Source organism: Streptomyces sp. NPDC056161, from assembly GCF_042268025.1.
Classification (GTDB): Bacteria; Actinomycetota; Actinomycetes; order Streptomycetales; family Streptomycetaceae; genus Streptomyces.
Map to the genome: position 1 here is coordinate 1 of NZ_JBHJUV010000006.1, position 115,343 is coordinate 115,343.

At 70.5% G+C, this 115,343-nt stretch carries 88 protein-coding genes, 2 tRNA genes and 2 pseudogenes; 35 read left to right on the top strand and 57 right to left on the bottom strand.

Annotation, left to right across the window (positions count from 1 at the left end):
* Positions 1-126 precede the first annotated feature (126 nt).
* The 5 genes from ACFC09_RS07500 to ACFC09_RS07520 all read right to left on the bottom strand — a co-directional run bounded on the left by ACFC09_RS07500 (position 127) and on the right by ACFC09_RS07520 (position 3,541).
* Entirely contained in the window at positions 127-483 is a 357-nt protein-coding gene (locus ACFC09_RS07500) for a hypothetical protein (protein ID WP_376524738.1), read from the bottom strand.
* 204 nt (positions 484-687) lie between these two features.
* Positions 688-948: a hypothetical protein gene (locus ACFC09_RS07505; RefSeq protein ID WP_376524739.1), complete on the bottom strand. Its 261-nt coding sequence runs from the start codon at positions 946-948 to the stop codon at positions 688-690.
* A gap of 241 nt (positions 949-1,189) precedes the next feature.
* The gene (locus ACFC09_RS07510; RefSeq protein WP_376524740.1) at positions 1,190-1,477 is read right to left on the bottom strand and encodes a hypothetical protein; all 288 of its coding nucleotides are present in this window, start codon (positions 1,475-1,477) and stop codon (positions 1,190-1,192) included.
* Between the two features lie 151 nt (positions 1,478-1,628).
* Entirely contained in the window at positions 1,629-1,871 is a 243-nt protein-coding gene (locus ACFC09_RS07515; RefSeq protein ID WP_376524742.1) for a hypothetical protein, read from the bottom strand.
* A 257-nt stretch (positions 1,872-2,128) separates the two neighbouring features.
* Positions 2,129-3,541: a condensation domain-containing protein gene (locus tag ACFC09_RS07520; protein ID WP_376524744.1), complete on the bottom strand. Its 1,413-nt coding sequence runs from the start codon at positions 3,539-3,541 to the stop codon at positions 2,129-2,131.
* 132 nt (positions 3,542-3,673) lie between these two features.
* Between ACFC09_RS07520 and ACFC09_RS07525 the strand changes: the two genes are divergently transcribed.
* Positions 3,674-4,093, top strand: coding sequence for a hypothetical protein (locus ACFC09_RS07525; protein ID WP_376524745.1), 420 nt, complete (start codon positions 3,674-3,676; stop codon positions 4,091-4,093).
* Here the strand turns inward: ACFC09_RS07525 and ACFC09_RS07530 are convergent.
* From ACFC09_RS07530 to ACFC09_RS07565, 8 genes are all read right to left on the bottom strand, one after another.
* Positions 4,080-5,351: a nucleotide disphospho-sugar-binding domain-containing protein gene (locus ACFC09_RS07530; protein WP_376524747.1), complete on the bottom strand. Its 1,272-nt coding sequence runs from the start codon at positions 5,349-5,351 to the stop codon at positions 4,080-4,082. The two genes, ACFC09_RS07525 and ACFC09_RS07530, sit on opposite strands and share 14 nt — an antisense overlap.
* Before the next feature lie 298 nt (positions 5,352-5,649).
* Complete coding sequence (locus ACFC09_RS07535) at positions 5,650-7,716, bottom strand: DNA methyltransferase (protein WP_376524748.1); 2,067 nt, start codon at positions 7,714-7,716, stop codon at positions 5,650-5,652.
* A gap of 5 nt (positions 7,717-7,721) precedes the next feature.
* Entirely contained in the window at positions 7,722-8,486 is a 765-nt protein-coding gene (locus ACFC09_RS07540) for a hypothetical protein (RefSeq protein WP_376524750.1), read from the bottom strand.
* A 364-nt stretch (positions 8,487-8,850) separates the two neighbouring features.
* Complete coding sequence (locus ACFC09_RS07545) at positions 8,851-10,575, bottom strand: DUF2399 domain-containing protein (protein WP_376524752.1); 1,725 nt, start codon at positions 10,573-10,575, stop codon at positions 8,851-8,853.
* A complete protein-coding gene (locus tag ACFC09_RS07550; protein WP_376525027.1) occupies positions 10,572-11,621 on the bottom strand; it encodes a DUF2397 family protein in 1,050 nt (349 codons plus the stop codon). The genes ACFC09_RS07545 and ACFC09_RS07550 overlap by 4 nt, the downstream gene beginning before the upstream one ends.
* 475 nt (positions 11,622-12,096) lie before the next feature.
* Complete coding sequence (locus ACFC09_RS07555; RefSeq protein WP_376524753.1) at positions 12,097-12,903, bottom strand: DUF6801 domain-containing protein; 807 nt, start codon at positions 12,901-12,903, stop codon at positions 12,097-12,099.
* A gap of 111 nt (positions 12,904-13,014) precedes the next feature.
* On the bottom strand, positions 13,015-15,918 hold the full coding sequence (locus ACFC09_RS07560) for an NACHT domain-containing protein (protein ID WP_376524755.1): 2,904 nt from the start codon (positions 15,916-15,918) through the stop codon (positions 13,015-13,017).
* Entirely contained in the window at positions 15,915-16,331 is a 417-nt protein-coding gene (locus ACFC09_RS07565; RefSeq protein WP_376524757.1) for a trypco2 family protein, read from the bottom strand. The genes ACFC09_RS07560 and ACFC09_RS07565 overlap by 4 nt, the downstream gene beginning before the upstream one ends.
* Before the next feature lie 316 nt (positions 16,332-16,647).
* Between ACFC09_RS07565 and ACFC09_RS07570 the strand changes: the two genes are divergently transcribed.
* Both ACFC09_RS07570 and ACFC09_RS07575 read left to right on the top strand, forming a co-directional pair.
* Complete coding sequence (locus ACFC09_RS07570) at positions 16,648-17,559, top strand: DUF6801 domain-containing protein (RefSeq protein ID WP_376524759.1); 912 nt, start codon at positions 16,648-16,650, stop codon at positions 17,557-17,559.
* A 114-nt stretch (positions 17,560-17,673) separates the two neighbouring features.
* The gene (locus tag ACFC09_RS07575; protein ID WP_376524761.1) at positions 17,674-18,489 is read left to right on the top strand and encodes a cutinase family protein; all 816 of its coding nucleotides are present in this window, start codon (positions 17,674-17,676) and stop codon (positions 18,487-18,489) included.
* 540 nt (positions 18,490-19,029) lie between these two features.
* Here the strand turns inward: ACFC09_RS07575 and ACFC09_RS07580 are convergent.
* From ACFC09_RS07580 to bldG, 12 genes are all read right to left on the bottom strand, one after another.
* Positions 19,030-19,422, bottom strand: a complete 393-nt coding sequence (locus tag ACFC09_RS07580) for a hypothetical protein (protein ID WP_376524762.1) — start codon at positions 19,420-19,422, stop codon at positions 19,030-19,032.
* Between the two features lie 946 nt (positions 19,423-20,368).
* Positions 20,369-20,445 (bottom strand) — tRNA-Thr (locus ACFC09_RS07585).
* A 107-nt stretch (positions 20,446-20,552) separates the two neighbouring features.
* Positions 20,553-22,163: an alpha/beta hydrolase gene (locus ACFC09_RS07590; protein WP_376524764.1), complete on the bottom strand. Its 1,611-nt coding sequence runs from the start codon at positions 22,161-22,163 to the stop codon at positions 20,553-20,555.
* Between the two features lie 114 nt (positions 22,164-22,277).
* A complete protein-coding gene (locus ACFC09_RS07595; RefSeq protein WP_376524765.1) occupies positions 22,278-23,483 on the bottom strand; it encodes a DNA polymerase III subunit delta' in 1,206 nt (401 codons plus the stop codon).
* A gap of 317 nt (positions 23,484-23,800) precedes the next feature.
* Positions 23,801-26,929, bottom strand: coding sequence for a dTMP kinase (tmk, locus tag ACFC09_RS07600; RefSeq protein ID WP_376524767.1), 3,129 nt, complete (start codon positions 26,927-26,929; stop codon positions 23,801-23,803).
* A gap of 481 nt (positions 26,930-27,410) precedes the next feature.
* Positions 27,411-30,257 (bottom strand): type I DNA topoisomerase, encoded by a 2,847-nt coding sequence (gene topA / locus ACFC09_RS07605; RefSeq protein WP_376524769.1) that lies wholly within the window; start codon positions 30,255-30,257, stop codon positions 27,411-27,413.
* Positions 30,258-30,502: 245 nt separating this feature from the next.
* Positions 30,503-30,700: a hypothetical protein gene (locus ACFC09_RS07610; RefSeq protein WP_376524771.1), complete on the bottom strand. Its 198-nt coding sequence runs from the start codon at positions 30,698-30,700 to the stop codon at positions 30,503-30,505.
* A 579-nt stretch (positions 30,701-31,279) separates the two neighbouring features.
* Positions 31,280-32,878 (bottom strand): methyltransferase, encoded by a 1,599-nt coding sequence (locus tag ACFC09_RS07615; RefSeq protein WP_376525029.1) that lies wholly within the window; start codon positions 32,876-32,878, stop codon positions 31,280-31,282.
* A 117-nt stretch (positions 32,879-32,995) separates the two neighbouring features.
* On the bottom strand, positions 32,996-33,667 hold the full coding sequence (locus ACFC09_RS07620) for a small secreted protein (RefSeq protein ID WP_376524773.1): 672 nt from the start codon (positions 33,665-33,667) through the stop codon (positions 32,996-32,998).
* Between the two features lie 194 nt (positions 33,668-33,861).
* A complete protein-coding gene (locus tag ACFC09_RS07625; RefSeq protein ID WP_376524774.1) occupies positions 33,862-36,270 on the bottom strand; it encodes a sodium-translocating pyrophosphatase in 2,409 nt (802 codons plus the stop codon).
* Between the two features lie 935 nt (positions 36,271-37,205).
* Positions 37,206-37,643: an ATP-binding protein gene (locus tag ACFC09_RS07630; RefSeq protein ID WP_376524776.1), complete on the bottom strand. Its 438-nt coding sequence runs from the start codon at positions 37,641-37,643 to the stop codon at positions 37,206-37,208.
* A 153-nt stretch (positions 37,644-37,796) separates the two neighbouring features.
* On the bottom strand, positions 37,797-38,138 hold the full coding sequence (gene bldG, locus ACFC09_RS07635; RefSeq protein WP_009189842.1) for an anti-sigma factor antagonist BldG: 342 nt from the start codon (positions 38,136-38,138) through the stop codon (positions 37,797-37,799).
* An 81-nt stretch (positions 38,139-38,219) separates the two neighbouring features.
* On the opposite strand from bldG, the gene ACFC09_RS07640 reads away from it, so the two are divergent.
* Positions 38,220-40,928, top strand: coding sequence for a DEAD/DEAH box helicase (locus tag ACFC09_RS07640; RefSeq protein ID WP_376524778.1), 2,709 nt, complete (start codon positions 38,220-38,222; stop codon positions 40,926-40,928).
* Here ACFC09_RS07640 and ACFC09_RS07645 read toward each other — a convergent pair.
* The 7 genes and pseudogenes from ACFC09_RS07645 to ssd all read right to left on the bottom strand — a co-directional run.
* Positions 40,846-41,250, bottom strand: a pseudogene (locus tag ACFC09_RS07645) (Rv3654c family TadE-like protein); the annotation flags it as partial. The gene ACFC09_RS07640 and the pseudogene ACFC09_RS07645 sit on opposite strands and share 83 nt — an antisense overlap.
* 293 nt (positions 41,251-41,543) lie before the next feature.
* The gene (locus ACFC09_RS07650) at positions 41,544-41,882 is read right to left on the bottom strand and encodes a TadE family type IV pilus minor pilin (RefSeq protein WP_376524779.1); all 339 of its coding nucleotides are present in this window, start codon (positions 41,880-41,882) and stop codon (positions 41,544-41,546) included.
* A gap of 28 nt (positions 41,883-41,910) precedes the next feature.
* Positions 41,911-42,138: a DUF4244 domain-containing protein gene (locus tag ACFC09_RS07655; RefSeq protein WP_376524780.1), complete on the bottom strand. Its 228-nt coding sequence runs from the start codon at positions 42,136-42,138 to the stop codon at positions 41,911-41,913.
* Positions 42,139-42,238: 100 nt separating this feature from the next.
* Entirely contained in the window at positions 42,239-43,039 is an 801-nt protein-coding gene (locus ACFC09_RS07660; protein WP_376524782.1) for a type II secretion system F family protein, read from the bottom strand.
* Positions 43,036-43,896, bottom strand: a complete 861-nt coding sequence (locus ACFC09_RS07665) for a type II secretion system F family protein (protein ID WP_376524783.1) — start codon at positions 43,894-43,896, stop codon at positions 43,036-43,038. Before ACFC09_RS07665 ends, ACFC09_RS07660 begins: the two co-directional genes overlap by 4 nt.
* Positions 43,889-45,103, bottom strand: a complete 1,215-nt coding sequence (locus tag ACFC09_RS07670) for a TadA family conjugal transfer-associated ATPase (protein WP_376524785.1) — start codon at positions 45,101-45,103, stop codon at positions 43,889-43,891. Before ACFC09_RS07670 ends, ACFC09_RS07665 begins: the two co-directional genes overlap by 8 nt.
* Positions 45,100-46,203: a septum site-determining protein Ssd gene (gene ssd, locus ACFC09_RS07675; protein WP_376524787.1), complete on the bottom strand. Its 1,104-nt coding sequence runs from the start codon at positions 46,201-46,203 to the stop codon at positions 45,100-45,102. The genes ACFC09_RS07670 and ssd overlap by 4 nt, the downstream gene beginning before the upstream one ends.
* A gap of 583 nt (positions 46,204-46,786) precedes the next feature.
* Here ssd and ACFC09_RS07680 point away from each other — a divergent pair.
* Entirely contained in the window at positions 46,787-47,617 is an 831-nt protein-coding gene (locus tag ACFC09_RS07680; RefSeq protein WP_376524789.1) for an HAD family hydrolase, read from the top strand.
* 377 nt (positions 47,618-47,994) lie between these two features.
* Here the strand turns inward: ACFC09_RS07680 and ACFC09_RS07685 are convergent, their stop codons facing one another.
* On the bottom strand, positions 47,995-48,819 hold the full coding sequence (locus ACFC09_RS07685) for an oxidoreductase (protein ID WP_376524790.1): 825 nt from the start codon (positions 48,817-48,819) through the stop codon (positions 47,995-47,997).
* 142 nt (positions 48,820-48,961) lie between these two features.
* On the opposite strand from ACFC09_RS07685, the gene ACFC09_RS07690 reads away from it, so the two are divergent.
* Positions 48,962-49,942 (top strand): ATP-binding protein, encoded by a 981-nt coding sequence (locus tag ACFC09_RS07690; RefSeq protein ID WP_376524792.1) that lies wholly within the window; start codon positions 48,962-48,964, stop codon positions 49,940-49,942.
* A 3-nt stretch (positions 49,943-49,945) separates the two neighbouring features.
* On the opposite strand, the gene ACFC09_RS07695 is transcribed toward ACFC09_RS07690, so the two are convergent.
* Positions 49,946-51,208, bottom strand: a complete 1,263-nt coding sequence (locus tag ACFC09_RS07695; RefSeq protein ID WP_376524793.1) for a hypothetical protein — start codon at positions 51,206-51,208, stop codon at positions 49,946-49,948.
* A 330-nt stretch (positions 51,209-51,538) separates the two neighbouring features.
* Between ACFC09_RS07695 and ACFC09_RS07700 the strand changes: the two genes are divergently transcribed.
* The 8 genes from ACFC09_RS07700 to ACFC09_RS07735 all read left to right on the top strand — a co-directional run bounded on the left by ACFC09_RS07700 (position 51,539) and on the right by ACFC09_RS07735 (position 63,328).
* On the top strand, positions 51,539-54,883 hold the full coding sequence (locus ACFC09_RS07700) for a bifunctional SulP family inorganic anion transporter/carbonic anhydrase (protein WP_376524795.1): 3,345 nt from the start codon (positions 51,539-51,541) through the stop codon (positions 54,881-54,883).
* 1,120 nt (positions 54,884-56,003) lie between these two features.
* Positions 56,004-56,507 (top strand): hypothetical protein, encoded by a 504-nt coding sequence (locus ACFC09_RS07705; protein WP_376524797.1) that lies wholly within the window; start codon positions 56,004-56,006, stop codon positions 56,505-56,507.
* Positions 56,508-56,586: 79 nt separating this feature from the next.
* The gene (locus tag ACFC09_RS07710) at positions 56,587-57,240 is read left to right on the top strand and encodes a class I SAM-dependent methyltransferase (protein WP_376524798.1); all 654 of its coding nucleotides are present in this window, start codon (positions 56,587-56,589) and stop codon (positions 57,238-57,240) included.
* Between the two features lie 368 nt (positions 57,241-57,608).
* Positions 57,609-59,573, top strand: a complete 1,965-nt coding sequence (gene acs, locus ACFC09_RS07715) for an acetate--CoA ligase (protein ID WP_376524800.1) — start codon at positions 57,609-57,611, stop codon at positions 59,571-59,573.
* Between the two features lie 501 nt (positions 59,574-60,074).
* Positions 60,075-61,511 carry a Na+/H+ antiporter NhaA gene (nhaA, locus tag ACFC09_RS07720; protein WP_376524802.1) on the top strand — a complete coding sequence of 479 codons (1,437 nt, stop codon included), beginning with the start codon at positions 60,075-60,077 and terminating at the stop codon, positions 61,509-61,511.
* A gap of 90 nt (positions 61,512-61,601) precedes the next feature.
* The gene (locus tag ACFC09_RS07725) at positions 61,602-62,090 is read left to right on the top strand and encodes a phage holin family protein (protein ID WP_376524804.1); all 489 of its coding nucleotides are present in this window, start codon (positions 61,602-61,604) and stop codon (positions 62,088-62,090) included.
* A complete protein-coding gene (locus ACFC09_RS07730) occupies positions 62,087-63,010 on the top strand; it encodes an alpha/beta fold hydrolase (protein ID WP_376524806.1) in 924 nt (307 codons plus the stop codon). Before ACFC09_RS07725 ends, ACFC09_RS07730 begins: the two co-directional genes overlap by 4 nt.
* Positions 63,011-63,148: 138 nt before the next feature.
* Complete coding sequence (locus tag ACFC09_RS07735) at positions 63,149-63,328, top strand: hypothetical protein (protein WP_376524808.1); 180 nt, start codon at positions 63,149-63,151, stop codon at positions 63,326-63,328.
* 141 nt (positions 63,329-63,469) lie between these two features.
* On the opposite strand, the gene ACFC09_RS07740 is transcribed toward ACFC09_RS07735, so the two are convergent.
* The 3 genes from ACFC09_RS07740 to nth form a co-directional block, all read right to left on the bottom strand.
* Positions 63,470-64,669: a MarP family serine protease gene (locus tag ACFC09_RS07740; RefSeq protein WP_376524810.1), complete on the bottom strand. Its 1,200-nt coding sequence runs from the start codon at positions 64,667-64,669 to the stop codon at positions 63,470-63,472.
* A 97-nt stretch (positions 64,670-64,766) separates the two neighbouring features.
* Positions 64,767-65,453: an NUDIX hydrolase gene (locus ACFC09_RS07745; protein WP_376524811.1), complete on the bottom strand. Its 687-nt coding sequence runs from the start codon at positions 65,451-65,453 to the stop codon at positions 64,767-64,769.
* 412 nt (positions 65,454-65,865) lie between these two features.
* On the bottom strand, positions 65,866-67,020 hold the full coding sequence (nth, locus tag ACFC09_RS07750; protein WP_376524812.1) for an endonuclease III: 1,155 nt from the start codon (positions 67,018-67,020) through the stop codon (positions 65,866-65,868).
* 344 nt (positions 67,021-67,364) lie between these two features.
* On the opposite strand from nth, the gene ACFC09_RS07755 reads away from it, so the two are divergent.
* Positions 67,365-68,039 (top strand): Crp/Fnr family transcriptional regulator, encoded by a 675-nt coding sequence (locus tag ACFC09_RS07755; RefSeq protein WP_030734182.1) that lies wholly within the window; start codon positions 67,365-67,367, stop codon positions 68,037-68,039.
* Positions 68,040-68,369: 330 nt separating this feature from the next.
* Positions 68,370-69,119 (top strand): nucleotidyltransferase domain-containing protein, encoded by a 750-nt coding sequence (locus ACFC09_RS07760; RefSeq protein WP_376525031.1) that lies wholly within the window; start codon positions 68,370-68,372, stop codon positions 69,117-69,119.
* Between the two features lie 170 nt (positions 69,120-69,289).
* On the opposite strand, the gene ACFC09_RS07765 is transcribed toward ACFC09_RS07760, so the two are convergent.
* Genes ACFC09_RS07765 through ACFC09_RS07780 form a run of 4 tightly spaced genes read right to left on the bottom strand, consistent with a single transcriptional unit; the run spans position 69,290 to position 71,670 of the window.
* Positions 69,290-70,120, bottom strand: coding sequence for an MBL fold metallo-hydrolase (locus tag ACFC09_RS07765; RefSeq protein WP_376524814.1), 831 nt, complete (start codon positions 70,118-70,120; stop codon positions 69,290-69,292).
* A complete protein-coding gene (locus tag ACFC09_RS07770; protein ID WP_376524815.1) occupies positions 70,117-70,995 on the bottom strand; it encodes an NUDIX hydrolase in 879 nt (292 codons plus the stop codon). Before ACFC09_RS07770 ends, ACFC09_RS07765 begins: the two co-directional genes overlap by 4 nt.
* 55 nt (positions 70,996-71,050) lie before the next feature.
* On the bottom strand, positions 71,051-71,515 hold the full coding sequence (locus ACFC09_RS07775) for a RidA family protein (RefSeq protein ID WP_376524817.1): 465 nt from the start codon (positions 71,513-71,515) through the stop codon (positions 71,051-71,053).
* A complete protein-coding gene (locus ACFC09_RS07780; RefSeq protein ID WP_376524819.1) occupies positions 71,515-71,670 on the bottom strand; it encodes a DUF4177 domain-containing protein in 156 nt (51 codons plus the stop codon). The genes ACFC09_RS07775 and ACFC09_RS07780 overlap by 1 nt, the downstream gene beginning before the upstream one ends.
* A gap of 71 nt (positions 71,671-71,741) precedes the next feature.
* Here ACFC09_RS07780 and ACFC09_RS07785 point away from each other — a divergent pair, with 71 nt between their 5' ends.
* The gene (locus ACFC09_RS07785; RefSeq protein ID WP_376524821.1) at positions 71,742-72,719 is read left to right on the top strand and encodes an ArsA family ATPase; all 978 of its coding nucleotides are present in this window, start codon (positions 71,742-71,744) and stop codon (positions 72,717-72,719) included.
* Complete coding sequence (locus tag ACFC09_RS07790; protein WP_376524823.1) at positions 72,716-74,077, top strand: ArsA family ATPase; 1,362 nt, start codon at positions 72,716-72,718, stop codon at positions 74,075-74,077. The genes ACFC09_RS07785 and ACFC09_RS07790 overlap by 4 nt, the downstream gene beginning before the upstream one ends.
* A 46-nt stretch (positions 74,078-74,123) precedes the next feature.
* Here ACFC09_RS07790 and wblA read toward each other — a convergent pair whose 3' ends face one another.
* Complete coding sequence (gene wblA, locus ACFC09_RS07795) at positions 74,124-74,462, bottom strand: transcriptional regulator WblA (RefSeq protein ID WP_234540219.1); 339 nt, start codon at positions 74,460-74,462, stop codon at positions 74,124-74,126.
* Between the two features lie 440 nt (positions 74,463-74,902).
* Here wblA and ACFC09_RS07800 point away from each other — a divergent pair, with 440 nt between their 5' ends.
* On the top strand, positions 74,903-77,167 hold the full coding sequence (locus tag ACFC09_RS07800) for a transglycosylase domain-containing protein (protein ID WP_376524825.1): 2,265 nt from the start codon (positions 74,903-74,905) through the stop codon (positions 77,165-77,167).
* Between the two features lie 438 nt (positions 77,168-77,605).
* Here ACFC09_RS07800 and ACFC09_RS07805 read toward each other — a convergent pair whose 3' ends face one another.
* Positions 77,606-78,073 carry a GatB/YqeY domain-containing protein gene (locus ACFC09_RS07805; RefSeq protein WP_376524827.1) on the bottom strand — a complete coding sequence of 156 codons (468 nt, stop codon included), beginning with the start codon at positions 78,071-78,073 and terminating at the stop codon, positions 77,606-77,608.
* 97 nt (positions 78,074-78,170) lie between these two features.
* On the opposite strand from ACFC09_RS07805, the gene ACFC09_RS07810 reads away from it, so the two are divergent.
* The 3 genes from ACFC09_RS07810 (at position 78,171) to ACFC09_RS07820 (ending at position 80,253) form a co-directional block, all read left to right on the top strand.
* The gene (locus tag ACFC09_RS07810) at positions 78,171-79,097 is read left to right on the top strand and encodes a metallophosphoesterase (protein ID WP_376524828.1); all 927 of its coding nucleotides are present in this window, start codon (positions 78,171-78,173) and stop codon (positions 79,095-79,097) included.
* A gap of 257 nt (positions 79,098-79,354) precedes the next feature.
* Positions 79,355-80,146 (top strand): Pr6Pr family membrane protein, encoded by a 792-nt coding sequence (locus ACFC09_RS07815; protein WP_376524830.1) that lies wholly within the window; start codon positions 79,355-79,357, stop codon positions 80,144-80,146.
* A 33-nt stretch (positions 80,147-80,179) separates the two neighbouring features.
* A tRNA-Pro gene (locus ACFC09_RS07820) sits at positions 80,180-80,253 on the top strand.
* 250 nt (positions 80,254-80,503) lie between these two features.
* On the opposite strand, the pseudogene ACFC09_RS07825 reads toward ACFC09_RS07820, so the two are convergent.
* The 5 genes and pseudogenes from ACFC09_RS07825 to ACFC09_RS07845 all read right to left on the bottom strand — a co-directional run.
* A pseudogene (locus tag ACFC09_RS07825) lies at positions 80,504-81,877 on the bottom strand (LacI family DNA-binding transcriptional regulator); the annotation flags it as partial.
* Between the two features lie 395 nt (positions 81,878-82,272).
* Complete coding sequence (locus ACFC09_RS07830; RefSeq protein WP_376524832.1) at positions 82,273-82,647, bottom strand: transcriptional regulator; 375 nt, start codon at positions 82,645-82,647, stop codon at positions 82,273-82,275.
* Complete coding sequence (locus ACFC09_RS07835) at positions 82,644-83,474, bottom strand: hypothetical protein (protein ID WP_376524834.1); 831 nt, start codon at positions 83,472-83,474, stop codon at positions 82,644-82,646. The genes ACFC09_RS07830 and ACFC09_RS07835 overlap by 4 nt, the downstream gene beginning before the upstream one ends.
* A gap of 513 nt (positions 83,475-83,987) precedes the next feature.
* Entirely contained in the window at positions 83,988-85,583 is a 1,596-nt protein-coding gene (locus tag ACFC09_RS07840) for a cation acetate symporter (RefSeq protein WP_376524835.1), read from the bottom strand.
* Positions 85,580-85,972 (bottom strand): DUF485 domain-containing protein, encoded by a 393-nt coding sequence (locus ACFC09_RS07845; RefSeq protein ID WP_376524837.1) that lies wholly within the window; start codon positions 85,970-85,972, stop codon positions 85,580-85,582. Before ACFC09_RS07845 ends, ACFC09_RS07840 begins: the two co-directional genes overlap by 4 nt.
* An 816-nt stretch (positions 85,973-86,788) precedes the next feature.
* On the opposite strand from ACFC09_RS07845, the gene ACFC09_RS07850 reads away from it, so the two are divergent.
* Genes ACFC09_RS07850 through ACFC09_RS07860 form a run of 3 tightly spaced genes read left to right on the top strand, consistent with a single transcriptional unit; the run spans position 86,789 to position 90,790 of the window.
* Positions 86,789-89,740 carry a nitrate- and nitrite sensing domain-containing protein gene (locus ACFC09_RS07850; RefSeq protein ID WP_376524839.1) on the top strand — a complete coding sequence of 984 codons (2,952 nt, stop codon included), beginning with the start codon at positions 86,789-86,791 and terminating at the stop codon, positions 89,738-89,740.
* Between the two features lie 20 nt (positions 89,741-89,760).
* Positions 89,761-90,195: a roadblock/LC7 domain-containing protein gene (locus ACFC09_RS07855; RefSeq protein ID WP_376524841.1), complete on the top strand. Its 435-nt coding sequence runs from the start codon at positions 89,761-89,763 to the stop codon at positions 90,193-90,195.
* A 16-nt stretch (positions 90,196-90,211) separates the two neighbouring features.
* Complete coding sequence (locus ACFC09_RS07860; RefSeq protein ID WP_376524843.1) at positions 90,212-90,790, top strand: DUF742 domain-containing protein; 579 nt, start codon at positions 90,212-90,214, stop codon at positions 90,788-90,790.
* Between the two features lie 186 nt (positions 90,791-90,976).
* Here the strand turns inward: ACFC09_RS07860 and ACFC09_RS07865 are convergent, their stop codons facing one another.
* Together ACFC09_RS07865 and ACFC09_RS07870 are read right to left on the bottom strand one after the other, a co-directional pair.
* Positions 90,977-92,197, bottom strand: coding sequence for a cytochrome P450 (locus ACFC09_RS07865; RefSeq protein ID WP_376524844.1), 1,221 nt, complete (start codon positions 92,195-92,197; stop codon positions 90,977-90,979).
* 390 nt (positions 92,198-92,587) lie between these two features.
* Entirely contained in the window at positions 92,588-95,083 is a 2,496-nt protein-coding gene (locus ACFC09_RS07870; protein WP_376524845.1) for an ATP-binding protein, read from the bottom strand.
* A 449-nt stretch (positions 95,084-95,532) separates the two neighbouring features.
* Between ACFC09_RS07870 and ACFC09_RS07875 the strand changes: the two genes are divergently transcribed.
* Entirely contained in the window at positions 95,533-97,095 is a 1,563-nt protein-coding gene (locus ACFC09_RS07875; RefSeq protein ID WP_376524847.1) for a serine/threonine-protein kinase, read from the top strand.
* A gap of 13 nt (positions 97,096-97,108) precedes the next feature.
* Here ACFC09_RS07875 and ACFC09_RS07880 read toward each other — a convergent pair whose 3' ends face one another.
* The 3 genes from ACFC09_RS07880 to ACFC09_RS07890 form a co-directional block, all read right to left on the bottom strand.
* Positions 97,109-97,654 (bottom strand): sigma-70 family RNA polymerase sigma factor, encoded by a 546-nt coding sequence (locus ACFC09_RS07880; RefSeq protein ID WP_376524849.1) that lies wholly within the window; start codon positions 97,652-97,654, stop codon positions 97,109-97,111.
* Between the two features lie 183 nt (positions 97,655-97,837).
* The gene (locus ACFC09_RS07885; RefSeq protein ID WP_376524851.1) at positions 97,838-99,529 is read right to left on the bottom strand and encodes a hypothetical protein; all 1,692 of its coding nucleotides are present in this window, start codon (positions 99,527-99,529) and stop codon (positions 97,838-97,840) included.
* Between the two features lie 11 nt (positions 99,530-99,540).
* The gene (locus tag ACFC09_RS07890) at positions 99,541-100,374 is read right to left on the bottom strand and encodes a lytic transglycosylase domain-containing protein (protein ID WP_376524853.1); all 834 of its coding nucleotides are present in this window, start codon (positions 100,372-100,374) and stop codon (positions 99,541-99,543) included.
* Positions 100,375-101,007: 633 nt separating this feature from the next.
* Here ACFC09_RS07890 and ACFC09_RS07895 point away from each other — a divergent pair.
* From ACFC09_RS07895 to ACFC09_RS07930, 8 genes are all read left to right on the top strand, one after another.
* A complete protein-coding gene (locus tag ACFC09_RS07895; protein WP_376524855.1) occupies positions 101,008-101,526 on the top strand; it encodes a DUF6668 family protein in 519 nt (172 codons plus the stop codon).
* Positions 101,523-101,807: a hypothetical protein gene (locus tag ACFC09_RS07900; RefSeq protein ID WP_376524857.1), complete on the top strand. Its 285-nt coding sequence runs from the start codon at positions 101,523-101,525 to the stop codon at positions 101,805-101,807. The genes ACFC09_RS07895 and ACFC09_RS07900 overlap by 4 nt, the downstream gene beginning before the upstream one ends.
* Before the next feature lie 111 nt (positions 101,808-101,918).
* Complete coding sequence (locus ACFC09_RS07905) at positions 101,919-102,206, top strand: hypothetical protein (protein WP_376524859.1); 288 nt, start codon at positions 101,919-101,921, stop codon at positions 102,204-102,206.
* 17 nt (positions 102,207-102,223) lie between these two features.
* A complete protein-coding gene (locus ACFC09_RS07910) occupies positions 102,224-102,967 on the top strand; it encodes a hypothetical protein (RefSeq protein ID WP_376524860.1) in 744 nt (247 codons plus the stop codon).
* 1 nt (position 102,968) lies between these two features.
* Positions 102,969-104,201 carry a hypothetical protein gene (locus ACFC09_RS07915; protein WP_376524861.1) on the top strand — a complete coding sequence of 411 codons (1,233 nt, stop codon included), beginning with the start codon at positions 102,969-102,971 and terminating at the stop codon, positions 104,199-104,201.
* A gap of 275 nt (positions 104,202-104,476) precedes the next feature.
* Positions 104,477-105,970 (top strand): SCO6880 family protein, encoded by a 1,494-nt coding sequence (locus tag ACFC09_RS07920; protein WP_376524863.1) that lies wholly within the window; start codon positions 104,477-104,479, stop codon positions 105,968-105,970.
* 263 nt (positions 105,971-106,233) lie between these two features.
* The gene (locus ACFC09_RS07925; RefSeq protein ID WP_376525033.1) at positions 106,234-107,847 is read left to right on the top strand and encodes an ATP/GTP-binding protein; all 1,614 of its coding nucleotides are present in this window, start codon (positions 106,234-106,236) and stop codon (positions 107,845-107,847) included.
* Positions 107,844-109,673: a type IV secretory system conjugative DNA transfer family protein gene (locus tag ACFC09_RS07930; RefSeq protein WP_376524864.1), complete on the top strand. Its 1,830-nt coding sequence runs from the start codon at positions 107,844-107,846 to the stop codon at positions 109,671-109,673. Before ACFC09_RS07925 ends, ACFC09_RS07930 begins: the two co-directional genes overlap by 4 nt.
* A 214-nt stretch (positions 109,674-109,887) precedes the next feature.
* Here the strand turns inward: ACFC09_RS07930 and ACFC09_RS07935 are convergent, their stop codons facing one another.
* Positions 109,888-110,280 carry a hypothetical protein gene (locus tag ACFC09_RS07935; protein ID WP_376524866.1) on the bottom strand — a complete coding sequence of 131 codons (393 nt, stop codon included), beginning with the start codon at positions 110,278-110,280 and terminating at the stop codon, positions 109,888-109,890.
* 176 nt (positions 110,281-110,456) lie between these two features.
* Here ACFC09_RS07935 and ACFC09_RS07940 point away from each other — a divergent pair, with 176 nt between their 5' ends.
* Complete coding sequence (locus ACFC09_RS07940; protein ID WP_376524867.1) at positions 110,457-111,494, top strand: NlpC/P60 family protein; 1,038 nt, start codon at positions 110,457-110,459, stop codon at positions 111,492-111,494.
* Positions 111,495-111,830: 336 nt separating this feature from the next.
* On the opposite strand, the gene ACFC09_RS07945 is transcribed toward ACFC09_RS07940, so the two are convergent.
* The 3 genes from ACFC09_RS07945 to ACFC09_RS07955 form a co-directional block, all read right to left on the bottom strand.
* The gene (locus ACFC09_RS07945) at positions 111,831-112,664 is read right to left on the bottom strand and encodes a hypothetical protein (protein WP_376524868.1); all 834 of its coding nucleotides are present in this window, start codon (positions 112,662-112,664) and stop codon (positions 111,831-111,833) included.
* Positions 112,665-112,980: 316 nt separating this feature from the next.
* Positions 112,981-113,532 carry a DUF4913 domain-containing protein gene (locus ACFC09_RS07950; protein WP_376524869.1) on the bottom strand — a complete coding sequence of 184 codons (552 nt, stop codon included), beginning with the start codon at positions 113,530-113,532 and terminating at the stop codon, positions 112,981-112,983.
* A gap of 131 nt (positions 113,533-113,663) precedes the next feature.
* Positions 113,664-114,677 carry a hypothetical protein gene (locus ACFC09_RS07955; RefSeq protein WP_376524871.1) on the bottom strand — a complete coding sequence of 338 codons (1,014 nt, stop codon included), beginning with the start codon at positions 114,675-114,677 and terminating at the stop codon, positions 113,664-113,666.
* Positions 114,678-115,343 lie beyond the last annotated feature (666 nt).

Below are 115,343 nucleotides of genomic sequence, written 5' to 3' on the forward strand. Positions count from 1 at the left end.
CCGGTGTCCCGATCAACGGTCGGGACACCGGGGATCGCCATTTCGCCACCGGCTCCACCGGCTCCACCGGCTCGCATTCTCAAAAGCCGAGAACCGAAAACCCGGCCGGAGATTCCGGTGAGGAATTCAACGGGAGCGCTCAGAACCGATGTGCGGCTTCTTGAATCCCTTGGGCAGCTTCGCCGTGTTGGAGCAGTCCACGACCTGCCCGAAACTGGCGGATCCGCCGCCCGCCAGTTGGTCGTCCGGAAACACCACGCGCGGACGGTCGGCCGTCGAGCAGTCCCGTTCCTGCTTGATGACGTGCGTGCCGCCCTTTTCGGTGCGGGTCTCGCTCTTGTGAACGCAGACGGTGCCGCCCTGCTCGGCGGTCTTGCAGTCACCCGAGGGGCCGTACGCGTACGCGTGTCCGGCGCCGACACAGAATGCGGCGAGACTTCCGACGAGCCCCGTGACGGTGGCGATCTTCCGCGGAGTGAACATGTGCTGTATTCCTTTACGACAGAGGCCCGGGCGCCTGCGCCGTTGATCGGCGTGCGCCCGGGCCCGAGAAGGTCAGACTGAGAATTCTGCGCCTGGACGCGTCGTCAGCCGCGTCCGACGGCGGTACTGCCGCATCCCGGACGCGCGACCTGAGGAACCGTCGCGCGTCCGGGCTGCCTTTGCCGATGAGCCCTCGGGACGTCTTTACTCGTCCTCGTCGCCCTGCTGCGGGCCGTAGCCCTGCTCAGGCTCGTTGCCGCCCTTGTGCCCGTCGGGCGCAAAGCCGTGCGGCTGAGTGTTGAAACCGCCGCCGACGGCAACGGCGTTGGCCGACGAGTTGGCGACCGCAGTGACTCCCTGCGGCGTCCCGCCGTCGAAGCCGCCGGCGAAGCTGGCCCCGGCACCCAGGACGGACAGCCCCGCCACGGCCACCGCTACGACGGCGGCACGCTGAAATTTACGCATGGTTCGACCCTTTCTTGCTCAGGCGTCAATGCCTGGCTTGACTACTCAACGTGAGCATAACCACACGTTGCGTAGTTATTCAGGATCTGCCACGTCGCACGTGGCGCGTCGGCCCCTTCTGCCGTAGTCGACCCCTTCTGCCGCACCGGTGCGAGGAGCGGCCGGACGGAAGGCTGCCGCAGGGCACGCAAGGGGACCAGTCCAACGGGCCGGACGGCCCCTGCCCGTCACCGGCTGCCCCCTATGCCGTGGGGGAACAGGTCACCTCAGGCCCGAACCGCGTCGTCCCGCTCCCCATCGCGGCGGGCAGTGTCAGACGATGGACCGGCTGACAGGTCTCCTGATGGGGGACGGCGCCGCCCTCGGGAATCCGGCCTTCGATCCGCTGGGAACAGCTGACATTGCCCTGGAGGTCGCGCGTGCAGGTTCCCGGCCCCGCGCCGGCCTGCGCCTGGGCGATGCCGGCGCAGGCCACGGCGATGCCGCCGAGGAGTCCGGAGACAACCGCGATCTTCTTCGCGCTGAACATGTGATGCGTTTTCCTTTTCAGGGACGCCCGAGAACCGGCCCCGCCGGGCTCCGTCTTCGACGCTCAGGCAGCCGGCCGGGAGTACGGGACCCGTCGAGACTCGCTGCGAAGGGTCCCGCGCCGAGCGTCGTGGACGATGACGCAGCAGGTCTCAGCCGTTGAAGGCACTGTTGTACTGGCCACAGGCGGTGTCCAGGGTGCCGGCGACCCCGAGCACTCCGACCGGGATGTCGTTCTCGGACACCGTCTGCGGGCTGCACTCCTGGTACGGGCGGAAGATGTCGGACACCCGCGGCCCGTTGTCGGAGGTGGTGGCGGTGGCGGTGCCGACACCGATCGCGGAGAGGCCGCCGGCCGCCACCGCTGCGATCACGACCTGCTGAAGCTTGCGCATGGAACCCTCGGTTCTTTGCTCATCCATCAAAACTGGTTGCCTAGCGTGACTGCTAAAACACTACCAGTAGCGGCACATAGCATTCCACACAGGACATCCACCCCGAGAGGGACATAGCCCACCAGAATCAACGGGTTGCCCCTGACTGCCCATTCGGCGGCAGAGTCGACCCGCGGCGCAGGGGCGCGCCTCGCGTGAGTCCGCGTCAGGTGCGGCACGGGCCGACGTCAACCCGCCGGTGACGGAGGCCAGTTGCTTCACACGGACGCCGACTCCACCATCCGCAGGTCCTCGTGCGCGGGCACCGAGGTGATCACGTCCCGCAGCCGCTCGACGTAGCGCCGCACGTTCCGGTACGCGATGTCCGTGTCCGGATAGCGGCAGGCGAACCAGAGCCCCTCGTGCAGCCGGTTGACCCACGCGCACAACTGATCGCCGTACGACACCCGCAGCAGCCCGTACGCCTTCTTCTCGGGCCAGTCGGCCGAGCCGGGGGTGAGGCGGGCATCCACGTACGAGATGATCGAGTACATGTCGGGCGAGGTCGGCCGGAAGTCCGCGCCGAGCAGGCGCAGTACGCGGGCCAGCGGAATGCGCGCCAGCGCCCGGTTGGCCCGCAGCTCGGCGCGGACCGTGGCGAGCGCGCCGTCGAAGTCCCGTGCCGCGGGCACCTCGATCGGTGCGCCGCCGACGTACCAGCCCACGGAGTCCGACCACGCGGACCTCAGCCGGGTGTGGAACGGCACGACCGTGCGGTAGACCGGCTGCCCGCCGAGTTCGTGGACGATCAGACTGGTCGCCGCCAGGACGCCCACCAGGCTGCCGCCGTAGGGCCGGCAGTGCGCCTCGAACACGGCGGCGGCGTCCGCGTCGACGAGCGGCTCGCACATCAGCTTCTGGGCGGGCAGGACCTCACCGGGCCGCAGACCGAGGTCGACGGGGAACTCCGGCAGCCTCCCGTCGCACCGGCCGATGAACTCGCGCCAGCGGGCGACGATCGCGTGTGTGTCGTCGATCCCGTCCGCGTTCACCCGCTCCTGCTCGCAGAAGTCGACGTAACTCCCGGCGGGCACGCCGCCGGCCGGCCGCCCGGTGACGCCCGCCCGGTACAGCTCGTGGACCTCGTCCGGGATGCGTTGGAGGGAATAGGCGTCCACGTTGGTGTGGTCGAAGGCCATGTACACGCTGGTGGAGTCCTCGCGTACGACCGCCGCGTAGATGAGGTTCGGCCAGCCGAGCGCGTCCGCCGCGGTGTCGAACCGGTCCTGGAGATACCGGATCAGCGCGTGCGTGTCATTGAAGTCGCCGACCACCGTCCGGTCCAACGCCACGTCGTCCTCGTCGAGCGTGAACCGGTGCATGTCCTCGCCGGCCCACCTGAAGCCGCTGCGCAGCGTCTCGTGACGCAACGTCCAGCCGCGCAACGCCTGTTCCAGCGCGTCGAGATCGACCCGGCCGGGCAGGTCGAACGCGGTGCCGAGCCAGGTCGGTACGAACAACCCGTCCTCCCGCACCGACCGGGCCGTTCTGATGTGCGACTCCTGGATGTACGCCGGCGGCCGCGGATCCGGCGGCAGTGCCGCCGCGGCCGCGATGGTCGCCGGGCTGAACGTCCACTCGACGAGCCGTCCGGGCCGGACCTCGCAGCGCTGGATATCAGAAATTCGCACAGTGGCGTCTCCTTCGCAGAAGACACCAGCTTGCTCGATCAAGGGGGAGCCGTGCGCGAGCGGTGGTCGCTGTGTCGTCGGCATTTCAGCGGGACGTGTGACATCTCGAACGGCGATGCGATACTTCGGGCGATGACCGGCCTCGTGGCCCGTGCCGTCGTCCACGTCACCGCGCCCCGCGCCGTCGTCCTGGGCCGCCGCATGACCGTGCCGGCCCACAACACCCTGGGCCGGGCACTGTTCGCCGGCCACACCTACAGCGGTGACCTGGTACGCCTAGTGCTTCTCGATCCGGACATGCGCGTGTTCCACCCCGCCTGGGACGAGATGGCGGTCAGCACCGCGGGCGGTCTGCGCGCTGCCGCGGGCCCGGACCACCACGACGACCCCCACCTGATCCGCACGGTGCGGGAACTGTCCGTGCGGAGCCCCGAGTTCCGTCAGCTGTGGGCCCGCCACGACATCCGGCAGAGGACCCACGCGGCCAAACGCTTCCGGCACCCCCTGGTCGGCGAACTGACCCTCGACCAGACCGGCCTCAGGCGAGGGTGAGCCGCTCGATCTCGGCAAGCGCGTCGTGCGCGGAATACACCTGCGCGAGCCGCCGTACGTTGTCCCGCACCTCGGTGTCCTTGAGGAGCCGCTCGGTGGCCGCGGCCACCTCTTCGGGAGCGGGAGTGGCCGTCCGCAGGTCGATCCCGAGGCCGTGGTACGCGACCCGCGCGGCGTTCGCGGGCTTGTCCTCGGTCGTTCCGGCGGCGATGACCGGCACTCCGGAGGCCAGCGCCTGGTGGATGCCACCGGCGCCACCGTTGGTGATGTACACGTCGGCCTTCGGCAGCAGCACCTCGAACGGGATGAAATCGGCGACCCGCGCGTTGGCCGGCACCGGGACGGACAACGCGTCGACCTCACGGCCCAGGGCGGCCACCACGGTGACGTCGAGGTCGGCGAGACCGGTGAGGGCCGGTTCGATGAGCTGGGAGACGTCCCGGTTGGCGAGGGTTCCCTGGGTCACGACGACGACCGGGCGTGAACCGTCCAGCTCGGACCACCAGGCCGGAGGCTGCCACTCCGCGGGGCGCTGCGGGGGCAGGTGCCCGACCAGGTGCAGCGACTCCGGGGCGTCACTGCGTTCGAACTCGAATCCCGGGACGGTCAGCGCGACGGTCACATCGGGAACGGTGATGACTCCGTCGGCGAACGCCGGGAACGCCGCGGTCGCGCCCATGGCACGCAGGACCTCGTTGAAGCGCTCCTGGGTCGGCTGTGCCGCTTGCGCGAACCCCGCGTTGGCGGCGCGGTTGGCCGCTTTCTGGTCCTGGCCCGGTTCGACCGGCACGGGCCCGAAGAACGTCGTGTCGTCGCTGCTGAGCGCCAGCGGCACCACGGACACCCCGACCCAGCGGCGCGGCCGGCGGCCCGGTGCCCCCATGGCGGTCGGCACCGCTCCCAGGAACAGGGCATTGCAGATCAGATACTGATCGGGGTCCTGGTCGAGCAGTTCTTGCAGGGCCGCGTGCTGGTCCGGCATCGGATTGACGAAGGTGTACGTCCAGTCGTAGTTGAGCTGTTCGGGGCCGGGCGTCAGACGCATACGTTCCGGTACCTCCGCCAACAGCCGGTCGTCGAAGTCCGCGGCGCCGGTCAGCGGCGCGAAGCCGAGACCCATGCCCTCGACGGTCGTACGGAAGCGGCTGCCGGTGAGCACGGTGACCTGGTGCCCGCGGCGGGCGAATCCCCGCGCCACTTCGAGCAGAGGGGCCAGCTCACCGGTGATGGGAGGCGACGCCACGATGATCTTTGACATGAAGAACCCCTGGGGCACTGGTGCTTGGCGCACGGCGGAGCCATTGCTGCGGACCACGATCACGCTGAATCACCGACAGTAGTCCAACTGCCTTGCCCGCAAAGGCTGTCCGGACACCTGCGGCGTCCGACCCGCAGGACCGGAAATACTCATGGACAGCGACAGCTCGGCTCACCGCACGGCCATCCGCCACCACCGGCCCCGGCCCCAGGTCCTCCGCCTCTGACCCTGCCTCTGCCTCTGCCTCTGACCCTCCCTTCGTCCCCGGCAGGGGCCGGCCATGGTCCACCGGCCGGCGCTAACCCAGCAGCATCGCGATGCTCTCCGTCGCCAGGGAGTCCACCCGTACGGCCACCGCCTCATCGAGGTCTGCGCCCGTGGCGGCGAAGTAGGCCAGGAGCGACCCGCGGACAACCGACCTGACGTCGCCCGCACCGACATCGATTCCGGCGTCTCGCAGGCCCGTCAGCTCCTTTGTGGCAGTCGCCAGAGCTTCCTCAACGGAGAGATTCGGGTTCGTCGCTCCGTCCGCGATCCGACGACAGACCACGACGCTGTCGAGGTTGGAGGGCTCACGAGCCCCGGCCTTGACGACGCTGGTCGTCATCTCGCCCTTCACCGGCTGGACGGCCATCACGACCCAGCCGGAGCGGCGGAGCGAGTCGACCACCCGCACCCAGCCGCTGATCCGGGCCTGGTGGAAGGTGAAAGCCAGCAGCCCGCCCGGCTTCAAGACCCTCGCGCACTCGGTCCACACGGCCTCGATGGCCTTCCCGAACTCCACCGGATCGGCATGCTGGACTTCGCCCGCTTGACGGGTCGTTGCCGCATCGGAGTAAGCGGCGTAAGGCCGCATTCCCCGAAGCCATGCGTGGAAGAAGTCCGCCAACTCGGCATAGTGGACGTTATCCATGTAAGGCGGATCGGTTACGACCAGATCGACCGATTCATCGGGGATATCCGTGTCCGCCGAGTTCCTGGTGGCGACGTAGGCGACCTGCCCCTCAGCCGCGGCGAAGGACTCCCACGAATCAGCAACAGTCGCACCCAGCGGCTTCGACACCCCGGTGACGCGCTCGATCCCCGCACCACGGCCGACGAGGTCGGCGGGATGCGTCTTGTACTCGTGGGCGCGGTGCAGCCGACTCCTGTAGAGCGTGGAGAAGGCACCCGAAGACTGCGGCGTGCCCCAGGGATGCGCCTCCAGCGGAGTCCTCTCCGGCTTCAGGATGTGATGGCTGAACATGTGCCGCACCGCACCCGTGCCCTCGCCCTTGAACGACGTGAACAGGTTGTTGAACTCCAGCGTTCCGGAGAAAAGGGCGCAGAGCGCTTCACGTTCAGGAGCGGGCCCGGGAAGGTCCCGGATCGCCGTCGCGATGAGCGAGAGGGAAACCAATTGGCGCGCATTGAAGAAGTCACGCCACTCGCGGAAGTTCCACTTCAGGGCCTGGTCGGTGTTGTTGCCGGGAGCCAACTCGCCGCGCGGGAGCACAGCGGAATCCGGTAGGTCCGCAAGCGCTTCGACACACCGCTCGTACAGCCCACGATCCCATTCCGTGATGGCCTCGTAACTCTTCGTGCCGTCAGGGTTGGCCACCATCTTGGCGTACATCTCGTACGACGGCCGCGCCCCACCGAGAGCACTGAGGGTCTTGAACTCGTGACCGCACGGGCAGGTGGCCGACTGGCCCCGCACCGCACCACGCTGCGTGATCCTGTGGCCGCTGGGGCACATCTCCACATCGAAGTCGTACCGGCTCTCCCGAACCGCCAGACATTCCGGGCAGACAAGCTGCGCCTTGGGCACCCTCTTCGGGTACGCGTTCTTGGAGAACACCGGAGAATCAAACAATCGGACGACTTCGGAGCAGTCGGGACATGCGACGGTAGCGACCCAGAAGTAATAGAGAACGGTCCTGCCGTCCTCCGTCCGGTGCAGGCTGTCGACCTCTGACCGGCAGGCCGACTCGACCGCCTCGAAGGCATCTTCCAGTGCCTTCAGGTCCCACGGCTGAACGGCTTGGCGCTGGACCAGCGTTGCCACGGGATTGATGTCGAAACAAATGGCCCTGGCCCCGAGCTTGAGGGATTCCACGCCGGTGATGCCCGAGCCGGAAAAAGGGTCGAGCACTACGGCACCGGCCAGATCGAGCGATGATCCGTAGGCCCTCTCCGCGTCGGCTCCCTCAGGTGTCGTCGCCGATGCCAGAATCCCCCGGAAGACCGTGCCGAGGCGCTTTGCCCACCACTTGTGGGTGCTGGTGGCCGGGCGGTGGACCTCTTTGCGCCAGGACTCCTTCGTGCCGACCTCGCTGAGCATCGCCGCCGGAAAGGTCGACTCCAGACTGGTGCGGGCCGGCACCGCGGCTACCACAGCCGGGCTCCCCTGAGAGAAACGGTCTTGGAGTCACCCGCGCCGCGCGACCGGTAGGCGTGGAAGCCGTGGACCATTCCCGCCAGGGGGTTCGGCGCCTTGTGCTCCACCATCTCGTTGGTCTGGAGGTTGAACTCGTAGGACACGACGACCTCGTCGGCCTCGATCCGGTTCAGCTCTCCCACCTGCACCAGGGCGTCCGACTGCGGCTCGAAGCCGGCGGGCACGATCAGCGTCGCGAGCCCAGCGGTCCCGGAAGCCAGTGCGTACGGCGTCGGCACCACGTACATCTTGCGGTCGCGGACCAGAATGTCGCCGTACGTGCCGAAGCCACGGAACGACCTGTTCTTGTGGACGTACTCACTGTCCGCGTTGAGGAAGCTGCCGTGACACACCACAAGGTCCACCACGGGGTACTCGTCGACCCCGCGCTCCGACTTCGGGTACCGGCCGAACACGTAGAAGACCTCGCGCCCGTCGTGATCACCGGTCGGCACCTGGGAGTTGGAGTCGTAGTCGGCCTCCCGGCCGGGGAACTCCAGGCCCTTGACCTCGTAACCCTCCGGGTGATGGATGAGCCGGAAGTCCGGATACGTGTTCCGACCGGGCTCGTCGTACGCCAGACCGCATGCCTCGATGCGCGCCTGCACCCAGTTCTGGAAATGGTACTCCTTGTCACTGGCGGAGACCCGCCGGATCAGGTCACCGTCCGCCCGTGCCCGCTCACACTCAAGAAATACCTGTTCGACGGCGCTCACTGCCACCCTCTGTCACTCTTCGCGTCCACCCACGTCGCCCCTCCGGGCAATGCCTTGAGGCTACAGAACGCCCCGCACGCCCACGGGCCGCGTCCGCCCCGCATCGCTTGGGCGACCCGCGTCCGCCCCGCATCGCTCGGGCGACACCTGCGTGCCTCGTGCGGAGCCCGCTCCTGAGACCGACCGGATCAGCGTCCAGAACCCTCGATCGAGACCAGAAGGGAGACCACGGACAGCCGCGCGGCCCACGCTCAGCGTCGACGCCGCGTCCACCGAACGGGCTCGGGTACCGGCGCCGACTCGCCGGTGCATGCCCTTCGACGTGCTCCGGTCGACGGTATCGAGTCGGTCACCGGACGCCGGTTCAGTCACGAGTGAGGTCGGACAGGAGCGCGGGCAGGAGGCGTTCCTCCATGACCGCACCGCCGGACTCCCCCATGGCACGGGCCAGTCCGGGGTCCCAGGGGCTGGTCGTGGGCGGTCCCGTGAGCGGCGTGGACTCGCCCTCGCCGAGTGCGGCCGTGTAGTCGGCGGCCGTCATCCGCCAGGGGCGGGCGCCGTGACGGGTCACGGCGTCCGCGGTGATACGCAGGCCGGCCCAGTCGAAGTCGGCGCGCCAGCGCAGCCGGGCTCCCGCGCGCCGACTCGCTGCGGTTTCCGCAGTTTCCGCCGCGGTGACGGCCTCCTGCGCGCGGTCGAGCGAGACCCGGGCGAGGTCACGGGTCTGCTCGGCGCCGCGTGCCGTCTGCTGGGCGGCGCGCACGGCCCGGACGCCCTCGTGACGGGCGGCGGCCAGCGCGGCGGAGCGTTCGGCGAGGCGGATGGGGTCGGCGTCGGCGGGGGTCCAGGGCAGGCCGGCGGTGCGGGCGTGGTCGGCGACGGCGGCGGCGTCGCGGGAGACGGCAGCGGCGTCGCGGGAGACGGCAGCGGCGTCGCGGGAGACGGCAGCGTCGAGTTCGGCGGCGAGCCGTGCGGCGTGTTCGGCCTCGGCGCGGGCGCGGCCGGTGACGGCGCTGCGCCGTTCACGTTCGGCGCTCGCCTGCCGGGCGGTCTGCTCGCAGGTGCGCACCAGACGTTTCAGGTCGGCCAGTCGTTCGAGGGCCTGGTAGGCGGCGGAGGAGCGCAGCTGGTCGAGCCGGGAGCGCTGGGCGGCGAGCGCCGCGTCGGCCGCCTCAGCTCGCGTCTCGGCGGCGGTCTGGCGCTCGCGGGCCGCCGCCAGGTCCGCGGTGGCGGTGCGCAGGGCGGCGGCGCGCTCGGCGGTCTCGGTACGGCGGGCGGTGAGCCGGTCCGCGGCGGCGCGGGCGTGGACCCGCAGGTAGGTGGAGTAGCTCGCGAGGAAGGCGCGGGTGGCGTCGTCGGCGGCGGCCAGTCCCTCCAGGGTGCGCTGCACGGACTCCATGTCGTCGAAGGAGCGGGCCGCCTCGGCGATCAGGTCGTCGTCGAGGGGGCGCAGACCGGCGGTGAGGGTGCCGGACAGCTTGGCCGGGTCGAGGTTCTTGGCGAGCTGCGGGCGGCGCAGCGTGAGGATCAGGGTGAGCAGTTGCTCGTACCGCTCCGGGCCGAGACCGAACAGGCGCTGGTCGACGGCGGCTCGGTAGTCGGCCGTGGAGGCGATCAGATCACGTCCGAGTTCGGCGGCGAGCTGCCTCTTCGTCATCGGCCGGTCGTCGCGGGTGAGAAGGGAGAAGTCCTCGCCGACCCGGCCTTCGGCGACGAAGTGCCAGCGGGCGGGGGTGTCGCGGTGGCGCTGGGCGTGCAGCCCGATGCCGCAGGTGACGGCCTCACCCGTCTCCCGGTGGGTGAACTCGATCCAGACGTAGCCGAGCGCGCTGTCCTGCCCGCGGAAGAGCAGGTTGGACTTCATCGTGCAGTCCTCGGCCGCGAACGGGTTGAGCCGCTTGGGGTCGATACGGCCGTCGAGAACGAACGGGAAGAGGACTTCGAGGGCCTTGGTCTTGCCGGATCCGTTGGGTCCGCGCAGCACCAGCCAGCCGCCGGCGAAGGAGAACTCCTCGTCCCGGTAGTCCCACAGGTTGATGATCCCGGCGCGGGTAGGGACGTAGCGCGCTGCTGGGGCGGGGGTGCTCACGGAGTCGCGTCCTCGGCATTGTCGTTGACGGTGTCGTCGGCGAACAGGGCGGTCCGAGAGGGCGGCCCGGCCACCGTACGGGTCTTCACCCGTGCCGTGACCCCCCGATAGCGGGCGAGCAGCGGCAGGGCGAGGGCCCCGCCGTCGACCCGTGCTGTCAGCGACATGGCGGCCAGCAGTTCGAGCGCCTGGCCGAGCAACCGGTCAGGGTCGCCGCGCAGATCGGCGGCGAAGCCCGCGCCGTACTCGCTGGTGATCTCCTTGAGCCTGCCCCGGAGCCAGGAGTCCGTGACGAAGGGATAGCGGGTCTCTGCCGGTTCCTGGCCCTCGTCGTCGGGTGGATCGTCCGCAGACACCTGGTACGCCGACTCCTCGTCCCTCTCGGCGAGTTCGGCGAGTTCGGCGACCAGTCCACGCGAAGGCAGGGCCGCGTCGATACGCCGGGCGCGGACCGTCAGGCGTTCGGCGGCGGTGGGCGCGGGCAGCAGTTCCAGGGCGTGCCGTCCGGAGCGCTGCACGGCGGCACTGATCCGGGCGGCGAGGAGCAGCGCGGCCTGCTCCTTGAGCTGCTCGGCGCGGAGCAGGGCCCGCCGGTCGTCGTCGCGTTCGATGCGGCCGGGGCCCTTCAGGGCGGGGGTGCGGCCGGACTGGACCAGGGTGCGGGCCAGTTCGACCGGTTCGGCCTCCCACCAGGACGTACGCCCGGGGATCAGCTCGGGGTCGGCGTACGGGACCGCGATGTGACGCGGTGCCCCGAGCCCGAAGACGGCCTGGAACAGGGCGTGCGCGTCCTCGTCGCTTCCGCAGGAGGTGAACCACTGGGCGAGAGGGCGCAGTTGGCTCTCCCGGCTCACTCCGCCCCGGCGGGCCTCGGTGACCCGGCGCAGTAGGGCGAGGACGGAGCGGATCGCGGTGACGGTGGCGTCCTGCAGCCGCTCGGTCTCGCTGTGCTCGCGCTCGGCGAACCAGTGGACGATGCCGTCCCACCGGTGCCGCCAGTCCGCCAGCCGCTCGGCTGGGCTGCGGAAGAGCCGCTCGTCCGCCAGTGTAAGCTGCGCCCCGGCCCGTGCCTCCTGTGCTACCCCGCGCCCGCTTCACGCCGCTACCGGGCGGTGGCCGCCGTGAAGACCCGCCCTGCGGCCGGCTCAGCGGCGGATCGCCGCCACTGGCCGTCAACTCCCTACCTAAGCATTGCGACGCACAGACCGCACGTGCCCGATTGGCCCGAATTCCAAGCTCAACCAAAACAAGAAACCCCAGGTCAGAAGCCCGACCTGAGGTTCACCATGGAGCCGCTTTCGGGATTCGAACCCGAGACCTACGCATTACGAGACCATGAGCGATCGTGTTGCGTAGTGCCCCATTGGGCGTCCGTTCAGCGGGAGATTCGCCCCTCCTCCCCCTGTACCCGGGCTGGCAGCGGTGCCCCGATCTCAGCGGCGAACGTGTGCAGTTCCTCGCGCCTGGGCAACTCGGTCAGGGCCTCGCCGACAGGGTGCGGGCCCGGCCGCACGACGGCCGTCACCCACGACGGCGGCGTTTCAGCCGCGAGCCGAAGAGGAAGACGCCGCCGCCCGCGACGAGAACGCCAGCGGCCAGCAGAATCAGACCCTTGGTGTCCTGGCCGGTCATCGCCATGGTGCCCTGCACCGTAGCGTCGGCATGGGATGGCGACACAGTCGACGCCCCGGCGGAGGCCGAGCCGGTCGTGGCGCCCGTGCCCGAAGTGCCGGACGAGGCCGAGCCGGTCGTCGTATCTGCCCCTGTGATCGCGAACGATGCTACGACGGGCGACTGGTGGGCATCGAGCTTGCATGCCGGGTTGACCCGGCCCACAGGTTTGCCGTTCGCCTGCTTCCCGACGAGCGTCAGGTTGAGGTCGCCGACGGCGATCCGCACAGTGCCCTGCTTGTGGAACGTGTGAGAGGGGACGGTGCCGGCCGCCGTGACGGCAAAGGCACGGTCGGCCTTGGGAATGGTGACCTTGTTGATGCTGAAGCGTACAGGGACTTTGAAGGTGCCATCCTGCGACCGGAGTTCGACGTTCGTGTCCACCGTGCCCTCAATGGACTTCAGGTCCGCAAGGAATGTGTGGATCAGATGCGTGTCTTCCTTGCTCGCCGTCGTCGTCGCGTCGAACGTGAATTCCGGGCTGGGCTTGCCGGCTGCGACCGAATCCGGGACATCCGCGTGGATCTTCATCGGGACGGTCCGGCTGACCCCGGAAACCTTGCATGTGTAATTCAGCGTGATCGAGGCCGGGCGCGCGGACGCGGTGCCGGCCCCGGGAGCGCCCACGATTCCGACCGCAACTCCTGCTGCCATCATGACCCCAAGGGCGAACCTCGCCTTTGGCCTTCCCGAACTGTTCCCGGTGCCCATGAGTTGTCCCCCATCAGTCGATCAATTGATCAATTGATCAATTGCGATATTCATCGGTCAACGCCTGTCGGATATCGCTGTGTCCATGGCGACGCTAGTCCGCTCCCCCATGGTTCCCGGCTTGCCCACCGGGTGAACTCCGCGGCCGGTGCTGTCCTGGCGCGCCCGGTAGACGTGGGCCAGGTGGGCTTCGAGCCGAGCATGGCGGAACTGGTAGACCGCACCGGCCTTGCGCAGCACACCTCGATCATGGGCGTCATCCAGGAAAGCGATCACTGCCCAGGGCAGACGCCTGGTCAGCGGCAACCACATGCGCGACAGGGCCGCCCACTGACCCCAGGCGGTGAAACTCAGCCCGTACCCGAGCCCGCCCGCGAACGCGCCCTCGATCCCGAAGACGAGCCCCACCAACAGCCCGAGCACGGGCCCGGGCGCGAACCCGCCCAGTCGCCCGGGGGCGAATCCCATGGCGATCCCGGCCGGGACCCCGAGCACGAGCAACCACACAAGCATATGGACGAATGCGTTCTTGCGGTTGGTCCTCAACAGGTCCGAGGCGCTGATAGCGGATGTGGTGTCAATAGGGGTTTCGAGCCACGCCATGACGGCAAGCGCGGTTCCGGCGCCGAAACCGATTTCCACCGGAAACAGCAACGCCCCCCTGAGGCCGCCGTCGAGTCCGTCGTCGAACCCCAGCGGCCCGACGATCAATCTGTCCATGAGCACCAGCACGACTGCGGTCGGCGCCCCGAACCCGATCCCCAGGATGAACCTCCGGGCGATCTCGGCACCATTGCGCCGGGTCTCGCCGAAGATCTGTATGCGCAGAGTCGACGGCTTGGACGCCGCCCCTCTGGGCGCGAACTCGTACACGAACGCGAACACCAACCCGGCCACCAGTCCGTGCAGGAGGCAGACCAGAAGCCCCCGCACGATCGCGAACCCGAGCCCACGCGTGGTCGCGATCAAGTCCACGGGCAGGTTCCCGATCCCGGTCGGCACCCCCAGAGCCATCCCGGCGAGGAACCCGATCACGAGCATGCGCGTGGAACGGCGCATCGTGGTGCCCAGTTGCCACCAGCCGAGGTCGTGGGTCTTGAGTTTCTCCAGGTGCGCGGCGAGGTAGCCGAGCCAGTGCTGGGCCTCCCCGGGCGTCCAGTGACGGCGGTGACGGGGACTGTCGGCGTCACGATCGTCGTGCGGCGCGGCACTGTAGACGGCGGGGATGAATGCGTCCAGGAGATGATCTTGCAGGGCTTCGGGCGTGGGGAAGTGCAGCAGCTTTTCGGGGTCGCGTCTGGGAGCGTCGCTGTAGATGGTGCGGGCCAGCGAGACCATCAGCGGGGTGGCGAGAACCTTGGCGAGGTTCGCCGTGCCCTGGGTGTACGGCCCTTCGCGCAACCGGGCCAGGACGGCATCCCACACCGTACGGTCCGCGCCGCCCTCTCTGATCGTCCGGCTGGCACGGATCAGGTAGTGGGCGTAGTCGTCCACCATGAGGTCCTCCAACTCGATGACCGCGGCGGCGGTGAGCACGTCGGAATCCTCGGAGCCGTTGACGGCCTTGGTGTATTCGTCGGGGCGGCTGGTGAGCAGCAGCGGCATGGTGGTGGCCTGGTTGAGCGCTTTGAGCGCCATACCGTGCAGGCCGCTGGGGATCTCGTCGAAACCGTCGAGAACGGGCAGGATCCGGCCCGAGTCGACAAGGACACGGGCCAGATTGCCTCCGCGCGCGGCTGGAGCCGCGAGGAAGGGGTGGTCACGCACCAGTTGGGCACACATCCAGTCGCGCAACGAAGTCGCGGCCGGATCCCAGGAACCCAGGCCGAAGATCACCGGTACCCGGTCGCCGGGGGTACGGGTATCGAGCCAGTCGACGAGGAAACGCAAAGTCAGGATCGACTTGCCCGATCCGGCCTCACCGAGCACCACCAGCCGACCGGACGGGACGAAGGTGTACGCGTCCACGATCTGGTCGAGTTCGCCGTCCAGCGGCAGGGGCGTTGCAGCCGCCCCGCGCGGGAGCCGGCGGATGTTGGCCCAGTTGTCGAAGACATTCCGGTCGGTGCACCGAAAGCGCACGGGGAGCGGGAACGGGTCGTGCACCCGTCGCTGCTCCTCCTCCTTACGCCACTGCTTGGAGACCTCGTCGGCGAGGGCCTCGGCCGGGTCGCCCTCAGCCGGCGGTGGATGCGGCGGCGGTGGTGGGAGCCGCGTGAGGTGGACGGCGCGGGCCGGCAGGCCGATCAGGTCGCCCAGTTGATCGATCTGGGCTTGGGTGAGGTGTTTGTACCAGCGTTGCACCCGGCTTGCCGTGAGCCTGCCGGCTCCGTCGGTGAGGTGATGCGCGCTGACCACTCCGATCAGGTACCCACCGCTCCACACCGCGGCTCCCGACATTCCCTCCCATGGGGAACGGCCCTCCGGATCGGGCCCCGGAGCGCCCACGGAGATCTCCAGAGTGCCCTTGCGCAGGTCCGCCCACGGCGTGGTCTTGCCCTGCGCATGGTGGGAATCCCGGTACCGTGCGATCCTGTTGAGTTCCGACGATGCGTTGTCGGGGCGTAGCTTGAATTTGGGGAACCCCAGCGCGTCGCAATCCACCGGCTGGGTGATGAGGCCGTACCGCACCGGCGGGACCTCGGCAGCGTAGAGCCCGCTGCCGCCCGGGTCATTCGAGATCTTGAGCACCGCGACATCGACGTCGGAGTCCTCCCACAGCGGCTCCGGCTCGCCGGACAACTCCGTTACGTCACCGTCCTCGGTGAGAAAGCGCAGCGTGACCGAGACCGCGTCCCGCACCACATGCGCGGCTGTGAGTACCGCGTTCCCGCTCACGCGGTAACCCGATCCGCGCCACTCCTCGCCTCCGCGTCGGGTGATGACGACCTGGACCACTCGACGTACGTCGAGCTCGTCCGGCCCGGGTGCCCCCGATGCGCTGCCGTCCGCAGTGCTCATTGCTCGTCCGGGTCAGCGCGGCCGACGACGAACGGCCGGTCAGGCGACCCTTGGAGGGTCGGCTGCAAAGTCAGTTTGACCAGCTGCGTCGAGGTGGAGTTCACCGTCGCGTCCGCACCGGACTCGACCACCCAGAACCGTACCCTCGCCTCCGCGTGCCCGGTTCGCTCCAGCGCGACCGACAATTCCAGCTCGATCGTCCCCAACTCGAAGCGCAGCGTCTCCCCCTGCGCCGCGACGACCGCCTGCTGCAACTCCTCCCGCAGGTCCCTGATCACACTGGCCAACTCGATCACCCGCGCCCCCTGCACCGATACCAGTTGTCGGTCGCCAACGACTCTAGCCCTGTCCATCGCCTGTACGGAGCGATTCGGCACGGTCGCCGCGACCTCCGGCTCTCCAAGGAACTTCACGCGCGCGGCGTCGACCTCGCCACCTTGGACGTGAGACCTGTCAGGATCGGACAGCCCTGCCGCCGCCGATGACCCCCTCAAAGACGGTCGTATTTCATCCGTCGGCCCAGGGACAGCGACAGGTCCCTGAGGGAGAGTTCCGCCACGAGCGGCTTCAGGATCACCTCATCAGCACCCGTTCCCGGGTCTGAATCGTGACTGCCCCATTGCGGACACGGGGCCTACTCTTTATACGATGGTCCAACTGCCCTGACATAGGGGTGAATTGATATTACGTCAGAAGATCGGCACGGCCGGTCCGGCAGCCTGTGCAGGCTTGGCAGCGACCGTCGCGGGGGCGGGCGCGTTCGTTGGACTTCTCGGCGCCGGGCCGGCGGTCGCGGAGTCGGTTTCGGTTACTCTGCGGTATTCCTGCACGTTCCCGCTCATCGGCCCCGCCCCGGTCGCGATGACAATCACCTCGGAAATCCCGCAGGTCACGGTCGGCGTACCCACCGACCGATTCGTCGTCCATGCTTCGGCGCCGGTGAACGCCGTTGAGGCGACGCTGATGAGGCGGCTGATCGGTATCAAGACCGTCGAGGGCACGGTGGACGCGAGCGGCGTGGTGAACGCGCCTCAGGGGCCGATCCCGGCCGGGATGACGTTCGTGGTTCCCAGGACGACCGTCCCCGCATCCGGCGGCTTCGAGATCACGGCGAGCGGTGCCCTGCCATCAGAAACCTTCAGCCGGTCGGGCAACGCGAGCGTCCGTGTCGGCGATGTCACCATGCACCTCACCGTGCGGGACGCGAGCGGCAGTCCGACATGGCCGAACACGTTCACCTCGCCCTGCACGCTGGAAGCCGGGCAGAAAAACACCGTGGCGTCCTTCGCCATCACGGCGCCTCCGCCGCTGCCCGGCCCCACCCCCGTACCGCCGAACCCCCACCCCACCACGCCGACGCCCGGCCCGAAACCCATCACTGCATCACCCGCGCCCGACCCCACCGGCACGACGCCGAATCCCAGCCCCACCACGGCAACGCCCAGCCCCAGCCCCACCACAACGCCCACCCCCAGCCCCACTCCCACTCCCTCCACCACCCACCCCAGTCCGCCGGAGCCCCACCGGCAGAGCATGTATCTGCCCTTGGTAGTCGGCGTGCCGCTGATCGCGAGCGCTCTGATCGTGGGCGGCGTCTACTGGATCAACAAGCGCCGCAGGCACCGGGCCACACCCGGGTGACTACGGCCGCGAAAATAAAGGCCCTTGACAGCAACCTGGGCCTCCCGATCCAACGAGGACGCGCAGCGGCTATCCGCCATCTTGTGAAGTCCACCACCCACCAGGAGATCAGGCATGTCGCAAACGAGAATGATGGCACGGGCTGTTGGCACCGCAGTCACCACGGCGGCGCTGATGGTCGGCACGGCCGTCGCGTTCTCCTCCGCCGCACAAGCGGCTGGTTCAGGGCACTACTACATCGAGATCGGCGGCACCGGCGCCACGAACCCCACGCCTGACTGCCCGACCACTACTACCTCCTACGTCGAGGCGAACAAGACTCTTCCGCCCGGCTCCTCCGCGCTCCCGGTGTGCTACCCGGCCACCGCCGGCCCGTTCGTCGGCCCTAGCGGGTCGCTCATCGACCTCGGCACCCTGCAATTCCGCCCCGACGCCCTCATCGCACCGAACTACGACTCCAGCGTGCAACAGGGCTACCAGGCGGCGTTGAAGGCGGCGGAGGACACCTACAGCTCCCACCCGGACGCACGCATCACGATCACCGGCTACTCCCAGGGCGCACAGGTCGCGGACGACGTGCTCCAGACAATCACGGGCGGTGGCACCAGCATTCCGCTCTCGCAGGTCGACGGCATGCTCTACGCCGACCCGATGCAGCCTGGCACCGGCTTGACGGCCCAGATCCCGAAGGGATGGGGCGTGCCCGGGTTAACTTCCCCGGGCGCCGGGCCGACCGAGTTCAACGGCGTTCCGGTCACGCGGTACTGCATCCACGGCGACCCGGTGTGCGACGCGTCGCTCTTGAACGCGCCCGGCTACTTCAAGCTGCACCCGCTCTACCCGCAGCCTGGCAACGTCATAGCCCAGACCCTCACCGACGACGGCAAGGACGGGATCCAGTGGAGGGAACCTGCGGGAACCCCCGCGTAGGGCTCCTGACAGAAGCGGAGCAGCGGCTGCAGCGGACCGCCACCACGGCCCCTTCCACGAGCGCCATCGTGCTCATCACCCACCTCGCACGCGCCGTCCACTGCCGTGTCGACCCGAATCAGCTCGGCATCGAGCGGTCGCCGAGCAAGAAGCGGGTGTACAGGTCGGTGCAGGCGACGTGCAGGTAGCCCTTGGCTTCCTTCTTCCCCGCGAGAGTGCGGCAGGCCCCACCTTGAGCGGGGTCTCGTCCGCGCAGATGGCGAACGCGAGCGTGATCAGGGCGCGGATCGCGACGTCGCACGCCTGAAGCGCCCGCGCCGCACGTCCCGGCAGAGAGTGGACGAACCCGGTGGAGGAGGTAGATCGGCGCCTCCCCTGTATGCACCTACGAGTACACCTGCGGTGCAGTTGGGAACAAAGCACGCATGGCGTAGTCTGCGTGCTCGCCGTCCGGCTCCGACCTCATAACTGCCCTCTCGCGCAAGAGGGCCGCTTATAGGGCCTGCCGCCAGACCACTCATCTACGGAGTGGAACCGCGGCTACTCGGCTTCGGCAAGCCCCTCCAACAGGGCGTGGATGGTTTCGGCGTCGGCCCGCGGCGGGATCGGGATGGTGTGTTCCGGGTTCACCTCGACCATGGCAACAGCGTCGGCGTCAGCCGGGAGCAGGCCGAGGAACCAGACGATGGTGTCGGCCCAGAACTCCGGGTCCCCATCGCCGAGGATCAGGTTGCTGTGGTCGTAGTAGCTGACCGTACGGGTCATACCCTCCAGGTCCAGCTGAAAGTCGAGGTAGTCCTCGCCGGAGACCGGGGCATGGTGCGCGAAGATCTCGGCCTGCGGCCAGCGCTCCCCCAGCCGAACTGCGAACTGCTCCACCGTCAGCGGCCATGTCCGGGGCTTGGGGGCGGCGACGAAGATGGTGGTCATCATCGGGGCTTCTCCTGCGGCCCCATCGCGGTGGCCCTAGCCGGCCGGGCGGACCGCCCTGCTGGCCCTGGTCATGGCCCTGCCCGACCCGCCCGCTGCCACGCCACGAGTACACGGGGTCGAGGAGTTCGCCCTGCGCAAGGGCCACCACAACCGCCCGCCGACCGCACCGTCCGCGAGGTGGCGCTGGTATCCGCTGTACCGCCGCAGGGACAGCGCTCCGCAGTCGGGACACGGCACCAGCTCCGACTCCGGTGTTCTAGTGCCCCGGCACGTAACACCCCGCCCTCGGAGCTTACTTACTCCACGAGCACCCCGCCCAGGTGCGGTAACACAGTCTTCAGCAGCTCCTCACACGCGGCGAGTATCACGTCGCCCATGACGGAGCCTCACCGGCACACAGAAGCGTGATCGGCTTCACGGAATCTTGACAGAGCCAGAATTCAGGCGTCGCCGAGAGAATCTTTTCAGCGACCTGCGAAGTGCGGACCTAGAGACCACCAACAGCATCCAGAGAGCGGATCAGAACCATATGTGGTGGCCACCGTCAGTCCGGCGACGCGAGGCCAGAAGCACCGCCAAGCGTCCGAGCCAACAGCCGCCAACAGCCGCCACTCTTGTCGAATACCCACGAGAGCGTCGGACCACGGACAGCGCTGCCGCCATGGGCCAAGGAGCCAGTCGTCCTCGTCGGGATCTGAGCAGGACTGCACCCCCGCTGCACGGCTGTCCGCCGCTTGTCCACCGGAGACCCGCGATGCGAGGCGGATCCAGCCACCCCGAAACTCAAAGGACCAGTTCAGAGGCTTAAAGCTGGATTCTCGTCACAGAAGCGACACCTCTGACCTACGCATTACGATGCACAGACCGCACGTGCCCGATTCGCCCGGATCCCAAGGTCAACGAAAGAGAGAAACCCCAGGCCAAAGGCACGGCCTAGGGTTCACCATGGAGCCGCTTTCGGGATTCGAACCCGAGACCTACGCATTACGAGTGCGTTGCTCTGGCCATCTGAGCTAAAGCGGCGTGTCGTACGCACTTATGGTGCGATCAGCGACGGCGGTAAGTCTACACAGTTTCGGAGGTGCTTCGTACACGCCCCGGAGGAGGGGCCTCCGGGGCGTGCGGCGAGGCTATGAGCAGCGCTTTCCGTTGGCCGGCGGGGTTCCCTTCAGCAGGTACGCGTTGATCGCGGAGTCGATGCAGGTGCTGCCCCGGCCGTAGGCGGTGTGGCCGTCACCGTCGTAGGTGAGCAGGCGGGCCGAGGTGAGCTGGCGGGAGAGGGACTGCGCCCAGGAGTACGGCGTCGCCGGGTCGCGGGTGGTGCCCACGACGACGATCGGTCCTGCGCCCCTGGCCTCGATGCGGTGCTGCCCGCCGGTGGCCCGCACCGGCCAGTACGCGCAGCTCAGGGCCGCCCAGGCCAGGCCCCTGCCGAAGACGGGGGACGCCTTCTCGAAGACCGGGAGGTCCTTTTCGACCTGCTCGGGTGTGTCGAAGGCGGGCGGGAGGTCGAGGCAGTTCACGGCCGCGTTGGCGAACATCAGGTTCGTGTAGCGGCCGTCGCCGTCCCGTTCGTAGTAGCTGTCCGCGAGTGCGAGCAGACCGGCGCCGTCGCGTTTCTTCATCGCCGAGGTGAGTGCCTCGCGCAGTTGCGGCCAGGCCGCCTCGTCGTACATCGCCGCGATCACCCCGGTGGTGGCCAGCGCCTCGCCGAGGGTCCGGCCGTCGGCGTCGCCGGCCGGAATGGGGTGCTCGTCGAGCTTGCGGAAGAACGCCTGTAGGTGGTCGCCGACCTGCGCCGTGGTGGTGCCCTTGGCGCCGAGCGGGCAGTCGGTCTGCCGCACGCACTCCTTGGCGAACGCCTGGAACGCCGTCTCGAAGCCCGCCGTCTGCTGCAGGTTCAGCCGGCGCGCGGACAGCGACGGGTCCATGGCGCCGTCCAGGACCAGGCGGCCCGCCCGCTGCGGGAACAGCCCGGCGTACGTCGCCCCGAGGAACGTCCCGTACGACGCGCCCACGTAGTTCAGCTTCTGGTCCCCGAGCGCGGCGCGCAGGATGTCCATGTCCCGGGCGGCCTCCACCGTGGAGACATGGCGCAGCAGTTGCGGAGAGCGGCCCCCGCAGCCCTCCGCGAACTTCTTGAACTGCCCGACCAGTGCTTCCGTCTCCGCGACGTCGTCCGGTGTGACGTCGGCCTGCGTGTACGTGTCCATCTGCCGCCCGTCCAGGCATTCGACGGGCTCGCTGCGGGCGACGCCGCGCGGATCCATCGCCACCATGTCGTAGCGGGCGCGGACCTCGGCCGGGTAGCCGATCCCCGCGTACCGCTGCAGGTAGTCGACCGCGGAGCCGCCCGGGCCGCCCGGGTTGACGAGGAGCGAGCCGAGCGGCTTGTTCTTGCCGGTGGTATTGCTGGTGGTCCTGCCGGTGGTCTGCTTGCGGGCGACGGCGAGTCGTACGTCGCCCGAGCCCGGGTCGGCGTAGTCGCGCGGCGCCTTCAGCGTCGCGCACTGGAAGCCCTCGACGCCGCAGTTGCGCCAGGCGAGTTTCTGCCCGTAGTACGGCGCGAGCGCGGGAGGTGTCGTACTGGGCAGCGGGGCCAGCGCCGCCTCTGCCAGGTCGCTGGTCGCCGTCACCGAGCTGCCGGCGGAGCACGCGGCGACGAGCACCACGGTGGTGAGGGCGGTGGCCATGGCGCGGGCCACGGGGTTGGTCTGGCGGGGGGTTCGCCTGATGTGCATCAGGCGAGCGTAACGCTGAGCGACCGGATGGACGCTGTGCGTGGCCTTCGTGGCTCTTTCGGGTGACGGGGTCAACGGCATGTCCGACACGCCGGGCCCCGGTCGGCGCCGCGGTCAGCCCGCTCTCAGTGCCATCGTCATCGCCTCCACCGCGAGCAGCGGCGCCACGTTGCCCTCCAGTGCTTCCCGGCACGCCGAGATCGCCTCGATACGGCGCAGGGTGGACTCCGGTGAACCGGCCCGCGCGAGCCGCTCCAGATCCTGCTCGGCATCGGTGTTGGCCAAGGCCACGCGGGAGCCGAGTTGCAGGGCGAGGACGTCGCGGTAGAAGCCGGTGAGGTCGCCCAGCGCGACGTCGAGGCTGTCGCGCTGCGTCCGGGTTCTGCGGCGCTTCTGCATGTCCTCCAGGTCCTTCATCACGCCGGCCGTGCCACGCGGCAGGCGTCCGCCCTGGGCCGCGCCCAGCGCCGCCTTCAGCTCCTCCGTCTCCTTGCCGTCCATCTCCTCGGCGAGCTGTCTGGCGTCGTCGGTCGCCGCGTCGACCAGTTGCTGGGCCGCCCTGAGACAGCTCCCGACCTCGTCGAGACGCAGCGGCAGCTTGAGCACGGAGGCCCGGCGCTCCCGTGCGGCCGGGTCGGTGGCCAGGCGGCGGGCCCGCTCGACATGCCCCTGGGTGGCGCGGGCCGCGGCGGCGGCGGCATCGGGCTCGATGCCCTCGCGCCGGACGAGCATGTCCGCGACTGCGTCCACCGGCGGCGTGCGCAGGCTGAGGTGCCGGCAGCGGGAACGGATGGTGGGCAGCACGTCCTCGATCGAGGGCGCGCACAGCAGCCACACCGTGCGCGGGGCGGGTTCCTCCACGGCCTTGAGGACGGCGTTGGCGGACTTCTCGTTCAACCGCTCGGCGTCCTCGACGAGGATCACCTGCCAGCGGCCGTTCGCCGGGGACGTGAACGACTTGCGGACCGTGTCCCGCATGTCCTTGACCAGGATCTCGGTGCCGACCGCCGCGACCGTGGAGACATCCGCGTGGGTGCCGAGCAGCGCCGTGTGGCAGCCGTCGCAGAATCCGCAGCCGGGGGCCCCGCCCAGGGCCCGGTCGGGGCTCACGCACTGCAGAGCCGCGGCGAAGGCGCGCGCCGCCTGGTTGCGGCCCGCGCCGGGCGGGCCCGTGAACAGCCATGCGTGGGTCATCCTGGACGCCTCCGGCGGCGGCGCGTCCGCGGCGGCGGCGGTGACGAGGGCGTCGGCGTCCCGGGCAGCCGCGGTGAGCAGTTCGCTCACCTTCTCCTGCCCGACGAGGTCGTCCCACACGGTCATGGGTCACGCCGCCCTTCCGTCACGTTGCACGTTCACATCGCGTGTTCGCAGTAAGTGCTCGCAGTAGGTACTCGCAGTAAGTACTCGCACTGTGTCTTCACGGTCCGTGCCCACGGTGCGTGGTCACGGTCCACGCACCATGGTCACAGTCCGCGAACCACGGTCCGCGTTCACGTCGTACGGTCCGGAATCCATTGTGCGGGCGCCCACTGACAACGGGGCGTCGGTCGTCTCCGGTGAGCCGGCCGGGCGCAAGGGACGTGCGTCCCCCGCCCCGCCCCGGCACCCGGCACCCGGCACCCGGCACCCGGACACGATCAGCCGCGCCGCCCCCGGCCCCGCCCGTCCCGGCTCTCGTGCTCCTCGTCGTCGTACCCGCCGAGCAGTTCGTCCGCCAGTGTCGGCAGGTCGTCCAACGGCGTCTCCTCGGCCCAGTCGGGCCGCGGGCGCCGTCGCACCGCACCGTCGGCGTCCACGTCGACCTGCGGCATCTCGCGCGTACGGTCCTCGGAGCGGTCGGCCGCCGGCCGCTCGTCCCGGAAGAAGCCCTGCGGCACCCGGTCCGCCGGGTCACCGGCCGGTACGGGCGGCAGCACGGCCGTCTCCTCCGCCGCACCCGGCGGGACCGGCGGCTGCGGCAGCTGCGTCGTCACCTCGGACGCGGACTCCGGCCCGCGGGCGGGCCCGGCCTCGGCGTCCCGTTCCTCACGCACCGGCCGCAGTACGGCCGTCTCGTCGGCGCCCGGAGTCACCATGGGCGTCTCCACGGTCGTGGCCTCCGGTGTCACCCCGGGTGCCGTCGGCCGCGGTGCCACCGGCTGCTGGGCCACCGCGTCGGCCGCGACCGCCGCGTCGGCGGCCTGGCGCCTGGCCTCCTCGGCCCGCATCAGCGCCTCTTCGGCCTTGCGCTGCTTCTCCCGGCGCCGCGCCTCTTCCTCGGCGCGCAGCCTGGCCTCCTCCTCGGCCTGCTTGCGCCGCCGCTCCTCCTCGGCCTTGCGGCGGGCCTCCTCCTCGGCCCGGATCTTCTCCTCGGCGAGCAGCCGCTGCCGCTCCTCCTCCGCCCGGCGCCTGGCCTCCTCCGCCCGCTGCCGGGCCTCCTCGGCCTGCCGTTCCGCCTCGCGCCGCTGCGCCTCCTCCAGCTCGCGCTGCTTGCGCTCCTCCTCCTCGGCGCGCAGCCGGGCCAGCTGCTCCTGGCGCTCACGCTCCAGGCGCTCCTCCTCGGCCTTGCGGGCGGCCTCTTCCTCGGCCTTGCGGCGGGCCTCCTCCTCGGCGGCCTTGCGGGCCTCCTCCTGGGCCTTGATCTCGGCCTCGGACAGCGGCAGCACGGTGTCGAGACGGTGCCGGATGACGGTGGTGACGGCCTCGGGTTCCTGGCCCGCGTCCACGACCAGGTAACGGCCCGGGTCGGCGGCGGCCAGCGTCAGGAAACCGGCCCGCACGCGCGCGTGGAACTCCGCGGGCTCCGACTCCAGCCGGTCCGGGGCCTCCGTGAACCGCTCGCGGGCGGCCTCCGGGGACACGTCCAGCAGCACGGTCAGATGCGGGACCAGGCCGTTGGTCGCCCAGCGGTTGATCCGCGCGATCTCGGTCGGGGACAGATCGCGGCCCGCCCCCTGGTAGGCCACCGAGGAGTCGATGTACCGGTCGGAGATGACGACGGCGCCCCGCTCCAGCGCGGGCCGCACGACCGTGTCGACGTGCTCGGCGCGGTCGGCCGCGTACAGCAGTGCCTCCGTGCGGTGGGACAGCCCGGCCGACGACACGTCCAGCAGGATCGACCGCAGCCGCTTGCCCACGGGCGTGGCCCCCGGTTCGTGGGTGAGGACGACCTCGTGCCCCTTGGCCCGGATCCACTCGGCGAGCGCCTCGGCCTGGGTGGACTTCCCGGCGCCGTCGCCGCCCTCCAGGGCGATGAAGAAGCCGCTCGTGGCGGGGGCCTGCGCCGGGTCGTCCCCGCCGAGCAGCGCGTCGCGCAGGTCGTGCCGCAGCGGCACGCCGGACCGGTCGTCGACCTTGGCCAGCACCAGCGCGGCCACCGGCAGCAGCAGCGCCCCCACCAGCATCAGCGTGAAGGCGGCGCCGCCGTGCTCGAACACGAACTTGCCGTTGGCCAGGCGGTGCGGTCCGATGAGCGCCGCCACCAGGGGCGCGATCAGCGCGCCGAACGCGACGCAGACCCGGACGACAGCGTGCAGGTGCTCGGTCGTGCGTGCCCGGCGGTGGTCCTCGGCCTCCTGGTCGAGCAGCGTGTGCCCGGTGTTGGCGGCGGCCCCCGCGCCGATCCCGGCCAGCGCACCGATCAGCACCACACTGGTGACGTCCGGGACCAGCCCGGCGGCGAGCAGGGCCACACCGGTGAAGGCGATGGCCAGGGCCAGCAGCCGGCGGCGGGAGAGCGACGGCAGGACGGCCGGGGCGGTACGGATGCCGACGACGACCCCGCCGGCCAGGGCGAGCACCAGCAGGCCGTAGAGCACCGGGCCGCCGCCCAGTTCCGCGGCGTGCAGCACCGACACGGCGACGGCGGCGGAGATCGCCCCGGCAACGGCCGCGCAGGCCGCCACCAGCAGCGGGATGACGCCCGTGCGGCCCTTGTCCACGCCGGAGCCGGTCCGGGGGCGGCGCAGTCCTTCGAGCGGAGATCGCGCGCGCGGGGTGCGCACGTCGGGCAGCTCCAGGAAGGCGACCACGGAGAGGGACGCGGCGAACAGCCCGGCCGCCACGTACGAGCCGAGCGCCACCTGGTGCTGGTCGAACCAGTCGAGGCCGGTGCCGAGCAGGTTGTTCAGGAGCGCCGCGGCGACCAGTACGGCCGCGGCCAGCGGGATCGCCGCGAAGCTCGTACGCAGTGACAGGCGGCGCAGGGCGTCCATGTGGTCCGGCAGCGGCCGGACCGTCGCGCCCTCCGGCGGCGGGGCGGGCAGCAGCGCGGGGGCCGCGCTCTCCCGGCAGACGGTCCAGAGGCGCTCGGCGACCCCCGTGACGAAGGCCGTCACCAGGATCATGGTGAGCGCGTTGGCCGGCGTCCAGTCGATCCACAGCGGGGCGACGATCAGCAGCGCGGCCCGCAGGCCGTCGGCGCCGACCATGGTCCAGCGGCGGTCGAGCGCGCCTCCCTGGGAGGTGAGGGAGGTGAGCGGACCGAGGAGGACGGCGCCGAAGAGGAACGTCGCGACGACACGCGCGGCGAAGACGGCCGCCACCGCGAACGCCACGCCCCGGTACCCACCGCCGAACGAGCCTTCGGTGACTGCCGTTTGGAGGGCGAGGACCACCAGCACCAGGAGTGCGAGGACGTCCCCGACTCCGCCGACCTGCTGTGCGCTCCACAGGCGTTTCAGCTCGGGCTGGCGCAGCAGGGAGCGGACGGCGCGCTCGCGGGAATCCGCCACGAGTGCGTCGTCGGGGTTCGTGCTGTGGGCCGTTGGCTGCTCGGCTCGCGTCATGCGTTCAGCCTATCGGCAGCCACCGACAGCGGATGGCGCGCGTCCGGACATGTACACGCCCCGACATCAAAGTGATGCCTGGGCGCGCCCTTTGCGAAGTCGATGCGCCTGGTGTGCGAGTGCATTCGGTACGGAGATACGGGTCGGTCCACCGGTGGTGGCCGTCCGGGGCCCACGGATCGCCGTCCGGATCCCGACACGTCGCCCGCTCGACGCCCCCGGTGGTCCAAGCCCGGTCCAAGCCCCACGGGGGGACGGCGGCTCCGGCCCGACGCGGGACGGCGGCTCCGACGACCCGGATGCGGCGCAGTTCGCCGACTCCGGCGATCCGGTCTGCACGGATCACGCCGCCCGCAGTGCAAACCGGCCTGCAATCCGCACTGCAACCCACCGACCCACGCCGCCCGGGGTTCGTCGCCGCCCCGGACACGCCGCCATCCCGGACTCTCGCCGCCTCGGACTCTCGCCGCCCCTTGGGCTGTCAGTCCTCCGTGGCCGCCTTCGAGGCCGTCGCCTTCTTCGCGGTGGTCTTCTTGGCCGTGGTCTTCTTCGCGGCGGTGGTCGTCTTCTTCGCCGCCGTCTTCTTGGCGGCGGTCTTCTTCGCCGGGGCGGCCTTCTTCGCGGTCGCCTTCTTCGCCGTCTTCTTGGCGGGCCCCTTCGCCCGCTTCTCGGCGAGCAGTTCGAAACCACGCTCCGGAGTGATCGCCTCGACGCTGTCATCGGAGCGCAGGGTCGCGTTGGTCTCCCCGTCGGTGACGTACGGCCCGAAGCGGCCGTCCTTGACGACCACCGGCTTGCCGCTGACCGGGTCGGCGCCCAGTTCCTTCAGCGGAGGCTTGGCGGCGGCCCGGCCACGCTGCTTGGGCTGGGCGTAGATCGCCTCCGCCTCCTCCAGCGTGATGGTGAAGAGCTGGTCCTCGGCCTGGAGCGAACGCGAGTCCGTGCCCTTCTTCAGGTACGGCCCGTAGCGCCCGTTCTGCGCGGTGATCTCCACGCCGTCCGCGTCCTTGCCGACGACGCGCGGCAGCGACATCAGGCGCAGCGCCTCCTCCAGCGTCACCGTGTCCAGGGACATCGACTTGAAGAGGGAGGCGGTGCGCGCCTTGACGGCGTTCTTGCCCGTCTTCGGGGTGCCTTCGGGCAGGACCTCCGTGACGTACGGGCCGTAGCGGCCGCCCTTGGCGACGATCGGGCGGCCGGTCTCCGGGTCGGTGCCCAGGGGGCGCTCGCCGCTCGGCTTGGCGAGGAATTCCTCGGCCAGGTCGACGTTCAGCTCGTCGGGGGCCAGGTCCTGCGGGATGTCGGCACGCTGGTGCTGCTCGGTGTCCTTCTCGCCGCGCTCGATGTACGGGCCGTAGCGGCCGACGCGCAGCACGATGTCGTTGCCCACGGGGAACGACGACACCTCGCGCGCGTCGATCGCGCCCAGGTCGGTCACCAGTTCCTTGAGGCCGCCGAGGTGGTCGCCGTCGCCGTTGCCGGCCTCGGCGGCGCCGCCAGGGCCACCCGCTGCGAAGCCGCCGTCGGGCGTCGTCTCACCGAAGTAGAAGCGCTTCAGCCACGGCACGGACTGTGCCTCGCCGCGGGCGATGCGGTCGAGGTCGTCCTCCATCTTCGCGGTGAAGTCGTAGTCGACGAGCCGGCCGAAGTGCTTCTCCAGGAGGTTCACCACGGCGAAGGACAGGAAGGACGGCACCAGGGCCGTGCCCTTCTTGAACACGTAGCCGCGGTCGAGGATCGTGCCGATGATCGACGCGTAGGTCGACGGACGGCCGATCTCCCGCTCCTCCAGCTCCTTGACCAGGCTGGCCTCGGTGTAACGGGCCGGGGGCTTGGTGGAGTGCCCGTCGACCGTGATCTCCTCGGCGCTGAGGGCGTCGCCCTGCGCGACCTGCGGCAGCCGGCGCTCGCGGTCGTCCAGCTCGGCGTTCGGGTCGTCGGCTCCCTCGACGTACGCCTTGAGGAATCCGTGGAAGGTGATGGTCTTGCCGGACGCACTGAACTCGACGTCCCGTCCGTCGGCGGCCGTGCCACCGATCCGCACGGTGACGCTGTTGCCGGTCGCGTCCTTCATCTGGGAGGCGACCGTCCGCTTCCAGATCAGTTCGTACAGCCTGAACTGGTCGCCGGCCAGGCCGGTCTCGGCAGGCGTGCGGAACCGATCCCCCGAGGGGCGGATCGCCTCGTGCGCCTCCTGCGCGTTCTTGACCTTCCCGGCGTACGTACGCGGCTGGGTCGGCAGGTAGTTCGCCCCGTACAGCTGCGTGACCTGGGTGCGAGCGGCGTTGATGGCGGTCTCGCTCAGCGTCGTGGAGTCCGTACGCATGTACGTGATGTAGCCGTTCTCGTACAGCTTCTGCGCGATCTGCATCGTCGCCTTCGCACCGAAGCCGAGTTTGCGGCTCGCCTCCTGCTGGAGCGTCGTCGTACGGAACGGGGCGTACGGCGAGCGGCGGTACGGCTTGGACTCCACGGACCGCACCGAGAACCGGGTGTTCTCCAGAGCGGCGGCGAGGGCGCGGGCGTTCGTCTCGTCGAGGTGGAGGGTGTTCGCGCTCTTGAGTTGTCCCAGGGAGTCGAAGTCGCGGCCCTGCGCGACCCGCCTTCCGTCGACGCTCTGCAGGCGGGCGACGAGCGACGACGGATCCGACGGATCCCCCGCGCGGCCGGTCGCGAAGGTGCCCGTCAGGTCCCAGTACTCAGCAGAACGAAACGCGATGCGCTCGCGTTCCCGCTCCACCACGAGCCGGGTGGCGACGGACTGGACACGGCCGGCCGACAGGCGCGGCATGACCTTCTTCCACAGGACCGGCGAGACCTCGTAGCCGTAGAGGCGGTCGAGGATGCGGCGGGTCTCCTGGGCGTCGACGAGTCGCTGGTTGAGCTGGCGCGGATTGGCGACGGCCGCGCGGATGGCGTCCTTGGTGATCTCGTGGAAGACCATCCGCTTGACCGGGATCTTCGGCTTGAGCACCTCCTGGAGGTGCCAGGCGATGGCCTCGCCCTCCCGGTCCTCATCGGTGGCGAGGAAGAGTTCGTCGGAGTCCTTCAGCAGGTCCTTGAGCTTCTTGACCTGCGCCTTTTTGTCAGCGTTGATCACGTAGATGGGCTGGAAGTCGTGCTCGACGTCCACGCCGAGGCGGCGCACCTCGCCGGTGTACTTGTCCGGCACCTCCGCGGCGCCGTTGGGGAGGTCGCGGATGTGCCCGACGCTCGCTTCGACTACGTAGCCGGGGCCGAGGTAGCCCTTGATCGTCTTCGCCTTGGCAGGCGACTCGACGATGACGAGTCGGCGGCCGCCCTGTGCGGTCTCGCTGGTCGGGGACAACTTCGCTCTTCTCTCCGGTCGACGCTGGGGCCTCCCCAGGTCTTCGTCCTGGGGGTGGGTGGTGGTGACGCTGCGGAGTGTGACGGTACATCCCGCCCCCGTGTCAAACGGGAAAAGCCCGCAACGGCCACTCGAACGGTAACCCGACTACCGCCATTCCTGCCGCCCGGACTGCCGGGCGACCCACGCGGCCCTTTTCGGAGGGTAACGCTCCCCTTACGCACGGGACAGCGTGCGTACCGCCTTCAGATGCGGGTGAAGCAGTACGCCGCGAGGCCCAGCGCGATCACCGAGACGAGGCCGGCGAGGGTCGCCGATGCGACCTGACTCACACCGTGGGCGACCTGCTCACGATGGTGCAGCCGCATGCCTGTCCATACCAGCAAAGCGCCCCCGAACAGGGCGAACACCGCTCCCGCGAAGATCGCTGGTCCGCTCTCCATGGTTCCTTGCGCCCCTTTCCCTCCGTTCGTGCGTATCCAGCGCCCGGAGACTGGCACGCGCGAGCGGCGGGTGGGCGAATCCGAAGTGAACGCGGGGCCGACAGACCACGCAAGTGACTCCGGACACCTTCCGCTTTCGATCCGGCCGCCCGCACCTTTCCGGCCGATTTCCGCCACGCACGGCTCACGGGCCGTTCCGTACCGCGACCGCACACCGCGGGGCTGCGGCGCGACCACCCACCGCGGGACTGCGCCGACCACGACCGGAAACCGGCCAGGCGCGGGCACCAGGCACGGACGACGGGTGCGCGACATGGCCGGGGGCGCGGCATGGCCGGGGGCGCGGCCCGGGGGCGCGGCGCGAGGCGGGCTGCCGGGCACCGCGCACGGTCGGGTGCACGGTACGGCCAGGAGCACGGTCGGGTGCACGGGACGGCCAGGCGCGCGGTACGGCGGGGTGCGCGGCAGAGTCAGGCGCCCGGCACGGCCAGGGGCGCGGCATGGGCGGGCTCCCCGGAACACGTCCGGCTCGACACCCCGAGCGCGCCCCGGCCGGCGCGAGGCGCCGTCACCGCCCCGTCACCCGGCCGGTTCGAGGAACCCCTGTTCCACGAGCAGGCGGATCTGTGCCGGCGTGCGGTCACGCAGCACCACCGGGTCCTCGCCCACGAGTTGGGCGATGGCGTCCAGGATGCGGCCGGCGCTCAGCGTGCCGTCGCACACGCCCGCGAAGCCCGCGCCGACGGTGTCCACCATGGTGGCGCGGCGCATCCCCCGGTTCTGGCGCAGCACGACATGCTCCGGGTCCTCGGCGCCGGGCAGTCCGACCTGCTCCTGGACGACTTCGGCGACCAGCCGGAAGTGGCCGTCGAGCAGCGCCGCGTCATCGTGTTCCCGGAGATAGTCGAGACGGTCGAAGCGCGCCCGGACCACCTCACCGAGCGGCTGTTCGATCGGATGCGGCCATTCCTCCACGGTGACGGAGGGCTCGGCGGCATCCGTCCTGCGCAGCGTGATCCAGCCGAAGCCCACCGCCTTGACCTTGCGCGCCTCGAACTCGTCGAGCCAGGCGTCGTACCGCGCCTGGTACTCCCCGGTGTCCCCGCGGTGGTCACCGGCGTCCCTGAGCCACAGCTCGGCGTACTGCGTGACGTCCTGCACCTCGCGCTGCACGACCCAGGCGTCGCACCCGCGCGGTACCCATGACCTGATCCTGTCCTGCCAGTCCTCCCCTTCCACGTGCTGCCAGTTGGCGAGGAACTGCGCGAACCCGCCCTCGTTCAGTCGTTCCCCCGCCTGCTGAACGAGCGAGCGGCACAGATCGTCCCCGCCCATCCCGCCGTCCCGGTAGGTCAGCCGAGTGACCGCAGGGGCATCGCGGGGCGCTTCGGCCGAGGGGGACGACGGGAGCCGGGTGGGAGAGATCACGAAGGGCGGGTTCGAGACGATCAGGTCGTACGTCTCCCCGTCCTCGACCGGCTCGAACAGCGACCCTTCGCGCAGGTCAGCGGCCGGTGCGCCGGACAGGGCGAGGGTCAGCGCGGTGAAGTGCAGGGCGCGCGGGTTGACGTCGGTCGCCGTCACGCGCGTGGCGTGCTGAGCGGCGTGCAGTGCCTGGATCCCGGACCCGGTGCCGAGGTCGAGCGCGGCGGCGACGGGCGTGCGGACGGTGATGCCGGCGAGGGTGGTGGAGGCGCCGCCGACACCGAGCACGACCCCTTCGTTCCGGTTCCCGATGCCGCCCGCGCCGCCGACCGCACAGCCGAGGTCGGACACGATGAACCAGTCCTCACCGGCCGGACCGCCGTACGGCCGTACGTCCACGCCGGCGGCGATCTCGTCACCGCCCGTGCGCACCAGCCAGCCGCTCTCCAGGCACTCCGGGACGGGCAGTACGTCGGCCACGCGCGCGTACCCGACGGGTTGCTGCAACAGGAACAGCCGTACGAGCGTCTCCAGCGGGGTGTCCCCGCGGGTCGCCCGGAGCGCGGGCACGGTCTCGCTGCGGGCGAGCGCCGCGTAGGCCGGGGCGCCGAGCAGTTCGAGCAGTCCGTCGGCGGTGAAGGAGGCACCGAGCAGTGCCTCGCGCAGCCGGGCGGCGACGTCGGGACGGTCGGCGGACGGCAGGGTGGTCAAGGAAGGAAAAGGGGGCACAGTGGCGTTGCTCACGCTTCCCATTGTGTCCGTAGGCATGGTCTCCGTACGCGCGGGCGGGGCCCATGCCCGCGCTGTGTCCGCGCATGCGGGTGGCGCACGCACCCGCGCACCCCCGGCGTCGGCCTCGCCACCCCGCGCTCAGCCCGCCTTCGACGAACCGGACGAGGACGAAGAAGAAGACGACGACGACGAAGATGAAGGCGACGAAGACGACGGCGCGGACTCCGACGAGGACGGCGAAGACTGCGAGGACGCCGACTTGCAGCTCTCCTGCCCGGCCATGGCCTTGCCCACGTCGCCCTCCTCCAGGTTCTTGAGCGCGTCGCTGCCGGTCTTGCTCAGCTCGGCCAGATCCGTCGCGATGTTCTTGAGGCCGTCGGCGAACTTCGCCTGGTTCTTCGTGTCCAGCTTGTCGACCTGCTTCGTCAGGGAGGCGTACTGCGCCGAAAGGGCGCTCAGCTCCTTGACGGCGTCCTGCTGCTTCTTCTCGCCGTTGTCGACGTCGGGCGCACCGGCCGAGTTCACGGCGACGCTGATCGCCTGGTAGGCGTCCGACATGTCCTGGAATGCCTGCGCGTCGGTCTTCTGGACGTCCGCGGGCGCGCTGTTGTCCGAGGTCTGCTGCTGGATCGCGGTGTTGGCGGCCGCGATCTTCTTGGCCTGCGGCTGCACCGCGTCACAGACCTGCTTGGCCCAGCCGTTCAGCTTGTCGTTGCTGCCGCCGCTGCATCCCGTCAGCCCCAGCACCAGTACCGCACCGCCGGACAGCGCGGCCGCGAGCTTCTTGTTCACCGGTTCGGTCCCTTCCATGCTTTCGGCCCACGGACCCTACACGGCAGACCGTTCACCTCCATGCCCCGAACGACCATTAAGTAGCTTTTTAATGTTATTTGCACCGCAGGAGAGAAGACTCACGGTGCGGGCGCGCACGGACGCGAGACGGGCGGGCGGCGCACCAATGTGCGCCACCCGCCCGCCCGTTGAGCGAACCGGGTACGTACGGCCTACGAAACCACCGCGGGATCCGCCGACTTGGACACCCGGCCGGCATCCTCCTCGTCGTCCCCCACCGCGATGCCGCGCCGCTTGGAGATGTACACCGCGCCGATGATGACCGCGACCGCGAGGATCGCGATCAGGATCCGCACGCCGATGTTCTTGTCGTCGCCGTAGGAGAACTTGATCACCGCGGGCGCGATCAGCAACGCCACCAGGTTCATCACCTTCAGCAACGGGTTGATCGCCGGGCCCGCGGTGTCCTTGAAGGGGTCGCCGACCGTGTCGCCGATCACTGTCGCCGCGTGCGCGTCGCTGCCCTTGCCACCGTGGTGGCCGTCCTCCACGAGCTTCTTGGCGTTGTCCCAGGCACCGCCGGAGTTGGCGAGGAACACGGCCATCAGGGTGCCCGCGCCGATCGCACCGGCCAGATAGGAGCCGAGCGCGCCGACGCCGAGCGTGAAGCCGATGAAGATGGGCGCCATCACGGCCAGCAGACCCGGTGTGGCCAACTCCCGCAGGGCGTCCTTGGTGCAGATGTCGACGACCCGGCCGTACTCGGGCTTCTCGCTGAAGTCCATGATCCCGGGCCGCTCACGGAACTGCCGGCGCACCTCGAACACCACGGCGCCGGCCGAACGCGACACCGCGTTGATGGCGAGCCCGGAGAAGAGGAAGACGACCGCCGCCCCGGCGATGAGACCGACCAGGTTGTTGGGCTGCGAGATGTCCATCATCAGACTCATCGGGGCGCCCGCCCCGGAGAGCTTCTCTCCGACGTCGTTCGCCCCGGTCGTGATCGCGTCGCGGTACGACCCGAACAGCGCCGAGGCCGCCAGCACCGCGGTGGCGATGGCGATGCCCTTGGTGATGGCCTTGGTCGTGTTGCCGACGGCGTCCAGGTTGGTGAGCACCTGCGCGCCCGCGCCCTCGACGTCGCCCGACATCTCGGCGATGCCCTGCGCGTTGTCGGAGACCGGGCCGAAGGTGTCCATGGCGACGATCACGCCGACCGTGGTGAGCAGACCGGTACCGGCCAGCGCGACCGCGAACAGGGCCAGCATGATCGACGTACCGCCGAGCAGGAACGCCCCGTAGACGCCGAGCCCGATCAGCAGCGCCGTGTACACGGCAGATTCGAGACCGATCGAGATACCGGCGAGTACGACGGTGGCCGGACCGGTGAGCGAGGTCTTGCCGATGTCGCGCACAGGCCGGCGGGTCGTCTCGGTGAAGTAGCCGGTCAGCTGCTGGATCACGGCGGCGAGCAGGATGCCGATCGCCACCGCGACCAGCGCGAGGATCCGCGGATCGCCGTTCTTGCCGCTGATCGCCGCGTCCGTCACGCCGTTCAGGTCCGAGTACTTTCCGGGCAGATAGACGAAGACCGCCACGGCGACCAGCGCGAGCGAGATCACCGCGGAGATGAAGAAGCCCCGGTTGATCGCGGACATGCCGCTTCGGTCGGCCCGGCGCGGGGCGACCGCGAAGATGCCGATCATCGCGGTGATCACACCGATGGCCGGCACCAGCAACGGGAAGGCGAGCCCGGAGTCGCCGAACGCCGCCTTGCCGAGGATCAGCGCCGCGACCAGCGTCACGGCGTACGACTCGAACAGGTCGGCCGCCATACCGGCGCAGTCGCCGACGTTGTCGCCCACATTGTCGGCGATGGTCGCGGCATTGCGCGGGTCGTCCTCCGGAATGCCCTGTTCGACCTTGCCGACCAGGTCGGCGCCGACGTCGGCGGCCTTGGTGAAGATGCCGCCGCCCACACGCATGAACATGGCGATCAGGGCGGCGCCGAGGCCGAAGCCCTCCAGCACCTTCGGCGCGTCGGCCGCGTACACCAGCACCACGCAGGAGGCGCCCAGCAGGCCGAGACCCACCGTGAACATGCCGACGACGCCGCCCGTGCGGAATGCGATCTTCATTGCCTTGTGCGAGACGGCGGTGAGATCCTTTTCCGGTTCACCCGCCGCCGGTGTCGCTTCCCTGGCCGCCGCGGCGACACGCACATTGCTGCGTACGGCGAGCCACATGCCGATATAGCCGGTGGCCGCCGAAAACACCGCTCCGATCAGGAAGAACACCGATCGTCCGGCACGCTGACTCCAGTCGTCGGCGGGCAGCAGCATGAGCAGGAAGAACACGACGACGGCGAATACGCCGAGCGTGCGCAACTGACGGGCCAGATACGCGTTGGCACCTTCCTGGACCGCCGCCGCGATCTTCTTCATGCTGTCGGTGCCCTCGCCCGCCGCGAGCACCTGGCGCACCAGGATCCCGGCGACCACGAGCGCGGCCAGCGCGACGGCCACGAAGACCGCCACCAGGACACGGTTGCCGTCGGTCAGTACTGCGGCTGCGAAGGTTGTGGGTTGGCCCAACTGATGAGGGGTAGAAAGCCCCGCCATTCGTCCTCCTTGACGCTTGGGCTGAGCTCAAGATGTGGACGGATTCTAGGTACCGGAACCTGATCAAAACAGAGCGCGGTAATCGTAATTAGCCTGCACCTGCTCTACAGCAAATGATCGACATCACACCACAGAACCCGAAAGTGGTAACGCCCCAAAGGCGTTGACGCCCGCATTGACGCTTGATCAAATTATCGACTGATTGATCGTGAATTCCTTCACGAATTCCGACGGCCGCCGGAAAATAACACGAAACCCCTGCTGAGCGGGGCTCCGGAGGGTGGCCGGCCGACGGCATCCGCACGGCCGGACGACGGCACGGGCGCACGGGTGACACGGGCGGCGGGAGCGGCACGGGGAGGGTGGTGGTGATGCGGGGACTGGTCGGCAGGGCACACCGGGACCTGCCGGAGGCGGAAGAGACGGCGAGGACGGCCGGAAGGGGCGCGTGGAGCACAAATGGCGTGATGTGCAGGGTGAGGACCGCTGTGAGCAGGGTGACGCCGGTGGGACGAAGCGCAGAAAAGCTCGGGACCGGGGGCATCCGGATCCCGGCGTGTCGGCGCCCCCACCGGTACGCGGTCGCGTGCGACCAGCCGGAACCAGGAGAACGGCCCAAAAGAACGGACCAGGAGAACATCGGCAGGGCCGGGGAGGCCCGGCGAGCCGGGGAGCACGGGGAGGAAGCCGCCCGTGACCCACGCCCAAGCCCGCCGTGATCCAGGAACGCGATGAAGCCGAAGAAGCCGGTGAAACCCGGTGGAGCCCGGTAGAGCCCGGGAACCCGATGAAACCGGATTGGGCGCGATGGCCCGACGGAGCCGGATCGGGGCCAGGTCGGCCCGATGGCGCGATGGAGCCGGCAGAAATTGGAGCGATGGAGCCGGCAGAAAGTCGCCCGCAGGTGTGTCGCGGGGTGCCGCCGCGCGGCGGTGTCAGGCGAGGGCGGTGGCCGGTGGTGTGGTCGGCCAGGTCATGCGGATCAGCCCGCCGTGTTCACCGGCGGTCACCTCCACGTCGTCGACGAGTCCGCTGATCACCGCGAGGCCCATCTCGTCCTCCTCGGTCTCCGCGTCCACCTCGTGAGCGGAGCCGCCGGGCGCGCGCTCACCCGGGGCCGAACGGGGCGCCTCGTCGCCGACCTCGATGGAGAACTGTTTCTCCTCCTCGATCAGCACCACCTTCACCGGCGCGGTCGTACCGGCGCCCTGATGCAGTCCTACGGCGCGGGAGCATGCCTCGCCGACGGCGAGCCTGACCTCGTCGAGTACGGCCTCGTCCACTCCGGCCCTGCGCGCCACCGCTGCCGCCACCAGTCGGGCGGTCCGGACGTGCTCGGGCAGCGCGCTGAAGCGGAGCTCAACGGTGGCCATGCGTCCCCCTCGGAACTTCGGGCGTGCGGTCGGGGGGCCGGACCGCCGAAAGTCCGACCCCCCTGATGAACTTCTTCCGCCCCGGGCGATCGGCCCGGACACGGTCCGACGGCTCGGGCCGGTCGGTGGCCCGAGTCCGATCGGCGACCGGGGTCAGTCGGTGGCTGCCACCGCTTCGTCGACCGAGGTGTGAATCGGGAACACCTTGGTCAGACCGGTGATGCGGAAGATCTTGAGAATGCGCTCCTGGTTGCAGACCAGGCGCAGCGAGCCCTCATGGGCACGCACTCGCTTCAAGCCGCCGACCAGCACGCCGAGCCCGGTGGAGTCGAGGAAGTCCACGCCCTCCATGTCGACGACGAGGTGGAAATTCCCGTCGTTCACCAGCTCGACCAGCTGCTCGCGCAACTTGGGCGCGGTATATACGTCGATTTCGCCACCGACCTCGACGACCGTACGATCGCCGACGGTACGGGTCGACAGGGACAGGTCCACGGATCCTCCAGCACCTTGCTATCGAGCGGTCGCCCCTCGGGACACCTCGGCTTGCGGCCCCCGGGACGTACGCCAGCCGCGATGGCATTCAATCACTTACCGGCAGGCGTGCACGACGCCTTGGACCCATTGTCCGTCACGCCGGTGACACACTCGGTGCCGATGGCCAAGAATCACCGATCCGATCGACTCCAGACGGACGCCGAAACCGGCTTCTCCCCGGGCACGGTCCTGCACCGGCTCGCCTCGGGGCCGAGCCGGTCTTCGCGCATCACTCATACGGAGCATTTGCCCCCACGTGCGGGCCGCCATGCCGTCTGGCCCGATCGGATCCGCGCCGAGGTCGTCGCGGCCGTCCAGGCCGCCGGTATGGACCACCCGTGGGCCCACCAGGCCCTGGCCGCCGAGCACGCCCTGGACGGCGACTCGGTGATCGTCGCCACCGGCACGGCCTCCGGCAAGTCCCTGGCGTACCTCGTACCGGTCCTCTCGGCCCTCCTGGACGGCTCCGAGGCCCCCACCCGGACGGAGCAGCGCGAACGGCCTCCAGGAGGCTCTGGCGGGCGAGGGGCGGGCGGGCGCGGCAGCACCGCCCTGTACCTGGCCCCGACGAAGGCACTCGCGGCGGACCAGTGCAGATCGGTGAAAGAACTTTCACAACCGTTGGGCAAGGCGGTGCGCCCCGCCGTGTACGACGGCGACACGGCGTTCGAGGAACGCGAATGGATCCGCCAGTACGCGAACTACGTGCTCACCAACCCGGACATGCTGCACCGCGGCATATTGCCCTCGCACGCCCGCTGGGCCTCCTTCCTCAAGCACCTCGAATACGTCGTCATCGACGAGTGCCACACCTACCGGGGTGTCTTCGGCTCGCACGTCGCCCAGGTGCTGCGCCGGCTGCGCCGCGTCTGTGCCCGCTACGGCGCCTCGCCCGTGTTCCTGCTGGCCTCGGCGACCGCCGCTCAACCGTCCGTGGCGGCGCGTCGGCTCACGGGCCTGCCGGTCGTCGAGGTCGCCGACGACGCCTCCCCCCGAGGGGAACTGGTGTTCGCCCTCTGGGAGCCCCCGCTCACCGAGCTGCACGGCGAGAAGGGCGCGCCCGTCCGCCGCACCGCCACCGCCGAGACCGCCGACCTGCTGACCGACCTCACCGTCCAGGGCGTGCGCTCGGTCGCGTTCGTCCGTTCCCGGCGTGGCGCCGAGCTGATCTCGGTGATCGCCCAGGAACGGCTCGCCGAGGTGGACCGCTCCCTGCCCCGGCGCGTGGCTGCCTACCGCGGCGGCTACCTGCCCGAGGAACGCCGCGCCCTGGAACGGGCCCTGCACTCCGGCGAACTGCTGGGCCTGGCCGCGACGACCGCCCTGGAACTCGGCGTGGACGTGTCCGGACTGGACGCCGTGGTGATCGCCGGATATCCGGGCACGCGCGCGTCCCTGTGGCAGCAGGCAGGCCGGGCCGGCCGCTCCGGCCAGGGCTCGCTGGCCGTACTGGTCGCCCGTGACGACCCGCTGGACACCTTCCTCGTGCACCACCCCGAGGCCCTGTTCGACCAGCCCGTGGAGTCCACGGTCCTCGATCCGGACAACCCCTACGTCCTGGCTCCGCACCTGTGCGCGGCCGCCGCGGAGATCCCGCTCACCGAGGCGGACCTGGACCTGTTCGGCCCCGCCTGCACGGAGGTGCTGCCGCAGCTGGAGGCCGCGAAGCTGCTGCGCCGCCGGGCGAGCGCCTGGCACTGGACGCGCCGGGAGCGGGCCGCCGACCTGACCGACATCCGCGGTGCGGGCGGCCAGCCGGTGCAGGTCGTGGAGGCCGGGACGGGTCGCCTGCTCGGCACGGTCGACGCGGGCGCCGCGCACTCGACCGTGCACGAGGGGGCGGTCCATCTGCACCAGGGCCGCACCTACCTGGTGCGCTCACTCGACCTGGAGGACTCGGTCGCCCTGGTCGAGCAGGCGGACCCGCCCTACTCGACGGTCGCCCGCGACACGACGTCGATCTCCGTCCTGGAGACGGACGTAGAGGTCCCGTGGGGGGCGGGGCGGCTGTGCTACGGCTCTGTGGAAGTCACCAACCAGGTCGTCTCCTTCCTGCGTCGACGTGTCATCACCGGCGAAGTACTGGGCGAGTCCAAGCTCGACCTCCCTCCTCGTACGCTGCGGACGCGCGCGGTGTGGTGGACGGTCACCGAGGACCAGTTGGACGAGGCCCGGATCAATCCGGAGATCCTCGGCGGCTCCCTGCACGCCGCCGAGCACGCCTCGATCGGCATGCTCCCGCTGTTCGCCACCTGCGACCGCTGGGACATCGGGGGTGTCTCGGTCCCGCTGCACCCGGACACACTCCTGCCGACGGTCTTCGTGTACGACGGCCACCCAGGCGGCGCGGGATTCGCGGAACGCGCCTTCCACACGGCCCGCGAATGGCTCACCGCCACCCGCGAAGCCATCGCCTCCTGCGAGTGCGACGCAGGCTGTCCGTCCTGCATCCAGTCCCCCAAGTGCGGCAACGGGAACGAGCCGTTGCACAAGAGGGGGGCCGTACGGCTCCTCACGACCCTCCTGCGCGGGGCTGCGCACCCACCGGAGCCCGAGGAGTCGCCGCACCCCGAGAAGAGTCCGGACTCCGGGGAGACACCGGATTCCGAGCGGATATCGCGACACGAGCCGGGGCAGGCAGGGTCGGCGGAGGCGCCGGGAGGGTCGGCAGGGGTGCCGGGGGGCTCGGCGGAAGTGTCGGCAGGGGGCCCTGCTGGGGCGGCCCAGCAGGACCGGCCCGTGCCCTGACCTCCGCCGCGAGCGGGCCGCTGCCGGCCGCAACAGTGAGGTCCGAGGTCTCCCCGACGATCACGCACCGCACCAGACGTGTGTCCTGGGCCTCGGCCACCCGTCCGGCTCGCGCGCAGGCCGCGGCCGTGCCCTCGGCCCAGTGGTCCGCCGCCGCGAGAGCGGCGAGGTCCGCGCCGCCCGCCGCACGATGCCGGACCACGACGGCCTGGCCCAGAGCGAGCACGCCACCGAACATCACGCACAGGACTGCGATCGCCCCGACGCACCAGACGGTGGCGGACCCCCGGTCCGAGGACCGCGCCCGAGCCCACCCGGGCACCCGAACCCTCCCAGGGAACGAGACCCGCTCGCGGTCCACGCCCCGTCCAAGGAACGAGAACCGCTCAGAGAACGCGACCCGCCGACGGAACGAGAACCGTCCGGGGAGGAGAAGCCGCCCGAGGGACAGGATCCGTGCGGACCCGAAAACCCACCCTCGGTACGGGATCCTCCTGGGCCCCGCAGCCCACCCGCGGGACGGGATCCACCCAGGAACCGGAACTCGCCTGTGGACAACCGGGACCCGCCTGTGGAACAGAACCGATCCGGGCAAACAGACGGGCGCCCGGCGCCTCATGGGCCCACCTCCCCCGTCAGCTGTGGGCCCTCCGTGGCCGCCACGGCCTCCTCCCGTACCTCCAGCGGCAGGGAGCCGAGCAGTGGCGGCCACGCCACGACCGTGACGCGCACCTGGTGCTCCTCGCGGCCGACCGTGACCTTCGCACCGTCCGGTGCGGCCGCACGGGTGACCGCGACGACCGCGTCGGCGGGGTCCTGCCGGGCCGCCGCCCGCGCGCCCGTCCTCGCCGCGTCCACGCACTGGATCTGCGTCACCACCACGAACAGCCCCCAGACCAGCGCCATCGTGAACGCCACCAGCACGGGCAGCACCACCGCTGCCTCGGCCGTCACGAACCCCGCATCGCGCCTCTCCTCCCACTCACATCCGCGCACTGAGGGCTCGCTTCACGATGGCCTGCAGTTCCGCGCGCACCTGTCCGCTGGTCACGACCTCGTAGAGCAGCAGCGCGAACCCCACCGCCGCGACGATCCCCATCGCGTACTCGGACGTCACCATCCCCGAGTCCCGGCACCGCCGCGCCCAAAGCCACGCCCACGCCCTCTCGGCCCTCTCGGCCCTCTCGGTCTTCTCGGCGTTCTTGCTCATCTCAACTCCCGCTGTTCCCAAGCCATGCCGAACCTGCCGGCCCCATCCACCTTGTGCGCCTTCTCACTTCACGTTCGCCGTCTCACACCTCCTCATCCCGTCATCCACCGCCCCCTCCCACCACGCCACCCGCCAGCCCGATCACCACGGGCAGGACGCCTACGGTGATGAAGGCGGGCAGGAAGCACAGCCCCACCGGCGCGGTGGCCATGACGGCGGCTCTGCGAGCCCTCGCCGTGCCGGTACGCGCCCGCTGCGCACGGGCGTCCGCGGCCAGCCGGGCGACGGGTTCCGCGGCGGGCAGCCCGGACTCGTCGGCCCGTTCCAGCAGCCGGGCGAGCGGCCGGCCACCCGGCAGGGACACCAAACGTCGCCATGCCTCGGCCGGTTCGCCGCCCAGCCGCACCTCCGCCGCACCCTGGGCGAGCCCCGCCCCGACCGGCCCCGCGAGGGCCTCGCCGACGGCCTGAGCGGCGATCACCGGGCCGGCGCCGGCCGCGATACAGGCCGCCAGGAGGTCTGCGGCGAGCGGCAGTTGGCGAGCCGCCTCCGCAGCATCGGCTCCCGCCGGACGGCCCGCCGACTCCTGCCGACGCCACCACCGGCACAGCACCACACCTGCTCCCAGCCCCAGCACCGCGCCGGTGACACCATCGACCAGCACCCACCCGGCACACACCGCCCCGGCCACCGGCAGCCACCGGCGTCCGGTGGCCCGCGCCGCCGGGACGCACCGTCGGACGGGCGGCCGGATCGCCGGGGTCCGGGCCGCCGGCAACTCGGCCAGCCGTCCGCGGACCCGGCGCTCACGCCGCCGCACCGCGAGGCACCGCACCAGCAAGGCAAGGCCCCACGCCATCGCGGCGGCCACCCCCAGCCTGTGGACAACTTCCGCGCTCACGCCGCCTCCGCTCCTCGTACGATCCGCGCCGTCCACCACAGCCCGGCGACCTCGAACAGCCCGCCGATCACCAGGCAGCCAAGTCCCGCCCCGGTGTGCAGCAACACGCGCAGGGGGTCGGCGCCCATCGCCGTACCCAGCAGGAGTCCGAGGACGGGCAGGGCCGCGAGCATCACCGCGGTCGCCCGCGGGCCTGCCAACTGGGCGCGCAGATCGGCACGTTGGTCGCGTTCCGCGCGCAGGGCCGCGTCGAGCCGGTCGAGGCCGGCCGCGAGCCCGGCGCCCTGGTCCACGGCCACCCGCCAGCACGCCGCGAGTCCCCGAAGCCCCTCCGCGCCCGGCTGCCGGGCCGCCGCGGCGAGCGCACCCGGTACGTCACCGCCGAACCGGGCCGCCGCGAGCACCGTGGCCTGCGCGTCCCCCAGTCCGTCGGAGTCACGCGCGGCACGCAGTAGTGCCTCCCCCGGCTGCCGCCCTGCGCGTAGCTCTCCGGCGAGTGCCCCGCACAGGGCGATCACCGCGTCCCCGCGCTCCTCCCGGGCCCGCCGTGCCGCCCTGGCCAGCCGGAGCCGGCGCAGCAGGGGCACAGCGGCCGCCCCCGCGACGACCGGAATCACCGAGCCGCTCAGCAGTCCGACCGCGGCACCGACGGCGAGCGCGCACCATTCGCCCCGCAACCGGCCGCGAAGACGCCGCAGTTCCCCCGCTGCCCGCCCCCACAGGGGCGGTCCGGTCGCCACGACACCGCCGCCCGCGAGCAGCAGCCGTGCCCGCCGTGCGCCACGGTGCCGCTCGCCGAGCAGCCACGCGGCCACCGCGACGCACGCCCCCGCGGCCCCCATCGGCATCTCACCCATCGCCCGCGTCACCCCCATGGTTCGCTTCGCTTCCGTCGTCGCGGAGCAGCCCGCGCAGCCGCTCCCATCCCCGCTCCCGTGTGAACGCCCGCGCGTCCCAGCGCAGCGCGGGAACGGTCCGCACCAGACCCGTCGGATCCCGCTGCAGTACGTGCACCTCGTTGATCCGCCGCCGTCCGGTACGGTCCCGGGCGAGGTGCAACACCACCGACAGCGCGGCCGCCAACTGGCTGTGCAGGGCCGCCCGGTCGAGCCCGGCGGCAGTACCCAGTGCCTCCAGGCGGGCCGGGACGTCCGCGGCGGCGTTGGCGTGCACGGTTCCGCACCCGCCTTCGTGGCCGGTGTTGAGGGCGGCCAGCAGGTGCACGACCTCGGGGCCGCGCACCTCGCCCACGACCAGCCGGTCGGGGCGCATCCGCAGCGCCTGGCGCACCAGGTCCTCCAGGGTGACCAGGCCGGCGCCCTCCTGATTGGCGGGTCTGGTCTCCAGCCGTACGACATGTGGATGGTCCGGCCGCAGTTCCGCCGAGTCCTCGGCGAGCACGATCCGTTCACCGGGGCCGGCCAGTCCGAGCAGGGCGCTCAGCAGGGTCGTCTTGCCGCTGCCGGTCCCGCCGCTGATCAGGAAGGACAGCCGCGCCCTGAGCAGTGCCCGCAGAATCCGGTCCCCGCCGGGCGGCACCGTGCCGGCCGCCACGAGTTCGTCGAGGGTGAACGCCCGGGGCCGTACGACCCGCAGCGACAGGCAGGTGCAGCCGACGGCCACCGGCGGCAGCACGGCGTGCAGCCGGGTCCCGTCGGGCAGCCTGGCGTCGGCCCAGGGCCGTGCGTCGTCGAGCCGGCGTCCGGCCACCGCGGCGAGCCGCTGCGCGAGGCGTCGTACCGCCGCCGCGTCCGGGAAGGTCACCGGGGTCAGCTCCAGCCCGCCGCCCCGGTCCACCCACACCCGGTCCGGGGCCGACACCAGGACGTCGGTGACGGAGGGATCGGCGAGCAAGGGCTCCAGCGGGCCGCTGCCGACCAGTTCGGAGCGCAGCAGGGCGGCCGCGCCGAGGACTTCGGCGTCACCGAGGACTCGTCCCTGTTCGCGCAGCGCCTGTGCCACACGTGCGGGGGTCGGTTCGGCGCCGCTCTCGGCGAGCCGGCGCCGCACGCCGTCGAGCAGCCGCGCGCCGTCCGCCGGTTCGAGCCCGGGAATCGTCCTCATGTGCCACCTGCTTCGACGGGCGTCCGTCCCCAGAAGTCCTTGCAGAACCGGGCCAGCGGCCCGCGGGCCGCGACTCCGGGTGGTTTCCCGCCCTCGTGCGGGCGCAGCAGCCCCGGTTCGACGGGTACTTCGCCGGCCAGGGGAAGTCCGAGCAGGCGGGCCACCTCACGGTCGTCGAGTCCCGGTGTGTACGGCCCGCGCACCGCCACGCGCAGGTCGCGCAGGACCATGCCGACGGCGGCGGCCACCCGGCCTGCCGCCGCGACGGCGCGCAGTTCGGCGGGGACGACGAGGAGCGCGAGGTCGAGCTGGGCAAGGACCTCGGCGACGCCGTCGTCCAGGCGCCTGGGCAGGTCGACGACGACCGTGCCGCCGCGCCGCCGGGCGGCGGCCAGCACCGCCCGCACGGCCTGGGGCGGGACGGCGACGCAGTCGCCGCGGTCCCAGCTGAGCACCCTCAGGGAGTGCAGCCGGGGCAGCGACTCCTCCAACGCGCCGCCGCCGACCCGGCCGCGCGAGGCCGCGAAGGCGGGCCAGCGCAACCCCTCGGCCGTCTCGCCGCCGAGGAGCACGTCGAGTCCGCCGCCGAGCGGATCCGCGTCCACGAGCAGGGTGCGCGCTCCCTCGCGCGCGGAGGTCACGGCGAGCGCACACGCGAGCGTGGAGGCTCCTGCGCCGCCCCGGCCTCCGATGACACCGACGGTGAACGCGGGTCGGCCGACGCCCTCGGCGACGTCGGCGATGCGGTCGACCAGCCACTGCTCGCCGTCGGGCAGCATCAGGACGTGGTCGGCACCGATCTGGACGGCCCGTTTCCAGACTCCGGGGTCGTCCTGGTCGCGGCCGACCAGCACCACTCCGCGTCGGCGCGCGGCCCCGTGTACGCGCCGCGCGGCGTCGTCGCCGACCAGGACGAGCGGGGCAGCCTCCCAGCGGTCTCTGCGCTCCGGTACCCCGTGGTGGACCTCGGGTGTCGCGCCCGCCGCAGCGCACAGACGCAACAGGTCGTCGAGGAGATCGGTGTCCTCGGTGACGATCAGCGGCCGTCCCGGCCCGCCTCCGGTGGCGGGCGGCGGATCGTGGGTGACGGTTCCGGTCATGTGTGCTCCCCCTTCGCTGCATCTCCCGCGCGGCCCTCTGCGGCCACGCGATTCCCAAGCCTGTGAAGAACCGGCGAGCGGCCTTCATATGAACGGCCGATACGTATCGGCCGAACGCGCGCCGACAATCGCCGACCGGCCATGAACTCGCGGCCGGCGGAACGCGTGGGAATCACGGTGCAGCGATCCCGGAAATCATGTGGATCTTGGTGGAAAACTGTGGACAACTCAGCGGTTGTGAATATCGCCGTCACCCATACCGGTGAGCCCGCACGAGCCGCCGCACGAGAGCCGCAGAGCACCCCCTCAGCTACTCAGCGTAGCGAGCCATGCCCATGACAAATCCACCTGCACACTCACCCTCATCATGGCCTCACAGCTGACCGAAGGAGCAAAAACCCATCCGGACATGCGACGACCCCCGCCGGGGGGGAGAGCGGGGGTCGTCCCCACGGCCGACTCGGGGGGGGAGGAGTCGGACCGGGTTAGCACGGTCGCGAACGATCCGTGACTTCCATGGTGTACCCGAGAGCCATCTCAGGCAAACCCACGCGCCCCACCTTACGCCGAATGGTGGGCGCCTATGCTCGGAGGTGTGGATAGCCACTCCTTGCCCCGCACAGCGGCCTTCTTTGACCTGGACAAGACGGTCATTGCGAAGTCGAGCACCCTCACCTTCAGCAAGTCGTTCTACCAAGGCGGACTGATCAACCGCAGGACCGCACTGCGTACCGCATACGCACAGTTCGTCTTCCTGGCCGGCGGCTTGGACCACGACCAGATGGAGCGGATGCGCGAGTATCTGTCCGCCCTGTGCCGCGGCTGGAACGTCCAGCAGGTGAAGGAAATCGTCGCCGAGACCCTGCACGACCTGATCGACCCGATCATCTACGACGAGGCCGCCTCCCTCATCGAGGAGCACCACACGGCCGGGCGCGACGTGGTGATCGTGTCCACGTCGGGCGCCGAGGTGGTCGAACCGATCGGCGAGCTGCTCGGCGCCGACCGAGTGGTGGCCACCCGCATGGTCGTGGGCGACGACGGCCGCTTCACCGGGGAGGTGGAGTACTACGCGTACGGCCCGACCAAGGCCGAGGCGGTCAAGGAACTGGCCGAGTCCGAGGGGTACGACCTCGACCGCTGCTACGCCTACAGCGACTCCGCGACCGACCTGCCGATGCTCGAAACGGTCGGGCACCCGCACGCCGTGAACCCGGACCGGGCACTGCGCCGCGAGGCACTCGCGCGCGGGTGGCCGGTTCTGGACTTCCACCGGCCGGTGCGGCTCAAGCAGCGGCTGCCCTCGCTGTCGGCGCCGCCGCGTCCGGTCCTGGTCGCGGCGGCGATAGGTGCGGCGGCGGCCACCGCGGGTCTGATGTGGTACGCGAACCGGCGCCGCGGCTCGGTCGCCTGAACCGCTGCCCGGTTCATAGACATTTGAACCTAAAAGTAAAGAACCCGGGCTGGGGGTTCCGCTGGCTTCGGGTGTGCAGTACAAAGGATTTAACGGCCCGCGAGACCAAAGGGCATCCATAAAGGATCACCTTTACAACGCATTCGGCCCCACGGACCGAGCATGAACACCGGGCACCCACGCGACGTCGACCCGTCGATTACGGGCCAGCCGCACCAGGAGACGGGCGAAGTTCCCGACCTGATGGGCAGCATTTCGAGGACGCCTGGTAACCCGGTGGACATGCCAGCGGCGGTACGAGGACTCGTACCGCCGCATCCCTGCGAGATTCCCGCTGTGGATCGGTCCCCGTGGCCACCCCGGGCTCCGCGCCGCTCTCAGGCGGCTCCGCGTTGCAGCGCCTCGCACACCGCCGTCGACTCGCGCACCCCCAGCTCGACCGCCCTGCCGCAATGGGCGATCCAGGCTGCCATGCCCTCCGGAGTGCCGGAGACATAGCCGTCGAGGGCCGCCAGGTACGCCGCGCGGCCCAACTCCGCGTGGCCCATCTCGGCGGGGCAGACCGACTTGGGGTCGAGCCCGCTGCCGACCAGGACGATCCGCCCGGCCGCGCGCGCGACCAGGCCGTTGTGGGAGGTGAAGGGGCGCAGCGCGAGCAGTTCGCCGTGCACGACGGCCGCCGTCACCAGCGCGGGCGCGGCGCTCCCCGCGACGATCAGCTCCGCGAGCCCCTCCAGCCGGCCGGACACCTCGTCCGCGCCGGGCAGCGGCAGCTCGATCAGCGGCTCGTCGACGGACTCGCCGTCCCGCCGCGGCCGGCCCACCGCGTCCGCGCTGCCCGCGGCGGCCACCAGGTGCAGCCGGGCCAGCACCCGCAGGGGTGACTGACGCCAGATGGACAGCAGTTGTCCCGTCTCCGCGGTCAGCCTGAGGGCCGCACCCAGCACGCGTGCCCCGTCGTCGGCGCCGAAGTCGGTGCGCCGCCGCACCTCCTCCAGGGCCCAGTCGGCGCCGGACAGCGCCGCGGAGCCCCGGGCACCGCGCAGCGCCGCCTCGGAGGTGATCTCGTTGCTGCGGCGGCGCATGATCCGGTGCCCGTAGACCCGGTCCACGGCCTTGCGTACGGACTCCACGGACTCGGGCACGCCGGGCAGCGAGCCCAGGGCCGCGAGCGGATCGGTGGTCGCGCCAGTCGTACTCATGAGTACGACACTACGCGCCCGCCGTTGCCCGTCCGCCGTCCCCCGGCGGACTTCGCGCCCCCTTCGATCACCACCCCACGAAGGAGTGGTCTTCTCCCACAGCGTGCCCCGTACAGTGATCACGCCACTACCCTTCGTGAACATGAAAATTGCTTTCGTCGGGAAGGGGGGCAGCGGCAAGACCACGCTCTCCTCCCTCTTCGTCCGCCATCTCACGGCCACGGGCGCCCCGGTCCTCGCCATCGACGCCGACATCAACCAGCACCTGGGCGCCGCCCTCGGCCTCGACGAGGCGGAAGCGGCCGCGCTGCCCGCGATGGGCAGGCAACTGCCACTGATCAAGAACTATCTGCGCGGCGCGAACCCGCGCATCACCTCCGCCGCGACGATGATCAAAACGACCCCGCCCGGCGAGGGCTCCCGGCTGGTCCGGGTCCGCGAACCCAACCCGGTCTACGACGCCTGCGCGCGACCGGTGGAACTCGACGGCGGCGCCGTCCGTTTGATGGTCACCGGGCCCTTCACGGACGCCGACCTGGGGGTCGCCTGCTACCACTCCAAGACGGGAGCGGTGGAGCTGTTCCTCAACCACCTGGTCGACGGCCGCGACGAGTACGTCGTGGTCGACATGACCGCCGGTTCGGACTCCTTCGCCTCCGGGATGTTCACCCGCTTCGACATCACGTTCCTCGTCGCCGAGCCGACCCGGAAGGGGGTCTCCGTCTATCGCCAGTACAAGGAGTACGCCCGGGACTTCGGCGTCGCCCTGCGGGTCGTCGGCAACAAGGTGCAGGGTCAGGACGACCTCGACTTCCTCCGCACGGAGGTCGGGGACGATCTGCTCGTCACCGTCGGGCATTCGGACTGGGTGCGTGCCATGGAGAAGGGCCGACCACCCCGGTTCGAACTGCTGGAGGACGCCAACCGCCACGCCCTGGACGCGCTCCAGACGGCCGCCGACGCGAGGTACGAGCATCGGGACTGGGAGCACTACACCCGCCAGATGGTGCACTTCCACCTGAAGAACGCCGAGGCGTGGGCGAACGAGCGCACCGGGGCCGACCTGGCCGCGCAGGTCGACCCCGCCTTCGTGCTCGGCGAGGGCGTGACCACCCCCGCCTGACGGTTACTGCTTGACCGCCGACGCCCCGGGCGCCCCTTTCGGGGCCGGGGCGGGGCGGGCCGAAAGGAAGGACGCCCAGTCCTGCTTGGGCGCCTGGCCCACCTCCAGGGTGCGCAGCTTGGCCAGCGCCTGCGGGTCCTGGGCGTCCAGCCAGTCGGCCAGTTGCCGGAAGGACACACAGCGCACCTCCGGCTTGTTGCACACCTGTTCCACGACCTCGTCGATGGCACGCATGTAGGTGCCGCCGTTCCAGGACTCGAAGTGGTTGCCGATCACCAGGGGGGCGCGGTTGCCGTTGTAGGCCCGGTTGAATCCCTGGAGCAGGCCGTCGCGCATCTGATCGCCCCAGTAGTCGTGTTTGTCGGGGTCGCCCTGGGTCGAGGTGCCGGACTGAGCGTTCATGAAGTTGTAGTCCATGGTCAGCTGCTCGTAGGTGTGGCCGGGGAAGGGAACGAGCTGCATGGACAGGTCCCACAGCCCCTCCTTCTTCTTGGGCCAGACCTGGTCGTCGACACCGCTGGTGTCGTAGCGGAAGCCCAGCTCACGGGCCGCCTTCATGAAGTTCTTCCGGCCTTCGAGGCAGGGGGTGCGGGCGCCGATCAGCTCCTTGTCGTAGTCGAAGGGCAGCGGCGCCGACTTCGTCAGACCGCTGTTGGTCTTCCAGTTCTTCACAAACTGCTTGGCCTGGGCGATCTCGCTCTTCCAGTCCTCCACCGACCACTCGCCGACCCCGCCGTCGGGGCCGCAGAAGTGGCCGTTGAAGTGGGTGCCGATCTCGTTGCCCTCCAGCCAGGCGAGGCGCAGTTGCTTGATGGTGTCGGCAATCCCCTGCTCGTCGTTGAATCCGATGTCGGAGCGGCCCGGTGAGTGCTGCGGAGGACGGTAGAGGTCGCGTTTCTCCTCCGGCAGCATGTAGACGCCGCTGAGGAAGAACGTCATGGTCGCGTTGTTGGCCTTGGCGACCTTGCGGAAGTGGGAGAACAGCTTCTGGCTGTCCTCGCCGGCACCGTCCCAGGAGAACACCACGAACTGCGGTGGCTTCTCGCCGGACTTGAGCCGTTCGGGTCTGGGCAGGTGGGGCTGCACCCCGGTGTAGGCGGTTGATCCGTCGCCGATGAGACGGAGCACGCTGTTGGGCGCCGGCGCCCCCTGCTGCGGGCCTGGCGCCCCCTTCGAACGGTCGGAGCCGGTCGCGCAACCGGCGAGCGACGCGGCACACGCCGCGGCGACCACGGCGCCCGCGGCGATCCTCTGGGGGGTGGCCATGTTCCGCCCACCTTCTTCCTTCTCTCAGGCAAACGCTGGTCAGGCGTTTTCTGGCGATGTGCCGGGTTGTGCCGACAGCGCCGTCAAGATCGCACGGGGTCGAGAAGGAATTAATACGACAAGCCGATAAGCGGCGCACTTCACCTCAATAGGTGAAGCCATGCCCCATTTGCACAGAAAATACATGCATGACCTTTACTCTGAATTACGATTCATTTACCCAACATTGGTACATGCCGCCGCTGCACGCCGTACCCCACGGCCATGCCCGCGCCCGTCGCCGACGGGACCCCCTTCCGCGACCGCGCTGCCCCGGAGGAGACGGGAAACATGTCAGCCTGCGTCCACACCCAGCCCCAGCACCTGCACCAACCACACAGCCCGCCACCGGGCCCGGCCCGCCGGTTCCGCATCGCGGGTGCCGACGTGTCCGCATCGATCGCGGTCTTCCTGATCGCGCTCCCGCTGTCCCTCGGCATCGCCCTCGCCACCGGCGCCCCGCTCCAGGCCGGTCTGGTCGCCGCCGCCGTCGGCGGGATCGTCGCCGGACGGCTCGGCGGCAGCCCGCTCCAGGTCAGCGGCCCGGCCGCCGGACTCACGGTCGTCACCGCCGACCTGATCCACCGCTACGGATGGCGTACGACGTGCGCCATCACCGTTCTCGCCGGCCTCGCCCAACTGGGCCTGGGCTGCCTGCGCGTGGCCCGGACCGCCCTCGCCGTCAGCCCTGCCGTGGTGCACGGCATGCTCGCCGGCATCGGCGTGACCATCGCCATCGCCCAGTTGCACGTCGTGCTGGGGGGCACCCCGCAGAGCGCCGTCTTCGACAACATCGTCGCGCTGCCCGCCCAGTTGGCCGGACTGCATCCCGGCGCGGTGTCGATGAGCGCCCTGACCCTGGCCCTGCTCCTGACCTGGCCACGGCTCCCCGGCAGGCCGGGCCGGCTGCTGCGCAAGATCCCGGCCGCCCTCGTGGCCGTCACCGGCGCCACCGCGACCGCCTCACTCTCCGGGCTCGTCCTGCCCACCGTCGACCTGCCGTCCTGGAGCAGCCACGCCCTGGCCGGGCTGCCCGAGGGGCCGGTGCTCGGGCTGGCCGCCGCCGTCTTCACCACCACGCTGGTGTGCAGCGTGCAGTCGTTGCTCGGCGCGGTCGCCGTGGACAAGATGGCCGCAGCCCGCCGCGGACCGAAACCCCACGTCGGCCGCTCCGACCTGGACCGTGAACTACTCGGACAGGGCTCGGCCAACATCGTCTCCGGGGCGCTCGGCGGGCTGCCGGTCGCGGGCGTGGCGGTGCGGAGTTCGGCGAATGTGCAATCCGGTGCCGTGAGCCGGAACTCCACGATGCTGCACGGCGTTTTCGTAGTAGTCGCCGCGCTGCTGATGGTTCCGGTCCTGGACCTCATCCCGCTCGCCTCACTCGCCGCCCTGGTGATGGCCGTCGGCATCCAGATGGTGTCGCTGCACCACATCCGCACGGTGACCCGCCACAGAGAAGTGCTGGTGTACGCCGTCACCACACTCGGCGTGGTGTTCCTGGGCGTCCTGGAGGGCGTGGTGTCCGGCGTCGCCGTGGCCGTCGCCGTCGCCATGCACCGCCTGGCGCGCACCCGTATCACGCATGAAGAGAAGGGAGGAGTCCATCACGTACATGTACGCGGACAGTTGACGTTCCTGGCGGTGCCCCGCCTCAGCCGAGCCCTGCATCTCGTACCCCAAGGCGCCTACGCCGTGGTGGAGTTTGACGGTTCGTTCATGGACCACGCGGCGTACGAGTCACTGCAGGACTGGCGGACCTCGCACACCCGGCAGGGTGGCACCGCCGAGCTGACCGGCTGCCGCACGGGACTGCGGCCCAGCGCGCGGGCCGCCACCGCCTCCACCGAATGCCACTGCCGGCCCTGGACGCCATGGCGCAACCACCAGTGCGTCATGCCGTCCGGCGGTCAGGGCGGGCACGGCAGTCAGGACGGGCACGGCGGTCAGGGCGATCGGGTGCGTCTGCGAGATGACGGCGACAGCAGCGGCCGGGCTCCTGATGAGGCTGGGGCGCCGGACGGCAACGGCAACGGGCACTTGGCTTCGGACGGGGTCGGGCTGGCGGGCAGCGGCAGCGGACATCTGGCTTCGGACGGGGTCGGGCAGAGGGGAGGCAGCGACAACGGACATACGGCCTCTGACGAGACCGGGCAGAGGGGAGGCAGCGACAACGGCGCAGCGGGTGGCGTCGGCAGTCGGAGCGGCGTCGGTGACAGAAGCAATGGCTTCGTTGGGGGCGACAGCGGCGGCGGAGGCAGCGATTCCGGCGCTAGCACCGCCCCGGCCGCCGCCGGCTCCGGCTCCGGCTCCGGCTCCGGCTCCGGCTCCGGGCTGGACTCGGCAGCTTCCGGCGGCGTCAGTACCGGTGTGGGGGTAGATACCGGTGCGGGCTCAGGGGGCGGTGCGGGCCCGGGAGGCGGTGCGGATTCGAGTTCAGGCTCGGGCTGGGCTGCGGGAGCGGGCCAGGGATCGGGAGCCGGGGCGGGCTCTGGCTCGGCAGCCGGGGCGGTCACGGGCTCCGGTTCGGCTGCTGGTTCGGCGAAGGGAGCGGCAGCCTCCGGCACGGGCACGGGCACGGGTGCGGGCACGGGCACGGGCACGGGCACGGGTGCGGGCACGGGCACGGGTGCGGGTGCGGGCGCGGGCGCGGGCACAGGCACGGGCGCGGGTGCACGCCCGAACCGGGGCTCGGGCTTCGGTCCGGCCGCGGACTCGGGCTGGGGCTGGGGCTCCCGGTCGGGCTCGACCCCCGGTTCGGGCTTGCGCCCGGTCACGGCCTCTGGCTCCGGCTGGGTCTCGGGCTCCGCCTTGGGCTCGCGCTTCGCAGTCGACCCTGTCATCCGCACCGGTGACCACACCAGCACCGGTGACCACACCAGCACCGGTGACCACACCGGCACGGGTACCCGTGCGGACAGCGGCGTGGGCAGCGTTGCCGGCGCGGCCCGCAGTTCCGGTGGGCGTGAACTGGCACGCGGGATCAGCGCGTTCCAGCGCAACACCGCGCCTCTGGTGCGGAGCGAGTTGGCACGGCTGGCACGGGAGGGGCAGCGTCCGTCCCAACTCTTCCTCACCTGCGCCGACTCCCGGCTCGTCACGTCGATGATCACCTCCAGTGGCCCCGGCGACCTCTTCGTCGTCCGCAACGTCGGGAACCTGGTGCCGCTGCCCGGTGCGGAGGGCGGCGACGACTCGGTGGGTGCCGCGATCGAGTACGCGGTGGATGTGCTGAACGTGCGCTCCATCACGGTGTGCGGGCACTCCGGGTGCGGAGCCATGCAGGCGCTGCTCGACTCCGCCCCGGAGGACGGGCGGTCGCCGCTCGGCCGGTGGCTGCGTCACGGGCAGCCGAGCCTGCTGCGGATGGCAGACGGCAGCCGTCCGCAAGCGCGGCTGGCCGGGCGGACGGCTGCCGACGCGGTGGAACAGCTCTGCCTGACCAATGTGGTCCAGCAACTGGAGCATCTCCAGGCCCACGATTCGGTGGCCAGGGCGCGGGCGGCGGGTGCGCTGGAGTTGCACGGGATGTATTTCCACGTGGGCGAGGCACAGGCGTATCTGCTCGGTGGCGCGAGCGGGGAGGAGGTGTTCCAGCACGTGCCCGGGGCGGAGGAGTTGCCCAGCCCCGCGTGACCGGGGCGGGGGCCGGGCAACGTAAGCCGGACTGGTCGGGACGCCCTGAGCCCGGCGGGCCAGCGCCGGGGTCAAGGCGCAGTGAGCGGGGTGGGGTGGGTGGGGGAGGGGAGGGGAAAGGGAACGAAAGAAGGAAAGCCGCAAGTGTGAGATCGCGTGCGTCACAAGCATCACAGGAGTCACTCGCATCACAGTCCTGGGCCGCCCGTCCCCGGACCATCCGTGCTCTGCAACTCGCCGGCCACCGCAAGCAGCCCCCGGCCTGGCCGACACGAGACACGGCCCTACGCCCAACCCAGCCCAACCGCACCCGCGCCGCGCCGAACCGCGCCGCGCCGCGCCGAACCGCACCGCACCGCACCGCACCGCACCGAACAGGCACCGGGTCGACACCACTCCAGACGGTGCCCGCATCACCGCACGCACAACACCACTTGCCGCCACACCGCATCTCGCCCCGTTAGTTTTTTTCGCGGTCCTGCAAGAGGGCCGCTGGCCTCCAACGCCGAACCGCCCGCCGGGCAACGGCGGGCGGTTCGGCTGGAGTTCGGCGGGTGCTCAGGGGTGCTCGGGGGTGCTGACCGCCCTCGCCACCGGGGACCGGCGGTGACCCTCAACAGGCCCGGCAGACCCAGTACGGCAGACCAGGCCCCGGCACGCGTGGAGCCCGCCCGTGGCTACATGACCATGCGCGTCTACCGGGTGGACCGCTCGGGGGCGATCATCCACGACAGTGGAAAGGTCATCGTCCCTCCCGCCCCGGAACTGCCACCGCTCACGGACGGCTACCCGCCGTGCAAGTGCCCGCGCCACCGAACCGAACGGCCATGAACCCCCCGCCCGAGCCGCCGCCCGCCGCCTCGCTCACCTACGCCCAGTACTCGGGATGGGCCTGCTGCTGGTGCGGCAAGAGCCTCATCGGCGTCATCGGCGCCCAGTCGGCCGGCATCGCGCGCGGCCGGAGCGGTGCCCACATCCTCGACAACGAGGTCTACGCCTGCCCCACCTGCGCGGGCCGCTCCACCACAGACCCCCACCCAGCTCCGCAGCCCGTGCGCGCCGAGCCGGGCGGGCCCACGCCCTCACCCCAGAGGGCAGCCGTCCAACCACGGAGGGAATCGTGTCCATCGCGCTCGACAGTCCCACCGCACCCAACACCACCCGAGACCCGCAGGAGTTGCTGAACTCGGTCGCGCCGCACATCACCGAGCTGACCGTCAACATCTTCGGCAGCCGCATGAGCATCTGGGACCGCGAGGTCGCACTGCTCCTGCGCGACCACACCATGGTCCGCGGCATGGCCGAACGGATCCTCGGCAACGCCGTCATGTACGTCATGGGCTCCATCGAGAGCCCTGACGTGCACCTCGGTGTCGGCAAGCTCGTCGACATCGGCGTCCACCAGTTGATCCTCGACACACCCGTCTGGTGGGGCATCTGCCGCGTCTACAACGGCGGCCGGTTCAAGCACCACGCCCCCTTCATCGAACGCCGCCGCGACGGCCTGTGCCTGCGTACCGGCGACTTCCTGAAGGCACAGGGCTGGCCGGTCGACGAGGAACTGTGGGCCATCGACGGCGCGGACTGCTCGCCGTGCAATGACAAGGTTCCCGACAGCCACTGACCCCGCTACAGTCGCCCCCGCCCTCACAGCTCCCCGAGGGCGGGGGCTCCCGCATCTCAACGATCCGAAGGAACGCCCGGTGCCCGTACCGCACGACATCGCCGCCGAGACCGAACTGTGGAACGCCTTCGCCGATTCCGCCTTCAAGGACGACGCCGAGCCCTCGTTCTGCTGGACCCAGTACGCCGGCCACGGACCCGGCCCCGAGCTGCTGGGCGCCCCGGAATCCGTGCTGGAGATCGGTTGCGGCACTGGCCGCGCCCTGGCCCATCTCGCCCGATTGGGCGTCAAAACCACCGGCGTCGACCTGTCGCCGCGCATGGTGCAGCGCGCAGGCGGGAAGTGGGCGTCGCTCGGCGTGTGGATCGAGCAGGGAGAGGTCCTGGACTGGCTTACCGCCGACCAGGGCCGGTATGACGCGGTGTACTCGATCTTCGGCGCGGCCTGGTTCACCGACCCCTCTTGCCTCTTTCCCCTCGTCCGCGAGCACCTGGTGCCGGGGGGCATGTTCGTGTTCTCTCAGCCGCCGGCCATCCCCGGCGCCTACGGCCCCCAGGGCATGTACAAGGACGGCTTCGCGGGCAAGGCCATGTTCACCTACCGCTACAGCTACAAGCCCGCGGTGTGGGAGCGGCACCTCGTCCGGGCCGGCTTCGCCTCCGCTGAGGCGACAGTGGTAGACGCTCCGAAGGCCGGCCACATCGGCACTCTCATTGTCCGGGCGCGCGCTTGACACCATGCGGCCCCGCTCGTCCGCTCCCTCCGTGGCGGATGGGCAGGGCCTCTCAGTATCTGCGCCACAGAGCGCCCCTCACGCGGGGCATCACCGGTAGGCGAGGCAGTTCGGCGGGGACTTCGTGCACCGGACCCCATTTAGGCATGCGTGCTCAAGTGCGTGCATGATTCACTGATACCGCTTGGCGCTCGGTTGCGAGCCGTGTGCGCTGAGTAGCGTGGCCCCTGGGAGATGCCTCCGGGGGCCGTTGCTCGTTGAGCCTGGGACACGCGGATGCCAGGATCGGGGAAAGGGTTGACCCGCCTTGCACGCCCCCGGAGAATCGGGCTCGGCTAATGGTCTAAACCACTTGGGATGGTGCGTCGATGACAACTAACGAGAGTCCTTCCCTCTCCAACCTCTTGAAGGAGGAGCGACGCTTCGCGCCGCCCGCTGACCTGGCCGCGCACGCCAACGTCACCGCAGAGGCGTACGAACAGGCCAAGGCTGACAGGCTCGGCTTCTGGGCCGAGCAGGCCCGTCGGCTGTCCTGGGCCGTGCAGCCTACGGAGACGCTGGACTGGTCGAACCCGCCGTTCGCCAAGTGGTTCAAGGACGGCCGACTCAACGTCGCGTACAACTGCGTGGACCGCCATGTCGAGGCGGGGCACGGCGACCGGGTCGCCATTCACTTCGAGGGCGAGCCCGGCGACAGCCGCGCGATCACCTACGCCGAGCTGAAGGACGAGGTCTCCAAGGCCGCCAACGCGCTGCTGGAGTTGGGGGTCCGCGCGGGTGACCGGGTCGCGATCTACATGCCGATGATTCCGGAGACGGCGATCGCGATGCTGGCCTCGGCCCGTATCGGCGCCGCGCACTCGGTCGTCTTCGGCGGCTTCTCGGCGGACGCGCTCGCCACCCGCATCCAGGACGCCGACGCCAAGGTCGTCATCACCTCCGACGGCGGCTGGCGGCGCGGCAAGCCGTCCGCGCTCAAGCCGGCCGTGGACGACGCGGTCGAGCGCGTGGACAACGTGGAGCACGTGCTGGTCGTCCGCCGCACCGGCCAGGAGGTCGCCTGGCACGACGAGCGCGACGTGTGGTGGCACGAGATCGTCGAGCGGCAGTCCGCCGAGCACACGCCGGAGGCGTTCGAGGCGGAGCACCCGCTGTTCATCCTCTACACGTCCGGCACGACGGGTAAGCCGAAGGGCATCCTGCACACCTCCGGCGGCTACCTCACGCAGGCGGCGTACACCCACCACGCCGTCTTCGACCTCAAGCCGGAGACGGACGTGTACTGGTGCACGGCCGACGTCGGCTGGGTGACCGGGCACTCGTACATCGTCTACGGGCCGCTCGCCAACGGCGCCACCGAAGTCATGTACGAGGGCACGCCGGACACCCCGCACCAGGGCCGGTTCTGGGAGATCGTGCAGAAGTACGGGGTGACGATCCTGTACACGGCGCCGACCGCCATCCGCACGTTCATGAAGTGGGGTGACGACATCCCCGCGAAGTTCGATCTCAGCAGCCTGCGTGTGCTGGGGTCCGTGGGCGAGCCGATCAACCCCGAGGCTTGGGTCTGGTACCGCAAGCACATCGGGGCCGACCGGACCCCGGTCGTGGACACCTGGTGGCAGACCGAGACCGGCGCGATGATGATCTCCCCGTTGCCCGGCGTGACCGAGGCCAAGCCGGGCTCCGCGCAGCGCCCGCTGCCCGGCATCTCCGCCACGGTCGTGGACGACGACGCGAACGAGGTGCCCAACGGCGGCGGTGGCTATCTCGTGCTCACCGAGCCGTGGCCGTCGATGCTGCGCACCATCTGGGGTGACGACCAGCGGTTCCTGGACACCTACTGGTCTCGGTTCGAGGGCAAGTACTTCGCCGGTGACGGGGCGAAGAAGGACGAGGACGGGGACATCTGGCTCCTCGGCCGCGTCGACGACGTGATGCTCGTGTCCGGGCACAACATCTCCACGACCGAGGTCGAGTCCGCGCTGGTCTCCCACCCGTCGGTCGCCGAGGCGGCCGTGGTCGGCGCGGCTGACGAGACGACGGGCCAGGCGATCGTCGCCTTCGTGATCCTGCGCGGTACGGCGTCCGAGGACGAGAGCCTGGTCAACGACCTGCGCAACCACGTCGGCGCCACGCTCGGTCCCATCGCCAAGCCGAAGCGGATCCTGCCGGTCGCGGAACTGCCGAAGACCCGCTCGGGCAAGATCATGCGCCGTCTGCTGCGCGACGTCGCGGAGAACCGCCAACTCGGCGACGTCACCACACTGACGGACTCGACCGTCATGGACCTCATCCAGCAGAAGCTCCCGGCAGCACCCAGCGAGGACTGAGCACCAGGCGGAAGCACCACGGCCGGAGATAGGCCCAGCACCACCGACAGGGGCGCCCCGAGAGCGGGGCGCCCCTTGTGCGTACGTACTTGTCCCGTACGGCTGGCCGGGCGTAGAGCTCCTACCGCGTACGGCTACAGCTTGCCGCGCCTACCGGCTTGCCATGCGTGGCGCCCTCGCCAGGCGTACCGGCCTGCCTTGCGTGGCGCTGACGACGGTGCCCAGCCCAACCGCTCCGCCACCACCGACCGCGCCAATCACCGCCGCCACCACCGACCGCGCCAACCCCACCAAGCCACACCAACCACCACACTGCCCACACCAACCACACACCCCACACCGCCCTACCCCATTCGCACAGAGAGTGAAGATCACCCGAAAGGCCCGTCAGCGCGTCGAGTAAAATACAGAAAGCGTTAAAATTCGAAAAGGTTTGCAAGGTGCGCCGGGAAGTCTGGTCGGCATGTGTTCTGCCGTGCCCACCCACCGGAGGTCTCCCCCGTGACCGCACCCCGCTCCGCCACCGCCCGCAAGGTCCTCGGCCGGCTGTCGCTGCCCGAGCGGAGGTTCGTCGCGGACGCCCTGCGGACCGAGACGGTGGGCGGCGTCCTGCTGCTGGCCGCCGCGATCGCCGCGCTGATCTGGGCGAACATACCGGCGCTGGGGCACAGCTACACGAGCGTCAGCCACTTCCACCTGGGACCCGCGCCCCTCGGCCTGAACCTCTCCGTCGCGCACTGGGCCGCCGACGGACTGCTGGCGGTCTTCTTCTTCGTCGCCGGTATCGAACTCAAACGTGAACTGGTCGCCGGTGACCTGCGGGACCCGAAGGCCGCCGTGCTGCCCGTCATCGCGGCGCTGTGCGGAATGGCCGCGCCCGCCCTCGTCTACACCCTCACCAATCTGGCCGACGGCGGCTCGCTCCGGGGCTGGGCCGTGCCGACCGCCACCGACATCGCGTTCGCGCTGGCCGTGCTCGCGGTCATCGGCACCTCCCTGCCCAGCGCCCTGCGCGCCTTCCTGCTGACACTCGCCGTCGTCGACGACCTGTTCGCGATCCTGATCATCGCCGTCTTCTACACCAGCCGGCTCGACTACGCGGCGCTCGGCGGCGCGGTGGCCGGGCTCGTCGTCTACTGGCTGCTGCTGCGCAAGGGAGTGCGCGGCTGGTACGTGTACGTACCGCTCGCGGTTGTGATCTGGGCCCTGATGTACAAGAGCGGCGTCCACGCGACCATCGCGGGTGTGGCGATGGGCCTGATGCTGCGTTGCACCACCCACGAGGGTGAAGACCGGTCACCCGGCGAGCGGATCGAGCATCTCGTGCGCCCGCTGTCGGCAGGGCTCGCCGTGCCGCTGTTCGCGCTGTTCAGTGCCGGCGTGTCCGTCTCGGCGCGCGCGCTCGGGGACGTGTTCAGCCAGCCGGAGACCCTGGGCGTGGTGCTCGGCCTGGTCGTCGGCAAGACGGTCGGTATCTTCGGCGGCACCTGGCTGACCGCGCGCTTCACCCGGGCCTCGCTCAGCGACGACCTCGCCTGGGCCGACGTGTTCGCGCTCGCCTCCCTCGCCGGCATCGGCTTCACCGTGTCGCTGCTCATCGGGGAACTCGCCTTCGTCGGCGACGCGGTGCTGACCGACGAGGTCAAGGCGGCCGTACTGAGCGGATCACTGATCGCGGCCCTGGGCGCGACGGTGCTGCTGAAGATCCGCAACGCCAAGTACCGCCGGTTGTGCGCGGAGGAGGAGCGGGACGAGGACAGCGACGGCATCCCGGACGTCTACGAGGAGGACGACCCCGCCTACCACCTGCGCATGGCCGACATCCACGAGCGCAAGGCAGCCGAGCACCGGCGCCTGGCCCGGGAGATGACCGACGCGCGCCACGGGCCTGCCGAAGTGCCGGGCGGGGCAGGCGAGGAGAACGACCGTCCGGCATGATCTGACGAGACGGTACAAATTACGGGACCGTACGCAGTCAGGCAGAAGACGGATCCGTACGCGCGGCGTACGCAGGAGAGGGAGACCGCGATGAGCGCACCCGACGGCAGCCCGGTCGGCGCCGAACGCAGCATCGGCCAATTGGTCGCCTCGGCGACCGCCGAGATGTCGGCACTGGTGCACGACGAGATCGCGCTGGCCAAGGCACAGCTCAAGCAGGACGTCAAGCGCGGCGGCGTGGGCACGGGCGCCCTCGCGGTGGCCGCCCTGGTCCTGCTGTTCTCGTTGCCGATGCTCAACTTCGCGCTTGCGTACGGCATTCGGACCTGGACCGGCTGGAACCTCGCGCTCTGCTTCGTCCTGTCCTTCGCCGCGAACGTCCTGGTCGCGGTCCTTCTCGCGCTGATCAGCATCTACTTCTTCAAGAAGGCCAAGAAGGGCAAGGGCCCGCAGAAGGTGGCCGCGTCCGTGAAGGAGACGGCGGGCGTCCTGCAGAACGCCAAGCCGCACCCGCGCCCGGAGCTGCCGCACGACCGGGTGCCCGAGGCCATCGAGGCTGTGGCACGCTCGTCGTCATGACGGACCCCGCCGCTTATACGGCCGTACGGATCGAAGGTCCCTGGACGCACCGGGACGTCGCGGCGAACGGCGCCCGTTTCCACATGGCGGAGCTGGGCGACGGTCCGCTCGTCCTGTTGCTGCACGGCTTCCCGCAGTTCTGGTGGACCTGGCGGCAGCAACTGGTCGCCCTCGCCGACGCGGGCTTCCGTGCCGTGGCCATGGACCTGCGCGGTGTGGGCGGCAGCGACCGCACCCCGCGCGGCTACGATCCCGCCAACCTCGCCCTGGACGTGACCGGCGTGATCCGCTCCCTGGGCGAGCCGGACGCCGCCGTGGTCGGCCACGACCTGGGCGGCTATCTTGCGTGGACGGCCGCCGCGATGCGTCCCAAGCTGGTCCGGCGGCTGGCGGTCGTCTCGATGCCGCACCCGCGCCGCTGGCGTTCGGCGATGCTGCGGGACGCCCGGCAGACGGTCGCCGGGTCCTACATCTGGGGCTTCCAGCGGCCGTGGGTCCCCGAACGGCAGCTCACCGCCGACGACGGCGCGCTGGTGGGCCGGCTGATCCGGGACTGGTCCGGGCCGCAGTCCCCGGACGGGCAGGCGGTGGAGGCGTACCAGCGCGCGATGTGCATCCCGTCCACCGCGCACTGCGCGATCGAGCCGTACCGCTGGATGGTGCGGTCGCTGGCCCGACCGGACGGTATCCAGTTCAACCGCCGTATGAAGCGGCCGGTGCGGGTGCCCACCCTGCATCTGCACGGCTCGCTGGACCCGGTGGTGCGCACACGGAGCGCGGCCGGCTCGGGCGAGTACGTCGAAGCGCCCTACCGCTGGCGGCTGTTCGACGGTCTGGGACACTTTCCGCACGAGGAGGACCCGGCCGGTTTCTCCGCCGAACTCGTCAACTGGCTGAAAGATCCCGAACCCGATCGGTGACGGCGCCGATGCGCCCGGTATCCGAACCTGAACACCTGTCCTACGGACGGCCTACGGACGGCCACATGCCTGGCGCATAGGCCAATTGAGGGTCTTCGGAGCGGTTATCGACCTTGGGGCAGGGGCAGACGTCCCGGTATGGGATGGACGCACGACTACAGTGACGCACCCCGCAACCGTCGCTCGGCGGGTGGTCTGGACCACCGTCGGCCGGGCACGCCACAGGCGTCGGACACGGACCTCCGGGTAGGAATTCCGCGCATCCTGCGCCGCCGCGCCCGCTGGGTCTCGGTGCGTCTGCGTCACTCCCGCGGCTGACCGTCCCACGAGGTCCTGCGGGGCACGGTTGCCAGTGCCCTGAAAGCCCGTGTCCTGCGGGGCACGGTTGCCGGTGACCTGAAGGCCGGTGTCCGGCGGGGAACAGCCACCGGCGCCCAGCAGGGCACGGCCACCGGTGTCCTACAGGGCACAGTGGTCGGTTCCCACCTGCTGGTTCGCCGTGAGCCCCTGGGTGATGTCCTGCTGGATCTCGTCCGCCGTGAGCGCGTACCCGGTGTCGGCGTCGTCGAGGGACTTCGCGAACACCACGCCGTACACCTTGCCGTCCGGCGTGAGCAGCGGGCCGCCGGAGTTGCCCTGGCGGACGGTCGCGTAGAGGGAGTAGATGTCCCGGCGGACGGTCCCGCGGTGGTAGATGTCCGGACCGTTGGCCGTGATGCGGCCGCGCACACGCGCGGCACGGACGTCGTACGACCCGTTCTCCGGGAAGCCCGCGACGATCGCGCTGTCGCCGCTCGCCGCGTCCTGGGAGGTGAACCGCAGGGCTGGGGCGTCGAGGTCCGGTACGTCGAGTACGGCGATGTCGCGCCGCCAGTCGTAGAGGACGACCTTCGCGTCGTACCTGCGGCCGACCCCGCCTATCTGCACGGTGGGCTCGTCGACGCCGCCGACGACATGCGCGTTGGTCATGACACGGCGGTCGGCGAAGACGAAGCCCGTGCCCTCCAGGACCTTTCCGCAGCTCTGAGCGGTGCCCACGACCTTCACGATGGAACGCTGGGCGCGGGTGGCCACGCCGCTGCCCGCCAGTGCCGGGTCGGGCGGCTGGACGTCGGTGATCGGCTCATTCGAGAACGGGCTGAAGACCTGCGGGAAGCCGTTCTGCGCGAGGACCGTGGAGAAGTCGGCGAACCAGGTGTCGGCCTGCGTGGGCAGCGCCCGGGAGACACCGAGGAGCACCTTGGAGCTGCGGACCTCCTTGCCGAGCGTCGGCAGCGTCGTACCCGCGAGGGCCGAGCCGATCAGCCAGGCGACCAGCAGCATCGCGACGACGTTGACGAGCGCGCCGCCCGTCGCGTCCAGGGCGCGGGCCGGGGACCACGTGATGTACCGGCGCAGCTTGTTGCCGAGGTGGGTGGTCAGGGCCTGCCCGATGGAGGCGCAGACGATGACGACGACGACCGCGACGACGGCGGCGGTCGTGTTGACCTGGGCGTGGTCCGTGATGGCGGCCCAGATCACGGGCAGCACATAGACCGCGACAAGACCGCCACCGAGGAAGCCGATCACCGACAGGATGCCGACGACGAAGCCCTGGCGATAGCCCACGATCGCGAACCAGACGGCAGCGACCAGCAGCAGGATGTCCAGCACATTCACTTGTTCAGGAACCTCGCCTCGTCACGCTCCGGTCCGACCGGCACGGCCGGAGTGCCGAGGGAAACCCCCGGGATAACACAGCACGGAGGCCACCCTGTCATGCCCGCCCGTCAAGCGGGACCTGCCTGTCCCCGTCCCAGGGCCGCTCCCAGCCCGCGTAGTGCAGCAGGCGGTCGATGATTCCGGCGGTGAACCCCCACACCAGCGCCGATTCGACCAGGAATGCCGGACCTCGGTGACCGCTCGGGTGGACCGTGGTGGCTCTGTTGGCGGGGTCCGTGAGATCCGCCACGGGGACCGTGAAGACCCGCGCGGTCTCGTTCGGGTCGACGACACCGACCGGGCTGGGCTCGCGCCACCAGCCGAGCACCGGTGTCACGACGAATCCGCTGACCGGGATGTACAGCTTGGGCAGCACGCCGAAGATCTGGACGCCCGAGGGATCGAGCCCGGTCTCCTCCTCGGCCTCGCGGAGAGCGGCCCGCAGCGGCCCGTCGGCCGTCGGGTCGCCGTCCTCGGGGTCGAGGGCGCCACCGGGGAAGGCGGGCTGGCCGGCGTGCGAGCGCAGCGAACTCGCGCGCTCCATGAGCAGCAGCTCCGGGCCCCGCTGTCCCTCGCCGAACAGGATCAGTACGGCCGACTGCCGTCCGTCCCCGTTCCCCGGCGGGAGGAAGCGGCTGAGCTGTAGCGGCTCGACCGTCTCGACGACGTGCACCACCGGGTCCAGCCAGTGGGGCAGCCCGTCCTTGCTGGGCACCACCGGCGTCTCCGGCGTCTCCGGCATCTCCGGAGTCACCTGCGGATCCCGCGGCCTGCCCGCGCGCGTCCCGTCGGCGTTCGCCCCGCTGGTACTCGCCTCGCCGGTATTCGCCTCGCTGGTGATCGTTCCATTCGCATTCGTACCGTTCGCGTCCGTCCGGATACTGTTCGCCCCGTTAGCCCCGTTAGCCCTTTTCGTCTGCGTCTTCGCTGCCTGCGCCACTGCCGTCTCCGTCTTTGCGGTCGGCGTCTTCGTGGCCTGCGTCTTCGTGGCCTGCGTCTTTGTCGCCTGGGCCTTTGCCGCCTGGGCCTTTGTCGCCTGCGTCTCTGTCGTCTGCCTCTTGCTGGTGTGCGTCATGGCCGCCCCCGTTCTGCCGAATCCAACGCCCCGCGGGTCCGAGATCGTTCCAGCCGGTCAAGGTGGGGTTGACCGACCCTCATCCGGCCGCCAGTGGAGGCGCCGGCTTGCCGCCCGCGTCGAGGTAGGACTGCGGAGGCTTGAGCCGCTGGCCGGGGAAGCCGCCCTTCTCGTACTTCAGCAGCTTCTTCGCCTTGTCCGGGTCGGTCTCACCCTCGCCGTACGCCGGACAGAGCGGGGCGATGGGGCAGGCGCCGCAGGCGGGCTTGCGGGCGTGGCAGATGCGGCGGCCGTGCCAGATGACGTGGTGCGACAGATCCGTCCACTCGCTCTTGGGGAACAGCGCGCCGACCGCCGCCTCGATCTTGTCGGGGTCGGTCTCCTCAGTCCACTGCCAGCGCCGCACCAGCCGCTGGAAGTGGGTGTCCACGGTGATCCCGGGCTGCCCGAAGGCGTTGCCGAGGACCACGAAGGCGGTCTTGCGGCCGACCCCGGGAAGCTTGACGAGGTCTTCCAGGCGGCCGGGGACCTCGCCCCCGAACTGCTCCGTCAGCGCCGCGGACAGCCCTATGACCGACCTGGTCTTGGCCCGGAAGAAGCCGCACGGCCGGAGGATCTCCTCGACCTCCTCCGGGTTGGCGACGGCCAGGTCCTCGGGCGTGGGGTACTTGGCGAAAAGCGCGGGCGTGGTCTGGTTGACCCTGAGGTCGGTGGTCTGCGCGGACAGGACCGTGGCGACCAGCAACTGGAAGGGGTTCTCGAAGTCCAGCTCGGGGTGGGCGTACGGGTACACCTCGCCGAGTTCGCGGTTGATCCGGCGGGCCCGACGGACGAGCGCGGTGGGCGACTCGTGCCTCGGCGGCTTCACGACGGGCGCGTTCTCGGCGGCGGGCTTCCCTGCCGCCACCTTCTTGCCGGCCACCTTCTTGCCGGCCGCGTTCTTCACCGCGGTCTTCTTCGTCGCCGCCTTCGTCGCCGTCTTCGTCGCCGCCTTCGTCGCAGCGGTCGCCTTCACGGCCGGCTTCTTGACGGGTGACTTCTTGGCGGCCTTCTTGGCGGCGGCCTTCTTCACTGGAGCCGCCTTCTTCGCCGATGCCGCATTCTTCGCGGGAGCGACTTCCTTCGCAGAAGGGACCTTCTCCGCGGAACCGGCCTCCTCCACGGAGGCGGCCTTCTTGGCGGACACCGCCTTCTTCGAGGGCGCGGCTTCCTTCGCCTGCTCTGCCGCAGCCACTTTCCCCGAAGGTACCTTTTCTCCCGTTTTCACCATTTCCCTACCATCATTCGGCCCCTGTTCGCCCACAGCGGAATCGCACCGTACGTCCACCCGCCCAGCCCCCATGGCCTGTGCTCTCACCGGCGATTTGGACACCCGGCCAGCCTAGAGCCCGGCACCGACATCTGCTCTGGACCCCGAGGATCAGCCCACGATCGGCGCCCTGCCGCTTACCTCGGTACACCCGTGCGGCATCCTTGTGACAGATCACACTGTTTGGACCGTCCGGCAAAATGGGAAGCACGGTCCCCTGGTACACCGGGGAGCAAGATCCCCTGAGCAGGTCGACAAGGAGAGAACTCGTGGACGACGTTCTGCGGCGCAACCCGCTCTTCGCGGCTCTCGACGACGAGCAGGCCGCGGAGCTGCGTGCCTCCATGAGTGAGGTGACCCTGGCGCGCGGTGACTCCCTCTTCCACGAGGGCGACCCGGGCGACCGGCTCTACGTGGTCACCGAGGGCAAGGTCAAGCTGCACCGCACCTCCCCCGACGGGCGCGAGAACATGCTCGCAGTCGTCGGTCCCGGCGAGCTGATCGGCGAACTGTCGCTGTTCGACCCGGGCCCGCGTACGGCGACCGCGACCGCACTCACCGAGGTCAAGCTGCTCGGCCTCGGCCACGGCGACCTTCAGCCCTGGCTGAACGTACGTCCCGAGGTGGCCGGCGCGCTGCTGCGTGCCGTCGCCCGTCGGCTGCGCAAGACCAACGACGCCATGTCGGACCTCGTCTTCTCCGACGTACCCGGCCGTGTGGCGCGCGCCCTGCTGGACCTCTCCCGCCGCTTCGGCGTGCAGTCCGAGGAGGGCATCCACGTCGTCCACGACCTCACACAGGAGGAGCTGGCCCAGTTGGTCGGCGCGTCCCGGGAGACCGTGAACAAGGCGCTCGCCGACTTCGCCCAGCGCGGCTGGCTCCGCCTGGAGGCGCGCGCCGTGATCCTGCTGGACGTCGAGCGGCTCGCGAAGCGTTCACGCTGATCCGACTCGCTCCGCTCTGCTGCCGACCCGATGGAAACCGGGCCCGAACCGGCCGAGGGCGCACATCGCGAGGGCCTCGGCCCCAAGGACGTACGTCGCACCGGTGCCGACCCCAAGGACGTACGTCGCACCGGTGCCGACCCCAAGGACGTACGTCGCACCGGTGCCGACCCCAAGGACGTACGTCGCACCGGTGCCGACCCCGAGGACGTACGTCGCGCGGGTGCGGACCCCAGGGGCGTACAGCACAAGAACCTCGACCCCGAGGCGGTACAGCGCAAGGGCCTCGACTCCGAGGGTCATATCGCGCGCGAAGGCTCCCTCGCGCGCGTGCAGCCTGCCTTCCGCCCCGTCGTGGCCGCCGCGCGTGCTCGGCTGCCGGAGGCGTTCGGGGTGCGGCTGCACAGCGCGTACCTCTACGGGTCGATCCCCCGCGGCACCGCGCACGTGGGGCGCAGCGACCTCGATCTGCTGGTGGCGCTGGCGGCTGAACCGGACGACCGGGACCGGGCCGCGGCCCGGACGCTGGGCGCGGCGATGGACGCCGAGTTCCCCCAGATCGACGGGGTGGGCACGCTGTTGTCCGGCCGGGAGCGGCTGCTGAGCGACGCGGAGCGGCACGACCTGGGCTGGTTCGTGGCCTGCCTGTGCACCCCGTTGCTCGGGGAGGATCTGGCCAGGTGTCTGCCCCGCTACCGGCCCGACTCCCTGCTGGCCCGTGAGACCAACGGCGACCTCGCCCTCCTCCTCCCCCGCTGGCGGGAGCGCATCGCCGCCGTGGACGACACGGAGGCGGCCCGGCGGCCCCTCGTCCGCTTCATGTCCCGGCACCTCGTCCGGACCGCCTTCACCCTCGTCATGCCGCGCTGGAACGGCTGGACCAGCGACCTGCACGAGATGGCCGAGGCGTTCGGCGCGTACTACCCGCGGCGGGCGGCCCACCTGCGGACCGCGGCCGGGTACGGCTACGAGCCGGTCGGCGACCCCGTTGTCCTGCGGGCGTACGTCGACGACATCGGACCGTGGCTCGCGCACGAGTACGCGCGCGTGCACGGCGTGAAGACCCCAAGACCCCACTGACCCGAACCGGCACCGGCCCGCAGACGCACGCCCCCCGAAGCCGCCCCGGCCCGCAGACGCACACCTCCCCGAAGCCGCCCCCGGCGCCCGCACCGCCCCCAGCCGGACAGAACCCGCGCCCGGATCCCTGCACCGCGCTCAAAGCAGCCCGCGTTCAAAGCAGCCCGTGCTCAGACCAGCCCGTGCTCGCGCAGGTACTCCAGTTGCGCCCGGACCGACAGTTCCGCCGCCGGCCACAGGGCGCGGTCCACGTCGGCGTAGACGTGGGCGACGACCTCGGCGGGCGTACGGTGGCCGTCCTCGACGGCGGTCTCGACCTGGGCGAGCCGGTGGGCCCGGTGGGCGAGATAGAACTCGACGGCACCCTGGGCATCCTCCAGGACCGGGCCGTGGCCGGGCAGGACGGTCCGGACGCCGTCGTCGACCGTCAGGGACCGCAGCCGGCGCAGGGAGTCCAGATAGTCGCCGAGGCGGCCGTCGGGGTGCGCCACGACCGTCGTGCCGCGGCCGAGGATCGTGTCCCCGGTGAGCACCGCCCGGTCGGCCGGGAGATGGAAGGACAGCGAGTCGGCGGTGTGGCCGGGGGTGGGGACGACCCGCAGCTCCAGACCGCCGGTGGTGATCACGTCCCCGGCGGCCAGCCCCTCGTCGCCGAGCCGCAGCGCCGGGTCCAGCGCGCGCACCTCGGTGCGGGTCAGTTCGGCGAAGCGGGCGGCGCCCTCCGCGTGGTCGGGGTGGCCGTGGGTGAGCAGGGTCAGCGCGACGCGCCTGCCCGCCCGCTCGGCCGCGTCGACGACCGCGCGGAGGTGGCCGTCGTCCAGTGGGCCGGGGTCGATGACCACGGCCAGATCGGAGTCGGGCTCCGCGACGATCCAGGTGTTCGTGCCGTCCAGGGTCATCGCGGACGGGTTGGGTGCCAGCACGTTGACGGCCCGCGCGGTGGCGGGACCCGATATGACTCCGCCCCGGGGCCGGCCGGGCAGGGCTGCCGCGTCGGTCATGCGGGACCTCCACCGGCGGGGGCGGTCGGAATGTGCTTGGTGAACTCGTCGTGCCCCGGCCAGGCCAGCACGATCTCGTCGTCGGCCAGCCGCGCACGGGCCAGGACGGGCGTCATGTCGCGCGCGGGTGCGGCGGCGAACGCCTCGGCCGCGGTGGCGTACGGGGCCAGCTGCCGCAGGATCGCGATGGTGGGCGGCAGCATCAGCAACTCGCCCCGGTCGTAGCCGGCCGCGGCCTCGGCGGGCCCGGTCCACACCGTACGGTCGGCCTCCGTGGAGGCGTTACGGGTGCGCTGGCCCTGTGGGAGGGCCGCCACGAAGAACCAGGTGTCGTAGCGGCGGGCCTCGAACTCCGGGGTGATCCAGCGGGCCCAGGGGGCCAGCAGGTCGGAGCGCAGCACCAGTCCGCGGCGGTCCAGGAACTCGGCGAAGGACAGCTCGTGGGCGGCCAGGGCGGCGCGGTCCGCCTCCCAGTCCGCGCCGGTGGTGTCCCCGGTCACGGAGTCGGGCGTCGGTCCGGCGAGCAGGACGCCCGCCTCCTCGTACGTCTCCCGGACGGCCGCGCAGACGACCGCCTGGGCTCCCGCCTCGTCGATGCCGAGCCGATCGGCCCACCACGCGCGTGGGGGGCCCGCCCAGCGGACCCGGAGGTCGTCGTCGCGGGGGTCCACACCGCCGCCGGGATACGCGTACGCGCCTCCGGCGAAGGCCATGGAGGCGCGTCTGCGCAGCATGTGGACGGCCGGACCGGCCGCGGTGTCCTTCAGGAGCAGCACCGTGGCCGCGCGCTTGGGGCGCACCGGCGTGAGGGTGCCGTCGGCCAGCGCGCGGATGCGGTCCGGCCACTCCGGTGGGTACCACTGCCCATTCGCCATGGCCGGAGGCTATCCCGGCGCAGGCGAATCTTCGAGGGGTCCCCGGGACCGGGACTCAGGGCACCAGCTCGACCTGGATCTCCACCTCCACGGGTGCGTCCAGCGGCAGCACGGCGACGCCGACCGCGCTGCGGGCGTGCACGCCCTTGTCGCCCAGGACCGCGGCGAACAGCTCGCTGGCGCCGTTGACGACCCCGGGCTGCCCGGTGAAGTCCGCGGCCGAGGCGACGAAGCCGACGACCTTCACCACGCGCGCGATGCGGTCCAGGTCGCCCGTGACGGACTTGACGGCCGCCAGGGCGTTGAGCGCGCAGGTGCGGGCCAGGTCCTTGGCCTCCTCGGCGGTGACCTCGGCACCCACCTTGCCGGTGACCGGGAGCTTGCCCTCCACCATCGGCAGCTGGCCGGCGGTGTAGACGTACGGGCCGGAGACCACGGCCGGCTGGTAGGCGGCCAGCGGCGGTACGACCTCGGGCAGGGTCAGACCGAGTTCGCCGAGCCGGTCCTCGACGGCGCCCATTACGCCTTCTCCCGCTTCAGGTAGGCAACGAGCTGCTCGGGGTTGGGTCCGGGCACGACCTGGACCAGTTCCCAGCCGTCCTGGCCCCAGGTGTCCAGGATCTGCTTGGTCGCGTGTACGAGCAGCGGCACGGTGGCGTATTCCCACTTCGTCATGCGCCGACTGTAGCGGCTGTTATCCACAGCCTCCCGCGTAGGTGTCGGGCGGACTGGTTAGTCTCGAAGACGTGAGCAGGCTCCAGGTCGTCAGCGGCAAGGGCGGGACCGGAAAGACGACGGTCGCCGCCTCCCTCGCGCTTGCCCTCGCCACCGAGGGAAAGCGGACGCTTCTCGTGGAGGTGGAGGGCAGGCAGGGCATCGCGCAGCTGTTCGAGACGGAGGCGCTGCCCTACGAGGAGCGAAAGATCGCCGTCGCTCCCGGGGGCGGCACGGTGTACGCCTTGGCCATCGATCCCGAACTGGCCCTTCTGGACTACCTCCAGATGTTCTACAAGCTGGGCGGGGCCGGCCGTGCCCTGAAGAAGCTCGGCGCCATCGACTTCGCCACCACCATCGCGCCCGGCCTGCGGGACGTCCTGCTGACCGGAAAGGCGTGCGAGGCGGTGCGCCGCAAGGACAGGCACGGCCGGTTCACGTACGACTACGTCGTCATGGACGCACCGCCCACCGGACGCATCACCCGTTTCCTGAACGTCAACGACGAGGTGGCCGGGCTGGCGAAGATCGGCCCGATACACAACCAGGCGCAGGCCGTGATGCGGGTGCTGAAGTCCCGGGAGACCGCCGTGCACCTGGTCACGCTCCTGGAGGAGATGCCCGTGCAGGAGACCGCGGACGGCATCGCCGAACTGCGGGCGGCGCGGCTGCCGGTCGGCCGGGTCATCGTGAACATGGTGCGGCCCGAGGTGCTGGACACGACCGCCCTCGATCTCGTGCGGACCGTGCCGCACACCGCAGTGGCCCGTTCGCTGTCGGCCGCCGGCCTGGGCGGGGCGCGGCGCGGCGGGAACGCCGAGCGGCTGGTGGACCCGCTCCTGCGACAGGCCGCCGAGTACGCCGAGCGGTACGCGCTGGAGCAGGAGCAGCGCGCGGTCCTGGGCGAGCTGGGGCTGCCGCTGCACGAACTGCCGCTGCTCGCCGAGGGCATGGACCTGGCGGGCCTGTACGAACTCGCATCCGAGCTGCGGAATCAGGGGTTGTCATGAGTCCGGACCCGGCCCACGCGCAGGACGGCACCGCCCGTCACCGGCTCTCCCCCACGCGCGTGCTCGACGTCGATCCGCTGCTCGACGACCCCGAGACGCGGATCGTGGTGTGCTGCGGCTCGGGCGGGGTCGGCAAGACCACGACCGCGGCGGCTTTGGGGCTGCGGGCCGCCGAGCGGGGCCGGAAGGTGGTCGTCCTGACCATCGACCCGGCCCGGCGGCTGGCGCAGTCGATGGGCATCGACTCGCTGGACAACGTGCCGCGCCGGGTGAAGGGGACGGACGGCACCGGCGAGCTGCACGCCATGATGCTCGACATGAAGCGCACCTTCGACGAGGTCGTCGAGGCGCACGCGGACCCCGAGCGGGCCGCCGCGATCCTGGCCAACCCCTTCTACCAGTCGCTCTCGGCGGGCTTCGCGGGCACGCAGGAGTACATGGCGATGGAGAAACTGGGCCAGCTGCGGGCGAGGGACGAGTGGGACCTCATCGTCGTCGACACCCCGCCGTCCCGGTCCGCGCTGGACTTCCTGGACGCGCCCAAGCGGCTGGGTTCGTTCCTGGACGGGCGGCTGATCCGGCTGCTGACGGCGCCGGCGAAACTGGGCGGCCGGGCGGGGATGAAGTTCCTCAACGTCGGCATGTCGATGATGACCGGCACCCTGGGCAAGCTGCTGGGCGGTCAGCTGCTCAAGGACGTACAGACGTTCGTGGCCGCGATGGACACCACCTTTGGCGGATTCCGCACGCGTGCGGACGCCACGTACAAGCTGCTCCAGGCGCCCGGCACGGCGTTCCTGGTGGTGGCGGCCCCGGAGCGGGACGCGCTGCGCGAGGCCGCGTACTTCGTGGAGCGGCTGGCGGCCGAGAACATGCCACTGGTCGGTCTGGTGCTCAACCGTGTCCACGGCAGCGGCGCCGACCGGCTGTCGGCCGAGCGTGCGCTCGCCGCCGCGGAAAATCTTGAAGATCCCCGCATTGTGGATCAGGGGGACGGGAAAGCTGGACTTCGTAACTCTCCCGACACGTACGGCAGTTCAGATTCCCCCGCTGTTCCCCCCGCTGTTCCCCCCGTTGCCCCCTCAGCCCCCGCGTCCGAGCCCCGCTCCCCGGGCGCGGAACCGGACGTCGACCAGCTGACCGCGGGTCTGCTGAGACTGCACGCCGACCGCATGCAACTGCTCTCCCGCGAGCAGCGCACGCGTGACCGCTTCGCCGCACGCCATCCCGAGGTGGCCGTGGTGGAAGTGGCGGCGCTCCCCGGAGACGTGCACGACCTCGTGGGGCTGCGGGACATCGGCGACCGGCTCGCGGCCAAGCGGCCGGAGCTGCCCGAAACACGCGCTGACGACGAGTGAGCGTGCGGCGGGTGCGCGTGCGGAGCGACCCGGCGGCGTAACGCCCTCAGCCGACCGCCGCGTAGTTCTCGTACACCTCGTCGCTGTCGAGGGGCACGATCCCGGTCCCCCGTTCGTACTCCGAACGCGCGGTCTCCAGGAGCCGACGCCACGAGGTCACGGTGGGCCGCCTGCGCAGCAGCGCGCGGCGCTCGCGCTCCGTCATGCCTCCCCACACCCCGAATTCCACGCGATTGTCCAGCGCATCCGCCAGGCATTCGGTGCGTACCGGACATCCGGTGCACACCGCCTTGGCCCTGTTCTGCGCTGCTCCCTGAACGAACAGTTCATCCGGATCGGTAGTGCGGCAGGCAGCCTGCGCACTCCAGTCGGTTACCCAGCCCATACCGGCGCCGTCCTCTCCCGAATCGAGGCTCCCCCACGGCGGCAGCGGCATATTCACCGCCGCCAGTTGAGGACGTTACGGAAGGCGGACACAGCGCAACACCCCCTTCGGGCCCAATCTTGGATGGCCCGAACGGACTATGGGTAAGCGGCAGATCACCCGCGGGAGTGAGCTGACGACATAGGTGATCACGCCGACAAAACGGGACAGCTATGGTGCGCCACATCGGACACCAGGTGACACACGAGGCGGATTCGGACACGCCCTCAACATGCCTCGACACACCCGGCGGAGGAGCCCGTCGAACAAAGCCGAGAAGGTCCGGAACGATTCGGGGTCGCCGGACGTATTGATACGTGACCGCGCTGCTGTGACAGTTGAGAGCAGCTTAGGCCAAGGCATGTACGCGTGTCCGGCGAATGAGAACGTAGGCTGCCCCCATGCCAAAGAAGCGCTCGGGCGGTGGTCTGTCGCCAACGCAGCAGGCCGCCAAGTTCCTCGGTGTCAGTGTCCTCGCGGGAGCCGTCATGGCCGGCATCGCGCTGCCCGCGGCAGGCGCGCTGGGCCTCGCGGCCAAGGGCTCGGTCAAGGGATTCGACGAGATCCCGGACAATCTCAAGAGCCCCCAGCTCAGTCAGCGGACCACGATCCTGGACAACCAGGGTCAGCAGATCGCCACGGTCTACTCCCGCGACCGCACGGTGGTGGACATCAAGGACATCTCGCCGTACATGCAGAAGGCGATCGTCGCGATCGAGGACTCCCGCTTCTACCAGCACGGCGCGATCGACCTGAAGGGCGTGCTGCGCGCCGTGAACAAGAACGCGCAGAGCGGCGGGGTCGCCCAGGGCGCCTCCACCCTCACCCAGCAACTCGTGAAGAACTACTTCATCGAGGAGGCCGGCGACGACCCGACGAAGGTCGCCCAGGCCACGCAGCAGACGCTGGGCCGCAAGATCAAGGAACTGAAGTACGCCATTCAGCTCGAAGAGAAGCTGGGCAAGAAGAAGATCCTTGAGAACTACCTGAACATCACGTTCTTCGGCGAGCAGGCGTACGGCGTCGAGGCGGCCTCCGAGCGGTACTTCTCCAAGCACGCCAAGGACCTCAACCTCCAGGAGTCGGCGCTCCTCGCGGGCATCGTGCAGTCCCCGAGCCGCTACGACCCGGTCAACGACGAGGCCGAGGCCACCAAGCGGCGCAACACCGTGCTCCAGCGGATGGCCGAGGTCGGCGACATCTCCCGGCAGGAGGCCGACAAGGCGATGAAGGCCCCGCTCGGCCTGCACGTCAGCCAGCCGAAGAACGGCTGCATCACCGCGGTCAAGGGCGCCAGTTTCTTCTGCAAGTACGTCGAGAACGTCTTCCTGAGCGACCCGGTCTTCGGCAAGACCAAGGAGGACCGCGCCAAGATCTGGAACCGCGGCGGCCTGACGATCCGTACGACCCTCGACCCGCAGGCCCAGGAGTCGGTCCAGACCTCGCTCAAGGACCACGTCAACCAGTCGGACAAGGTCGCCGCGGCCGCCACCCTGGTTCAACCCGGCACCGGCAAGATCCTCGGCATGGGCCAGTCCAGGCCGTACGGCTACGGGAAGAACGAGACCGAGTACAACTACTCGGTCGACCGCGACATGGGCGGGTCGAACTACGGCTTCCCGACCGGTTCGACCTTCAAGCCGTTCGTGGCCGCGGCGGCGGTCGAGGGCGGCAAGCCGGCCACGCAGGAGTACTCGTCGCCGTACAAGATGAAGTACCCGAGCCCGGTGCAGCGGTGCGAGAGCCAGCCCTACGTCAACACCAAGGGCGAGACCGTCGAGAACGAGAACAAGTCCGAGGTCGGCCCGTTCCGGATGAAGGACGCGATGGCCAAGTCGGTCAACACGTACTTCGTCCAGCTGATCTCCGACATCGGGCTGTGCCCGGTGGTGAACATGACCGACTCGCTGCACGTGGTCCAGGGCAACGGCGACAAGCTGCCCGAGCAGCCCGCCATCGCCCTCGGCTCGGTGGGCCTGTCCCCGCTGACCATGGCGAGCGCGTACGCCGCCTTCGCCTCCGACGGCACGTACTGCACGCCGATCGCCATCGAGTCGATCAGCCAGAAGATCGGCAACGAGCAGAAGTCGCTCCCCGTACCGAAATCGACCTGCACGCGCGCGATGAACCAGAAGACCGCCGACACGGTCAACACCCTGCTGCGCGGCGTGGTCGACTCCGGTACCGGCAAGGAGGCCGGCCTCACGGACCGCGAGAGCGCCGGCAAGACGGGTACGACGGACGAGCGCAAGAACGCCTGGTTCGTCGGCTACACCCCGAACCTGTCCGGCGCGGTCTGGGTCGGCAGCCCCCAGCAGAACGTCGAGATGAAGAACATCAGCATCGGCGGCGTCTACCGCCCGCTGGTCTACGGTGGTGAGGTCCCGGGCCCGATCTGGAAGGACGCCATGACCGGCGCCCTGCAAGGCAAGCCCGTCCAGAACTTCAACCTGGTCGACATCCCGGACGACAACGGCGACAACAACGGGAACGGCCACGGCCGGGGCGACGGAAACGGCCGCGGGGACAACGGCGGCGGCGACAACGGCGGCCTCCCCGGCGGCGGCGACAACGGCGGCACGAACCCGAATCCCACGTTCTCCTTCCCCGGCAACTTCATCCAGGGGCAGGGCAACGGCGGGCGGAACGGGCGCCCGCGGGGCTGAGCCCGGCTGAGCCCGGCTGAGTGCGGGGCACGGCGGGCGGAGGCGCGAGCGCTCCCGTCCCGGTCCCGGCCGGTCCTGATCCTGGTCCTGATCCTGGTCCTGGTGCTGATCCTGGTCCTGGAGAGACAACGCGGCGGGGCCGCACCCTGAAGAGGGTGCGGCCCCGTTTTGCTGCCCGGGTGCCCGTTGAGCGGCTGGTTGAGGAGGGGGTCGAGCCGGTGGATGAGCCGGAGGACCCAGCGGCTCCGGAAGACCCAGCGGGTCACGGGAGCCCCCTACGCCCGGATCCCAGGCCCCGAGCCCTGGCCCGAGCCCTTCCCGGTGCCCGAGTCCTCCCCGGCCGTCCCGTCGGATCGGGAATCCCGACCACGGCCCGTCCGAACCCGGCGGGCCGGTCACCGCGAGGCCCGGCGATCACCGCGAAAACAAGGTCCCCGCTCAGCCCTGGAGCAGCTTCTTGACCACGGCGGCGACCCGGCCGCCCTCGGCCTGACCTGCCACCTTCGGGTTCACGATCTTCATCACGGCGCCCATGGCCCGCGGCCCCTCCGCACCGGCGGCCTTCGCCTCCGCCACGGCCTGGGCGACGATCTCGTTCAGCTCCTCGTCGGACAGCTGCTGGGGCAGGTACGCGGCGAGCACCACGCCCTCCGCCTTCTCCCGCTCGGCCTGCTCGGCCCGACCACCCTGCGCGAAAGCCTCGGCCGCCTCCCGGCGCTTCTTGGCCTCCTTGGTGATCACCTTCAGGACCTCGTCGTCGGACAGCTCACGCTTCTCCTTGCCCGCGACCTCCTCCTTGGTGATCGCGGCGAGCGTCAGCCGCAACGTCGAGGAGCGCAGCTCGTCACGCTTCTTGATCGCGGCGTTGAGGTCGTCGTGCAGCTTCGACTTGAGCGTGGTGGTCATGGATCCGATTGTCGCAGGTGCGCAAGCCCGGCCGCCCGTCGATTTCCGGGGGCGCCCGCGGTCTGTGGGGACCTCCGGGTTCTGACACGATGGTCATATGCGCGCGCTATACGGAGTACCCCTGGGAATCATGGCGGCAGGCGCCGCCGGTGTGGCCTACGCGGCGGCGTTCGAGGTCCGCTCCTTCCGACTCCGACGGGTGACGATCCCGGTTCTGCCGCCGGGCATGCGGCCGCTGCGCGTGCTCCAGGTCTCCGACATCCACATGGTGAGCGGTCAGCGCAAGAAGCAGCGCTGGCTGCGCTCGCTGGCGGGTCTGCGCCCCGACTTCGTGATCAACACGGGCGACAACCTGTCCGACCCGGAGGGCGTCCCGGAGGCACTGGACGCGCTGGGCCCCCTGATGGAGTTCCCGGGCGCGTACGTCTTCGGTTCCAACGACTACTACGGCCCCAAACTCCGCAATCCCGCCCGCTACTTGCTGGAGAAGGCCGGCGGCCGCCACGGTCTGAACGGCAATCCGCCGGTCGTGGGCGCGATCCACAACCCGTGGGAGGAACTGCGGGACGGCTTCGACGCGGCGGGCTGGCTCAACCTGACGAACACCCGGGGCGTGCTGAAGATCGAGGGCGTCTCGGTGGAGATGACCGGCCTGGACGACCCGCACATCAAACGCGACCGCTACGCGCACGTGGCCGGCGGGCCGTCGAGCGGCGCGGACTTCTCGATGGGCGTGGTGCACGCCCCGTACCTGCGTGTCCTGGACGCGTACACGGCGGACGCCTACCCCCTGGTCCTGGCCGGCCACACGCACGGCGGCCAGCTCTGCATCCCCTTCTACGGCGCCCTGGTCACCAACTGCGACCTGGACACGGACCGGGTGAAGGGCCTGTCCACGCACACCGCGGAGGGCCGTACCGCCTATCTGCACGTCTCCGCGGGCTGCGGCACCAACCGCTACACGCCGGTACGGTTCGCGTGCCCGCCGGAGGCGACGCTGCTGACCTTGGTCGGCCGGGAGTAACGAACGCACGGACGGGCGACACGCCCCACCCGAGCAACCGACCGACCGAGACCCACCCCCTCGCAACCAATCCCTGGAACTGGCACCCCACCAGAACTTAATCCACCGGCGCCAAGCCACCGGTGCTAGGCCACCGGAGCTAAGCCACTGCGGCTAATCCAATGGAACTAGCCCATTGGAATTAACCCACTCAAGAAATAACCCGCCCAGCTCATCCCATATCGCCCATTTCACCCATTCCGCTTAGCGTAATGGGCATGACGGCCCCCATACCCAGGGACATCCCGGACCTGCCCGCGGTCCCGGGCACACCCGTACTGATGCCCTCGCATGTCCCGGCCACGGCAGTGGTGGCCCCGGTCCGCCGCCCGCTGGCGGCGCGATACCGACTCTTCGTCGCCCTCGCGGCCACCGCGGGCGTCACGCTGGAACTGCTGCTCGGCTCCCCCGCCCGCACCCTGAGCTACTTCAGCGTTCAGAGCAACGCCTTCCTTGCCGTGGTCATGGCACTCTCCGCGCACCGAGCGTGGGCGGCACGCCACCCCCTCCCGTCAGCCCTCACAGGCGCCGCGCTGCTGTACATCCTGACCACGGGCCTCGTCTACCACCTGCTCCTCGGGCACACGACGCCCCCGTTCTCGATGACGGACGCGACGACACCGCCCACCGCCTGGCACGGCCAGTGGACAGCCCTCCAACTCCTCCACACCGTGACCCCGGCCGCCGCGCTCCTGGACTGGCTCCTGCTCACCGCACCCGGCCGCCTGCACCTCCGCCAGACCGCCACCTGGCTCCTCTACCCCCTGGCCTACCTGGCCTTCCACCTGAGCCGAGCCGAACTTCTCACCCCCGGCACCACGGGCCGCTACCTCTATTCCTTCCTGGACGTCGACCAGCACGGCTACCGGGGCGTCCTCGCCAACGCCCTGCTCGTCGGCCTCTGCGTCTACGCCCTGGCGGTCCTGCTGGTCGCCCTGGACCACACCCGCCCGAACCCGATCCGCCGCCAGGGCAGAATCGGATTTCGTCTCCGGCCACCAGTGGGCTAAAGTAAACGACGTCACCGCGACAGGCAGTGACATCGGGGTGTAGCGCAGCTTGGCAGCGCGCTTCGTTCGGGACGAAGAGGTCGTGGGTTCAAATCCCGCCACCCCGACAGCTGTAACACCAGGTCAGGCTCGGTTTCCTTCTGAGGAAACCGGGCCTGATTCGTCTCCGAAGCCCATCGGGGAGTGAGCGGGGAGTGGATCATGGAAATCCCACTCCCCGGGGAGTGGACCGGGAGTGAGTCACCACTCCCCGGCAAGTGAGCGACCCCCACGCGGGATCCGCTCCGATTCGGCTCCGCCTCGGCCGCACAACGAAAAAAAGGGGCTGTCCTCGGGAGGACAGCCCCTTGTTCGTGCCTACCGCTGGCGCACTCCGCGCGCCCTCAGCATCTCGTCGAGCGCACCGACTGCCGAACGCGGGTCCAGAGCCAGCCTCGCATCGAGCGCCTCCTCCCACTGCTCGGTGAGCCCCTCCAGGAGGCGCCGGCGCATGCCTGCCGTGATGTGCGTGTACCGGGCCTGTACGGAGCTGTCCTCGTGTCCGAGACGCTCGTCCATGAGCTTCGGTGGTGTCCCCATGTCCTCCATGACGGTCTTGTGAGTGTGCCGGAGCCCGTGCGGAGTGAGGCCCTTGGCGATCGGGAGCCAGGACGCCTCAGCCCGTCCGGATGCGTTCCGGCCGCGGACAGGCAGCCCCGGCCACGGTCCTGCACTCACCGGTACCGGACGCGCTTCCTGCGGCGCCTTCTTCGGATACCAACCCGTGGCGGCAGGTTGGAACAGCCACGTGGCAAACCCGTTGCGCCTCCAGTGCGGCGCCGGAGCGTCGGCGGGTCCGCTGCGTACATAACCGAGGTCCGACATTGCAGTGACGACCTTGACCCGGGTCTCTGCCGTGACCGCCTCCGGCCGGTTGAGCACGTTGGACACGGTGCCCGTGGACACTCCTGCCAGACGGGCCACGTCCACGAGCTTCGGCCCGGTCTGGCGCACGGAGTGGTTGGAGTCGCGAAGGCCGCGGAAAACGTACGTGAGCCCGTGGCAGGGGCACGGCTGAGGCTTGGTGCGAGCGATGTGCCCCGCGATCAGATCGAGCAGCCACGGCATCACGTCGATGTCCCGGTACGAGTCCTCCTTGGGTGGGCATCGGTGCAACTCCCCGGAATCGAGTTCGTAGAGCTGCCACTCGACCCGGATCGTCTGCGCGCGCACGAACCCTTTCTCCAGGCCCACGATCTCGCCCCAGCGCATGCCGGTGTAGCCCTTGAGGGTCATCGCCACGAACTCGTCGTCGCGCCCCGCCAGGAGAGCGGCTCGCTCGGCGATGAGCAGGATGCCGCGGGCATCCGTCACCGCCTTCTCCGGAGCGCGGTTGCGCGACCTTCCCGCACGCTTTCCGCGTCCCCTGCGCTTCGTCGCCGGGTTCGCGTCGCGGAGCCCTTCCTCGACCGCATCGGAAAGGATCGTATGGAGCGTCCCTCGCCACGTCTTGATGCTCGACGCGGCGTAGGAAAGCTCACGCTCCTTCTTCTCCCAGCTCGCGATGTCCGCGCGATCGATGTCCGCGCTCGACTTCTCCTCGAACGCCGGGAGAAGGTGCTCCTCGATGTGCCGCTTGTAGTTCCGCATCGTGGAGGCCGCGAGTTCCTGCGCCTCGTACCAGCGGTTCACGTACTCGCCGAACGTCACCTTCCCGGCGTTCGGGTCCCGCCACTTTCCCTCCCTGACCTTCGCCTAGCCGCCGTCGCCGACCAGCTCAACCGCCGCCCACGCAAAACGCTCGGCTGGGAAACCCCAGCCGACCGCCTGCATGAACTGCTCGCGGCCTGATCAACACAACCACGTGTTGCAACGACCCCTAGAAACTGCCGACTCGCCGGGCGCCCTTCGCCATTGCGGCCGGTCGGCCACGTACCACGAGGGGCTCCGCCTCCATCCGGTCCGCATCCGGGAGGTACGGGAAACGCTACGCCCAGCCGAAGGGCCCGGTGGTGCCGGTGTTGCGTCCTGCGGTGAAGCCATCTCAGGGGGACAGGAGGCAGCGCTGTTGAGCGGGCGAGCGCAGGGGACCGGCAAGGGCGCCAAGGTCCAGGTAGGCCGAGGGGTCGGACGCGCTCCACCGTTTATCAGGTCTCGGGTGGGCCGGGCGCGGGGCGGGGAGTTTCCAGGCGAAGGACGAGTGCGCGAAGGGCACGGAGTTCGGCGTCCAGTGCCTGCGCGCCCGCGCGGGTGAGAGCAATCCACGTTCGGGGCCGCCGACCGGCATAGCCCTTCTCCATGGTGATCAGATCCGAGTCTTCCAGCACCTTGAGGTGCCGGGAGAGATTCCCGTCAGTGACGGCCAGTTGCTTCTTCAGGAAGCTGAACTCGACTCGATCGGCTTCTCGGGCGATGGTGAGGATGCCGAGTCGTACACGCTGGTGGACGGTGTCGTTCAGCGACTGGGTCGGATGGAGTGCTTCTTGTTCATCCCACGCAGCGGTCGAGTCCTCGACTCTCATGGTGCAACCGTACCCGCATCAGCGGCGCCGGGCGTGGCTCGATGACGGGCTGCCATCCACTCGGCCATACCCGCGAGGAGCAGGATGGCCGCGAGCAGCAGCGCCTTGGCCTGCGGTCCGTCGGTCCAGCCGGGGTGCGCGGGGTGCTGCCAGGGGAGCAAGCCACTGCCCCAAGAGGCCCCGAGATAGCCGGTGAGCAGCAGGGCATGCAAGGTGCCGGCTGCTGCGGTGATCCAGTTGCGTTCGGACATTCCGAGGGCGAGGAGTCCGATGCCGACGAGGTACCACGGGGAGGCGTAGCGGTTCTCCAGCAGCACGGCTTCCCATGGCTGGTTGCCGCCGAACAACAAGGCCATCAGGGCTGTCGTGATCGTTGCGGTCGCTATGGCGGTCGTGCGGGTCCACACGGCGCGGCGGGGGACGATGCCCCGGGCCTCACCGCGCAGCCGGTACGAGCGCGCGAAGACGAACCATGCCAGGGGGAGGAGCGCGAACCACACGCCCCAGGCCGTGAACCGCAGCACGGCGCCGTCGAACTCGCCCCTCACACAGGGGGTTCCCGGTTCATGGACGACGCACAGTCCAGTCAGTTCGGCGTAGGCGAAGGCCGGATAGGACCCGATGTAGCGGCCGTGGGCCCCGAAATTGAAGCCATATCGGGCAACCGGTGCGGCGGCCAGCGTGAGAAGGCCGAAGCCGAGCAGGGAGACCCGCGAGCCGTTCATCTGCGCGCGAGTCCTGGCCCGGAGGTCTTCTGTTGCCGCCAGCAGGCCGGCCGCCTGCGCCCTCGGTTCGAATCCCGCGCTGCTGAATGGCGGTGTCACCACGATGTCCCCCTTGCGGTCGCGCTGCGCCGACGCCGGTGGGCGGACCTCCGATCCCGCCGCCCGCCCGACTTGCTTTGCATCACAAAGTACACGGCGGACAAGAGTAGTTGCTGTGAATCGCGTCAGTGCTCGGAACCAATTACGGTCTTCGGGCGGCCCCTGATCGACATCCGTAACGCCTTCGACGGTGGTGCCTCCCACTGACGTACAGGCATGAGCGGGCTGCCGGACCCGCGAACGCTGGCGCAGCCTGGTCGTGGGTCGCCGCGATCAGCTCGGCCCGGCTCGATAGGTACCGGCCGAGAAATCGACAAGTTCCGGTCGGGGACTTGAGGACTTGGGGCCCTGTCGGCCTTGCGGGCGGCGTCTTCACCGGCCGGGCCGAGCGGACGCCGCGCGTCATCGCCTTCCTCTCCCAGGAGAGCGGAGGACATGACGCGCAGCCGGTCCGGAGAGAGGGTGCGGGCGGTCCGGGACGAGTTGGAGCCTGGGGGCGTGGATGGCCGCCGTCGGCTACAGATCGGCACCGATCCCGGTCAGCGCGCGGACTTCCATCTCCGCGTGCTTGTCCGGGTCCGCGGGGTGCCTGCTGAACACGGTGCCGAGGTATCCGCACAGGAAGGAGAGCGGAATCGACACGACGCCCGGGTTGGTCAGCGGGAACCAGTGGAAGTCGACCGTCCTGATGATCGACGTGGGGCCGCCCGAGACCGCCGGTGAGAAGAGAATGAGGACGAGGCAGGACACCAGGCCGCCGTAGATGCTCCACAGCGTTCCCGAGGTGTTGAAGCGTTTCCAGTACAGCGTGTAGAGCAGTGTCGGCAGGTTGGCGGAGGCGGCGAGCGCCAGGGCCAGCGACACGAGGAAGGCGACGTTCTGACCGTCGGCCACGATGCCGCCGATGATGGCCAGGAAACCGATCACGAGCGCGGTCAGGCGGGCGACCCGGATCTCGGACCGGGGATCGGCCTTCCCGCGTCGAAGCACGTTGGCGTAGACGTCGTGGGCGAAGGAAGCCGAAGCTGCCAGGGTCAGGCCGGCCACGACCGCCAGGATCGTCGCGAAGGCCACCGCCGAGACGATTCCCAGGAGTACGACTCCACCGATGTGGAAAGCGAGCAGAGGCGCCGCGGAGTTCTCGCCGCCCGGGGCGTGGACAATGGTGTCGGAACCGACCAGGGCCGTGGCGCTGTAACCGACGACCAGGATTCCCAGGTAGAAAATGAACATCGACCAGGAGCACCACACCACCGAACTGCGTGCCTCCTTTGCAGTGGGCACGGTGTAGACGCGCATCAGTACGTGCGGCAGGCTGGAGATGCCCAGAACCAGCGAAAGAGCGAGTGAGACGAAGTCGAGTTGGCTCGTCCCGTCCGTGCCGTACGAGCTGCCCGGCTGAAGCAGTTTTTCGCCCAACGGGCTGTTCTGCGCGGCCTGTTCCAGAAGTCCGGAGAAATTGAATCCGAACTTTCCGATGAGGAACACGCTGATGAAGGTCACCGTGACCAGGAGCAGTCCGGCCTTGATGATCTGCACCCAGGTGGTGCCCTTCATCCCGCCCACCAGGACGTAGAAGACCATGACGATCCCCACGCCCGTGATGAGGAGCGCCTGACCGCCCCGGGTGTGCACGTTCAGCAGCAGGGCCATCAGCCCGCCGGCGCCGGCCATCTGGGCGAGCATGTAGAAGAAGGTGATCACGAGGGTGGCGTTGGCCGCCGCGGCCCGCACCGGGCGCTGCCTCATCCGGAAGGCCATCACGTCACCCATGGTGAATCGCCCGGTGTTGCGGACCCGCTCGCCGATGAGCAGGAGGGCGACCAGCCAGGCGACGAGCCATCCGACGGAGTAGAGGAATCCGTCGTACCCGTGGACCGCGATCGCTCCGGAAATACCCAGGAAGGAAGCGGCGGAGAGGAAGTCACCGGACATCGCGATGCCGTTCTGCATACCGGTGAAGGCGCTGCCCGCGGCATAGTAGTCGGCCGTCGACTGATTTCTGTTGGTGACCTTGTAGACGATGAAAAGAGTGATGAAGACAAATATCAGGAACACGCTCAGGTTGAGCGTGGGACTACCGATCGCCGGGGCCGCGAGCTGTGCTGTCATTCCTTGCCGACTCCTGCTAGTTCGTTGATCCTCTGCACCTCCGGATCAAGCTTCTTCCGGGCGAAACGCTGGTACGACAGGACGATCACGACGGTGGACGCGAACTGCATCAGGCCCAGGACGGTGCCGGTGTTGATTTCACCCACCAGTTTGTGACTCATGAACGCGTGGGCGTAGGCGGAGAGAACAGCGAACGCCATGTACCAGAAGAAGAAGGCCATGCTCATCGGAATGATGAACAGCCGAAGTCGTCTGCGCAGCCGCGAGAACTCGGGGCTCTGCTGAATCGCGTGGTAGTCGGGCTCGGCTTCGGCACGGGGGTCGATGAACTTCGGTCCGGCGGGCCGCTCGGAAGTATCGGCGGTCGGCGACCATACCGGTTTGGTCACGTTCCCCTCCTGGGGTATCCGGACGGGACGGCCAACCGGCGCTCCCGGAGCGGGAGATGAGAAGAGGTGAGCCGTGGCCTGTTGAGCGGTGGAAAGTGTAGTGAGATGCCGCACGCCGTCAAACACCGGCCCACCGTGCACACGGTGCTCGCAAAATCTACACGACACCCGTGAGGCGCCCGCGAGTTCTGCGCCATTTGGCCACCTGAGACCCAGAACAGTGGCGAATTGAAGGAGGCTTGACCTTCCGTTTGTTGTTTATTTACCATTGGGAATTTGGACTCGTGGTGTGGCTCGTCGGCTCGCCGAGTAAGGCGAACCTGTGCGTACGGAATCACTCGCCGGGGCCCGGGGTAGAGTGGCGGCAGCATTTTTACCGTTCCGTTGGCTGCTCTGAACTCGCCCGTGCTGTCCACTACTTGGCGAGCGGACACATAATGGGCGGGCAACGGGTCGGCCCCGAGAAGGGGGAGGTAAAGCAGTCAATGGATTTCCCAGGGCGCGCCCCTCACGTAGCCAGGCCGACTGGGCCCCCTTGGCTGAACCTTCCTTTGGCTCCAGAGGTGCTTCTCCACGGCCGGGCATATGCCCGCTCCTGGGGTCGGGCACCGTGGCGTGACCGCGGGTAGCTGCGCCACCTCGTCGGCACCGCCCTTTACCGCCGGGCATTCCACATCCTGTTCAGGGGAAACCCAGGAGAAACGGCACAGTGATAGGTCCCTGTGAGCAAGCTGTTCCGACCGCGGAGCTCAGCTCGTGACCGCGGCGAGGCACGCGGTCACGCGTCCGGTTCGGCCATCGTGGTGGGCCCCGCTCGTGCAGTGGCGGAACTGGCGGCTGCTGGTGAAGCTCGGGGCCGTGCTGATCGTGCCGGCCTTGCTCGCCGTCGCCCTGGGCGTCATCCAGATCCAGCGTGACGTCGCGCAGGCCAACTCCTACGCGGACATGCAGAAGCTGGTCAAGATGCGTGGCGAGCTGCGGTCCCTGCTGGGGGCCCTGCAGATGGAACGCACCATGTCCGTGGAGCGGCTGGGCGACAGCGTCCCCCTCGCCCCCTCCGCCCTGCGGGAGCAGACGCGGCGCGTCGACCGCGCGCAGGCCGCCGTCACCAGCACCAGGAACCAGGAAGTCTCCCTCCGGGGTGTCGCGGCGAACCGCTACCGGGACGCCAGCAGCCTCCTGACCCGGCTGCCCGCCCTGCGTACGCAGGTGACGTCCGGCCGCATCACTTCCTGGACCGCGCTCAACGACTACAGCACGATCATCAAGGGGCTGCTCAATCTCGACGAAGCGCTTTTCAGCCCGCTCAGCGCTTCCCAGCTGTCCAGGTCGGCAACCACGTTGTACGACCTGGAGACGGTCGAGGAGCAGATCCACCTCCAGCACGTGATGCTGCTGGAGGCGGTCAGCCAGGGCCGTTCGATCACCCCGACGCTGGGCAAAGCCTTGCAGGAGTCCGGCGTCCGGTTGCAGGACGGGCTCGCCGACTTCCGGACCGTGGCCACCACCGCGGAGCTGAACGACTACCAGCGGACGGTCACCGGCTCGGCCGTCAGCAGGCGGGCACGAGCGGTGAGCGCCGCGCTGGCCGCGGCCCCCGGGTCGGACGCACCGCAGAATGCCGCCACCTCGCTGCCGGCCTCGGCCGAGGAGTGGAACCACGACTCGGAAACCACCGGCATGCTCGTCGGCAAGGTGGGAGACGACCTCACCCGCACGTTGCGCACGACGTCGGCCAGGTTGCAGGACCAGTCGAGCACCCGCGCGGGCCTGGCGTCCGTCACCGTCTTCGCCGTACTGCTGCTCGCCCTTGCCATCGGTCTCGCGATCGGCCGGGATCTGCTGCGGTCGCTGGCCGTCCTGCGGACGACGGCGCTCGACGTGGCGGAGCACCGGCTGCCCGCGGCGGTCGCGAGCATGCGCGAGGGGCAGGTGGCGAAGGCCGCGATCGACGTCGTACCGGTGCACAGCACGGAGGAGTTCGGCCAGCTCGCCAGGGCGTTCGACACGGTGCACGCGCAGGCCGTGCGCCTGGCCGCGGAGCAGGCCGGGCTGCGCGGTGACCTCAGGAACACCCTGGTCAACCTCTCCCGGCGCAGCCAGAGCCTGGTGGACCGCCTGCTGCTGCTGATGGAACAGTTGGAGCGGCGCGAAGAGGACCCGGACCAACTGGCCAGCCTCTTCACGCTCGATCACCTGGCGACGCGCATGCGGCGCAACAACGAGAACATGATGATCCTGTGCGGCAGCACGCTGGTGCGCTCGTTCCATCAGCGAGCGGCGCTGGACACCGTGCTGCGGGGTGCCGTCTCCGAGATCGAGCGCTACCAGCGCGTCACCGTGCAGCCCAGCCCTCCCGTCGACGTGATCGGGTACGCGGCCGGTGACCTGGGCCGGCTCGTCGCCGAACTGCTCGACAACGCCACGGCGTTCTCCCCGCCGCACACCCAGGTGCTCATCGGCGGTACCCAGATGTCCGACGGCTCGGTGTTGATCGAGATCCAGGACGAGGGAATCGGGATGAGCGAGCGCGACCTGGCCATGGCCAACCAGCGCGTGGCAGCGGAAGTCGCCACGGACGCGCCCGTGTCCCGGCAACTGGGGCTGTCCGTGGTCGGTCGTCTGGCCCAGCGGCACGGCATCGCCGTCAGCCTGATCTCGCAGCCGGACCGCAGGGGACTGCGGGTCCGGGTTCATATCGCGGCCACGCTGGTCACCGCGCAGGTGCCGGCCCGCACGGACCAGCCGGGCGCCCTGGCCCCGCAGCCGACCGCGGCCGGCGTTCCGGGCCGGGCGAACGGCAGCCGAGCGGACGGCGGCGGGACGGCGCCGCTCCCCTGGTCGGCCGACGGCGGCCGAACGGACGACGGCAGGACGGCCCCCCTCCCCCGGCGAGCCAACGGCAGCCGAACGGACGACGGCGGGACGGCGCCGCTCCCCTGGTCGGCCGACGGCGGCCGAACGGACGGCGGCAGGACGACGCCGCTCCCCCGGCGAGCCAACGGCAGCCGAACGGACGACGGCAGGACGGCGCCGCTCCCCCGGTCGGCCGACGGCGGCCGAACGGACGACGGCAGGACGACGCCGCTCCCCCGGCGAGCCAACGGCAGCCGAACGGACGACGGCAGGACGGCGCCGCTCCCCCGGCGACCCCTCACCGGCGCTGCCCGAGGGGCCGGGGCCGCCCCGGTCGACGAGGGTGCCACCCGGGAGTCCCCGGACTCCGTCGGCCGCCAGTGGTTCGCGGAGGCCGGGTGCGCATCGGCGACGGCCGCTCCGGGTGACGGGAACGGCGCGGCGGGCGCGGTACCGCCCGCCTCGGCGGTGAAGTCAGTGTCCGGCCCGACCGGCCCGTCCGGCCCGTCCGGGCAGTCCGGGCAGTCCGGGCAGCCCGGCTCCGCGTTCTCGCCCGGCCCGGCGTTCGCGCCCGGGACCCCCGGCGACCGCAAGCCGCCGACGGACCGACCGGCACCCCCGCTTCCTGTCCGACGCCCCACCAGGCAAGCCGCACCGGAGCCCGACGAGCAGGCCCGCCTCACGCAGGCCGGATTGCCCAGAAGGCTTCCGCCCACGCGATCCGATCCGGCCACGCGGTCCGATCCGGCCACGCGGTCCGATCCGCCGGTCCGGGCCGAGCGCCCGGCTGGGCGGCCCCCCGCCGAGGACGACGGAACAACGGGCTCGGCAGCCGGCCGCGCCCACAACTTCCTCAGCAGCTACCAGGCGGGCCTCCGCCGGGCGCGACCCGACCAGACACCGAATCCATAGCCGACGGGCAGGAAGAAGCCATGACATCACCCCACTCCGGGGAGGTGAGCCAGTTCGGATGGCTGGTCACCAACTTCACCGAGCGAGTTCCCAATGTGGCGCACATCGTGGTGATCTCGTCCGACGGGCTGCTGCTCACCGCGTCGGACCGGCTGTCGGACGAACGTGCCGAGCAACTCTCCACCATCGCGGCCGGCGCCATCAGCCTGATCCATGCCGCTGCCCGCTGTACTGATACCGGGGACGTACGGAGCACGGTGATCCAGATGGAGCACGGCAACATGCTGATGATGTCGATCCGGGACGGCTCGTGCATGGTGGCCCTGGCGGCGCCGGACTGCGAAATCGGCCAGATCGCCTACGAGATGTCCGTGCTCGTCGACCAGGTCGGTGAGATGCTGACTCCGGAACTGCGTACCGAACTACAGCAATCCCGGCAGACTGCCGCCCGATAGCGCGGACGAGAAGAACATGAGCACCGGTGAAGGCCCGTCCGGGCCTCGGAGAGATCAGGATACGGGCGACGAACAGACCTTCGCCGACGTGCTCAACGCGTTCAGTTTCGGCAGCGCGCGGCGCAGGCGAAAGACGTCCGGAACGCGTGGCACGCCGCAGGACGTGCAGCACCACGAGGGGGAGAACGACGCGCCGTTCGGGCGGACGCCCGGAGCGGACGACCGGCCGGCCGCCTGGGAACCCGGGAACGCCGACGGGGAAGCACCGGCCGCGTCGGTCCGCGCCTACGTGTGGACGGGCGGCCGGACCAGGACGCACCACCATTTCGAGGTCGAGACCCTGGTCACCGCTGCCGAACCGAGCAGCAACGCCGTCCCGGAGCCCTACCGTACGGCGCTCGCGCTGTGCCAGGAACCGAGATCGGTGGCCGAGATGGCGGCGCTGCTCGCGATGCCGCTCGGGGTGGCCATGGTCCTCCTCGGTGAGATGGCGGATCACGGGATGATCGTCATCCATGGTGCGGCGATCGACGACGGCGGTGCCCCGACCATCACCCTGATGGAGAGGGTGCTGGTCGGACTGCGTCACCTCTGACGTGCCCGGCCCGCCCCGGATGGCGCCGCCGGGCACGCCCCGTCAAAGGTGACCGCCTTCGTCGTGCTCATTCGTCGTGCTCATTCGTCGTACTCATTCGTCGCGTTCATTGGTCGCGTTCATTGGTCGCGTTCATTCGTCGTGCTCATTCGGGTGGGGCAGGCGGTGCCGCCCGCCCCGGCAGGCTCAGGCCGCCGCGCTGTCGATCTCCACGACGCAACGGCGGAGTTCGTAGCTCGCGATGTCGTCGATGAAGGAGACGTCGGGTGGGGTCACCATGCGTAATCCGGGCAGGGCGAACAGTCCACTGAGGAAGATGTCCGTCTCCAGGAGTGCGATGTGCAGCCCGGGACACTTGTGCGGGCCGTCGCCGAAGGACAGTCCCGGGGAGCCCGTGCCGTCGCTCATGGGGCGGCCGGGGCGGAGGTGTTCCGGTCGTGGGCCTGCGGCTCGTTCGTCGAGGTTGGTGCGGTCGATGAGGATGTCGACGCGTTCGCCCGCCGGTACCGTCAGGGTCTCGTCGCCGCTGCCAGGCAGGTCGAGGGGCTGGGTGGTGCGGCGGCTGAGGCGGCCGATGACCGGCTCCAGGCGGAGGATCTCGCTGAGCACGGCGCGCCTGCCGTCCTCGTCCGACTGCTGATAGTGCGTCAGCAGATCGGCGTCGGAGAACAGGTGCCAGGCCGCCGCGCTGATGAACTCACGGGTGGTGACCATCCCGGCGGCGGCGAAGGTGATGCATTCGCCGAGGATCTCCTCGGCCGAGCAGCCCTCGTCCAGCAGGTGCGAGATGAGGTCGTCGCGGCGCCTGCGGCGGCGGGCCCGTACGGCGGGACGCACGTCGCCCAGATAGATGCGCAGCCAGTTGGAGTTCTGGCGCATCATCCAGTAGATGCCGTGCAGACTGGTGAGTCCGGGCGTACCGAATTTCTCGGGGAAGAAGCGGTCCAGCCGCTGTTTGATGCCGGGACGGCTGTCGGTCAGGCCGATGACGGCGCAGGCCACTTCGATCGCCAGGTTGAAACTCAGGTCGGACAGCGCGGCCCGGCGGGTCGTTCTGAGGTGGTCGAGTTGGGCCTGTGTGACACGGAGCATGACGTCGCGGTAGTGCTCGTCGACGCGGCGCGGGGTGAAGAACCGGGCGGTCTGGCGGCGGTGTTCGCGATGTTCCGGTCCGTCCCGGTAGAGCACCGGCCGCCGGATGCTCGACGGGAGTTTCTCGACCATCTGGATACCCAGACCGGCCTGCACGGTCGTGGTGCTGCGCAGGACGGCACGGGCTTCGTCGTACCCGTGCACCCGCCAGACGCCGTCGCTTCCGCGCGAGACGGGACAGCCGGTCGCCGCCGTGTCCCGCTCGATCCTGCGACATCCGTATTCCCTGTCCGCTTCCCGGTTCTCGCCGCCCACGAGCGGCACCTCCCTTTCCCGAAGACGATGCCGTGCGTCGCAGCCAGTGCGTCCCCGGTGGGCGCCGGGGCCCGCAGGGGGCTTTCTGGTTCCTTCCCGGCCACGGCCGTCTCGTATCCCCGGGCGACGGCCCGTATCCGGCCCGTATCCGGCCCACGTCCGGCCCATATCCCGCCCGCGTCCGTCCCATATCCAGCCCGAATCCGGCCCGAATCCGGCCCCGTAGCGGCCTCCGACGGCGGTCCGCGACTGCCCGTCGTACGACTCCGCACGTGCCGACCACCAGTCACTCGACTCCGCACCCGCCGCTTCCCCGTCGCACGGCTCCGCACCCGCCGCTTCCCCGTCGCACGGCTCCGCACCCGCCGCTTCCCCGTCGCACCTGGCGCATCACGCGCCTTCGGTGGTCTGCCAGGTCGCTGCGGGGTCCGTCGTCCGTGTCGCGAGCGGCAGCGACACGACCATGGTGAGGCCGCCGCCAGGGGTGTCCTCAGGGGTGAGGGTGCCGTCCATCGCCTCGGTCAGTCCCCGCGCGAGGGCGAGACCGAGGCCGAGGCCGCTGGTGTTGTCGGTGTCGCCGAGGCGCTGGAAGGGTTCGAAGATCCGTTCCCGGCCGTCGGCCGGCAGTCCGGGTCCCCGGTCCACCACCCGCAGCTCCACCCGCCCCGCCAGCGCACTGGCCGTGACCAGCACCCTGCGGCCGGGCGGGGTGTAGCGGGCGGCGTTGCCCGCCAGGTTGGCGACGACCCGTTCCAGCAGCGGCGGATCGGCCAGCACCGGTGGGATCTTCTCCACGTCCGCCACCTCCGCCCCGGCCACGTCCGCCAGCGCCGGGGGCAGCACCTCCTCCAGCGAGGTCGCCCGCAGGTTCAGCGTCAGGGCGCCGGCCTCCAGGCGGCTGAGATCGAGCAGGTTCTCCACCAGACGGTTCAGCTTGGCCATGGACGCGTCGGCCGTGGCGAGGAGTTCCTCCCGGTCCTGGGCGGAGAAGGCGACGTCCCGGCTGCGCAGCGAGGTGACCGCGGCCCAGCCCGCGGCGAGCGGGGTGCGCAGGTCGTGGCCGACGGCCCGCAGCAGGGCCGTTCGCAGCCGGTCGGCGGCCTTGACCGGCTCCACCTCGGCCGCCGCCTCGGCGAGCCGGGCGCGCTCGACCGCGGAGCCGACGTGTGCGGCGAAGGCCGCGAGCACCCGCCGCTCGGAGGAGGAGAGGGTACGGCCGTGCAGCACGAGGTAGGCGTCCGGACCGGCGGGCACGGCCGTCGCGCCCGGTGCGTCGGGGGGCTCGTCCACCAGGTCCGCCGAGTCCATGCCGAAGGTCTCCCGGGTGCGCTCCAGCAGCGCGGGGATGGCCGCCTCGCCCCGCACGATGCTCCCGGCCAGGGAGGACATGGTCTCCGCCTCGGCGGTGGCCCGAGCCGAGCGGCGGGACAGGCGCAGCGACCGGTCGACCACCGCGGCCACGGTCGCCGCGACGATCGCGAACACCAGGAGCGCCAGCAGGGCGTTCGGATCGTCGAGGGTGAAATGGCCGATGGGTGGGATGAACCAGTAGTTCAGCAGCAGGGACGCCGTCACCGAGGCGATCACCGCCGACGTGACACCGCCTATGCAGGCCACTCCCACCACGGCGAGCAGGAACAGCAGGGCCTCGCTGGTCAGGTTCAGGCTGCCGCGCAGCTGGGCGAGGACGACGGTGAGCAGGACCGGCAGCACCAGGCCGGCCACCGGACCGGCGATCATCCGGGCCGTCGACAGGGTGCGGCGGCGGGACGGCAGGAGGGTGCCGCGGCCGGCCCGCTCGTGGCTGACCCGGTGCACGTCGATGTCACCGGACAGTTCGGTGACCGTCTCCCCGGTGCCCGGTGCGGTCAGCAGCCGGGTCAGCCGGCCGCGGCGGCTGGTGCCGAGCACGAGCTGGGTGGCGTTCTCGGCCCGCGCGAACTCCACCAGGGAGGTGGCCACGTCGTCACCGACCACCGAGTGGTAGCTGCCGCCGAGGTCCTCGACGAGCCTGCGCTGCCGGGCCAGCGACGCGTGCGACACCCCGGCGGCAAGGCCGGTGCTGCGGGCCACGTGCACGGCGAGCAGGTCGCCGCCCGCGGACCGGTCGGCGATGCGGGCGGCCCGCCGTACCAGGGTGTCGCCCTCCGGGCCGCCGGTCAGCGCGACCACGACCCTCTCCCGGGTCTCCCACACCCGCCCGATGCCGTGCTGCGACCGGTACTCCTGGAGCGCCTCGTCGACCCGGTCGGCCACCCACAGCAGCGCGAGCTGGCGCAGCGCGGTGAGGTTGCCGGGCCGGAAGTAGCTGGCGAGCGCCGCGTCGATCTTCTCGGGGGCGTAGATGTTGCCGTGCGCCATACGGCGGCGCAGCCCCTCGGGGGGCATGTCCACCAGCTCGATCTGCGCGGCACGCCGTACGACCTCGTCCGGCACGGTCTCGTGCTGCGGCACCCCGGTGATCTTCTCGACCACGTCGCCCAGGGACTCCAGGTTCTGGACGTTCAGCGCGGTCATCACGTCGATGCCGGCCGCGAGGAGTTCCTCGATGTCCTGCCAGCGCTTGGGGTTGCGGCCGTCGCCGGGGACGTTGCCGTGGGCGAACTCGTCGACGATCGCCACCTGCGGGCGGCGGGCCAGGACCGCGGCCAGGTCCAGTTCCTGGAACGGGCCGCCCGGGTGGGCGCAGGACACCGGGGGAACCGTCTCCAGGCCGTCGAGCATCGCCTGCGTGTGCGGGCGTCCGTGGCACTCGGCGAATCCGACCACCACGTCCGCTCCGCGGACGGCGCGACGCCGCGCCTCGTCGAGCATCCGGTAGGTCTTGCCGACCCCCGGGGCCGCCCCGAGGTAGATCTTCAATCGTCCGGGCCGTACGTCACTCATCGCCGCCGACGCGCTCCGCTCAGTTGTCCAACACCCGTCGCGGGAGGGGGGTTTCCTCCAGGGAATCCGCTGCTGGGGGCGGCCGGAGGGCCGTTAGCGGTTCCTTGGCGTCGGCCCCGGCGACCTTGACACCGCCTTGACGTGGCGCGGGCCGGTCAGGCGGGGCCGGACGTGCCGGGCAGGCCGGGGTCGGGGCCGGACGTGCCGGGCAGGCCGGAGTGGGGGCCGGACGTGCCGGGCAGGCCGGAGTGGGGGCCGGACGTGCCGGGCAGGGCGGGGTCGGGGCCGGACGTGCCGGGCAGGCCGGGGTCGGGGCCGGACGTGCCGGGCAGGCCGGGGTCGGGGCCGCCCGTGACCGGCCACTCCGCCTGGCCGATATCCGCCCTTTCCCTGATCTGTCACCCACACGCGATCATCCTCGCTACTCTCGGGGCCCGAGGGAGGCGAGCATGGAGAAGTTACAGCCGGGGGATCCGCGGCGGATCGGTCCGTTCCAGGTCATGGCGCGGCTCGGCGGCGGTGGCATGGGCACGGTCTACCTGGCGTCCCGGCAGCCCGGGGACGATCCCGTGGCGGTCAAGGTGATCAGGCCGGAGCACGCGCAGGACCCGGACTTCCGGCGACGGTTCAGTCGCGAGGCCGACGCGGCGAGCCGCCTGAGCGACCGGCACGCGGTCCGGGTGCTGGACTTCGACGTCGACGCCGCCGAACCCTGGCTCGCCACCGAGTACGTGGCGGGCCCCTCGCTGCGCGAACGGGTGCGGCAAGCGGGCGCTCTGCCGCTCGCGCAGGTGGTCGACCTCGGCCTGGGACTGGCGGCCGGACTGGTCGCGCTGCACGAGGCCGGTCTGATCCACCGGGACCTGAAGCCGGGCAACGTGCTCCTGGCCGACGACGGCCCGAAGATCATCGATTTCGGGCTCGCCCACGCCCACGACTTCAGCTCCCTGACGCACACCGGCGCACCCCTCGGCACACCCGGTTACTTCTCCCCGGAACAGGTGGCGGGCCGAAAGGTCGGGCCGGCCACCGACGTCTTCGCGCTCGGGGCCGTACTGGCCTACGCGGCCGGCGGCACGCCCCCGTTCGGACAGGGTGAATTCGCGGCTCTGGCCTACCGGGTGATCCACCTGGAACCGGACTTGTCCGCCGTACCGCCGCACCTGCGCGAGCTGGTCGGGGCGTGCCTGTCGAAGGACCCGGAACGGCGGCCCGCGCCGGACGGTGTGCGGGAGTTCCTGAGCGCGCTACGGGTCGCGGAACCGGGCGGGCGGCGGGTCCGGGTGCCCCCGATCGGTGCCGGGCGCCGGGAGTCGGCCCGCGGGTCGGCCGCCGCGGCCACGGCGAGGCACAGGCACAGGCACAGACGCAGGCGGTTGGCCGTCGTGGGAGGCGCGGTCACGGCCCTGGCGCTGACGGCGACAGGGATCGCCGTCAAGGTGATCGACGGCACAGAAGGCGGCGGAGGCGGCGGAGGCGAAAAGGGCGGACGTGGCACCGTCGGCGCGTCGCACACGCCGTCATCGGGCCCGAGCCCGAGCCCGTCCGCGCCGTCCGCCGGCGCGTCACCGACGCAGGACGACTACACCACCCGGCTGATCGGATCGCTTCAGTACGATCCCCGCCAGGGCGGCTGTGTGATGGACGGGACCACTCGGCTGCGCTCGGCAGCCGGCTACGGCATCACCGCGAGGCCCCTGGAACGCAGAGGCGGCCACCTGTCCCGGGCGGACATCACGGTGCGCGTCGACCGCTCCCTGGACATGGGGGGCGAACCGACCGTCGTCCACGTGACCTTCCCGAAGGGGGAGGACACCTACCTGGTGCTGCCCGAGGGCCTTGACCAGTGGACCTTCACCTGGCCCGACCAGGTGGTGAAGCAACTGCCACGCGCCGCCGACGACATGGCGGCGGTGGAACTGTTCGGTCCCTACACGGTGGTGATCGTGCGGGGGAACGTGCAAGGGTGCGACGGTTTCCTGGGCGACATCAAAGGGTACGGCGAAGTCTGACCGGCGTGCGCTGCTAGTCCATTCCCCGCTCTTCCAGGGCCGACCGCAGGCTACGCAGGGCATAGTACACACGGGACTTCACGGTGCCCTGGGGGACACCGAGTTCGTCCGCCGCCTGCTGGGTGGTGTGGTCCGCGAAGAAGGTCGCCTGGAGCACGTCGCGGTGTGCCGGTGACAGCGCTTGCAGGGCGTCGTGCAGCACCATCGACGACAGCATCTGGTCTATGTCGTCGGCCTCGGCGCCCATTTCGGTCAGCCAGGTGGCTCCGCTGATCTCCGTCGGCCGGGCCATCCGCGTACGGTGCGCGTCTATGACGAGGTTGCGGGCCACCCGGAACATCCAGGGGCGTATCGCCATGCCCTCGTCGTCACCGAGGTTCTGCTTGTTCCAGCAGCGCAGCAACGTCTCCTGAATGACGTCCTCCGTGCGATGGGTGTCGCCGCCCAGCATCCGCAGCACATACGAATAGAGAGCCGGGCCGTGTTCCAGGTAGAGGTTACGAAGCGCCCGTTCTTCCGGGGAGACCGCGCTAGCGGACCCGATGACCGTCACGTTCATGGTGTGCTCCTGCTCCTTGGGATGTCCGTCCCAGTCCACGGGGACTGAGACTGGAGCTCCTGGGGAACGGAGTGTTGCGAGGGGCGTTCCACGTACGTTGGACACTCGTTCTGCGACTTGATGGATACGCAGGTGAGAGCCTGTTTACCGGCGAGTATGCAGGGTGTACAACCAAGGGGTAACTCAGACGTACTCCTCAAGTTCCTCCACGTGCCCGCGGATCCGCTCGGCGAGTTCCGCGTGACCGGAGGGCAGTGGGCCGCGCGCCTGCAACCTGTCCCACATGTGCAGCAGTTCGCGCCCGTGAACGAGGGCGGCGACGTCGTCGTCGAGCCGTTGCCAGGCCGCCGCCGCCCGCGCCACCTCCGTCGACGCCCGCTCGTCCATGGCGCCGCAGCGGATCCGGGCCACGGCCAGGGCCAGCACGGTGGCCTCGCGGTACTCGCCGCGCAGGTACGCCAGGTAGGCCTCCACCGAACGCGCCTCCAGGGTGTGCGCGTGCTCGGCGCCGACCGCATCGGTCAGGCTCTCGCGCAGCGCCGTCGCGTCTGCGAACGCCTCGTCGAGCCGGCCGATCGCGGACAACGCGTTGATGCGGCCGATGCGTTCGGCGATCTCGGGCGGGAGACCGGTGCCGGCGGCGGAGACCGAGGCGAAGGCGGTGACCTGGGCGCCGGAGCCGGCGCCGGTTCGGTCGCCGCCCGCCGCCTCGTCACTCACCCCACCCGTTGCGGCCTGCGCGCGGGCCCGCCCGATCGCGGCGGCGAGGGCGGAGACGGGAGCGCGGGCGGGAGTCGGAGCGGCGGGGGCCGGGGGCGCGGGAGCGGTTTCGACGGCCGTGGGATCGGTGAGGGCGGGAGGGATTTCGGCAGCCGGAGGCTCAGTGACGGCGGGGACGGTTTCGGCAGCCGGGGGCACGGCGGGCTCGGGAACGCGCTCGGCGACCGGGGGCGCGGTCGGCCCGGCGGCGGTCTCGACGACCGGGAACACGGTGGGTGCGGAAACGGCGTCGTCGACCGGGAACGCGGTGGGTGCGGGGGCGGCGGTCTCGGCGGTCCGGGGTGCGACGGGCGCCGGGGCGGTGGCGGGGGAACGCCTGGCCGCCACCGGGGTGCGGACGGGGGCCCTGGCAACCAGCAGGGCCGGGGCGGGACCCGCGGACACGGTCGGGGCCGGTTCCAGATCCGCGTCCGGGACCAGGTACGGAACCGGGTCCGGGGCCGGGGCCGGGGCCGGTGGTGGGGGTGCCGTGGTCGCGGCGAGCGGCTCGGCGAACGGGGCTTCCGCGGAGAGGATTTCCGCGGACGGGAATCCCGCAGAGGGAAATCCCGCAGAGAGTGCTTCCTCGGTCGGGGCGTACGCGGAGGGTGCCTCCTCGACGAAGGACTCCTCGTAGAAGGCTTCCTCGGAGGGGGACTCCTCCGCGAAGGCTTCCTCAGAGGGGGACACCTCGGCGAAGGCTTCCTCGGCGAAGGACTCCTCGGAGGGGGACACCTCCGCGAAGGATCCCTCGATCGCGCCGTCCCCCGTCGAGCCGTCCCCCGTCGAGCCGTCCTCCGCGAAGTCGCCCTCCGCGAAGTCCCCCTCGATCGCGTGGCCCTCGATCGCGTCGCCCTCGATCGCATCGTCCTCGATCGCATCGTCCTCGGGAATGAGTACGCGGCTGGAGCCGTCCGGTGCCACCTCAAGGACGAAGTAGGAGTCGCCGGGGCCGTCGGTCACGGTCGCCTCCACGGAGGTGCCGTACTCCTGCGCGTACCGCTGCAACTGGTCGAGCACGGCCTCGTGCACGGACTCGTCCGGCTCGGGGACGACGGGGTCTCCGTCGATGTCGGCGAGCCCGTCGTCGGAGATGTACACATCGAAGCGGGCCATGGCTGTCCTCCTCATGGGGTGGGGCTCGGGCTGTCGCTGGTGGGCGGAGGAGGCGGGGGAATCGTCGCCCTGGGGTCGAAGGATTCGCCGTCGGTGACACTCGGGGTCGCCCCGTACGGAATATCGACGATGCCGCCGTACTTGGCGAACTGAGCCCGGATGGCGGCGATGTAGCCCTGCGTGTCGTTCGTCAACGCCACCCCGCCCGCTCCCACGCTGGACGCGTCCATCCCGAGGTAGTAGGCGGCGAGGGTGAGGTCCAGCACGCTGCCGGTGGCCGTCTTGTTGTCGACCCGCTTCTGGTTCTCCTCGGCGAGAGCGCACATGTACCGGGCCTGCGCCATGATCGAGTCCTTGTTGTCCGTGGCGGAGGTCTTGTCGTTGTCGTCGTCGTCCTTGCCGTACTTGTCGAAGATCGCGGGCGGCAGCTGGGAGATGCCCTTCGCGCCGTTCGCGCCGACCATGGTGGAGTTGAAGCCCGACGCGTACTCGATCTGTGAGGCGATGACGATCGGGCCGATCTGGGAGCACTGACCGCCGGCCGTCTCGATGATGTCCTGAAGGTCCGCGGGGACGGAGTCCGGGGCCAGCGCGCCCTTGCCGTCGCCCTGGAAGGCGGTGATCGCCTGGTCGCCCATGTCGTCGTAGTCATGGTGGCTCCCACCGCCACCCCCGAACAGCAGGATCAGCACGACGATCGGCATGAGCAGGATGCCGAGCCCGCAGAAAATGATCACTATGGGAGTCACGAGGACCACCGCCAGGAGGCCAAGACAGCCGCCGCCGAGGGCGGTGAGGGCCGAGACGATCAGCGCGATCGGACTCTTCTGTTGCTCGGTACTCATCTGTGTCCGCCTTCCTCCCCTCATCTTTTGAACCGCTGGGGCCGCATCGCCGTTGTGGTGTCGACGGGCTCGAAGAGATCAAACGCAGCTCAGGGCGAAGAAGTTCAAACCGGTGGAAAACAGATGAGCCAGCGCAGCGGAAACACGAGCGAGGAAGGGGGCGGGGCGCACATGGGCACTCCCTCGGCGTCGCCGTCGGGCCCACAGCCATGGGTACGGGGACCGAAGTCCACGCGGCCGACGCCCCCGCAGCCGCGGCCGGCCGCCGGCGACGGGATGGGGCCGGGGACGGCCCCCGGTGACCCGATGCCCCCGGCCGGACCCGGCGTACCGCCGTCGGGCAGGCCCGCACCACGCCGTGGACGGCCGGGGGCGGGCCCCGGCGCGCCCGCGGGCCCGCCGTCGGCGGGTGCGCCGTCGGCCGGGGGAACGGCGCCGGTCCGCGGACCCCGACGGACCCCACCCCCCACCGCCACGCCCCGAACCGGCGCGCCCGGGGCAGCTCCCCGAGCGGCCGGGCCCCGAGCCGGTGCGCCCGGGACGGCACCAGCGCCCCGCACCGCACCCCGGCCCGACGCGCCCCGCTCCCCCCAGCCCACCCGGGCCCAGGGCCGCGGTCCCGCGTCCGCCCCCGTGCGCCGTCCCGCGTCCGCCGCCCGTGCCGCCGAGGCGCCCTGGGGCGAACAGCGGCGGCCCCGGCAGGCAGGGGCGAGGTCCCGGGACGAGATCGGCTGGGTCAAGGCACACGGCGGCGCCGGTGCGAGCACGCTCACCGAACTGCTCGGCGGCATCGACGTGGGCGCCCGCTGGCCGGAGCCGGCCAGGGGCGAACCCCGCCGGATCGTGCTCGTCGGCCGGACCAGCGCGCAGGGCCTGACGTCCGTATCGCAGGCGCTCGGCGCGCTGAACGACGGCAAGGCACCGCAGGGCCTCGAACTGGTGGCTGTGGTCCTGGTCGCCGACACTCCGGGCCGGCTGCCGCTCAGCCTGCTGCGCCGGATCCGGATCATCCGCTCCGCCGCCCATGTGCACCGGGTGCCGTGGATCCCGGCCTGGCGGGTGGGCGGGAGGCCGCGCGCGCTGCCCCGGCAACTCAGCACGCTCGCCCACCTGCTGGGCACCGACCTCCGCTCCGAGGAAAGCTCGTCATGAACCAACTGCTGCTCCACGGCCCCTTCCTGGCCGACGGCTTCGACCCCAACGCGGGGGGCGAGACCACCTCCATCCTCGGTGTGCTCGCCTGGTGCGCCTCGGCCGCCGGGGTGGGCGGACTGATCATCGTCGGCATGCAGATGGCCCTCCAGATACGGCGCGGTGAGCCCGGTGAGGGCGGCATGCACTTCCGCGGTGTCCTCTTCGTCACCCTCGCCTGCATCCTCGCCAGCTGTGCCGGTCCGCTCGTCGCGTTCCTCGGCGACCTGGGGCTGCACTGACCCCACCCCCGTGCACGTGCCCGTACCGCTTTCCCCGACTGCTCGTCCCACCGCTCCCTGTCCAGCTCCACGCCCGCCGTCCGGCCGGGCGCCGAACTCCCCGGAGATTCCATGTCCCTCGAACTGTTCAACCACGCCGTTCAGCTCGCTGACGTTCCTGACCCGAAGACGGGAGACGCCCCAGGACCGCTGAAGGACAAGGTCACACTCGTACTCGGCATTCTCGCCTGGGCCGGTACCGCCGCCGGCGTGGCCGGTGTGCTGATCACCGGCTCGATGATGGCCGTCTCCCTGAAGCGCGGCGAGAGTTCGGAGCACATGAGCCGACTCGGCATGGTGCTCGGCGGCTGTGTCCTGGTGGCCACCGCGGGCCCGCTGGTCAACTTCGTCTTCAACTAGACCGGCGGTCGTCCTAAATGTTCCTACGCAGACAGCGGCAGACCGAGGAGTCCGGGCCCTACTGGCGGCAGCGCGGCTGGCAGTTGTCCGCTGGGTTCCTCGCCCTGGTCGTAGTGGTGGGCGCGGTCGTCGCGCTGACCTCCGGCGGTGACGGTCGCGCCGAGGCCGCGCCTTCCCCCGGGCCGTTGTCCGGCGCGCTCACCAAGGACGGCCGCCCCGTGGGCTGCCACACCGACGACAGTGCCGGTGACGCCCTGCCCAAGGCGGCGCCCAAGGACGTCACCTGGCGCACGATCGGCGTCACGCGGGTACCCGTCTCGGCGACGGCCGGACCGACGCAGACCACGGGCACACCATGGTGGTGTTTCTCCCACACCGCCATGGGTGCCGTGGTGGCGGCCCACGTCATCACGGCCCAGACGAGCGAACCCGGCTGGCAGACCGTGGTGAAAGAACAACTGGTGGCGGGCTCGGGGCGCGACATGTTCGAGTTCACGCGCGAGATCAGCGGGGATTCGGCCTCCCAAGGGGTGGACAAGTCGATGATCGCCTCGTACGCCGGCTTCTCCGTGCTCTCCTGCACGCGCACGGCCGCGAGCGTAAGCCTGCTCATGCGGAACCAGCAGGGCTTCATGTCGACCACCATCAACCTGCGCTGGGAGAAGGGCGACTGGAAGATCCTCCCCGCCGACAGCGGCTCTCTCTTCTCGAAGCCGCAGTCGGTGCAGAACACCAACGACTATCTCGTCTGGGGGTCCTGACGTGACGTGCAGCTCGGGCAATCCCGTCCTGGACTTTTTCCTGGGCTTCTTCTCCATGCTCACCGACCCCATCGGTGGCATCATGGACATGATCTCGAAGCTCGTCCTGGCCGCCGCGATCTCGGTGTTCGGGGGGTTGATCAACAGTATTCCGACCCTCACGGGCACGGACTCGTCCAAGGACATCAACAGCGCGTCACAGTGGATCGTGGTCTACCTGGCGGTGGGCTCGCTGGTCTTCGCCGCCATCCGGATGGCGATCGAGCGACGCGGCGACGCGGGCACGACCGCGCTCAAGGGCATCATGCGCGTCGTCCTCGTCTCCGGCGCCGCCACCACCGTGGTGACCGCCGCGGCCGGCCTCTCCGACCGTTACTCCCAGTACTTGTTCGACCTGGGCGCGAAGAAGCAGCTGGAGTCCATCGGCAGCTGCTCGTCCGGCGGCATCGACAATGCCTTCCTGATGCTCATCCTCGCCCTGCTGCTGCTGCTCGCCGGGATCATCCAGACGATCCTGCTCTACATCCGGCTCGGCGTGATGATCGTGCTGCTGGGCACCCTGCCGCTGGCCGCGGCGGCCTCGATGACCGACTGGGGCGCCGGCTGGTGGCGCAAGCACGTCGGCTGGATGGTCGCCTGGCTGTTGTACAAACCCGCGGCGGCCCTCGTGATGTACTCGGGCTCGGTGTTGATAGCGAACACGAAGCCCGGCGCGGCCAACGCCAGCGAGCGCATCGCCGGCATCGGCGTCATGCTGCTGTCCGCCGTCGCCCTGCCCGCGCTGCTCAAACTCATCGTGCCCGCCACCGCGGCCCTCGGCGGCGGCGGTTCCATGTCCGGGATGTCGCAGGCCGGCAGCGCGCTGGCCTCCGGTGCCCGCTCGATCGGCGGCGGCAGCGGCAGCGGCGGCAGCGGCGGCCGGGGCAGCATGGGCCCGAGCGGCGCGTCCGGCACGGGCGGTGGCAGCGGCTCCAGCGGTTCCAGCGGGTCGTCCGGCGGGAGCGGCCCGAGCGGTGCCATCGGCAAGGCCGCGGCGGCGCGGTCCGGCGGCGTGGGCGCGACCGGCGCCTCGGGTTCCGGCGCGGGCGGCGGATCGGGAGCGAGCGGAGCCGGCCGGGCGGCCGGTGCGGCCGGGCCCGTGATCGCCGCGGCGACGACCGCGGCGAAGGTCGTGAAGGACACCGCGGTCTCCGGGGTGAGCGGGGCCAACGGCGACGCGGGGTGGAACAAGTGACCGCGACGCAGCTCCTGACCCGTACCGCGTCCAGCTCGCCGCGAGGCGTCTGCGACGATCGGGGGCACCACTCCTGATCCCTGGACGACGGTGGCCACGCCCGGCACCCGAACTCGACGGCAACGTGCCCACTCGGCACCCGTACGTCGCCGCCGTCCCCCGGCCGACCGCCGGACTCCCCTTCCCCCGGGGGGAGTCCGGCGGTCTCGTCCGCCCTCCCTTATCCACCGTCACCCTCGCCGTCCTCCCCTCCCCCATGAAAGGAGACCGACCTCATGTCCACGGAATCCGCTACCCATCCGACCTACGGGAACTGGCGCAGGCCAAGGCGGCCGGGGCTCGGCCCGCTCGGGCTCGTCGGCACCTTCGGCGTCTTCGGCGGGCTCGTCATCGTCCTGCTGGCGTCGCTGGTCTCGCTGTTCCTCGCGCTGTTCATCCTGGTCCCCCTCGTCATCGCTCTGGCGCCGCTCACCATCCGCACCCAGGACGGCCGCAACATCTACCAGCTGATCACGCTGCGTATCGGCTGGCGCAACCGCAAGGCCAAGGGCTCGCACCTGTACGTGTCCGGTCCGCTGTCCTCCCGGCCGGGCGGCCGGTTCCGGCCACCGGGCCTGCTCAACAAGGTCACCTCCTCGGAGGGCCGGGACGCCTACGACCGGCCGTTCGGCGTGCTGCACCACCCGGCCCGCAACCTGTACACGATCGTCCTGGGCTGTGACCCCGACGGCGGTTCGCTCGTCGACCCGGACCAGGTCGACGTGTGGGTGGCGCTGTGGGGCGAGTGGCTGGCCCGGCTGGCCCACGAACCCGGGCTGCGCGGCGCCTCCGTGATCGTGGAGACCGCTCCCGACCCGGGCACCACGCTCGCCCACGAGGTGCTGCCCCGGATCCGCGAGGACGCCCCGGCCGCCGCCCGCGCCGTGATGGAGGAGGTCGTCGAGCGCTACCCGCACGCCTCCTCCGAGATGCACACCTACGTCACCCTCACCTACGGGGTGCCCGCCGGGCAGCGCCGCAAGAAGGACGACGTGATCGCCGACCTCGCCATCCGCATCCCGGGCCTGCTCAGCGGGCTCATCTCGGCGGGCGGCGGAGCCGCGTACCCGCTGTCGGCGGAGCGGATCGCCGAGGTCGTGCGCGTCGCCTACGATCCGGCCGTCGCCGCCGACGTCCTCAACGCCCGTGCCGAGCACGGCGGAACGGGCCTGGAGTGGGAGGACGCCGGACCGGCCGCCGCCGTCGAGACCGTCGGCAGCTACCAGCACGACTCGGGGGTGTCCCGGACCTGGCTGCTGACGCTGGCGCCGCGCGGCACCGTACGGTCCTCGGTGCTGCGCGGCCTGCTGGAGGCCGCCCCGGGCACCCGCCGCAAGCGGGTCGCGCTGCTGTACCGGCCCATCGACGCGGCCACCTCGGCCCGCATCGTCGAGTCGGACCGGCGCAGCGCCCAGTTCATGGCGACGTCCGGCAAGGGCATGGTCCAGGCCCGCGCGGCCTCCGAGGTACGGGCGGCGGAGCAGACCGCGGCCGAGGAGGCGGCCGGCGCCGGTCTGGTGGAGTTCTCGCTGATGCTGACCGTGACCGTCGACGAGATGAGCGAACTGGCGGACGCGAGCGTCGCCATCCGCAACCTGACCGCGGCCTCCCGGGTGATGATGCGGCCCGCCGACCGGATGCAGGCGGCGGCGTTCTCCTGCACCCTGCCCGCCGGGATCCTCCCGTGGGAGCAGACCCTCATCCCGCACGAGATCCAGGAGGCGCTGTGAGCCGGCGCAGCGACCAGAAGAAAGCCGAACGCGAGGACCGGCTGGCCGAGCAGCGGGCGCGCACCGTGCTCACCGCGGAGCGGTCCGGTCAGGACCCGTCCTGGCTGGAACAGGACGTCAAGAGCGGCAAGGGCAGCGGGTCCAAGGCGGAGCAGAGCGCCAAGGGGAAAGCCGGCGGCAAGCAGAAGAAGCCGTCCCGCCCGCGGGAACCGTACGTCCCGCCGCGCGGCTGGAACGGGGTGGGCGGCGGACGCGTCGGCTTCATGGACCCGCCGACCATGTGGCGGGCCACCACCGTGCAGGCGTGCGGCATGTGGCCGTTCTCCGCCGGTTCCGGCTCGCCCATGACCGGAGTGCCGCTCGGGCAGCACCTGTTCACCGGCGCCACCGTCTGCGGCGACCCGCTGAACTGGTTCACCCGGGCCCGTTACATCTCCAACCCGTCGCTGTTCATGCTCGGCATGCCGGGCCTCGGCAAGTCCACCCTCATCAACCGGATGCTGATCGGTCTCGCCGCGACCGGTGTCGTCCCGCTGGTCCTCGGCGACCTCAAGCCCGACTACGCCGACACCGTCCGCGCGCTCGGCGGCCAGGTGATCTCCATCGGCCGCGGCCGGGGCGGCATCAACGTCCTGGACCCGGGCGCGATGGGCGCGGCGGCGGCCAGGATCGGCGGCGAGGCGGGCGAGGTCCTGAAGGCCGAGACGCACGGCCGTGTCCTGAACATGGTGGCCGCGCTCGTCACCATCGTGCGCGGGCGGCCCATGGACGACCACGAGCAGTCCGTGCTCTCCGCCGTCCTGCACCATCTGCGCGAGCGCACCCCCGCCGGTCACGCACCGCTGCTGCCGGATCTGCTGCGGGTCCTCACCGAGGGCCCCGACCGGGTGCGTGCCGTCACCCTGGACCGCGGGTCCGACACCCGCTACCGGGACGCCGTCGACCCGCTGCACCGCTCCCTGCTGGGCATCCTGGACGGTCCGCTCGGCGACACCTTCGCCTCCCCGACGTCCACCCGCATCGACCTGAACTCGCCGGCCGTGTGCATCGACATCTCCGGGATCGGCGAGGCGGACACCCAGCTGACCGCCGCCGCGATGCTCGCCGCCTGGTCGGACGGGCTCGGCACGGTGGCCGCCTCGCACGCCCTCGCGGACGCCGGACTCACGCCCCGGCGCTGGTTCTTCACCGTCCTCGACGAGCTGTGGCGTCCGCTGCGTGCCGCCTCCGGCATCGTCGACCGCATCGACGCGCTCACCCGACTCAACCGGTCCCTCGGTCTCGGCGACGCCAAGATCACCCACACCCTGAAGGACGCGGAGGCCCTGGGCACCGACTCCGACCGGGCCAAGGCGCGCGGTTTCGTGGAGCGGGCCGGGATGGTGGTCTGCGCCGGACTGCCGAAGACCGAGATGGAGGACCTGGGCCGGGTGGTGGGACTGTCCCGGCGGGAGATCGAACTGGTCTCGTCGTGGTCCTCGCCGCCCGGCTGGAGCATGACGGGCGAGAACGAGGAACCGCCGGGCCGGGGCCGCTTCCTCATCAAGGTCGGTGGCCGGCCCGGCATCCCCATCAAGGTCGCCATCACCGACGCGGAACGCGACCTGCACAACACCAACACCCGCTGGACACCCAACGACACGGAGGACGCGGGAGGGTCCGCGGCGGCCCTGGCCGAACAGGTCAAGCGGATCGCCGAACTGGGTGCGGTCCCGGGTCTTCCCGAAGGCTTCGACCTGAGCGGGCTGCCCGAGGCCGCCAGGGCCGCAGATCTCGGCGCACTGCCCGGAGCCCCCGGCTACGGCACGCGCCCCGGCACACCCGGCGCACCCGCGACCCCGGCGAGCCAGCCGAGCAAGCGCAGGAGGACCACATGAGCGGGCGTCCCGGCGGCGGCATGGACTCCCAGGTCTCCTGGGCGATCGTCGCTCTCTTCGGGGCCGTCCTCACCCTGTTCACCCTCGTGTGGGCAGGCGGCACCCTGGGCGCCGGCATCACCGGCCACGGCTGGCACGCACCGCCGTACTCGCTGTCCACCCTGGGTGGCCTGGCCGGCGGCGACACGGCCGGGCTCTGGCCCGGCGCCCCGGCAGCCGCCGTCTACGGGGGCATGCTCGGCATGCTGGCGCTCCTTGCCGTCCCCGCCGCCTTCGCCGTCCGGTTCTTCATCGCCCGCGCGGGCAACAGCGCCACCAGGAGCCTGGCCGGCCGCCGCGAGATGGCCGCCATGTGCCCCAAGGGCATCGAGGCCCGCGCCCGCGATCTGCGCCCCACCCTCAAGGGCCGCGGCCAGTTGCACCCGGACGAGACCGGCAACCTCCTCGGCGACCTCGAACCCCGCGGCCCGGAACTGCGCAGCAGTTACGAGGACGTGGAACTGGACCTGATGGCGCCCCGCGCGGGCAAGTCCACCGGTATCGCGGTGCCCCGCGTGCTGCGCGCGCAGGGCGCGGTCCTGCTCACCTCCAACAAGTCCGACGTGTACTCCGTCACCCGCGCCGAACGCGAGAAGGCCGGCAAGGTGTGGACGTTCGACCCGCAGGGCATCGCCCACACCCCGCGTGAGATGTGGTGGAACCTGCTCGGCGAGTGCCACACCATCGAGGCGGCCCGCCGGCTCGCCGGCCACTTCGTGGCCTCGGTCAACGACGACACCGCGAAGAAGGACTTCTGGATCTCGGCCGCCCAGAACACCCTCACGGCGCTGTTCCTGGCCGCCGCCCGGGGCGGCGCCTCGGTCCAGCACCTGCTCGGCTGGCTCGCCGACCCCGCCGACCGGATGCCGATCGACCTGCTGCGCGACGCCGGTCTGGTCGCGATGGCCGAGCAGTTGCAGGGCACCATCCGCGGCGCGGTGGAGACCCGGGACGGCATCTACGAGACGGCCCGGCAGACCGTCTCCTGCCTCCTCGACCCCGAGATCCTCGGGTGGGTCACGCCCGACCCCGACACCCCCGAGTTCCGCCCCGACCAGCATGTCCTCGGCAAGGACACCCTCTACCTCCTCTCGAAGGACGGCGGTGGATCCGCGGCCGGGGTCATCGCGGGCATCGCGGACGCCACGATGCGGGCGGGCGTGGTCGCCGCCGAGCGCATGGGCGGCCGGCTCGACCCGCCGCTGACCGCGGTCCTCGACGAGGCGGCCAACGTGTGCCGCATCTCCGACCTGCCCGACCTCTACTCGCACTTCGGTTCCCGCGGCATCAACGTGGTGACCCTGTTGCAGAGTTACCGGCAGGGCGCGCGGGTGTGGGGCGAGATCGGGATGGACGCGCTGTGGAGCGCGGCGACCGTGAAGCTGCTCGGCGCGGGCCTCGACGACGCCGACTTCGTGCAGAAGATCTCCACGCTGGTCGGCCAGCACGACGTCAAGACCCCGAGCATCTCCCGCAGCAAGGACGGCACGTCCCGCTCGTACTCCTACCGCCAGGAGGCCGTGCTGCCCCCGGACCGCATCCGCGCCCTGCCCAAGGGCACCGCGCTGCTGCTCGCGACCGGCGTCAAGCCCGCCCTGATCAAGTTGCGCCCCTGGTACAAGGAGCCCGGCGCCGATGCCATCTCGGCGCAGGCGAAGGCGGAGGCGGCGGCCATCACCGAACGGGCCGCACGCCGGCTGATGGGTCCGGGCATGAGCCCGGACCCGGGCACGGGCGTGAGCTTCGACAAGCCGGGCCCGGCCGAGTGGGACGGCGCACCCGCCTGACCGAACGCGGCGGACGCGCCCGCCCGCACGCGCGGGCATGCGTGGCGGGCGCGCCTGCTCGTAGCCGCAAGCGTGCGGCGGGCGCGCCTGCTCGTACGCGCAAGGGTGCTCGTACGCGCAAGGGTGCTCGGCGTCCGCGTCCGCCCGGCCCCGACCCGGACGCGGGTGCCCGCCGGTCGCCGTGGACGGCCGGGTCTCAGTGGGCGACCAGGTCTCAGTGGGCGACCGCGACCGCGGTGCCGAACATCAGGGTCGAGGTGAAGAACCAGCCGAACGACGGTGCCAGCAGATGGCACACGTTCCACAGCCGGGCGTCGGTGGGCTGGTCCCGCCGGTACACCACCGGCACGCTCCGGCCGACCCGCGGCAGCCCGCACAGCGGCCCGTACTTCCCCGGGTCGAGGAGAAGATCACGTCCGAAGTGGTCGGAGAACCGTACGAGCCCGCCGATCCGCCGGTCGGCGGGTGCCCGGGGCGTCACGACCCCCATGACCCGCAGTCCCCGCGCCCACAGGCGCACGGCCGCCAGCACCGCCCTGAGGGCGGCCACCAAGGAGCCGACGCCGAAACCGATGACGAGCGCCTGTAGCAACACATCGGACAACATTCCGCTCCTTCACCGGCCGACGACCTTGTAGTCACAACGGAAACGCACACCACTCCGGTTCACACTCGTCCCATTCGCCCCTGCCTGCCTTGAACCACGGCGGTTCGCGCCCCGTTGTGAGGATGCCCCTGCCGCCGCCTGACATGCGGCGCCCATGAGAGGAGCCCCTGGCCCCGATGAGACGGACCCCGCGCGTACCAGGCCGCCGGACGATGGTGGCCGTCGCCCTCGCCTGTACGGTGACGGCGACGGTCCAGCAGCAGCCTGCCCGTGCCGAGCCGACGACGTTGGCCGAGGTACAGGCCGAGCTGGACCGGCTCTACCACGACGCCGAGGTCGCCACCGACAAGTACAACGCCGCGAACGAGCAGGTGACCGCGCAGCAGAAAAGCGTGAAGAAGCTCACGGCACAGATCGACGCGGCCGAGAAGAAACTGTCCCAGCTCACCTCGCTCGCCGGGTCCGCGGCCCGCGCCCAGTACCGGGGCGGCGGCCTGCCCGCCGAGGCGCAGTTCCTCCTCTCCTCCGACCCCGCGCTGGCCCTGGACACCGCCGCCATGACCCGCCAGGCCCAGCTGACCACCCAGAACGTGCTGACCCAGCTGACGGACACCCGCGAGGAACTGACCACCCGCAAGGCCGACGCGTCGGACGAACTGCGGCGGCTGACGGCGAGCCGCAAGGCCAAGGCGGCCGAACGCAAGACGATCGAGAAGCGGATCGACGACGCCCGGCAGCTGGAGGCCCTCCTCTCGGAACAGCAGCGCCGCGACCTGGAGGCGCTGGACCGGAAGACCGCCGGCGACTCCCAGGACAAGTGGGAGAGCACCGGGATCCTCAAGAAGGTCGGCACCGAGGCCAGTGCCGCCGGCCGCAAGGCCATCGCCTTCGCCACCAGCCAGATCGGCAAGCCGTACGTCTGGGGCGCCCAGGGCCCCAACTCCTTCGACTGCTCCGGGCTCACCTCCCAGGCGTGGCTGGCCGCGGGCATCCCGATCCCGCGCACCTCCCAGGAACAGTGGCGCCAGCTCAAGCACGTCCCCGTCGAGAGCATGCGCCCCGGCGACCTGATCATCTACTTCTCCGGCGCCACCCATGTCGCCCTCTACATCGGCGACGGCCAGATCATCCACGCCCCCAGGCCCGGACGCTGGGTGACGGTGGCACCGGCCGGGTCGATGGCGATCCTCGGGGTGGTACGGCCGGATGCCTGAGGGTGGCGCCGTCGGCTCCGCCCTTCTCCGGTGCGCCGCGGAGCACCGCGGCAGGGCTTCCCGCCGTTGCTGAGACGCCCGAGTCGTCGGGTCTGCTGCGGACGCCCGGGTGCGACACCGTAGGGAAGGGCGGAGCCTACCCCCATCGGAGCTGCCCGAGTGGGAGTAGGCGTTGCGATCCTTGGGTGCGGCACGCTGTCGACATCCCGCCCCACGAGCAACGGGAACGACCACTGCGCGCGGTCCCGGCCTCAGGTGAACGGAGCGGACCGGAGCCGGGCACCGCCGTCGTCGGGCGGGCAATTCACCAGGGCACCTTCGCCACCGGCCGGATCACTAGCGGTGCGGGCCCTGGGAGGTGTTCCTCTGGTGGTGCTCACTCCTCGCCGATTGGCGGCGCTGAGGCTGCCGTCCATCGGGCGTCCCGCTGGTCCACTGGGGGTTCTGCCCCTCACGCGCGTAACGAGCCGTCAGCGAGTTCTGCGGTGCCGCGTCCGTGGGCGAGTGCTGATCCGACGACGTCCCCGACCCCGAAGACACGAACGGGGTCGTGGTGCCGAAACCCTCCCGAATGGACGTCAACGGTGCAACGCCCGCGTCCCGCCGGTTGTATGTGGGCCTGCGCTGGGTGGTGGTGTCGAAGCCCGGCGGCTGGAACGTCGTGCTGCGGCTGAGAGAGAGGTCTTGGTCGTACGGCGTCTGCACCGGCGTCTGTCCCCATCCGAGGAGCGGGTCATTGGGGCGCAGCGTCCAGTTGTTGACGGCCTTCGCGTGGGCCGCCTTCTGCTCCTGGTGCGACGGCCCGATCGCGAGGGCGGCGGTCGCCGCGGCTTTCTCCACCAGACCGGCGTATGGTTCCACCACCCCGCCGGCCAGGTTCGTGGCTCCCGCCCCGAAGTTCACAGCCTGCGTCGCCGACCTCAACGCGTCTCCGGCCATATCCCAGCTGATTCCCTCCTCCCTGAAGGTCTGGAGAGCGGACTTCACGTTGTCGTGCACGTCCGCGGATTGCGTGGCCAAATGGATGCCCTGGCCGACCTTTCTGGCAATCTTCCCACCGGCCTTGATCATCGGGTCGGCGGAGAGATTCTCGGCCGCCGTGCCTCCCAGGACGATTAAGGAGGCGGTGACCTTGGCGTATCTGATGACGTCCTTGCGGTTCTCCGCCACCCATTGCTTCTGCTGTTCCCACCACGTCTGCACCTGCCAGCCGTCCCGGCCACCAGGGAAGACGGCGTAGGAAGTGTTGTCGCTCGGGTCCTGGAAGAGCACGGGCTGGTTGGCGGAATCAGGGGTGGACGTGAAGCTGGGAGCTCCCTGTGAAGATCCGGAGGAGCGTCCTCCCCCTTCCAATCGCCTTAATTCAGATTCCCATTCCCTTTCGGATCTTTCCGGCATGTCCGAGTCCTTCCCGTAGCAGGAATTGCTTGGCGGCGAACTCAACGGAACAGGAACGCGGACGGTTCAAGCTTCAAGCGGGCCGGGTTCAGCGCCTGACGCCCCCGGGCGCAGACCGGGGCGGCGCAGACCGAGGCGGCGGGGGCGGGGGCGGCGGAGGCGGGGGTGGTCCGAACGGGTCGACGGCGTCGACGGGAGGTGTCTCCTTGCCGCGGTGCATACCGGGCTTGCAGCCGGCGAAGGGGCCCTGCGGGTCGCGCAGGGTGCCCATGACCGGTGACAGGTGGTCGCGGTGCCACATGGCGGGGCCGCTCGGCGCGGAGCCCGGACCGGTCAGTTCGCCCCAGGCCAGCCAGAGACCGTGGAGCTGGGCGACGGCTTCGGGGTGTTCCCACCAGCGGGCGCACCAGGGTGCGGTGGAGCTGACCTCCCTGCCGTAGACCGGCAGCAGCACATGGTGGGTCCACAGGGTCAGCTGACGCAGCGCCTGCACATACTCGGGACCCTCCTTGTAGAGGATGAACAGCGGCGGCGGGAGGGGTTCCTGCGGCGGAGCGGGATTCCCCGTCCCGGCGCCGGGATCCGCACCGCGGGGGGCGTCCCGCCCGGCCTCGGTGGCTTCGGGGTTCTGCGTCGACATGGCTGGAAGGGTCCTCCGTAGGTCGGGCTCACTTGGCGGTTTCGGTCGTCAGGCGGTGTGCTGCGCCGCCCGGCCGTGGAGCACAACGGAGGGGCGGCGGAGGGGGTTCAGCGCGGAGCCGGACGAACGGGTCACCGCACGGGGGCCTGATTTCTCGCGGCCATCTTTGTGGGGTGCCAGGGATTGTTCGAACCCAGCTCTTTATCGGGCGTCTGTGACTGGGTGGTACGCGCCGTCGTCGCCGGGTGCTGCTGGTTGGCGATCCGCACTGCATCCGGGCCGACCAGGGATTGCGGGAAATCGTATGCGCGTTGGTCGGGGCTCACCCGGGGGGTGGTGTTTCCGGCGGCGGGCTGTTGCAGCTGATCGACCTTGGCCTCACGAAGCGCGTTCAATGCGTGAGCGTCAACGGTCCTACCGTCTCTCGGACCCGACATACGGGCTCTGGGATCGCCCACTTGCCGGCTTCCCGACACGGGCTTGCTGATGCCACCCCGGGCGTTTATCCGCCCGGTGCTGTTCGGCTGCCTGGTCGAGGCGGCCCGACTTCTCGTCGTGGACTCCTGCCCCCGCGCCACGCTCGTCCCGTTCGTCGACTGCGCGGGATCGCGGAGGGCGCCGCTGGCCGCGGCATTACCTCGGGAACCGTTGCGCCGGGCCTCCCGGGATTCGGCATTGGCGACAATCGCCATGACCAACGGCATGCGTTCCGGTGATTTCCTGAACTCTCGGTGCAACTGCTTGTCGGCCTTGAGCTGGCGCAGCACCTCGTCCTCAAATGCCTCACGCTGGCCGGGATCAAATCGTTTGATCGCCTCGCGAATGTAGTGCAGCGCTTCGGCCGACGACATCTCGGCAGTGTGCTGCTGGCCGGGCGCGTAACCACCCTGACCGGGCCCGTACCCGCCTTGGTTCACCGGACCACCCTCGAACGGGGCGGCTCCCGGCCGTGGCCGACGGCCCATGAGTTCGCGGATCGTGTCCAGCAGCATCCGCGCCAGGTCGTCGAGCGTCGACTGCTGGCGATTGAGATGCTCGGACTCGGCCCTGAGCACATCACGCGCCATCGCTCGGCGCCGTGCCTCGTTCGCCTGCTCGGTGTTCGCCTGCTCGGTGCCCTGGGGATACGGGTCGTCGGTCGCCATGGTCGCCCTCTCTCCTCGGTACTCTCGCGGCCGGATCCGGTGGATCCGCTTCGTGAGTCACGTCTGCCGACACGAGACACAACGGACGGCTTGAGGCGAACGGTTCAACCACGGCCCCTGCTCACGGCTGAACCCGGAACCGAGGCGGTGCCGTTGCAGTACCCAAGGGCGTTCATCGGGCGCACCACGGCAGACAAAGATAGGACCGGACATGGACAATCGTCCACGTAAGGGTGCCTCGGACGACTACTTGCGTCTGAACCAAACCACGGGCAGTCCCTCGTACAACTACTCCCAGCGCACACAGCAGGCGGAGGAAAGTGTCCGCTCCAACAGCAGCGGGCGGCAATCTCCGCCCGAGTACCTGCCGCCGACTCCCTTCTACCCGGGAAATTTCAGGGACGCTCGCAGCAACACGGCCTACGGCTAGCCGTCCGCGCCCGATCGAGCAGAGACCCAGATCCCCGAGGACTCCGTCGACCGCGGCTATGCCGCCCGCCTCCATCACAGTGATGACGCCAACCATCCCCAGTTCGGCATCCCCGCCGACCAGGCATGGTTGAACAGGGGGATGACCGGGAGCCCGGCGGCCATGTCACCGGGGTGGGCCACCCCGCCCCCGGCCAATCAGGACGTGGCCCGCGCCCTGCGCGACAGCCAGCCGTT

What these genes read in the sequence shown, in the direction of transcription:
- ACFC09_RS07815 (WP_376524830.1), top strand. Translation starts at nt 79,355, where the DNA reads ATGACGGCCCCCATACCCAGGGACATCCCGGACCTGCCCGCGGTCCCG.
- ACFC09_RS07745 (WP_376524811.1), bottom strand. Translation starts at nt 65,453, where the DNA reads ATGCCGGAGACGCCGGAGACGCCGGTGGTGCCCAGCAAGGACGGGCTG.
- ACFC09_RS07930 (WP_376524864.1), top strand. Translation starts at nt 107,844, where the DNA reads ATGAGCGGGCGTCCCGGCGGCGGCATGGACTCCCAGGTCTCCTGGGCG.
- ACFC09_RS07840 (WP_376524835.1), bottom strand. Translation starts at nt 85,583, where the DNA reads ATGACAGCACAGCTCGCGGCCCCGGCGATCGGTAGTCCCACGCTCAAC.
- ACFC09_RS07935 (WP_376524866.1), bottom strand. Translation starts at nt 110,280, where the DNA reads ATGTTGTCCGATGTGTTGCTACAGGCGCTCGTCATCGGTTTCGGCGTC.
- ACFC09_RS07830 (WP_376524832.1), bottom strand. Translation starts at nt 82,647, where the DNA reads ATGAGAGTCGAGGACTCGACCGCTGCGTGGGATGAACAAGAAGCACTC.
- ACFC09_RS07620 (WP_376524773.1), bottom strand. Translation starts at nt 33,667, where the DNA reads ATGGAAGGGACCGAACCGGTGAACAAGAAGCTCGCGGCCGCGCTGTCC.
- ACFC09_RS07920 (WP_376524863.1), top strand. Translation starts at nt 104,477, where the DNA reads ATGTCCACGGAATCCGCTACCCATCCGACCTACGGGAACTGGCGCAGG.
- ACFC09_RS07560 (WP_376524755.1), bottom strand. Translation starts at nt 15,918, where the DNA reads ATGAGCACTGCGGACGGCAGCGCATCGGGGGCACCCGGGCCGGACGAG.
- ACFC09_RS07875 (WP_376524847.1), top strand. Translation starts at nt 95,533, where the DNA reads ATGGAGAAGTTACAGCCGGGGGATCCGCGGCGGATCGGTCCGTTCCAG.
- ACFC09_RS07610 (WP_376524771.1), bottom strand. Translation starts at nt 30,700, where the DNA reads ATGGAGAGCGGACCAGCGATCTTCGCGGGAGCGGTGTTCGCCCTGTTC.
- ACFC09_RS07955 (WP_376524871.1), bottom strand. Translation starts at nt 114,677, where the DNA reads ATGGCGACCGACGACCCGTATCCCCAGGGCACCGAGCAGGCGAACACC.
- ACFC09_RS07775 (WP_376524817.1), bottom strand. Translation starts at nt 71,515, where the DNA reads ATGGGCGCCGTCGAGGACCGGCTCGGCGAACTCGGTCTGACCCTGCCC.
- ACFC09_RS07525 (WP_376524745.1), top strand. Translation starts at nt 3,674, where the DNA reads ATGACCGGCCTCGTGGCCCGTGCCGTCGTCCACGTCACCGCGCCCCGC.
- ACFC09_RS07735 (WP_376524808.1), top strand. Translation starts at nt 63,149, where the DNA reads ATGGGATGGACGCACGACTACAGTGACGCACCCCGCAACCGTCGCTCG.
- ACFC09_RS07780 (WP_376524819.1), bottom strand. Translation starts at nt 71,670, where the DNA reads ATGACGAAGTGGGAATACGCCACCGTGCCGCTGCTCGTACACGCGACC.
- ACFC09_RS07670 (WP_376524785.1), bottom strand. Translation starts at nt 45,103, where the DNA reads ATGAGGACGATTCCCGGGCTCGAACCGGCGGACGGCGCGCGGCTGCTC.
- ACFC09_RS07860 (WP_376524843.1), top strand. Translation starts at nt 90,212, where the DNA reads ATGAGCACCGGTGAAGGCCCGTCCGGGCCTCGGAGAGATCAGGATACG.
- acs (WP_376524800.1), top strand. Translation starts at nt 57,609, where the DNA reads ATGACAACTAACGAGAGTCCTTCCCTCTCCAACCTCTTGAAGGAGGAG.
- ssd (WP_376524787.1), bottom strand. Translation starts at nt 46,203, where the DNA reads ATGACCGGAACCGTCACCCACGATCCGCCGCCCGCCACCGGAGGCGGG.
- ACFC09_RS07770 (WP_376524815.1), bottom strand. Translation starts at nt 70,995, where the DNA reads ATGGCGAATGGGCAGTGGTACCCACCGGAGTGGCCGGACCGCATCCGC.
- ACFC09_RS07500 (WP_376524738.1), bottom strand. Translation starts at nt 483, where the DNA reads ATGTTCACTCCGCGGAAGATCGCCACCGTCACGGGGCTCGTCGGAAGT.
- ACFC09_RS07805 (WP_376524827.1), bottom strand. Translation starts at nt 78,073, where the DNA reads ATGACCACCACGCTCAAGTCGAAGCTGCACGACGACCTCAACGCCGCG.
- ACFC09_RS07530 (WP_376524747.1), bottom strand. Translation starts at nt 5,351, where the DNA reads ATGTCAAAGATCATCGTGGCGTCGCCTCCCATCACCGGTGAGCTGGCC.
- ACFC09_RS07900 (WP_376524857.1), top strand. Translation starts at nt 101,523, where the DNA reads ATGAACCAACTGCTGCTCCACGGCCCCTTCCTGGCCGACGGCTTCGAC.
- ACFC09_RS07940 (WP_376524867.1), top strand. Translation starts at nt 110,457, where the DNA reads ATGAGACGGACCCCGCGCGTACCAGGCCGCCGGACGATGGTGGCCGTC.
- ACFC09_RS07505 (WP_376524739.1), bottom strand. Translation starts at nt 948, where the DNA reads ATGCGTAAATTTCAGCGTGCCGCCGTCGTAGCGGTGGCCGTGGCGGGG.
- ACFC09_RS07880 (WP_376524849.1), bottom strand. Translation starts at nt 97,654, where the DNA reads ATGAACGTGACGGTCATCGGGTCCGCTAGCGCGGTCTCCCCGGAAGAA.
- ACFC09_RS07510 (WP_376524740.1), bottom strand. Translation starts at nt 1,477, where the DNA reads ATGTTCAGCGCGAAGAAGATCGCGGTTGTCTCCGGACTCCTCGGCGGC.
- ACFC09_RS07625 (WP_376524774.1), bottom strand. Translation starts at nt 36,270, where the DNA reads ATGGCGGGGCTTTCTACCCCTCATCAGTTGGGCCAACCCACAACCTTC.
- ACFC09_RS07885 (WP_376524851.1), bottom strand. Translation starts at nt 99,529, where the DNA reads ATGGCCCGCTTCGATGTGTACATCTCCGACGACGGGCTCGCCGACATC.
- ACFC09_RS07855 (WP_376524841.1), top strand. Translation starts at nt 89,761, where the DNA reads ATGACATCACCCCACTCCGGGGAGGTGAGCCAGTTCGGATGGCTGGTC.
- ACFC09_RS07680 (WP_376524789.1), top strand. Translation starts at nt 46,787, where the DNA reads ATGCTCGGAGGTGTGGATAGCCACTCCTTGCCCCGCACAGCGGCCTTC.
- ACFC09_RS07695 (WP_376524793.1), bottom strand. Translation starts at nt 51,208, where the DNA reads ATGGCCACCCCCCAGAGGATCGCCGCGGGCGCCGTGGTCGCCGCGGCG.
- ACFC09_RS07810 (WP_376524828.1), top strand. Translation starts at nt 78,171, where the DNA reads ATGCGCGCGCTATACGGAGTACCCCTGGGAATCATGGCGGCAGGCGCC.
- ACFC09_RS07950 (WP_376524869.1), bottom strand. Translation starts at nt 113,532, where the DNA reads ATGTCGACGCAGAACCCCGAAGCCACCGAGGCCGGGCGGGACGCCCCC.
- ACFC09_RS07685 (WP_376524790.1), bottom strand. Translation starts at nt 48,819, where the DNA reads ATGAGTACGACTGGCGCGACCACCGATCCGCTCGCGGCCCTGGGCTCG.
- ACFC09_RS07910 (WP_376524860.1), top strand. Translation starts at nt 102,224, where the DNA reads ATGTTCCTACGCAGACAGCGGCAGACCGAGGAGTCCGGGCCCTACTGG.
- ACFC09_RS07655 (WP_376524780.1), bottom strand. Translation starts at nt 42,138, where the DNA reads ATGAGCAAGAACGCCGAGAAGACCGAGAGGGCCGAGAGGGCCGAGAGG.
- ACFC09_RS07615 (WP_376525029.1), bottom strand. Translation starts at nt 32,878, where the DNA reads ATGGGAAGCGTGAGCAACGCCACTGTGCCCCCTTTTCCTTCCTTGACC.
- ACFC09_RS07925 (WP_376525033.1), top strand. Translation starts at nt 106,234, where the DNA reads ATGGACCCGCCGACCATGTGGCGGGCCACCACCGTGCAGGCGTGCGGC.
- ACFC09_RS07640 (WP_376524778.1), top strand. Translation starts at nt 38,220, where the DNA reads ATGGCATTCAATCACTTACCGGCAGGCGTGCACGACGCCTTGGACCCA.
- ACFC09_RS07870 (WP_376524845.1), bottom strand. Translation starts at nt 95,083, where the DNA reads ATGAGTGACGTACGGCCCGGACGATTGAAGATCTACCTCGGGGCGGCC.
- ACFC09_RS07590 (WP_376524764.1), bottom strand. Translation starts at nt 22,163, where the DNA reads ATGCACATCAGGCGAACCCCCCGCCAGACCAACCCCGTGGCCCGCGCC.
- ACFC09_RS07890 (WP_376524853.1), bottom strand. Translation starts at nt 100,374, where the DNA reads ATGAGTACCGAGCAACAGAAGAGTCCGATCGCGCTGATCGTCTCGGCC.
- ACFC09_RS07700 (WP_376524795.1), top strand. Translation starts at nt 51,539, where the DNA reads ATGTCAGCCTGCGTCCACACCCAGCCCCAGCACCTGCACCAACCACAC.
- ACFC09_RS07725 (WP_376524804.1), top strand. Translation starts at nt 61,602, where the DNA reads ATGAGCGCACCCGACGGCAGCCCGGTCGGCGCCGAACGCAGCATCGGC.
- ACFC09_RS07515 (WP_376524742.1), bottom strand. Translation starts at nt 1,871, where the DNA reads ATGCGCAAGCTTCAGCAGGTCGTGATCGCAGCGGTGGCGGCCGGCGGC.
- ACFC09_RS07765 (WP_376524814.1), bottom strand. Translation starts at nt 70,120, where the DNA reads ATGACCGACGCGGCAGCCCTGCCCGGCCGGCCCCGGGGCGGAGTCATA.
- ACFC09_RS07595 (WP_376524765.1), bottom strand. Translation starts at nt 23,483, where the DNA reads ATGACCGTGTGGGACGACCTCGTCGGGCAGGAGAAGGTGAGCGAACTG.
- ACFC09_RS07790 (WP_376524823.1), top strand. Translation starts at nt 72,716, where the DNA reads ATGAGTCCGGACCCGGCCCACGCGCAGGACGGCACCGCCCGTCACCGG.
- ACFC09_RS07555 (WP_376524753.1), bottom strand. Translation starts at nt 12,903, where the DNA reads ATGATGGCAGCAGGAGTTGCGGTCGGAATCGTGGGCGCTCCCGGGGCC.
- ACFC09_RS07575 (WP_376524761.1), top strand. Translation starts at nt 17,674, where the DNA reads ATGTCGCAAACGAGAATGATGGCACGGGCTGTTGGCACCGCAGTCACC.
- ACFC09_RS07580 (WP_376524762.1), bottom strand. Translation starts at nt 19,422, where the DNA reads ATGATGACCACCATCTTCGTCGCCGCCCCCAAGCCCCGGACATGGCCG.
- ACFC09_RS07630 (WP_376524776.1), bottom strand. Translation starts at nt 37,643, where the DNA reads ATGGCCACCGTTGAGCTCCGCTTCAGCGCGCTGCCCGAGCACGTCCGG.
- ACFC09_RS07905 (WP_376524859.1), top strand. Translation starts at nt 101,919, where the DNA reads ATGTCCCTCGAACTGTTCAACCACGCCGTTCAGCTCGCTGACGTTCCT.
- ACFC09_RS07665 (WP_376524783.1), bottom strand. Translation starts at nt 43,896, where the DNA reads ATGGGTGAGATGCCGATGGGGGCCGCGGGGGCGTGCGTCGCGGTGGCC.
- ACFC09_RS07730 (WP_376524806.1), top strand. Translation starts at nt 62,087, where the DNA reads ATGACGGACCCCGCCGCTTATACGGCCGTACGGATCGAAGGTCCCTGG.
- tmk (WP_376524767.1), bottom strand. Translation starts at nt 26,929, where the DNA reads ATGACGCGAGCCGAGCAGCCAACGGCCCACAGCACGAACCCCGACGAC.
- wblA (WP_234540219.1), bottom strand. Translation starts at nt 74,462, where the DNA reads ATGGGCTGGGTAACCGACTGGAGTGCGCAGGCTGCCTGCCGCACTACC.
- ACFC09_RS07800 (WP_376524825.1), top strand. Translation starts at nt 74,903, where the DNA reads ATGCCAAAGAAGCGCTCGGGCGGTGGTCTGTCGCCAACGCAGCAGGCC.
- ACFC09_RS07690 (WP_376524792.1), top strand. Translation starts at nt 48,962, where the DNA reads ATGAAAATTGCTTTCGTCGGGAAGGGGGGCAGCGGCAAGACCACGCTC.